Source organism: Serratia sp. SCBI, assembly GCF_000747565.1.
GTDB lineage: Bacteria > Pseudomonadota > Gammaproteobacteria > Enterobacterales > Enterobacteriaceae > Serratia > Serratia ureilytica.
Window position 1 is genome coordinate 454,682 of record NZ_CP003424.1, and the last position, 115,343, is coordinate 570,024.

Below are 115,343 nucleotides of genomic sequence, written 5' to 3' on the forward strand. Positions count from 1 at the left end.
AAGTTTGAAAACGGTGGTTGTGAACTCGAAAGAACAACGGCCGTTAGCAGTAAGAATCAGTACCGAGGTGGTGGAATTGGTAGACACGCTACCTTGAGGTGGTAGTGCCCTAACGGGCTTGTGGGTTCGAGTCCCATCCTCGGTACCAAATCCCAGAGATAACTTGCAATTTTGCGATTATCGGCGTAGTATTTGCCACGTTTTCGGACGCGGGGTGGAGCAGCCTGGTAGCTCGTCGGGCTCATAACCCGAAGGTCGTCGGTTCAAATCCGGCCCCCGCAACCACTTTCCTTTAAGTGTTTTATTTTCAAATACACTTTTCGATTGAAACCCGCTTTTCTCGATCAACATTTGAAAATGACACTTGCTCGAAAGTTGTACCGAGGCCGCCTAGCGGCAAACAGGGTCCAGTTGCATAAAGCCCCGATTTTTCGGGGTTTTTTTGTTATTTGGCAACAGAATCACTGGGCTATTTAGCCCTTTTTTTATGTCTTGGGGGTGGGCTTGTCCACATTAGAGCAAAAGTTAACAGAGATGCTTTCGGCACCGGTAGAAGCGTTGGGCTTTGAGCTTGTAGGCATCGAATTCATTCGTGCGCGCCAATCGACGCTCCGCATCTATATTGATAGTGATAACGGCATCAATGTTGATGATTGCGCTGATGTCAGCCACCAGGTCAGCGCTGTATTGGACGTCGAAGATCCAATCACGGTCGCTTACAACTTGGAAGTCTCCTCTCCTGGCCTTGATCGCCCGATGTTCACCGCAGAACACTATACGCGTTACCTCGGTGAAGAAGTCAGCCTGGTTCTGCGCATGGCGGTACAGAACCGTCGCAAGTGGCAGGGTATTATCAAGTCTGTCGAAGGCGAGATGATCACGGTTACTGTGGAAGGGAAAGATGAAGTGTTCGCGCTGAGCAACATCCAGAAAGCGAACCTGGTACCCCACTTTTAAAGTTTGGAAGAGGCAACTAGGATGAACAAAGAGATTCTGGCTGTTGTTGAAGCAGTTTCCAATGAAAAATCCCTTCCGCGCGAGAAGATTTTCGAAGCGCTGGAAACTGCATTAGCCACCGCAACCAAGAAAAAATACGAGCAGGAAATCGACGTGCGCGTCAGCATTGACCGCAGAACCGGCGATTTCGATACCTTCCGCCGTTGGGTCGCCGTAGACGAAGTGACTCAGCCGACGCGTGAAATCACGCTGGAAGCCGCTCAGTTTGAAGATCCGAGCATCGAGCTCGGCGGATACGTCGAAGATCAGATCGAATCCGTGACCTTCGACCGCATCACCACCCAAACCGCCAAGCAGGTTATCGTGCAGAAAGTGCGCGAGGCCGAGCGCGCGATGGTGGTCGACGCTTTCCGTGAACACGAAGGTGAGATCGTCACCGGCGTGGTGAAGAAAGTGAACCGTGACAGCATCGCGCTGGATCTGGGCAACAACGCCGAAGCGGTCATTGGCCGTGAAGACATGCTGCCGCGCGAAAACTTCCGTCCGGGCGACCGCATTCGCGGCGTATTGTATGCCGTACGTCCCGAAGCTCGCGGCGCGCAGCTGTTCGTCAGCCGTTCCAGCCCGGAAATGCTGAAAGAGCTGTTCCGCATCGAAGTGCCGGAAATCGGCGAAGAAGTGATCGAGATTAAAGCGGCAGCCCGCGATCCAGGCTCCCGTGCGAAAATTGCAGTGAAAACCAACGACAAGCGCATCGATCCGGTCGGCGCCTGCGTAGGTATGCGCGGTGCGCGCGTTCAGGCCGTGTCGAGCGAGCTCGGCGGCGAACGCATCGATATCATCCTGTGGGATGATAACCCAGCGCAATTCGTCATCAACGCCATGGCGCCGGCCGACGTCGCGTCGATCGTGGTAGACGAAGATAACTGCACCATGGATATCGCCGTTGAAGCCAGCAACCTGGCGCAGGCGATCGGCCGTAACGGCCAAAACGTGCGTTTGGCTTCCCAGCTGCTGAAACAACACCGCGGCGACGATCGTTGGGAACTGAACGTGATGACGGCGGACGACCTGCAGGCCAAGCACCAGGCCGAGGCTCATGCCGCTATTGATACCTTCACCAAGTATCTTGATATCGACGAAGATTTCGCCACCGTACTGGTTGAAGAAGGCTTCTCCACGCTGGAAGAGCTGGCCTACGTGCCGATCAAAGAGCTGTTGGAAATCGACGGTCTGGATGAAGATACGGTTGAAGCATTGCGCGAACGCGCCAAAGCTGCATTGACCACGCTGGCCCTGGCACAAGAAGAAAGCCTGGGCGACAACAAACCGGCCGACGATTTGCTCAACCTGCCGGGTCTTGAGCGCAGCATGGCCTTTAAACTGGCCGCGCGTGGGGTTTGTACGCTGGAAGATCTTGCCGAGCAGGGTGTTGACGATCTGGCTGATATTGAAGGGCTTAGCGATGAGCAAGCCGGCGAGCTGATCATGGCTGCACGCAATATCTGTTGGTTTGGCGACAACGCGTAATAACTGTAGCAGGAAGGAACAGCATGACGACAGATGTAACCGTAAAATCGCTGGCAGCAGAGATTCAGACTCCGGTTGATCGCCTGGTACAGCAGTTTGCTGATGCAGGGATCAACAAGTCCGAGTCGGACTCTGTTACCCAGCAAGAAAAAGAAACATTACTGGCGCACCTGAACCGTGAACACGGCAGCGCGCCGGGTAAACTCACTTTGCAGCGCAAAACGCGCAGCACCTTGAATATCCCGAGCACCGGCGGTAAAAGTAAATCGGTGCAAATTGAGGTCCGCAAGAAACGCACTTATGTAAATCGCGATACGCAGGAAGCCCAGTTGGCTGAAGCGGCAGAGCAGGCACAGCGTGAAGCGGAAGAGCAGGCACGGCGCGAAGCGGAAGAGCTCGCAAAACGCGAAGCGGAAGCGAAGCGCGCAGCCGAAGAGCAAGCCAAACGTGAGGCCGCGGAGATTGCTAAGCGTAATTCAGCGGAAAAAGAAAAAGTGACCAATCAACATACCGACGAAATGACCAAGCCAGCTCAGGCGGAAAAAGCACGCCGTGAAGCCGAAGCCGCTGAACTGAAACGTAAAGCGGAAGAGGAAGTGCGCCGCAAGGTTGAAGAGGAAGCCAAGCGCGTGGCGGAAGAAGCCCGTCGCATGGCCGAAGAGAACGGCGAGAAGTGGGCCCAGGCCGACGCGGCTAGTGCTGCGGTTGAAAGCGCCGACTATCACGTGACCACCTCTCAGCACGCCCGTGCCGCTGAAGACGAAAACGACGCCAAAGTTGAAGGCGATCGTCGCAGCCGCACCCGCGGCGGCAAAGCCACCAAGCAGAAGAAAGGCAACAAGCTGTCCGAATCCAAAGCGGATCGTGAAGAAGCGCGTGCCGTTACCCGTGGCGGCAAAGGCGGCAAACGCAAGCCTAGCGCTCTGCAGCAGGGCTTCAACAAGCCGGCGCAGGTGGTTAACCGTGACGTGGTGATCGGTGAAACCATCACCGTGGCCGAGCTGGCCAACAAGATGGCGGTCAAAGGTTCTCAGGTCATCAAAGTGATGATGAAACTGGGCGCCATGGCCACCATCAACCAGGTTATCGACCAGGAAACCGCACAGCTGGTTGCCGAAGAGATGGGCCACAAAGTTATCCTGCGTCGTGAAAACGAGCTGGAAGAAGCGCTGATGAGCGACCGTGATACGGGCGCTGCGGCCGAGCCGCGCGCGCCGGTCGTGACCATCATGGGCCACGTTGACCACGGTAAAACCTCTCTGCTGGACTACATCCGCTCCACCAAAGTGGCGGCGGGCGAAGCCGGCGGCATTACCCAGCACATCGGTGCCTACCACGTAGAAACCGAGAACGGCATGATCACCTTCCTGGACACCCCGGGCCACGCCGCGTTTACCTCGATGCGTGCTCGCGGTGCTCAGGCGACTGACATCGTGGTTCTGGTGGTGGCGGCCGACGACGGCGTGATGCCACAAACCATCGAAGCTATCCAGCACGCGAAAGCGGCGCAGGTGCCATTGGTGGTTGCGGTGAACAAAATCGACAAACCGGAAGCCGATCCGGACCGCGTTAAGCAGGAACTGTCTCAGTACGGCGTTATGCCGGAAGAGTGGGGCGGCGAAGCGCAGTTCGTTCACGTGTCCGCGAAAGCCGGTACCGGTATTGACGAGCTGCTGCAGGCCATCCTGCTGCAGGCCGAAGTTCTGGAGCTGAAAGCGGTCCGCAGCGGCATGGCGAGCGGCGTAGTGATCGAGTCCTTCCTGGATAAAGGCCGTGGCCCGGTTGCTACCGTGCTGGTTCAGGAAGGTACGCTGAACAAGGGCGACATCGTCCTGTGCGGCTTCGAATACGGCCGTGTGCGTGCGATGCGCGACGAGCTGGGTCGTGAAGTGACCTCCGCCGGTCCGTCTATCCCTGTGGAAATCCTGGGTCTGTCCAGCGTGCCTGCAGCGGGTGACGAAGCGACCGTGGTGCGTGACGAGAAGAAAGCGCGTGAAGTGGCGCTGTACCGTCAGGGCAAGTTCCGCGAAGTCAAACTGGCGCGTCAGCAGAAGTCCAAGCTGGAAAACATGTTCGCCAACATGACCGACGGCGAAGTGTCCGAGCTGAACATCGTGCTGAAATCCGACGTACAGGGTTCTTGCGAAGCGATCAGCGATTCGCTGCTGAAACTCTCCACCGACGAAGTGAAGGTGAAGATTGTCGGCTCCGGCGTAGGTGGGATCACCGAAACCGACGCGACGCTGGCTGCGGCTTCCAACGCCATCATCCTGGGCTTCAACGTGCGTGCCGACGCTTCTGCGCGCCGCGTAATCGAAGCGGAAAGCCTGGATCTGCGTTACTACTCCGTGATCTATAACCTGATCGACGAAGTGAAGCAGGCGATGAGCGGTATGCTGGCGCCGGAATACAAGCAGCAGATCATCGGCCTGGCCGAAGTGCGCGACGTGTTCAAATCGCCTAAGTTCGGCGCTATCGCCGGCTGTATGGTTACCGAAGGGACCATCAAGCGTCACAACCCAATCCGCGTACTGCGCGACAACGTGGTTATCTATGAAGGCGAGCTGGAATCCCTGCGCCGCTTCAAAGATGACGTTAACGAAGTCCGTAACGGCATGGAATGTGGTATCGGCGTTAAGAACTATAACGACGTGCGCGTCGGCGACATGATCGAAGTGTTCGAAATCATTGAGATCCAACGCACCATCGCTTAACGATTGCACATCTGCTTATATCTGTTTACGGGGGGCCTTTGTGCCCCCCGATTTGTCTGGAGAATCCAAAATGGCAAAAGAATTCAGCCGCGGTCAACGCGTGGCGCAAGAGATGCAGAAAGAGATTGCGATCATTCTGCAGCGTGAAGTGAAAGATCCGCGCGTCGGCATGGCGACCGTTTCCGGCGTGGAAGTGTCCCGCGACCTGGCGTATGCCAAGGTTTACGTCACCTTCCTGAACGTGCTGACCGAGAACCACGATCCGGATCTGGTCACCAACGGCATCAAAGCGTTGCAGGACGCTTCCGGCTATATCCGCACCCTGCTGGGCAAAGCGATGCGCCTGCGCGTGGTGCCGGAGCTGACCTTCGCTTACGACAACTCCCTGGTGGAAGGCATGCGCATGTCCAACCTGGTGACCAACGTGGTGAAGAACGACGCAGAGCGCCGTTCCGCCTCAGGCGATGACAAGGAGGATTAATGAGTCGCCCTCGTCGCCGCGGCCGTGACATCCACGGCGTTCTGTTGCTGGACAAGCCGCAGGGATTGTCGTCCAACGATGCGCTGCAAAAAGTAAAACGTCTGTACAACGCCAACCGAGCGGGCCATACCGGCGCGCTCGATCCGTTGGCGACCGGCATGCTGCCTATCTGCCTGGGCGAAGCGACCAAGTTTTCGCAATACCTGCTCGATTCCGACAAGCGCTATCGGGTGATCGCCAAGCTGGGGCAGCGTACCGATACCTCCGACGCCGACGGGCAGATCGTGCAGGAACGCCCGGTGAACTTCACCCAGGCGCAGCTCGACGCGGCGCTGGACACCTTCCGCGGCGACATCCAGCAGGTGCCGTCGATGTATTCGGCGTTGAAATACCAGGGCAAGAAACTCTACGAGTATGCGCGCCAGGGCATCGAAGTGCCGCGCGAAGCGCGCAGCATTACGGTGTACGAGCTGCAGTTTATCCGCTGGGAAGGGGATGAACTCGAGCTGGAGATTCACTGCTCGAAAGGCACCTACATCCGCACCATCACTGACGATCTCGGCGAGCTGCTGGGTTGCGGCGCGCACGTGATCTATCTGCGCCGCCTGCAGGTGGCGACTTATCCCATCGCGCGCATGGTGACGCTGGAACAGCTGAACGCCTTGGTGGCGCAGGCGCAGGAACAAGCGATCGCGCCCGGCGAGCTGCTCGATCCGCTGCTGATGCCGATGGACAGCCCGGTTGAGAACTATCCGGAAGTGAATTTGCTGCCGGTGGTGGCGGGTTACGTCAAGCAGGGGCAACCGGTGCAAGTGGCCGGCGCGCCGGCATCCGGCCTGGTGCGCATCACCGAGGGTGAAGAGCGGAAATTCATCGGCGTTGGCGACATCGCCGAGGATGGTCGCGTGGCGCCGCGCCGCCTGGTGGTTGAGCATTTCGACTGACGGCGGGGCACTGCGTCGCCTTGCGATCGCACTGCGCTAAGAGTAGAATGGCGCAGCTTATGCATTGGGTTGCTGAATTAGAGATCGGCGCCTGTTTTTATTATCTATAATCTGGAGTATTACAATGTCTCTAAGTGTTGAAGCTAAAGCTCAAATCGTAGCTGATTTCGGTCGTGGTACTAACGACAGCGGTTCTACCGAAGTTCAGGTTGCCCTGCTGACTGCGCAGATCAACCATCTGCAAGGCCACTTCTCCGAGCACAAAAAAGATCACCACAGCCGTCGTGGTCTGCTGCGTATGGTTTCTCAGCGTCGTAAGCTGCTGGACTACCTGAAGCGTAAAGATGTAGCACGTTACACCAGCCTGATCGAGCGTCTGGGTCTGCGTCGCTAATCTAGCAAGTTTCAGTGGAAAGGGGCCTATTTTGGCCCCTTTCTTCTAGGAAGCATAAGCAAATCAGGTTAATGTATTACTGATGTTTCCAAACAGGTTCTTCCGTTACAGAGGTTCGCGCGGCTAATGAGAGGCTTTATCTCCCGCCTGAGATAAGGATTGTCATTAGTCGCGAGGATGTAGTGAGAAGGCAAATCGAGTCACAGGCGTGTCGAGTCGTCAATGCGATTGCGCGCCGTTAATCAAGGATATAATTTTGCTGACACCGATCATTCGCAAATTCCAGTATGGCCAGCATACCGTCACCATCGAAACCGGTATGATGGCGCGTCAGGCCACCGCCGCCGTTATGGTGAGCATGGATGACACCGCCGTATTCGTTACCGTCGTTGGCCAGAAAAAAGCCAAGCCGGGCCAGAGCTTCTTCCCGCTGACCGTTAACTACCAAGAGCGTACCTACGCCGCCGGCCGTATCCCGGGCAGCTTCTTCCGTCGCGAAGGCCGTCCGAGCGAAGGCGAGACCCTGACTTCCCGTCTGATCGACCGCCCGATCCGTCCACTGTTCCCGGACAGCTTCCTGAACGAAGTTCAGGTGATCGCGACCGTGGTTTCCGTTAACCCGCAGGTGAACCCGGACATCGTTGCGATGATCGGTGCCTCTGCCGCCCTGAGCCTGTCCGGTATTCCGTTCAACGGCCCAATCGGCGCAGCGCGCGTAGGTTACATCAACGATCAGTACGTACTGAACCCAACGACTGACGAACTGAAAGAAAGCCGTCTGGATCTGGTGGTTGCCGGTACCGCCGGCGCGGTGCTGATGGTGGAATCCGAAGCGGACGTGCTGAGCGAAGATCAGATGCTGGGCGCCGTGGTGTTCGGCCACGACCAGCAGCAAGTTGTTATCGAAAACATCAACGCGCTGGTTGCCGAAGCCGGCAAGCCGAAGTGGGATTGGCAGGCGCCTGCGGTCAACGAAGCGCTGCACGCGCGCGTGGCTGAACTGGCCGAAGCTCGCCTGGGCGACGCTTACCACATCACCGAAAAACAAGAGCGTTACGCTCAGGTTGACGCGATCAAAGACAGCGTGGTTGAAACCCTGCTGGCGCAGGACGAAACGCTGGACGCCGGCGAAATCCAGGACATCCTGGGCACCGTCGAGAAGAACGTGGTGCGCAGCCGCGTACTGCGTGGCGAGCCGCGTATCGACGGCCGTGAAAAAGACATGATCCGTGGCCTGGACGTGCGCACCGGCGTACTGCCGCGCACCCACGGTTCCGCGCTGTTCACCCGTGGCGAAACTCAGGCGCTGGTTACCGCGACCCTGGGCACCGCGCGCGACGCACAGAACCTGGACGAGCTGATGGGCGAGAAGACCGACAGCTTCCTGTTCCACTACAACTTCCCTCCGTACTCCGTAGGCGAAACCGGCATGGTCGGTTCTCCTAAGCGTCGTGAAATCGGTCACGGTCGCCTGGCGAAACGCGGCGTATTGGCTATGATGCCTAAACCGGAAGATTTCCCGTACACGGTTCGCGTGGTGTCTGAAATCACCGAATCCAACGGTTCTTCTTCCATGGCTTCCGTGTGCGGCGCGTCTCTGGCGCTGATGGACGCCGGCGTGCCAATCAAGGCTGCCGTTGCGGGTATCGCGATGGGCCTGGTGAAAGAAGCCGACAACTATGTGGTTCTGTCCGACATTCTGGGTGACGAAGATCACCTGGGCGACATGGACTTCAAAGTGGCCGGTAGCCGCGACGGTATCACCGCGCTGCAGATGGACATCAAAATCGAAGGCATCACCCGCGAAATCATGCAGGTGGCTCTGAACCAGGCCAAGGGCGCGCGTCTGCACATCCTGGGCGTAATGGAACAGGCTATCAGCACCCCGCGCGGCGATATCTCCGAATTCGCACCGCGTATTCATACTATCCGCATCAACCCGGATAAAATCAAAGACGTGATCGGTAAGGGCGGTTCCGTTATCCGCGCGCTGACCGAAGAGACTGGCACTACCATCGAAATTGAAGATGATGGTACAGTTAAAATCGCTGCGACCGACGGTGAGAAAGCGAAATTCGCTATCCGTCGCATCGAAGAGATCACGGCAGAGATCGAAGTGGGCCGTATCTACCAGGGTAAAGTGACCCGTATCGTTGATTTCGGCGCATTCGTCGCTATCGGCGGTGGTAAAGAAGGCCTGGTGCACATTTCTCAGATCGCCGACAAGCGCGTTGAGAAAGTGACCGACTATCTGCAGATGGGTCAGGAAGTGCCGGTTAAGGTACTGGAAGTTGACCGTCAGGGCCGCGTGCGTCTGAGCATCAAAGAAGCGATGGCGCCGGAAGCAGGTTCACCTGCGCCTGAAGCAGAATAACTGTATAGATAGTTTTACAGCTCCCCGCCACGGGGTTGGGAGCTGTTCGTATCGCGCGGGTAGGATGCCCGCGTTTTAGCAAACGGAGGACAGGACGTTCATCCAATGTTTGTCTTCGGGAGTGGGAAATGAAGCCTTTCTTGCGCTGGTGTTACGTTGCGACAGCACTCATGCTGGCAGGATGCAGCAACCATGATTGGCGTAAAGACGAAGTTTTGGCAATCCCGTTGCAGCCTACGTTGCAGCAGGAAGTGATCCTGGCGCGCATGGAACAAATTCTTGCCAGCCGGGCACTGACGGATGACGAACGCGCACAGCTTTTATATGAGCGCGGTGTGCTGTATGATAGCCTCGGGTTACGTGCATTAGCGCGCAATGATTTCTCGCAGGCGCTGGCGATACGTCCCGACATGCCGGAAGTTTTCAACTACCTGGGCATTTACTTAACGCAGGCAGGCAATTTTGATGCTGCCTATGAAGCGTTTGATTCTGTACTAGAGCTTGATCCAACTTACAATTACGCGCGTTTAAACCGGGGCATCGCACTGTACTATGGCGGCCGCTTCCCGTTGGCGCAGGATGATCTGCAGGCGTTTTATCAAGACGACCCAAACGATCCCTTCCGTTCGTTATGGCTGTATCTGGTGGAGCGAGAAATCGATCCCAAGAAGGCCGAGGTAGCGCTTCAGCAGCGCTATGACAAAGCGGACAGAGGGCAATGGGGATGGAATATTGTCGAATTCTACCTGGGCAAGATCAGCGAAAAAACGCTGATGGAACGCCTCAAGGCAGATGCAACGGATAACACTTCGCTCGCTGAGCATCTCAGTGAAACTGACTTCTATTTGGGTAAACACTACCTGAGTCTGGGGGACAAGGACACCGCTTCGGCGCTGTTCAAACTGACGGTGTCTAACAACGTTCACAACTTCGTTGAGCACCGCTATGCATTGTTGGAATTGGCGCTTTTGGGCCAAGAGCAAGACGACCTATCGGAATCGGACCAGCAATAGCTGACGAACACCTATCAGCCTGATGAACATTGGTTTTTAACCAAAGTTATCGCCTTAACGGGCGAGGGCTTTTTTGTTCGTTTTATAATCTAATTTGAGCCGGTTCACACTTTTCAATGAAAATGACTGAAAATTTTCTCGACGAGTTATGTAGACTGGCTGCCATTATTAATGAGGCACGTGTACATGACGACTGAGTTTGAAACCTCTTTTGCCGATCTGGGGCTGTCTGCTCCAATCATTTCCGCCCTGAACGATCTGGGCTATGAAAAACCATCTCCGATCCAGGCTGAGTGTATTCCTCACCTGTTGAACGGCCGCGACGTGCTGGGCATGGCACAGACCGGTAGTGGTAAAACTGCAGCGTTCTCGCTGCCGCTGCTGCACAACCTGCAGGCAGACCTGAAAGCACCTCAGATCCTGGTGCTGGCACCGACCCGCGAACTGGCGGTTCAGGTTGCTGAAGCGATGACCGATTTCTCCAAACACATGAACGGCGTCAACGTGGTAGCCCTGTACGGCGGCCAGCGTTACGACGTGCAGCTGCGCGCTCTGCGCCAGGGCCCGCAAATCGTTGTGGGTACCCCAGGCCGCCTGCTGGACCACCTGAAGCGCGGCACCCTGAACCTCTCCAACCTGAGCGGTCTGGTGCTGGATGAAGCCGACGAAATGCTGCGCATGGGCTTTATCGAAGACGTAGAAACCATCATGGCTGAGATCCCGGCTGAACATCAGACCGCGCTGTTCTCCGCTACCATGCCGGAAGCGATCCGTCGCATCACCCGCCGCTTCATGAAAGAGCCGCAGGAAGTGCGCATCCAGTCCAGCGTCACCACCCGTCCGGACATCAGCCAGAGCTACTGGTCGGTCTACGGCATGCGTAAAAACGAAGCGCTGGTGCGTTTCCTGGAAGCCGAAGACTTTGACGCGGCGATCATCTTCGTTCGTACCAAGAACGCGACCCTGGAAGTGGCCGAAGCGCTGGAGCGCAGCGGTTACAGCAGCGCCGCGCTGAACGGCGACATGAACCAGGCGCTGCGTGAGCAGACCCTGGAGCGCCTGAAAGACGGTCGTCTGGATATCCTGATCGCCACCGACGTTGCGGCCCGTGGCCTGGACGTTGAGCGCATCAGCCTGGTTGTCAACTATGACATCCCGATGGACTCCGAGTCTTACGTTCACCGTATCGGCCGTACCGGTCGTGCGGGCCGCGCCGGCCGCGCGCTGCTGTTCGTGGAAAACCGCGAACGCCGCCTGCTGCGCAACATCGAACGCACCATGAAGCTGACCATCCCGGAAGTGGAGCTGCCGAACGCAGAACTGCTGGGCGAGCGTCGTCTGGCCAAGTTCGCCGCGAAAGTTCAGCAGCAGCTGGAAAGCAGCGATCTGGATCTGTACCGCGCGCTGCTGACCAAACTGCAGCCGGAAGAAGAGCTGGATATGGAAACCCTGGCCGCAGCGCTGCTGAAAATGGCTCAGGGCGAACGTCCGCTGATCCTGCCACCGGATCCGGTCTTCAAGCCGCGTCAGCGTCGTGAGTTCAACGACCGTGACGATCGCCGCGGCGACCGTCGTGACAGCCGCGACAGCCGTGACGGCGATCGTCCGCGTCGCGAACGTCGTGACGTTGGCGAAATGCAGCTGTACCGCATCGAAGTGGGCCGTGACGATGGCGTAGAAGTCCGTCATATCGTTGGCGCTATCGCTAACGAAGGCGACATCAGCAGCCGTTACATCGGCAACATCAAGCTGTTCGCTTCCCACTCCACCATCGAGCTGCCAAAAGGCATGCCGGGCGAGATCCTGAATCACTTCACTCGCACTCGCATCCTGAACAAGCCGATGAACATGCAGCTGCTGGGCGATGCACAGCCGTTCGAACGTCGCGAGCGTCGTGACGGCGGCGAGCGTCGCGGCAACGGTCGTCCGTTCAACGGCGAACGTCGCGAAGGCGGCCCACGTCGTTCCTTCGGCGAACGTCGTGAAGGCGGTAACGGCGGTGAGCGTCGTGGCGGTAACTACAACCGTGACGGCAAGCCGGCGCCACGCCGTGATGACGGCGCACCGGCGGCACCACGTCGTCGTTTCGGCGACGCGTAATCGCCGATTCACCGTTCGCGGTGAGCGCTCTGAAAAACCAGCCTGCGGGCTGGTTTTTTTATGCCTGAAAATTGCCGTCAAACGCCCCTGAATGGCGTATCATTCATAAGGTTTTTTCTTACGGATGATATGCACGGGAGATGCCATGAGTTGGCAGCAGTTCAAATCTCAATACCTGGTGCGCTTTTGGGCGCCGCTGCCGGCGGTGATCGCCGCCGGGATCCTCTCTACCTACTACTTCGGCATGACCGGCACCTTCTGGGCGGTGACCGGCGAATTCACGCGCTGGGGTGGCCATGTGCTGCAGTGGTTCGGTCTGCACCCTGAGCAGTGGGGCTATTTCAAGGTGATCGGTTTGCAGGGCACGCCGCTGGAGCGCATCGACGGGCGCATGATCATCGGCATGTTCGCCGGCTGTATCGCCGCCGCGCTGTGGGCCAACAACATCAAGCTGCGTCAACCGCAGCATCGCATTCGCATCGTGCAGGCGCTGCTGGGCGGCATCATCGCCGGTTTCGGCGCGCGCCTGGCGATGGGTTGTAACCTGGCGGCATTCTTCACCGGCATTCCTCAGTTCTCGTTGCACGCCTGGTTTTTCGCGCTGGCGACCGCCGCCGGTTCTTACTTCGGCGCCAAATTCACGCTGCTGCCGATGTTCCGCATCCCGGTCAAATTGCAAAAGGTGAAGGCCGCCGCGCCGCTGACGCAGAAGCCTGAGCAGGCGCGCCGCCGCTTCCGGCTGGGCATGGCCGTCTTCGGCCTGGCGGTGGCCTGGTCGCTGTGGACACTGTTCGATGCGCCGAAGCTCGGCATCGCCATGCTGTTCGGCATCGGCTTTGGCTTGCTGATCGAGCGCGCGCAGATCTGCTTCACTTCGGCGTTCCGCGATCTGTGGATCACCGGCCGCACCCACATGGCGAAAGCCATCATCATCGGCATGGCGGTGAGCGCCATCGGCATCTTCAGCTATGTGCAGCTCGGCGTGGCGCCGAAGATCATGTGGGCCGGCCCGAATGCGGTGCTGGGCGGTTTGCTGTTCGGCTTCGGCATCGTGCTGGCCGGCGGCTGCGAGACCGGTTGGATGTACCGCGCCGTGGAAGGGCAGGTGCACTACTGGTGGGTGGGGCTGGGCAACATCATCGGCGCTACGCTGCTGGCCTATTACTGGGACGACCTGGCGCCGGCGCTGGCGACCGACTACGACAAGATCAACCTGCTCGATACCTTCGGCCCGATCGGCGGCCTGCTGGTGACTTACCTGCTGCTGGCGCTGGCCTTCGCCGCCATGCTGTGGTGGGAGAAACGCTTTTTCCGCGCCCGGCCTGAGGCGCAGGTGGTGAATTTGAGGAGCATGCCATGAAAGCGACAACGATAGTGCCGGACTACCGGCTGGACATGCTGGGCGAGCCTTGCCCATACCCGGCGGTGGCGACGCTGGAGGCGATGCCGCAGCTGAAACCGGGGGAGATCCTGGAGGTGATCAGCGATTGCCCGCAGTCGATCAACAACATCCCGCTCGATGCGCGCAACCACGGCTACAAGGTGCTGGATATCCAGCAGGACGGGCCGACCATTCGCTACCTGATCCAGCGTTAACGCCAAGGCGGTGGGGATCCCACCGCCTCTTCGCTTTTTAGCCCTTCACGATGTCGCCCTTCACGCCGGCGACGATCTCGAACGAACGCAGCCGCGCCTGATGATCGAAAATCTGGCCGTTGACCATGATCTCGTCGGCATCGGTTTCACGCAGCAGCGTTTGCAGCCCGTGGCGCACCGTTTTTTCATCGCCGACGATCGACATCCGCAGCGCCTGCTCGACGCCGTATTGCTCGCCGGCGGTCCACAACGCGTGAATGTTATCCACCGGCGGCGGCAGCGGGCCGGGCGAACCGCGACGCAGATTGATGAACTGCTGCTGCATCGAGCTGAACAGGAAGCGCGCATCGCGGTCGCTGTTGGCGGCGATCACGTTGACGCAGACCATGGCGTGCGGCTGCGCCAGCTGTTTGGACGGTTTGAAGTTCTCGCGGTACAGCTGCAGCGCCTGGAACAGCATATCCGGGGCGAAGTGCGAAGCGAAGGCGAACGGCAGGCCGAGCTGCGCCGCCAGCTGCGCGCTGTAGAGGCTGGAACCGAGCAGCCAGAGCGGCACATGCAGCCCCTGGCCCGGCACCGCCTGCACCGGTTGCCCAGGCTGCGCATCGCAGAAGTAGTTTTGCAGTTCCTGCACGTCGCGCGGGAAGGTATCCACGTCGCCGGACAGGTGGCGGCGCAGCGCCATCATGGTGCGCTGATCGGTGCCGGGCGCGCGGCCCAACCCCAAATCGATGCGCCCCGGGTAGAGCGACTCCAGCGTGCCGAATTGTTCGGCGATCACCAGCGGCGCATGGTTCGGCAGCATCACGCCGCCGGAGCCGAGGCGAATGCTCTGGGTGCCGGCGGCCAGATAGCCCAGCAGCACCGAGGTGGCGGCGCTGCCGATGCCGGTCATGTTGTGGTGCTCGGCCAGCCAGTAGCGCTGGTAGCCCCAGCGTTCGGCGTGCTGCGCCAAATCCAGCGAACAGTGGAAAGCGTCGCGCGCCTTGGCCCCTTGCGGGATTGGCGATAAATCCAGTACCGAAAGCGGTACGGCAGTGTGTTCAATCATGACATCGTCCATCAGAGAGTGGATCGCTTAAAGGGCGATTGCAGGAGTCTGCATACTAAAAGGCCGAAAAAAAGATGCTTTTTAGTGTTAAAAGCATAATCCAATTTATAGTTATAAAAGAGGAGATATGTGCTTGTGATATCCTCATGAGTGCAATGGTGTTTTTTGGAGCAATTTGAGACATGGAAATGATTATCCCCGCCCGCCGCTTACCGTTCCGGGAGCTGACATAATGAAAAAAAAGACGCTGTTTACCCTGTTGCTGATGTTGGCGGCGATCGCATTGGCGATCCTGTTCCGCGCGCACAATCAGGATCTGTTGCTGCAGGGTGAAGTGGATGCCCCCGAAGTGATCGTCGCATCCAAGGCGAAAGGCCGGGTCGTTGAACGCCTGATCGAACGCGGCGACGACGTGAAAAGCGGCCAGCTGATCATTCAACTCGATAGCCCCGAACTGATGGCGCAACTGCGTTCCGCACAGGCGACGCGCGACGAGGCCAAGGCGCAGCTCGAGCTGTCGCTGCACGGCACCCGTGAAGAGAGCATCCGCAACCTGCGCGCCAACCTGGCGCAGGCCGAGGCGCAGTACCGCAATGCGCAAAACGACTACAACCGGAACCTGAGCGTGGCCGGCAAGGGTTATATCTCGAAGTCCGAGCTGGACGCTTCGCGCCGGTCGCGCGACACCGCCTTCCAACAGGTGCAGGCCGCCAAGGCCAATCTGGATGAAGGCATCAACGGCGACCGCGTCGAGCAGCGGCAGCAATATGCGGCGGCGCTGCGGGCGGCGGAAGAGAACCTGCTGCAGATCCAGGCGCAGAGCGACGATCTGCAGGTGAAAGCGCCGGTAGACGGCGAAGTGGGGCCTATCCCGGCCGAAGTGGGCGAATTGCTGAACGCCGGCAGCCCGCTGGTGACGTTGATCCGGGTGCCGGACGCCTACTTCGTGTTTAACCTGCGTGAAGACATCCTGGCCCACGTGCGCAAAGGCGACAAGGTCAAGCTGCGGGTGCCGGCGCTGAAGGACAAAATGATCGACACCGAGGTGCGCTACATCGCGCCGCTGGGGGATTACGCCACCAAACGCGCCACCCGCGCCACCGGCGACTTCGACCTGAAAACCTTCGAAGTGCGCCTGTATCCGTCACAGCCGGTGGACGGCCTGCGTCCGGGGATGAGCACCTTATGGCAATGGAAAGAGTAAGGGCCGGCTGGCGCTGCTTCAGTCACGCGTTCGACAAAGAGTGTCGCGTCGCCTTTCGCAGCCCGGTGGTGCACTGGCTGAGCTGGATCTTTCCGCTGATCCTGTTTGCGCTGATCAGCAGCAACTTCTCCGAAGGCACGCTGCTCGATCTGCCGGTCTCGGTGGTGGACAGCGATCACAGCCCGCTGTCCAAATCGCTGACGCGGCGGCTGGACGCCGGTTCGCATGCCCACGTCGAGGCTTACGGCGGCGGGTTGCCGGAGTCGCTGAGCCGCCTGCGCAGCGCGCAGGATTACGCGTTGCTGTATATCCCGCCGGATCTTGAGGCCAACGCGCTGTCGGGCAAACAGCCGAGCGTGGTGATGTACTACAATGCGTTGTTCTACGGCGCCGGGCTGTACTCCACCCAGGACTTTGGCGGCCTGATGAACGAAATCAACGCCAGCACCCGCAGCATCATCGCCACCGAGATGGGCAAGACGCTGCCGCCGTTGGCGGACGTGACGCTCTCCTACGGCAGCCTGTTCAACGCCAGCGGCAGCTATATCTATTACCAGCAGTTCGCCGCCACGATCCATCTGCTGCAGCTGTTCGCGGTGACCTGCATGATCTACGTGCTGGCGCGCAGCAAGTCGCTGCTGCAGGCCAAGCCGTTCAGCCTGGCGCTACTCGGCAAGCTGGCGCCGTACACGCTGTGTTTCACCACCCTGCTGATGGTCGAGATCGCGGCGCTGGTGGGCATCTTTGACGCCCGCGTCAGCGGCAATCCTCTGTTTATGCTGATGATCGGCCTGTTCTACGTGATGGCGGCGCAGAGCATCGGCCTGCTGCTGTACACCTTTACCGGCAGTACCATCACCGCGTACAGCCTGATCGGTATTTTGGTCAGTATCGCGATGACCTTCTCCGGCATGGCGGTGCCTGAGCTGTCGATGCCGCTGCCGGCGCGCATCATTTCCAACATCGAACCGCTGACCCACGCGCTGTACGCGATGTTTGACGTGTTCCTGCGGCAGGTGCACGCCAGCGCCATCTTCAGCGTGTGCGCGCTGCTGGCGGTCTATCCGCTGGTGGCCGCGCTACTGGTGCGCAATCGCCTGCCGGCGCGGCTGGCAAAAGAGGGGGACGCCGGATGAAGCTCTATTGGCAAACCTTCGTTAAGGTGCTGCTCGGCATGCTGGAGCGGCCGGTGTGGCTGATGCTGATCCTGTCGCTGTGCATCATGAGCCTGGTGTACGCCAACCGCACGGTCTGGGATCTGCCGGTGGGGGTGGTCGATCAGGATCACAGCACCGCCAGCCGGCAGCTGATCCGCCAGCTGGACGCCACCTCCAAGATAGCGATTGAAACCTACGACAGCCTGGAACAGGCGCAGCGCGATCTCAGCTGGCGCAAGCTGTTTGCGGTGATCATCATGCCGGTGGATCTGGAGAAGAAGATCCTCAGCGGGCAGAACATCGTGGTGCCGGTCTACGGCGACGCCACCAACCGCCTGGCCAACGGCCAGATCCAACAAGACGTGGTGGCGGCCTATCAGCAGCTGCTGACGGAGTACAACAACGGGCTGCTGCTGCGCAGCGGCTTCAGCGAACGGCAGGCGCAGATACTGCTGACGCCGATACTGGGACAAACGCTGGACGTGTTCAACCCCGGCATCAGCTTTGCGGCGATCATCTTCCCCGGTCTGTTGGTGATGCTGTTGCAGCACTCGTTGCTGATCGCCTGTATCCGCGTCAATATCGCCATGAAGAGCATGCCCGGTGGCAAAGCGCCGCTGGCGGCGCACCTCGGCGGGCTGACGGCGCTTCTGCCGATCTGGCTGTTCCTGTCGATCGTGCTGTTCGTGCTGTGGCCGTGGGTATTGGGCTATAGGCAGACGGCGAACATCGCCGAACTGCTGCTGCTGACCTTCCCGTTCCTGCTGGCGGTATTGGGGCTGGGCAAGCTGGTGACCGAGTGCCTGCGCAGCGTCGAGATGATCTACCTGACGCTGGCGTTCATCACTACGCCGGTCTTCTACCTGTCCGGCACCATCTGGCCGCTGCAGTCGATGCCGGCCTGGGTGCGCGCCATCTCGTACAGCATTCCCTCCACCTGGGGCACCAAGGCGATCGCCGGCGTCAACCAGATGGGGCTGTCGTTGAATGAAGTATGGGGCGACGTGGTGATGATGCTGATACTCGGCGTGGTCTACACCCTGCTGGGCTTCGGCGTGGCCTTCTTGCGCAACAGCGTGGCGCTGCGCGGGATGTTCAGGAAGCGGCGGGCGTAAGGGGGAGGCATTGATGCCTTTCCCGGTGACGTTAAAAGATAATTAATCCAATGGGGTATTGCGTTATCCCCGCGGCCGGCGGGGATAACGCAAAGCGACCACAACCCGGCAATCGGGTTTCGGCCGCGCATAAGCTTTACTCGCTAGCGGCACGCAGCAACCCCTTCTTGAAATTCGGTCTGGCCCGCCGACAATCACGCACACCTTCAATCACGCCTGTTTGTGTTGCAGTGTTATGTTCTCTTTTTGATAAGGCTATTCCTAATTCTTTCAAATTTATCATCCCTAAAAAATAACCATTCGACTATTTAGCCAAAAGTGATATTTGCCGGGATAGAACATTGCTTATCCAATTTTAATTGTTATATTTCTATTTCGCCTAAAATGATTAAGTTTTCTTAATTGTTTATGTGTGTGATGAACTCCTCGGGATTTACGATCTTAGCGTGCGGAAATCATTAATTGTAGGATAATTAAATGGATTGCTCGCTCATAGTCATGAGATTGGTCTGTAAACGGGATGTTTCAGATAGGTGCCGTTATGTAACAAATATGAAGGAGCATGATGTATGACGGGTAAATTAAGCGTTCAAACGGTTCTGTTTGAATATCATGGACAAAAATATAAGGTCTTCCTGGCATGCGATAAACGGCATGTTGGGTGCAACGAATTAAATCCGTTGTATTTTTTAGATGCCAACAGACACTTTGAGACCCTAATTAAGGCGGGTTATCACGGTGATGATGTATCCCCTGTGCTTTATATTGGGATCGGTTATCAGGAGGGGGTCGATATTAAGGCGGCTCGCACATTTGACTATACGGTGAGCGATGGCAGCGAGCGCTTTAAAGACGGGGGCGTAGCGGAGCAATTTTATCGATTTATTCAGGATGTCGTCAAACCATGGGTCGAATGTCGTTTTAAGGTCAATAAGCAAATGCAAACGCTGGCGGGGCATTCGTTTGGCGGGCATTTCACCTTATACGTGGCGTTTCATCATCAAACGGCTTTTCAGCGCTATGTTGCCGCCAGTCCCGCGCTCTGGTGGGCGAATGGCGCAGTGCTGCCCGAAGGCGATGTTAAGCTTGCCGCAAGCATTGATTGGTTATCGCTGCTCTTAGGCAGCCGCGAGGAGCGGGCGGAGCCGGACAGTACCGATCTTGAGAAAGAGATCTTCCAGCGCATAGGGGATAACCCAAGGTTGAAGGTCAGGAATCTGGCGTCGCAGTTAGTGAAAGACGGCGAGCGCTGCAGCTTCGAGTTTCTTCCCGGGCGCAAACATCCGGCGGTGGCAAAAGATTATGCACGCATAGCGAATTTCGTTGCGAGCCAAAAACCACTGCCAACAGGGCTGTGACAGGAGAGGTTAAATGGATTTTAAAGTGACGAGAGGGTTGCTGCTTTTGGCTGGATTATTTTTCTCTATCACGGCGGTGGCAAAGCCTGTTCAAACCGACGAGACCGCCTCATTGATTAACCAGCGATTGTCTTACATGAAAGACGTTGCCGGGTATAAGGCAAACAACCATCTGGCCATTGAGGATTTGCCTCAGGAGGCCAACGTATTGGCCAACTCAGTCCGCGAGGCGGAAGCATTGGGATTGGATGGCAAGTCGGTGGCTCCTTTTATACAGGCGCAAATGGATGCGGCCAAAGCGATTCAGTATCGCTACCGGGCAGACTGGCTGTCGGCGCCGGAAAACGGCTGGCAGCCTGAATCGCTGGACAGTGTGAGAGCGAAAATCAGCCGGCTGAATACCCAGATTTTGACCAGCGTCAGCAATAAATTGAAGAAAGGCGAGCGCTTTAATGACAGGTTTGTTTTTATGAAATCCCTGGAACAAACCCACCTGAAAGTTGGCGATAAAGAACGCCTGTGGCAGTCATTAAAGCGAATTGCGTTGAAAGGGTAATCGCCTGCCGTTGTTCTGGCTGAATGCGCCCGATGTGTGGTTTCGGGCGCATTCTCCTCGCGGGCGGCCAGCTGAATAATGGCGTTGAAAGGCCTCTCTGGCGAGGGAAAGCCCGGCGCCGGCCTCCATCACTCCACCAACGCCAACCCGGCCACGCGGCGCCAGTAGCCGTTGCAGTCGGCGTGGTCGGTCAAGGCCAGCGGCTGCTCGCCGCGCTCGTTGGCGCGGAAGGCATCGATCTGCGCCAGCGTCTTGGCGCCCTGCGGCGACAGCCGCACGATGTCCACCAGCTCCTGCATGTTCGGCAGCTCGTTACCGAGGTTATAGCAGTAACCGCTCATCGTCTGGATGCCGTTGAGTACGAACACCTGTTGTTGTTCCTGCGAACGCATCATGCGGCCCTGCGGATACTTGATGCAGCAGGTTTCGCACTCGTCCTTGCCGCGGTTCTCCGAGCGGGCGGTGAAGCAGCGCGCGGAATAGGCCAGCGGCAGATGGCCGTAGCTCAGCACCTCCACCTCGAAGTCGTGGCGGAAGCCCAGCTCGTCGCACTGCGTCAGCAGATTGGCCAGCCAGTCGCGCGACAGCTCGACCGGCATGCACCAGCGGATCATGCCCTGACGGCGCAGCAGGCGCAGGGTATAGGCGTTGTAACAGTTCAGCGCATGGCCGGCGACGAACGGCAAGCCGCGCTCCGCCGCCATGTTCACCGCGCCCAGATCGTTAGCTTCAAACAGGAACTCGCCGTTTTCCACATAGCGTTTCAGCTCATTCAGTTCGGACGGCGCCTGCAGCAGCGCCAGCGTGGAGATCACCACCTGTTTACCGCTGCGGGCGATTTCGCGCGCCAGCGCCAGCCAGTCGCCGACCTTCATCTCGCGGCGCTTGGCGCAGACGCTCTCGCCGAGATAAATGATGTCGGCGCTGCTGTCCGCCGCCAGTTGATAGAACGTTGCGATGTCGTTTTTCGGCCAGTAGTAGAGTACCGGCCCGAGTGCGTATTTCATGTTTCCTCCGGCTACTGCCATTTGCGGTGATAGGCGCCCAGCGTGGTTTGGGTGCCTTCGGACATCGCGCCCAGCGTCTCCATCCAGGCGGCGTCGGCGCGGTAGGCGGCCGGATCGGCCTGGCAACGGTCGATCGCCTGGCGCCAGACGCGCGCCACCTGGCTGACGTAAGCCGGGCTGCGCTGGCGGCCTTCGATCTTCACCGAAGCGATGTTGGCGGCCAGCAGCTCCGGCAGCAGCTCCAGGGTATTGAGGCTGGTGGGCTCTTCCAGCGCGTGGTAGCGCACGTCGTCCACCAGATAGCGGCCCTTGCACAGCGTCGGGTAACCGGCGTTTTCGTGGTCCTGATAGCGGTCGATCAGCACGTCGTTCAGGCGCGACTCCATGCCCTGTGCGGTTTGCTGCCAGCGCACGAATCGCGCCGGCGAACAGGCGCCGACGGTGTTCGGCGACTCGCCGGTCAGGTAGGAGGAGAGGTAGCAGCGCCCCTCGGCCATGATGCATAGGCTGCCGAAAGCGAACACTTCCAGCGGCACCGGGCTGGTACGCGCCAGCTGTTTCACCTGGTGCATCGACAGCACCCGCGGCAGCACCACCCGGCCGACCTCGAAGTTGCGTTGGTAGAAACGGATCGCCTCCTCATTGGTGGCGGAAGCCTGCACCGAAACGTGGCGCTCCAGCTGCGGGTAGCGCTGGGCGGCGTATTCCAGCATCGCCAGATCCGCCAGAATCAACGCGTCGGCGCCCAGTTGGGCGGCCATATCCACCGCACGCTGCCAGCGGGCGTAGCCGTCGGGATGGGCGAAGGTGTTGATGGCGATATGCAGTTTGCGGCCGTGGCGATGCACGTAATCGACCGCTTCCTGCAGCTTTTTCTCGGTGAAGTTGAGGCCGGCGAAGTGGCGCGCGTTGGTATCGTCTTTCAGCCCGATGTAAACGGCATCGGCGCCGTTATCCACCGCGGCCTTCAGGGCCGGCAGGTTGCCGGCGGGACAAAGCAGCTCCATAGATTTATCCTGGCTTAGCCGTACGCCCGGCCGGGCGCACGCTGTCTTTAAAGGTTGCCGACGACGGTGTTCCGCCGGCAAACACGAATCGGGGAGGCCATTTTAGGCAAAGGGGCGCGCACGGGTTTTGATTTGAGGCAGCTTATGGCGTATTGATAAACATGGCGGTGAAATGCACTATTTGTTGATATAGACCGCTGAAGCCGCGCGTCAGTGTGGCAAAATAGCGGTAGTCCGTATTGAAAGGAGTGGATGACCGTGTTGGAACAACTACGAGCACGTCTTGTGCGCCAGGGGCCGTCGCTGCTGCGCATCCCGCTGAAATTCACGCCGTTCGCTCTGCAGCGCCAACTGCTGCAACAGGTGCTGAGCTGGCAGTTCCGCCAGGCGTTGGCGGATGGCGATCTGGAATTTCTCGAATCGCGCTGGTTAAAGATCGAAGTTCGCGATCTGGCGCTACAATGGTTTATGACGGTAGAAAACGACAAACTGGTGGTCAGCCAGCACGCCGAAGCGGACGTCAGCTTCAGCGGCGACGCCAACGATCTGATCCTGATCGCGGCGCGTAAGCAAGATCCGGATACGCTGTTCTTTCAGCGTCGGCTGCAGATTGAAGGGGATACCGAATTGGGCCTGTATGTGAAAAATTTGATGGACGCCATTGAGCTGGAAAGCATGCCTGCGCCGCTGCGTATGGGGCTGTTGCAGTTGGCTGATTTTGTCGAAGCAGGGCTGCAGGAGGGCACGGCGTCGGCTTCCCGTGTGGCGGCATCATGCTGATCCGCGTAGAGATACCGGTAGACGCGGCGGGTATCGATGCCTTGCTGCGCCGCGCCTTTGGCCGCGACGATGAAGCCGACCTGGTGCAGCAGCTGCGCGAAGACGGCCTGCTGACGCTGGGCGTGGTCGCCACTGACGACGAAGGCGGCGTAGTGGGTTATGCCGCGTTCAGCCCGGTGGATGTGGCCGGCGAAGATCGCCAATGGGTGGCGCTGGCGCCGCTGGCGGTAGATGAAAGCCTGCGCCGTCAGGGGCTGGCTGAAAAGCTGGTGTACGAGGGGTTGGATTCGCTGAACGAATTCAGCTACGCCGCGGTGGTGGTGCTGGGCGATCCGGCCTATTACGGCCGCTTCGGTTTCAAACCGGCCGCCGCCTATGGCCTGAATTGTCGCTGGCCGGACACGGAAAGCGCGTTTCAGGTGTATTCGCTGGCGCAAGACGCCCTGAATGGCGTCAGCGGCGAAGTGGTTTTTTCGGCGCCGTTTAATCGCTTTTAACGACCGGCAATAGATACGCCAACGACAGCGGCGGGTGATTCACCAGCCGCTCTTTTTGTATTTTGCTCAGCTGTTTGACGCGGTATTCCAGCTTCAGCGCCGTTGAGCGATCCCCCACCTGGCAGTGAAACGCCAGCGTCAGCTCCCCTTTACCGCGCAGCGCCTTGGCGCCTTTGCCGGCTTGATGTTGCGCCAGGCGGCGCGCCACGTCGGTGGTGATGCCGGTATACAGCATGCCGCTCGGTAAACGCAGCATATAGAGGTGCCAGGGAGTGGGGTAGTGTCGGTCATCGTACGCCGTTTCGGTGGCCAGGGTCGGCGTATGATGGCATGTTCGCCGTCACAATCCCATCCCCGGCCGCCGGAGCCTTACCGCTTTACCCCTTTTTTCCCGCCAGCTCGAAGCGCGGCGAGACGATGCCGTACAGCGTCCAGCCGAGGAAGGTGGCGATGGCGCCCCACATCATCGCTTCCTCACCGGAGCTGTAAAGCGCATAGAAGCTGTACAGCGCGCCGATGCCGGCGATGATATTGGCGATGCGCGCCTTGTTGTCCGGCACCTTCGCCACTTTCTGAATAATGACCAGCGCCGCCATCGACAGGATGTAAGGGATGATGTTGGTCACCACCGCCAGGTTCACCAGCACGTTGAACTGCTTGTTCAGCGACGGGCTGATGGTCATCAGAGACAAACCACTCTGGATGACGACGATGGTCAGCATGCCTTTGACCGGCGCGTCGGCCTTGCTCAGCTTGGAGAAGATTTTCGGGAAGAAGCCGCTGTCGGCGGAGGATTTGAACACCTGGGCGATGGTGAACTGCCAACCGAGCAGCGAGCCGACGCAGGACATCACCATCAACGCCATGATGATCTTGCCGACCGTCGGATTGAACATGTGGGAGAACGCCAGCCCGAACGGGGCGGTGGAGTTGGCCAGATCCATGTTCGGCACGATGCCGGCGATCACGTTGGTCGAAACGATATAGATCACCGCCGCGCTGAGTGTGCCGCCCAGTACGGCGATCGGCACGTTGCGCTCCGGATTTTCCACCACGTCGGTGTTGGCGCAAGCGGATTCCAGCCCCAGGAACGCCCATAGGGTCATTGAGATGGAGGCGCCAATGGCTTCGAAGGTCGGCACCTGATGCGGGTTCCAGGCGGCGACGTAGGCGCTGCCGCTGAACCAGTACCAGCCGATGACCGAGATGCCCACCACCGGAATGATCACGCCCCAGACGGTGATGCCGCTGATTTTGCCGGTGATGCGCGCGCCGCCGAAGTTGGCGACGGTCGCCAGCCACAGCACGCCGATGGTGGCGATACAGATACCGAGCGGGCTGAGCGTGGTGTCGAACAGCTCGGTGCCGTAGCCGACGGCGGAAATGGCGATGGCGATATTGGCGATCAGCAGCGAAACGCCGTAGGTGTAGTTCGCCATGAAGTTGCCCGACTTACCGAAGGCGTATTCGGCGTAGCCGCCCATGCCGCCGGATTTACGGCTGAACATGCCGCATTTGGCGAACGCGTAGGCCAGCGCCATCGAGCCGACGGCGGTCACCAGCCAGGAAACGATCGAAATCGTGCCCACTTCGGCCAGCTTGGTCGGCAGCATAATTATGCCGGAACCCATCATATTCACGGCGGTCAGGATCGTTAATTGCACGACCCCCATTTTATTGTTGGACTTACTCATGATCATTTTCTCTTTTAGGATGCGATCCGGGCGGCGAGAATAATCGCCGCCCCGTAAGGTGATTAATTTTTCATGACGTAGCCGTAAGCGCGGTTCCAGCCGTCCTCATCCTGTTGGATATAAACGCCCTGCAATTCCGGCGCGAATCCCGGCAATAAGTTGATGCCTTCTTCCAATGCCAGGAAATAACGCTGCGCGGCGCCGCCCCAAATTTCACCGGGCACGACGCACAGCACGCCAGGAGGGTAAGGCAGGGCGCCTTCGGCGGCGATGCGCCCCTCGGCCTTGGCCAGCGAGACCAATTCCACGTTGCCGCGTACAAACTCGGTATTGGCGTCCTGCGGATTCATCACCACGCGCGGGAAATAACTTTTGCGGAACATCTCTTTTTGCAGTTCTTTAACGTCGTAGCTGACGTAAAGGTCGTGCATTTCCTGGCACAGCTGGCGGATGGTGTAGTTTTTGTAGCGCTGCTGGTGGTTTTTATAGACCGCAGGCAGCACCTCGCTGAGCAGGGAGTTTTGCTCGATGTGCTTCTCGAAGCGGGCGATCAGGGCCACCAGGTGTTGCATCTTGGCGATGTCTTCCGCCGGCGTCAGCAGGAACAGGATCGAGTTGAGATCGCATTTTTCCGGTACGATGCCGTTTTCGCGCAGGTAGTTGGCCAGAATGGTCGCCGGGATGCCGAACTCGCTGTAGCTACCGGTCGCGGTATCGATGCCCGGCGTGGTGAGCAGCAGTTTGCACGGATCGACGAAGTACTGCGATTCGGCATAGCCCTCAAAAGCGTGCCATTTTTCGCCGGGCACGAAGTTGAAGAAGCGCAGATCGTTGGCCATCGCCGCGGTGTCATAGGCTTGCCACGGCTTGCCGTCGATCTGATCCGGCACGAACGGTTTGATCATCGTGCAGGTATCCAGCAGCATTTTGCGCGCTTCGATGCCCACGCGCACACATTCTTGCCACAGGCGCTGGCCGCTCTTGCCCTCGTGCATCTTGGCGTTGACGTCCAGCGCGGCGAACAGCGGATAGAACGGGCTGGTGGAGGCGTGCAGCATAAAGGCGTTGTTGAAGCGCTTGTGGTTGCAGTACCGGCTCTGCCCCTTGATATGCTTGTCTTTTTTGTGGATCTGCGAGGTTTGCGAGAAGCCGGCCTGCTGCTTGTGCACCGACTGGGTGACGATGATGCCGGGATCGTTCTCGTTCAGCTCCAGCAGCAGCGGTGAGCAGTCTTTCATCATCGGAATGAACTGCTCATAGCCCACCCAGGCGGAGTCGAACAGGATGTAATCGCACAGGTGGCCAATCTTGTCGACCACCTGACGGGCGTTGTAGATAGTGCCGTCGTAGGTGCCGAGCTGGATGATCGCGAGGCGGAACGGGCGGGCTTCGTTGGCGCGTTCCGGCGCCACTTCGCGGATCTGCTGGCGCAGGTAGCGCTCGTCGAAGCAGTGCGCGTCGATGCCGCCGATAAAGCCGAACGGGTTGCGCGCGGTTTCCAGATAAACCGGCGTGGCGCCGGCCTGGATCAATGCGCCGTGGTGGTTGGATTTATGGTTGTTGCGGTCAAACAGCACCAGATCGCCGCGCGTCAGCAGGGCGTTGGTCGCCACCTTGTTCGAGGCCGAGGTGCCGTTGAGCACGAAGTAGGTCTTGTCGGCGTTGAACACCTTGGCGGCGTGCTGCTGCGCCGCGCAAGGCGCGCCTTCGTGGATCAACAGATCGCCCAGTTTGACGTCGGCGTTACACATGTCCGAACGGAAAAGCGTTTCGCCGTAGAAGTCGAAGAACTGGCGGCCCGCCGGATGTTTGCGGAAGAACTCGCCGCCCTGGTGGCCGGGGCAGGCGAAGGTGGCGTTGCCCATTTCTACGTATTGCGTCAGCGTGTTGAAGAACGGCGGCAGCAGCTCGCTCTCATATTTTGCGGCGGCGGCCTCCAGCTGTTTGCCGTAGAACTGGGTATTCTTGCCGCACAGCTCAAACACGCCATGCAGCGCCGGCAATACGGCGTTATCCAGCTCTTCTTCGCAGCAGACGGCGACGAACAGCGGAATGTTCAGGCCGTGCTCTTCGATGCGCGCCACCATGCCTTGCGCGACGTCTTCTACCGACAGCACGATGGCGGCGACGTCATTGAAATCGCTGTGGTGCACATCGACGATGTCGCGTTCAGTTTCAAAGCAGCCGAGGGTGTGGGTGTTGGCGGCAATTTTTAATTTTTTCATTTTTCTCATTCTTCAGGCAAAGGCATTACGCCGGCAAATAATTCCATTTGCCGCTAACGCCTTCACGAAAATAAAGGTGTACGAGAGCCCAGCGATGCCCTAAGACATTAACTGTGTTCTTTGTTTTATTTTTCTTGGAGGCTCTTTTACGGTATTAAAAATGTATTGCGCGCCCTTCCCGGTTTGCGGGGGAAAGACATTATCACCGGAGTGCGGAGAATAAAGTGAAACGCAAAGACACTCTTAATAACGGCGTAAGAGCGAGGGGTGAGGGTTATCTGTAGTTGAAGAATGCGAAACTAAAGCAGCTGCGATGAGCCATCATCATAATATGGGTTGTGCGCCTGATGTGCGCCATTTTTCGGTTATTGTTTTCCATTTTCTAATCCACCTTGCTGAGTGAAAAGATGGCGCTATTTTAACGCAAGGCGGGCTAAAAATCGTGATTAAAGTCACATAAATGCCGGTTTTGATAAATAACTATTCATAAGTTATGCAGTGAATTGCATAAATCGTGTTCAGGGAGTCAACTGGGTATGTAAATAAATTGCTAATCGGTGCCGGACGTGTGCGCTAAATTTGCGTATCGTCAGGATGAGAACAATAAAATCGCTCGATTAACCGGTTGCATAACGATCAAATAAATCCGTCTTGTATTTTTTATGTTATAAATCCGCTTTGGGCTTAAGTTAATAAAAATGCATTTATTGTGTTTTATATTCAATTTTGTTTTTTGATGATTATCGTTATTTGTGACTCGCTTCAACAACGCAGGGTAAGATGAAGTGAGTGAACAGGGAGGCGAGTAACCTTGAATACCCCAGAACAACGGCAGCAGATTGCGGATTTCATCGGCAAGCAACACGTCTTGACGCTGTGCGCCGGCGACGGTCTCGACATGTGGTGCGCCAACTGTTTTTACGTGTTCGACGCCGCGACGATGGCGCTGTGGCTGATGACCGAACCGCACACCCGCCACGGCGGGCTGATGCTGAACAACGGCCGGGTGGTTGGCACCATCGCGCCGAAACCGAAAAGCATCGCGCTGATCCGCGGCGTGCAATACCGCGCCGAGGCGGTGCTGCTGAGCGGCGAAGAGGCCGAGGCGGCGCGCGCGCGTTACTGCAAGCGCTTCCCGATCGCCAGGGCGATGAAGGCCTCGGTATGGCGGTTGGATCTGCACGAGGTGAAGATGACCGACAACACCCTTGGTTTCGGCAAGAAGCTGCATTGGGCGCGGTCTATACTTTAAATCGACGTATTGATTACAACGGGAGATCGCATGGCGCGAGCATTGTTAGTCGGCGCAACCGGGCTGGTGGGGCGCGAATTGTTGCAGCTGTTGCAAAGCGATCCGCAGATAACGGCCATTGTGGCGCCGACGCGCACGCCGCTGCCGCCGCACGGCAAGCTGACCAACCCGGTCGGTGATGCGCTGTTCGAACTGCTGAGCGGCCTGCAGCAGCCGGTCGATCTGGTGTTCTGCTGCCTGGGCACCACCCGCCAGGCGGCGGGCAGCGCCGATGCCTTCCGCTACGTCGATTACCAACTGGTGGTGGAGAGCGCGCTGACTGGCCGCCGGTTGGGGGCACAGCACTGTCTGGTGGTGAGCGCGTTGGGTGCCAACGCGGATTCCACCTTCCTGTATAACCGCACCAAAGGCGAGATGGAGCAGGCGCTGCGCGAACAGCGCTGGCCGCGCCTGACGCTGGTGCGGCCTTCCATGCTGGTGGGGGATCGCCCTGCGCCGCGCCTGATGGAGCGCCTCACGCTGCCGCTGTTCAGGCTGCTGCCCGGCAAATGGCGCGCCGTCGCCGCCAAAGACGTGGCGCAGACGCTGCTGCAGCAGGCGTTCACGCCGGGCGAAGGGGTCAGGGTGCTGGAGTCGGATCGGCTGCACTGCTACCGAGACTGACGCTGAGGTGGTCGAACGCCAGCTCCAGCCCGGCGGGCAGCTCGTTGTCCAGCAGCCATCGATCGAGATGATGGCTGATATGCGTCAGCAGCGTGCGTTTGGGCTGCAGCAACCGCTGCGTCTCCTGCGCGCGGGTCAGGTCGTTGTGGTTGCGCGGCGCCTGCGGCTGAGGCGGCAGGCTGCAGTCGAGTACCAGCAGATCCAGCGGCACGTTCTGCAAATAGTCGGTGGTGGCTGGCGGCAGGCCGACGGTGTCGGTCAGGTAGGCCAGTGAAGCGCCCGCCGCCTGGATCAGGTAGCCGTGGGTCAGTTTGGAGTGTTGCAGCGGCAGCGGGGTGATGCGCATGCCGCCCAGCTCGACGGTGGCGAAGGGGGCCAGCGGCGGCTGAAACGCCAGAATGCCGGGGTGTTTGAACAGGTCGTCGCAGCCCTGTTCATCCGGCGGGCCATACACCGGAATGGAATTTCCGCACCCCCAACGCAAAGGAAATAACCCCTGAACGTGATCCATGTGGTAATGTGTCAGTAAAAAACGTTGAATTTGCCCCGCCGAAAATCGCCGCTCCAAAGCCGGCAATCCCGCATCCAATAAGGTCGTTTCCCCCTGATAGTTGAGCATGGCGCTGCACGCTCGCCGCCGAAATGCCGGCTCGCGCCGCGCCCGTTGGCAGCTCAGGCAATCGCAGCCGAACACCGGCACCTGCTGCGCGCCGCCGGTGCCGAGAAAGGTCAGTTGCATCGCTCCCCCTCCGTTAAAGGTACTTCTGCGCAAAGCGGTTGATGTCGCGAAAATCCGCCAGCCGCGCCTGCAGCGTGGCGTGATCCCAGTGCCACCACTGGCTGCGTTCGATACGCTCTATCAGCGCGTCGTCAAAGCGCATGCCGATCTTTTTGGCCGCCACGCCGGCGACGATGCTGTAAGGCTCCACGTCCTTGGTGACCACCGCCGCGCTGCCGATCACCGCGCCGTTACCGACGCTGACGCCCGGCATCAGGATGGCGTTATGGCCGATCCACACGTCGTGGCCGACGGTGACGTGGTGCTCGCGCCGCCAGTCGAAGAACGCCGCGTCGTCTTCCCCCAGCCCGTATTCGGAAGCGCGATAGGTGAAGTGATGCTGCGCGATGCGCTGGTAGGTCGGGTGGTTGCCGGGATTGATGCGCGCATAGGAGGCGATGGAAACGAACTTGCCGATAGTGGCGTAAAAGATCTGGTTGTGCTCGGCGGTGTAGGAGTAGTCCCCCATCTCCACCTCTTCCAGGATCGCATCGTCGGCCAGATGCACATACTGGCCGAGCCGGGTGCGGTTAAGGGTCACGTTGTCGCCGATTTTCGGCTGGGCAAAGTCGTTCATGGCGTCGCATCCTGAGCTTGTCGGGTGGCGGTAGGCAGCAGCGCCAACAGCGCCGCCAGGGTATCGTCGAGTGGGCCGTCGTTGTGCAGCACCCGGCAGCCGGCGGGCAGACTCTGCTGATATTCCGCCGCCCGCGCCAGCCGCTGCTCGATCTGTTCAGCGCTTTCCCGTCCGCGATCCTGCAGGCGCCGGCGCAGGATCGCGGCGTTGACCTGCAGGCATACCGGCAGCAGCTGCGCACCGTAGCGCTGCTGCGCCTGCGGCAGGTGGGCGCGTGAACCGTTGACCGCCACGTCGATCCCCTGCAGCAGCCAAAGATCCACTTCGATCCCGAACGCGTAGCGCTGCTGATGGGCCTGCCAGTCGAGCGCGAACAGCCCCTTGGCGCGGCGGCGCAGAAATTCGGGTTCGCTCAGCGCGATGTGATTCTCGCAGCCGGCGTCTGCCGGCCGGGTGATGTAACGGTGCGCCACCAGCGGCGCGCGGTCGGCGTCGGCCCGCAGCGCGGCCAGCAGGCTGTCCTTGCCTGCGCCGGAAGGCCCCATCAGATAGATGAGCCGCGCCATCAGAACACCTGCCTGCCCTGGCGCCACACGTTCTGCACGTAAACGTGCTCGCCGTGCGGCCGTGCCAGCACCAGATCCGCCCGCAATCCTTCGGCGATGGCGCCGCGATCCTGCAGATCCAGCGCCCGTGCCGGGTTGCGGGTGATCATGCGCACCGCCTGGGGCAGATCGTAGGCGTTGCGCTCGTCCGCCGCGAGGCGAAACGCCGCGTCCAGCAGGCTGGCCGGGTAATAATCGGAAGAGAGGATATCCAGCACGCCCAGCGCCGCCAGGTGGTGCGCCGCCACGTTGCCGGAGTGGGAGCCGCCGCGCACGATGTTCGGCGCGCCCATCAGCACCTGCAGGCCCTGCTGGTGCGAAGCGCGGGCGGCCGCCTCGGTGGTGGGGAACTCGGCGATGGCGCTGCCGAGCGCGCAGGATTCGGCCACGTGCGCGGCGGTGGCATCGTCATGGCTGGCCAGCGAGATGCGGCGTGCGCGGCAGTGGGCGGCGATCGCCTCGCGGTTCGGCGCGGCCCAGCGGGCGGACAGGGCGACCTGCTGCGCCTCGTACTCGCTCATCTGCTGATCGTTGAGGTGGTATTTGCCCTGATAATATTCGCGGTACTTTTCGCGCGAGGCGAACTGGCGCTGGCCCGGCGAGTGGTCCATCAGCGACACCAGCGACACGCCCGGCTTGTCCATCAGCTGTTCGAACAGCGGCAGCGTGCTCTCGTGCGGCAGCTCGCAGCGCAGGTGCAGCCGGTGCTCGGCGCGGTTCACCCCGGCGCGCTGGCTGTGGATCACCGCGTCGATCATCTTCTGCAGGTTTTCCAGCCGGTGGCCGCCGTCGCGCACGTCGCCGATCGCCACCGCGTCCAGCACCGTGGTGATGCCGTTGGCCACCATCAGCGCATCGTGGCTGCTCATCGCCGAATGGGCCGGCCAGTCGACGTTCGGGCGCGGGGTAAAGAACTTATCCAGATTGTCGGTATGCAGCTCGATCAGCCCCGGCAGCAGCCAGCCGCCGTCGCCGTCCAGCGCCTGCGGCAGCCGGCTCGGGCCGTCGGCGAAGCTGCGGATCACGCCGTCCTGCATCTCCAGCGAGCCTTGCACCACCTGGTCATCCAGCACCAGCTTAACGTTATTGACGATCATCAGAGGGCCTCCAGCGCCTGTGGCGCCTGCATGTCATAAAGCCGGTCGGCGACCTGTTGGCGGACGCCTTCATCATGGAAAATGCCGACGATCGCCGCGCCGCGCGCCTTGGCGCGTTCGATAAGCTGCACCACCGCCGCGCTGTTGCGGCTGTCGAGCGAGGCGGTCGGTTCGTCCAGCAACAGAATGGGGTAATCGACGATAAAGCCGCGCGCGATGTTTACCCGCTGCTGCTCGCCGCCGGAGAAGGTGGACGGCGCCAGCGGCCACAGACGCTGCGGCACGTTGAGCGCGGCGAGCAGCGCTTCGGCGCGGTCGCGGCACTCGGCGCGCTCGATGCCCTGTTCCAGCAGCGGCTGCATCACCACCTCCAGTGCGCTGATGCGCGGGATCACCCGCAGGAACTGGCTGACCCAACCCAGCGTATGGCGGCGCACCGCCAGAATCTGGCGCGCGTCGGCGCTGACCATGTCCAGCCAGTCGCCCTGGTGGTTGATCCAGATATGGCCGCTGTCCGGCAGGTAGTTGGCGTACAGCGAGCGCAGCAGGGTGGATTTGCCGCTGCCGGAGTGGCCGTGCAGCACCACGCATTCGCCGCCATGGACCGTCAGGTTGGCGTCGTGCAGCACCGGCAGGCGGGTGCCGTACTGCTGGTGCAGCACAAAGGTTTTACTGAGATGTTCAACTCGGATTTGCATAGTCATCTGTTATCGCCTTGGGTTACGACAGCACCGAAGAAACCAGCAGTTGGGTGTAGGGATGGTGCGGATCGTCGAGCACCCGATCGGTCAGGCCGCTCTCCACCACTTCGCCCTGTTTCATCACCAGCAGGCGGTGGGCCAGCAGCCGCGCCACGCCGAGATCGTGAGTGACGATCACCGCCGCCAGCTGCATCTCCACCACCAGGTTGCGCAGCAGATCGAGCAGGCGCGCCTGCACCGACACGTCCAGCCCGCCGGTTGGCTCGTCCATAAACACCAGCTTGGGGTGGGTGACCAGATTGCGGGCGATCTGCAGCCGCTGCTGCATGCCACCGGAGAAGGTGGTCGGCAGATCGTCGAGGCGCGACAGCGGGATTTCGACGTCTTCCAGCCACTGGCCGGCCTGGCGGCGAATGTCGCCATAGTGGCGCTGGCCGATGGCCATCAGCCGCTCGCCGATGTTGCCGCCGGCGGAGACCTGCGGCCGCAGCCCGTCGAGCGGGTGCTGGTGCACCACGCCCCAGTCGGTGCGCAGCAGGCGGCGGCGATCGCTCTCCGCCATGGCGTACAGGTCGTGTTCCTGGTCCGCCTGCGGGCGGTAAAGGATCTGCCCGCGCTGCGGCGCCAGCCGCGCCGAGATCGACTTCAGCAGCGTGGTTTTGCCGGAGCCGGATTCGCCGACGATACCCAGCACTTCACCGGGGTAGATATCGAACGACACGTCGCTGAAGCCCTTGCCGGGGGCGTACAGGTGGGTGAGCCGGTTCACCGACAGCAGCGGGGTGGTGCTCAAAGGGGTGGAAGTCATCAGTGCTGCGCCTCTTGCGAAGATTGCGCCAGCTGCTGCCGGCAGTAGTCGGTGTCCGAACAGACGAACATGCGGTTGCCCTGATCGTCGAGCACCACCTCGTCGAGATAGCTGTGGCGCGAGCCGCACAGCGCGCAGGGTTCGTCCCACTGCTGCACGCTGAACGGATGGTCTTCGAAGTCCAGGCTCTCCACTTTGGTGAACGGCGGCAGGGCGTAGATGCGTTTCTCGCGCCCGGCGCCGAACAGCTGCAGCGCCGGCATCATGTGCATTTTCGGGTTGTCGAATTTCGGGATCGGCGACGGATCCATCACGTAGCGATCGTTGACCTTTACCGGGTAGGCGTAGGTGGTGGCGATATGGCCGTAGCGCGCGATGTCTTCATACAGCTTCACCTGCATCACGCCGTACTCCTCCAGCGCGTGCATCTTGCGGGTCTCGGTTTCGCGCGGTTCGATAAAGCGCAGCGGCTCCGGGATCGGCACCTGATAGATCAGGATCTGGTCTTCGCGTAGCGCGGTTTCCGGAATGCGGTGACGGGTTTGGATCAGCGTGGCCTCCGGCGTGCGCTCGGTGGTGGCCACCCCGGCGACGCGCTGGAAGAAGCGGCGGATCGACACCGCGTTGGTGGTGTCGTCGGCGCCCTGGTCGATCACCTTCAGCACGTCGGCGCGGCCGATGACGCTGGCGGTGAGCTGAATGCCGCCGGTGCCCCAGCCGTAGGGCATCGGCATCTCGCGGCCGCCGAACGGCACCTGGTAGCCGGGGATCGCCACCGCCTTCAGGATGGCGCGGCGGATCATGCGCTTGGTCTGTTCGTCCAGATAACCGAGGTTATAGCCGGTCAATACTTCACTCATCGCGGGCCTCCTGACGCTCGCTGTATTCCTGCCGCAGCCGCTTGAGCAGCTCCAGTTCGGCCTGGAAGTCGACGTAGTGCGGCAGCTTGAGATGGGAGACGAAGCCGGCGGCCTCGACGTTGTCGGCGTGGGCCAGCACGAACTCTTCGTCCTGCGCCGGGCCGGCGACGCCTTCGCCGTAGTCGGGGCTTTGCAATGCGCGATCCACCAACGCCATCGCCATCGCCTTGCGTTCGGCGCGGCCGAACACCAGCCCGTAACCGCGGGTGAAGTGCGGCGGGTGGTCCTTGGGATCGACGAAGCCGTTGACCATTTCGCACTCGGTCAGCAGGATTTCGCCGATATCGATGGCGAAACCGAGCTCTTCAGGCACGATCTCCACCGAAACGTGGCCGGTGCGGATCTCGCCGGCGAACGGGTGGTTGCGGCCGTAGCCGCGCTGGGTGGCGTAGCCGAGCGCCAGCAGAAAACCTTCGTCGCCGCGCACCAGCTGCTGCAGGCGCGCCGAGCGCGAGCAGGGGTAGACCGGCGGGTTGCGGGTGATGTCGTCCGGCGCGCTGCCGTCGTCCTGTTCCTCCCGCGCCAGCTGCTGGCGACACAATAGATCGAACACGTGGCCGCAGTTGTCCGGCAGCGGTTCGTCGGCCTGCGGCGCACGCGGCGCCTCGCCTTCCGCCAGCAGCGCGAAATCCAGCAGCCGGTGGGTGTAGTCATAGGTCGGCCCCAGCACCTGCCCGCCGGGCAAGTCCTTGTAAACCGCCGAGATGCGCCGCTCCAGCCGCATGTTTTCGCTGGTCAGCGGCTCGCTGACCGCAAGGCGCGGCAGGGTGGTGCGATAGGCGCGCAGCAGGAAGATCGCCTCCACCAGATCGCCGCTGGCCTGTTTGATGGCCAGCGCCGCCAGCTCGCGATCGTAGATGCCGCCTTCGGTCATCACCCGATCCACCGCCAGCCCCAGCTGCTGTTCGATTTGTTCCGCGCCGATCGCCGGCAGCGCCTCGTCGCCGCGCCGCAGCCGTTCCTGCAGCTGATGGGCGGCCTCAATGGCTTTTTCGCCCCCTTTTACCGCTACGTACATCAGCACACCTCCACGCGGGTGGTCCGCGGGATCGCCAGCAGGCGATCGCCGCAGGTCAGCAAGATATCCAGCCCCAGCGGGAAGCGCTGCGGGCGGTTGACCAGATAATCCAGCAGCGCCGGCGGCAGGCGCGGCGCAATCAGGCGTTGGCTCTCGATGCCGGGGCCGGTCAGGCGCAGCGCGGCGCCGTTCTCCAGCTCAGCAAGCTGCACCACCACCGTGGCGCCGCATTCCGGCGAGATTTCCGTGCCGTGCGGCAACGCCTGCAGATCGGCGGCCTGCAGCTGCTCATCGAATAGGGCAAAACAGACCTCCTTCGCCGTGGCGGCCAGCGGCGCGCCGCTGTGAAAACGAATGTTTGTTAGCACTTGCTCACTTTTGAGCGCAGCGCACAGCAGCAGCGGCGTTTCCTGATCGGCCAGCGTCAGCAGCGCGGCGGTGCTGGCGGCGTTCAGCGGCGCCCAGGCTGGGCCGTTCGGCAGCGTCACCCGGTGGCCCGGTTCGCTCAAGGCTTTAAGAATCAAACGGAAAGCGTGCTGCGATTGGTCTATCGGTTGTTCAAAACCGGTCAATAAACTCATGGCTTAATCCCCTCGCACCAGCGTAAAGAAGTCCACCCGGCTGGCGGCGATCGCCCGGGCGCGCAGCTGGCGCTGTTCGTGCTGCAGCGCGGCCAACGGCGCGATCAGCTGTTGTTGCAGGCGTTCGCCGTGTTCCGGCTGTTGCAGCAGCGCATCGGCCAGCGCGCACAGCTCGGCGTGCGCCTTGTCGCGCCCGGCGATATAGCTGTAGCCGTAGCCGCCGTTGTCCAGCTGCACCACCGCGCGGGTGACCGTCATGTCCCCCAGCACGAAACGGCGGCCGGTGGCGCCCATGCGCCCCTGCAGCTGGGCCAGGCCGATCTCCGGCGCGCGGATGCTGCGGTAACCCGGGCTGAGGTTCAGCGCCTGCCAGTGGCTGCGCAGCTGCTCGGGCCGGCTGTGCGCCAGCACCGACATCCAGCGTTGTCTCGACTCTAAGGCTTGCATTCAGTGCTCCATCGTCAGTTCAATCATGTCGGCGCGAGCCAGGCTGACGGAGTATTCCGCCACGTCTTCGCCGCCGCTGCGGACGTTAAGGGTGCGCACGCACAGCAGCGGCGCGTGGGTGGCGATCTCCAGCAGCCGGCTCTCTTTGGCCTGCGCGCGGCGCGCGCTGATGCGCGTCTGGCGGCGGGTCAGCGGCTGCTGCAGGTGCTGTTCGATAAACTGGTGCAGCGAACCGCTGTGGAACTGCTGCAGCGCCGGCCACCAGTCCAGATCGGGCAGATAGTGGTCGATCACGCTCATCGGCACGCCGTTGACCCGGCGCAGGGTGCGCAGGTGGATCACCATTTCGCCTTCTTCACGCGAAAGCGCGCTGGCGACATGCCCATTGCACGGGCGCAAGACAGCGAGTAAGCGCTCACTGGTGGGATGGCTGCCCTGCTCGAACAGGTTCTGGCTGAAGCGGGTATTGGCGTGCAGCGGGTAGTCGTAAGGCCGCATCAGCACCAGAATGCCGACGCCGTGGCGGCGCTGCAGCCAGCCGCGTTCCACCAGCTGATCCACCGCGCGGCGCAGGGTGTGGCGATTGACCTGATAACGCTCGGCCAGCTGCTGTTCCGAAGGCAGGTAGTCGCCGCAGCGGTATTGCGTGCGCAGCTCCTGTTCCAGCTGTGCGGCGATCTGCTGATAGCGGGTGGGGTAAGTGGTCGGATGTCTAGATAACTCCATCATAATAAAAACCTCGTCATGCCGATGGCGGTGCGATGAAGGTGGAAGCGGTGCGTTTCATCGGGCGTCTACCCTGTGGTCTTCACGTCGGCATCATGGTGCCGGGCGCAGATGACAATCGCGTTACGCGTCGGTGGCGAACAGATGAACTATTTAGGACAGCCCAGGCGTGCACGGGCGGCGGCGGCGCGCTATGCTGGCGCCTTTGTTGACTGACTCTGGCCGCTACCATGCCGCAATCTCTAAATGCCCCTGAACACGCTCCACGCGCTTGGCCGCTGTGGAAACCGATCCTGTTTCTGCTGGTGGTGGCCGTCGGCCTCTACTACGTCAAATGGCAGCCTTACTACGGCAAGGCCTTCGTGGCGGCGGACAGCCACTCGATCGGCAAATCGATCCTGGCCGACGGCGCCGCGAGCCCCTGGCTGGCGGCCTGGCAGTACGCGCTGGTCTACTTCACCGCGGTGTGGAAGGCGGCGCTGCTCGGGGTGCTGTTAGGTTCGCTGGTGCAGGTGCTGATCCCGCGCGACTGGCTGGCGCGCACGCTTGGCCACCGGCGTTTTTCCGGCACCGTGCTGGGGGCGCTGATCGCGCTGCCGGGCATGATGTGCACCTGCTGCGCCGCACCGGTTGCCGCCGGCATGCGCCGCCAGTCGGTATCCAGCGGCGCCGCGCTGGCCTTTTGGCTCGCCAACCCGGTATTGAACCCGGCGACGCTGGTGTTCATGGGGTTTGTGCTCGGCTGGCCGTTCGCCGCCATCCGCCTGGTGGCAGGTGTGGTGATGGTGCTGGGCATCGCCTGGCTGGTGCAGCGCGTGACCGCCAACGATCCGCAGCCCGCCGCGCCGCAGCCTTTGGTGCTGACGGCGCAGAGCGATGAGCAGCCGTTCCTCGCCCGCTGGGGCAAAGCGCTGTGGGCGCTGTTTTGGTCGACCATCCCGATCTACGTGCTGGCGGTGCTGGCGCTGGGGGCGGCGCGGGTCTGGCTGTTCCCGCACGCCGACGGCGCCGTCGACAATAGCCTGCTGTGGATCATCGGCCTGGCGATCGTCGGCTGCCTGTTTGTTATCCCCACCGCGGCGGAAATCCCGATCGTGCAGACCATGATGCTGGCGGGCATGGGGGCCGGCCCGGCGCTGGCGCTGCTGATGACCCTGCCGGCGGTCAGCCTGCCTTCATTGCTGATGCTCAACAAGGCCTTCTCCGCCCGCGCGCTGTGCCTGACGGCCGCGCTGGTGGCGCTGTGCGGCGTACTGACCGGCGTGGTGGGGATGGGGCTGGTGTAACTTACCGTTGCTGATGAGTGGCCCGATGCTGTCTCAAGGAGGAGATGGAAATGGAACAGCGGAATAAACCTGAAATGGACGTAGAGGCGATGTTGCTGGAGCACGCATTGCGTGAAAGGGTGGATGCCGCCCTTGAACGCTTAAAAAACGGCACCGCGGTTTATCTAAGCCATTCGGGGGCAGAAAAACGAATGGCTATATTTAAAGCGAAAATATGGGGGCGTTATCGGCGAGGGTGTTGAGGGGGATTAGCTCTGAGTCGAACAGGTAGTTTCTAGGGATAGAACAGAATATTAGCTGGTGGGCGACCTTGGGTGAAGGGCGGACCTAGCATTATTAGGCTCTGTGTCATGTGGCATAGGTGATAAACATAAAGTAAAAATGCAGCGATTTACCTTGAACTCAATCATGTGTTCATAAAAAAGAGTTCTTTTTGTTATAACGCCGCCCTATGTGTTTTTTAAGAGACAGAATGATACTCTCAGTATTTCCTATAATGTGCACCATAGCTTGGGTTGCCATTTTAGTATTGAGTTCATTAACGGTAACTTCATCAACATGAGTTTTTCCAGTAGCGAACCGTTTAGAGTCACAAATAATATAGGCTATATTTGGTGAAATTGGATAGTAAAGATCAGCGTACTCAGGCGCGATGAGATCCGTCTCTGAAACGCATGAGTGCACGTTGACGATAGGATGATCGGATGTGATGAAAGGTTGCCCCGTATCGTTTAACAATAAAGAATGCCCGTTATCGTGGCGGCTTGAATATAAGCTCCATCCTATACTCATCCCAAACATATAGCTTATAAACCACCATGCATGCTCCATCGCGTCGGCCACCTCAATTTCAAGAGTATTGCGGCGAGGTTGGACTCGAAGTACACAATCCCTGAAAGGCTTCGTACGAGTGATTTGATGACCAAAGAACATCATGAATTCTATCATGCGCTGTTTATTCTGCAGTATATCGAGCTGCCCATCAGCGAGTGCGTCTAATATTGGTAGTGCCTTATATTCGTGAGAAGAATGGAGATTCTCCATCAGGTTGCACTTCGAGGCGTGTATAAATGCTTCGGCCTCCTTATCTTGAGCGCCGGAGATATTATATAACTTTTCTAGGCTTTGCATCTTGAGAATGTCTTTGAGGTACGCCATGTGTTGTTCATGTAGATGAGCGGGGCTGTTTCTGGAGAGGGATTTAATTATTTCAACATGCCGACTAGTAAGTGTCGTAGTTTTGTAGAAATAGTCGTCCGCAACTATTGCTCGTACGCTGTCATTGGCAATCTTTCCCGTCTTAGTTGTATAGGAAACATTTTTTGTACCGTTGCCCCAGCGGGTGAGGTAGTTCGCCCATACATAATGATGTCTTTTCTTGGCTTCGAGGTCTTTTCGTGTCATTGGCATCTATCCCATAGGCGTTTTATTGAATAAATTCTCAGTATACGGGCATATAGTCAAGCCAGTGATTTGTTACTGGTGCTTATTATATCAACGAAGTTAACAATGTCCGCTTTTGGCACAAAGCAGCCCGTCAGATTGACTCTGTGCCATTGCTGTATCAGGTCGAACTTGGGCCAACACATCTTGCGATGAGCACTATCAACTCATCGCAACCTATGCACCACCTGGTTGCTGCTGCCGCGCCAGATCAGCGCCGGGTCTTTCAAATCCTGCACGAACTTGCCATCGATCAGTACGTTGATCCTGTCCACCACCTGCATTTGCTGTGCGTCCAGCTCCGCCAGCCGGTAGCCGGTCCACAGCCAGATATCCTTGCCGGGGCACTCGGAGCGCACCCGTTTCACCAACTGCAAGATGCTCGGCACGTTGGCCGGGTGCAGCGGATCGCCACCGGAGAGCGACAACCCCTGGCGCGGCACGCGCGTATCGTTCAGATCGGTGATGATGCGGTCTTCCAACTCCGGGGTAAACGGCTGGCCGGAGTTGAGCCGCCAGGTGCTTTTGTTGTAGCAGCCGGGGCACTGGTGCACGCAGCCGGCGACAAACAGCGTGCAGCGGGTGCCGGGGCCGTTGACGACGTCGATCGGGTAATACTGGTGATAATTCATGTGAGGCCTGCCCATCAGGCTATTTTACTGGCCATTTTGCCTCCGGGCAGTGCTCCCAATCCTTACGTACTGCGTGTACGCTCCGGTTGGTGCGCGCTGGCCGAAGGCAAACTGGCGGCGACAATCACGCCTGATGAACAGGCTTCTGCCTAGGCTGCACGGCGCTTTTCAGCCGAGCTGCCCGTTGCCGAGGTGTTTCACCCGGCGTTTCACCTCTTCCTGCTTGCCGGCGTTGAACGGCCGGGCATCGGGGCTGCCGAGATAGCCGCACACCCGGCGGGTGACCGAGACCTTGGCCGAGTCGTGGTTGCCGCATTTCGGGCAGGTGAAGCCTTTGCTGGTGCAGGAGAATTCACCGGTGAAGCCGCATGCGTAGCACTCGTCGATCGGCGTGTTGGTGCCGTAGTAAGGCACCCGGGTGTAGCTGTAGTCCCACACGTCTTCCAGCGCCTTCAGGTTGTGCTGCAGGTTCGGGTACTCGCCGTAGCAGATGAAGCCGCCGCTGGCCAACGGCGGGTAGGGCGCTTCGAAGTCCAGCTTGTCGTACGGATTGACCTTCTTCTCCACGTCGAGGTGGAAGCTGTTGGTGTAATAGCCCTTGTCGGTGACGCCCGGCACCACGCCGAAATCGGCGGTGTCCAGCCGGCAGAAGCGATCGCACAGGTTCTCGCTCGGCGTGCTGTAGAGGCTGAAGCCGTAGCCGGTTTCGTCCTTCCAGGCGTCGACGGCGGCGCGCAGCCGCGCGACGATCGCCACCGCTTTGGCGCGCAGCGCCTCGTCGTCATACACGTGGTTTTTGCCGCCGAACAGCGCGTTGATGGTCTCGTGCAGGCCGATATAGCCCAGCGAAATCGAGGCGCGGCCATTCTTGAAGATATCCGCGATGTTGTCGTCGGCCTTGAGCCGCACGCCGCAGGCGCCTTCCATGTACAAGATTGGCGCCACCCGCGCCTTGATGCCTTCCAGCCGGGCGATGCGCGTCATCAGGGCCTTTTTCGTCAGCTGCAGGCGCTGATCCAGCAGCGCCCAGAAGCGCGACTCATCGCCCATCGCCTCCAGCGCGATGCGCGGCAGGTTGAGGCTGATGACGCCGATGTTGTTGCGGCCGTCGTGCACCAGCTCGCCGTCCTGCTCGTAGGTGCCGAGGAAGCTGCGGCAGCCCATCGGCGTTTTGAACGAGCCGGTGACTTTCACCACCTGATCGTAGTTGAGGATGTCCGGGTACATGCGCTTGCTGGCGCACTCCAGCGCCAGCTGCTTGATGTCGTAGTTCGGGTCGCCGTACTGGTGGTTGAGGCCATCGCGGATGGCGAACACCAGTTTGGGGAACACGGCGGTCTTGCGGTTTTTGCCCAGCCCGGCGATGCGGTTTTTCAGGATCGAGCGCTGGATCAGGCGCGATTCCCAACTGGTGCCGAGGCCGAAGCCGAAGGTGACGAACGGCGTCTGGCCGTTGGCGGTGTGCAGGGTGTTGACCTCGTACTCCAGCGACTGGAAGGCGTCGTAACACTCTTTCTCGGTGCGCGCCATGGCATAGCCTTTGGCGTCCGGGATCTGCCATTCTTCCGCCACCTGCAGGTGTTTGCGGAAGCTCTCGTCGACGAACGGCGCCAGGATTTCATCGATGCGGTTGATGGTGGTGCCGCCATAGATATGGCTGGCGACCTGGGCGATGATCTGCGCGGTCACGGCGGTGGCGGTGGAGATCGACTTCGGCGGCTCAATCTCGGCGTTGCCCATCTTGAAACCGTTGGTCAGCATGCCTTTCAGATCGATCAGCATGCAGTTGAACATCGGGAAGAACGGCGAGTAGTCGAGATCGTGGTAGTGAATTTCGCCGCGTTCATGGGCCAGCACCACGTCGCGCGGCAGGATGTGCTGCTTGGCGTAGTGTTTGGCGACGATGCCCGCCAGCAGGTCGCGCTGGGTGGGGATCACTTTGCTGTCCTTGTTGGCGTTTTCGTTCAGCAGCGCGCGGTTGCTTTGCTCGACCAGGCCGCGAATTTCCTGATTCAGGCGGCCGCGCAGCTCGCGCGCCACGTCGCGATCGTGGCGGTATTCGATATAGGCGCGCGCCAGCTGTTTGTATTCGCCGGCCATCAGCTGGTTTTCCACCGCCTGCTGGATCTCGTGGATATCGACGCGCGGCTGCTGCTCCATGCGCTGAGCGACCACGCGGGCGACGGTGGCGCAGTAGTCGGCATCGACCACGCCCACCGCCAGCGCGGCGCGCTCGATGGCCTGCGCAATGCGCGCTTCGTCAAAAGGTACCTGGCAACCGTCCCGCTTAATCACTACTGGTTTCACGTTGTACTCCTTGTTCCCCGAGGGAGCGTTCATACCCGCCTGGCGTGGCGAGTAACCGTCAAATTTCGCTTATCCACAGGGCAAAGCCGCAGCGCGCAAGGGCTGTGGCGGCGTGTGGATGATTTTGTGGATAACTACTATATATAGGTGTTCGCAATTCTTAATGCACTATATATAGATATCGGCGCGATTCTTTTGATGTAGAACAAGGAAAACGGAAGAGCGTGCGCAAGCTGAACAGTCGTCAATCGCCCGCCGGCCGATCGCGAAAATGTTCCAGCAGAAAATCGACCCAGACGCGCACCCGCGGCGGCAGATCCGCCGAAGCGTAATAGAGCCACAGCTGCACCGGGCGCGGCCAGCATTCCGCCAGCACCGGCCGCAGCGTGCCCTGCTCGAAGTGCTTCTCGACGTACCAGCGCGCCAGGTTGACGATGCCCAGCCCGGCCAGCGCCGCATCCAGCAACATCTCCGGGCGGCTGGCCACCAGCCGGCCGTTCAGATCCAGCGCCAGCGTTTCGCCCTGATGGCGCAGCTGCCATTTGACGTGGCGGCCGTTGGCCGGGTTGCGGTGCAGCAGGCAGTCGTGCTGCAGCAGATCGTGCGGCGTTTGCGGTTCACCGCGCCGTGCCAGATAGTCGGGCGACGCCGCCAGCACCATGTGCATCGGGTAGAGCGGGCGGGCCACCAGCCGGCTGTCGGGATCGACCCGGCTGCCAATGCCGACGTCGAAACCTTCGCCCACCAGATTCACCACCCGGGCGTCCAGCGACAGATCGAGATCGATCTGCGGGTAGCGCGCCAGAAATTGCGGGATCAACGGCATCAGCATCCGGCGGCCGAAGCCGGGGATCATCGTGACGCGCACCACGCCGGCCGGCGCCTGCCGTTCGCCGCCGGCGCTTTCCAGCGTCGTCGCCAATGCCTGCCACAGCGGCGCTACCTGCGCCAGCAGCGCTTTGCCCTCGTCGGTCAGCAGCACGTTGTGGGTGTTGCGCTGAAACAGCCGCAGCGCCAGCTTCTCTTCCAGCGCGCGGATGTTTTTTGCTGACCGCCGCCGGCGTCACGCCTAACTGGCGAGCGGCGGCGGAGAAATTTTGCGCCTGCGCGGCGGCGAGGAAGGCCGGCAACAGGCGGTGTACGTCAAAGGGCAGCGACATAGTGGTTGATACTTTCAGTTGAAATTGAAGTGACCTCTGACAGCCTACACCCGCCGCGGCGGAAATGGAAAAATGCCTCATCTTCTTTACGTTCGAGGAATCATGTATGTCGCGCATTTTAGTGTTAACCGCCCACCGCACCCCCGACGAGTCGCGCATTAATAAGGCGCTGATCGAGGCCGTACGCCCGCTGCCCAACGTGACCGTTCACGAACTGATCCGCGCGTATCCGGATTACCGCATCGACGTGGCGCGCGAACAGGCGCTGCTGCAGAGCCATGATGCGGTAGTGATGCTGTTCCCGTTTTACTGGTACAGCTCACCGGCGATCCTCAGCGAATGGCAGGATGCGGTATTAACCTACGGTTTTGCCTACGGCAGCGAAGGCACCCAACTGCACGGCAAGCCGCTGCAGCTGGTGGTGAGCACCGGCGGCGACGCACAGGCTTATACAGCGCAAGGATACAACCGTTACCCGGTGCAGGATCTGCTGCTGCCGTTCCACGCCATGGCCAACCTGACCGGCATGGATTATCTGCCGCCGCATCTGGTGCAGGGCGTGAGCGACATGAGCGATGAGCAGTTGGCGCAAGAGGCCGCCGGCGTGGCGGCGCTGCTGGGGAAATGGTAGGGCGCAGCGTTCGCCGCGCCCTGCGGGGTCAGTCTTCGAGCAGCCACCACACCGCTTCGAACGGCCGCAGCGTCAGCGCCTGCGGCTGGTCCGCCGAATCGGTGTAGTTGCTCATCAGCGGGCGCCATTGCGCGGAGGCTTCCACGCCTTCCGCCGCCCAGGCCAGCGGTTCGCGGCTCAGGTTGGCCGCCACCAGCAGGCGCTGGCCGTTCCAGCTGCGCTGATAGCACCACAGCGCCGGGTGTTCCGGCGCGAGATCCTGATAGTCGCCGTGGGTCAGCAGCGGATACTGCTTGCGCAGGGTGATGAGCTGGCGATAGGCGTAAAACACCGAGTCGAGATCGGCCAGCGCCGCGTCGGCGTTGATCTGCGGGTAGTTCTCGGCGCAGCCGATCCACGGCGTGCCGGTGGTGAAACCGGCGTGCGGTGCGGCGCTCCACTGCATCGGCGTGCGGCCGTTGTCGCGCGATTTGTCGGCCAGGATCGCCAGCAGCTCGGCGTCGCTGCGGCCCTGGGCGCGCAGTTCGGCGTACATGTTCAGGCTTTCCACGTCGCGATACTGCTCGATGGCGCGGAAGCCGGGGTTGGTCATGCCGAGTTCTTCGCCCTGATAGATATAAGGCGTGCCCTGCATGCCGTGCAGCACCATCGCCAGCATTTTGGCGGCCGGCACCCGCAGTGCGCCTTCATCGCCGAAGCGCGACACGATGCGCGGCTGATCGTGATTGCACCAGAACAGCGCGTTCCAGGCGCGGTTATGCATCCCTTGCTGCCAGTGGCGGAAGATCTGCTTCAGTTCCACGTAATCCGGCGCCGCCCGCGTCCATTTTTCACCGCCGGCGTAGTCCACCTTCAGGTGGTGGAAGTTGAAGGTCATCGACAGCTCTTCGCCGCTCTGCGCCGCGTAGCGCTGGCAATGCTCAAGCGTGGTGGAGGACATCTCGCCCACCGTCATCAGGCCGCGCGGCTGAAACACGTCGCGGCTCATCTCCTGCAGGAACTCGTGGATGCGCGGGCCGTCGGTGTAGAAGCGGCGGCCGTCGCCCTGGCTGTCGGACGGGAAGTCCTGCTGTTTGGACACCAGGTTGATCACGTCGAGGCGCAGCCCGTCGACGCCTTTGTCCGCCCAGAACTGACACACTTTCTTCAGCTTTTCGCGCACCGGCGGGTGTTCCCAGTTGAGATCCGCCTGCTCGGCGGCGAACAGGTGCAGGTAGTACTGGCCGCTGTCGGCGTGCCACTGCCAGGCGTTGCCGCCGAACTTGGAGCGCCAGTTGTTCGGCGGCGTTTCACCCTCGCCGTCGCGCCAGACGTAGAACTGACGATACGGGCTGTGGCGATCCTGCGCGGCCTTGAACCACGGGTGCTCGGTCGAGGTGTGGTTGAACACCATGTCCATCACGATGCGGATGCCGCGCTGGTGGGCGGCGGCGACCAACTGCTCGAAGTCTGCCATCGTGCCGTAAGCCGGATCGATGGCGCAGTAGTCCGCCACGTCATAGCCGTTGTCCACCTGCGGCGATACGTAGACCGGCGTCAGCCAGATCGCATCCACGCCCAGTTCCTGCAGATAGTCCAGCCGCCGGGTCACCCCGGCCAAATCGCCGTAGCCGTTGCCGGTGCTGTCCTGAAAACTCTTCGGATAAATTTGGTAGATGACGCCGTTCTGCCACCAGGGGGTTGGGTTGCTCATAACTGGATACCTTTGAATCGTGACAACAGGCCCGTACCCTTCATCTTTCAAACTGCAGCGTTGTTGGCTGCTGGCGCTGCACCCCAGTCACTTACTTGAGTAAGCTCCTGGGGATTTGCACCCTTGCCGCCTAGCTACAGCTCGAAAGCTATAGGGTATTTCCGGCCCCTACATTCATGTTGCGTATTTTGCGTCAATCAAACCGGCAGCTCGCCGCGGGCGGCCTTGCGTTTGTAGACCATGATGGTCAGCACCAGCGGGATGACGATCGCCACCAGAATCGCCAGCGAATAAATCAGCCAGAACTGCGGCTTGATAGACAGAATGCCCGGCAGGCCGCCGACGCCGATGCCGTTGGCCATCACGCCGTCCAACCCGCAGATAAGGCCTGCGATCGCGGAGCCGATCATCGCGCACAGCATTGGGAAGCGGTATTTGAGGTTGATGCCGTACATCGCCGGTTCGGTCACGCCGAGGTAGGCGGAGATCGCCGCCGGCACCGAGATTTCACGCTCGTTGGCCTTGCGGCTGATGATGATGATGCCGAGCACCGCCGAGGCCTGCGCGATGTTGGACAGCGCAATCAGCGGCCACACCGGGGTGCCGCCCATGCTCTGGATCATCTGCATGTCGATAGCCAGCGTGGTCTGGTGCACGCCGGTGATCACCAGCGGCGCATACAGGAAGCCGAACAGCGCGGCGCCCACCGGCGCGAAGCTGCCGGTCATCACCGATTTCACCGCCCAGGCAACGCCGTCGCCGATCATGCGGCCGAACGGCCCGATCAGCGCGTGCGCCAGGAACACCGCCAGCAGCAGCGAAACCACCGGCACCACCACCAGATAGAGATAGTCGGGAACGATCTTTTTCAGCCGGGTTTCGATCCAGCCCAGCGCCATGCCCGCCAGGATCGACGGGATCACCTGCGCCTGATAGCCCACTTTCTGGATCACGAACCAGCCGAAGTTCCACACTTCCGGTGTTTGCTGGCCGAGCAGGTAGGAGTTCATCAGCTGCGGCGACACCAGGGTGACGCCCAGTACGATGCCGAGCACCGGGGTGCCACCCATCTTTTTCACCGTCGACCAACAGATGGCCACCGGCAGGAACATGAAGATCGCTTCACCGAGCAGCCACAGGAAGTCGTAAACGGTTTTCCACGCCGGGTGCATCTGCGCCAGCGTTTGGCCGCCGGACATCGGGATGTCGCCGATCACGTTGCGGAAGCCGAGGATCAGACCGCCGCTGATCAGCGCCGGCAGCAGCGGGAAGAAGATCTCGGCGAAGTGGGAGATGGTGCGCTCGGTCCAGGTCATGTTCTGGCGCGCGGCCACCTTGGCCTGTTCCTTGTCGGCCTCGTTGACGCCGGTGCTGGCGATCAGCGCCTGATAGTAGTCGCCGACGTCGGTGCCGATCACCACCTGGAACTGCCCGGCGTTGGTGAAGCAGCCTTTGACCATCGGCAGCTCTTCGATTTCTTTGGGGCTGGCCTTGCTGGGGTCATTGAGGACGAAACGCAGCCGGGTAATGCAATGGCTGACGGTGGCGATGTTCTCGCGGCCGCCGACCAAAACAATCAGGCGATCAATATCCTGCTGTTTTACTTTGCTCATTATGGGATACCTGCAGAGGTGTTGACTGAGTAATGATCAAAGCTTAGCCACTCGGCTTTTTGAATGAAATGGGAACGTTCCCGGTTTGGGGCGAGGATCACAAAATGACGAAAAATGGTCAACTTCCGATCAGGAAAGTTTGCTGGGCACCACCAGGCGGCGGATCCCCTGCTCGCCGCTGAGCTGCGCCAGCAACTGCTGCGCGGCCAGCAGGCCGGCGCTGCCGTAGCCGAACTCCACCGACAGGGTGTCGGGGAACAGGAAGCTGAGCAGCGGGGTGTTGCCGATGGCGCATACCTGGATGGCGCGCGTCGGCTGTTGTTGCAGGTATTTGATCGCCCCCAAGGCGATGCTGTCGGAGGCGCAAATCAGCGCGCTGGTGTGCGCGTCAATCACTTCGGCGGCGTGCTGGAAACCGCTCTGGTAGCTCAGTTCGCCCAGCGTGGCGCGCGGCGTGAGCGTGAGGCGTTCACAGGCGTCGAGATAGGCCTGATAGCGGCGCTGGCCGGTGGTGGCGTCGCTGAGCTGCACCCCCAGATAGCCGATATGCCGATGCCCTTGCTGATACAGGCGATCCATCAACAGGTTCACCGCGCCGGCGTCGTCGTAGCAGACGGACGAGAAGCCGTCGTATTCGCGCACCATCACCACCATTTTTTCCTGCCACGGCTTGAGCATCGCCGCGGTCAGGCCGGTGAAGCCGAACAGGATCACGCCGTCGACGTTGCGCTGATGCAGTACGTGCAGATGCTCCTGCACCAGGCGGGTTTCGAACTGGCTCTCCATCACGATCGGATCGAAGCCTTGCTGATACAGCAGCGGCAGCATGGTGCGCACCGCCTGGTTTTCCGACGGCGAGTCGAGACGGGAAACGATGATGCCCACCACTTTGTCGCTTTGGCCGCGCATGGCGCGCGCCGACTTGGAGGGGGTAAACCCTTGCTGACGGATCACCGCTTCCACCCGTTCACGGGTTTGCGGGCTCACGCTGCCTTCATTGTTCAGCACGCGTGAGACGGTGGATTTGCCTACGCCGCTCAGGCGCGCGATGTCCTTGATGGTCAGCCGGTTTTGCATGGTTTACTTTTCGTTGAGGTGGACAGGCGTAACATAAAGGCCTGTAAAACAATGCCCGTCAGCATAGCTCATTTTCCGACGCGGATCTTGATGCAAAACGGGATTGTGACATTGCGATGAACGGCCGCTCCTGCCGCTCTGTTTTTCCCTTTACCGGAGGTTATTCCCCATATGGACCCCGACCCGACTGCTTTAGACACTCACTCGGTTCTCCGGTAAAACCTCTCCGCCTGGCGCTGCTGTTTTACCGGTGAAGTACATCACGGTAACCGGTAGCGCGCGCTTCGTCGTTCGCTCCTGCTGCTGAAAAAAAGAATAAGGATCTGCGTTGGCAGAGGCTTTTTGGCGCACCCGCCATCCGCCCGGCCGATGACGATCCCCGTTTACCCGCTGCCGTGAGGCACCGGGCGACGAGGTGCGACCCATGAAACTGAAAAAACCCCCCGTCAGCTGCTGGGCCTGTTCGCCCGCAGCCTCCCGCGCCGTTTGGTGCGCCGCGACAGCCTGCTGGACAGCGTCGGCGGCGCTGCGCGCGACATGCCGGCCGGCCTGGCGCAGCAGCGGCTGGAATGCGCCGCCGCAGAAACGATGCAACTCTTTGAGCGTTTTCACAGCCATCCGGAAGGCATCACCGCCCATGAGGCGGAACAGGTGCGCCAGCGCTGCGGCGAGAACGTCATCGACGATCAGCAGAAAGAGGCCTGGTGGCAACACCTCTGGCACTGCTACCGCAACCCGTTCAACCTGCTGCTGACCGCGCTCGGCATGATCTCTTACGCCACCGAGGATCTCACCGGCGCCTTGGTGATCGCGCTGATGGTGCTGATCTCCACGCTGCTGAATTTCATCCAGGAGGCGCGATCCAACCGGGCGGCCGACGCGCTGAAGGCCATGGTGAGCAACACCGCCACGGTGATCCGCAGCGATGCGCTCACCGGCAAGAGCGAGCACGTGGAGCTGCCGATCGCGCAGCTGGTGCCGGGCGACATCATCAAGCTGGCGGCCGGCGACATGATCCCGGCGGATCTGCGCGTGCTGTCGGCTAAGGATCTGTTCATCAGCCAGGCGGCGCTGACCGGCGAATCGCTGCCGGTGGAAAAATCCGCGGCGCCGCAGGCGTTGGCTGCCGATCCGCTCGACTGCCAAAACCTGTGCTTCATGGGCACCAACGTGGTCAGCGGTACCGCGCTGGCGATGGTGATCGGCACCGGCGGCGGCACCTATTTCGGCCAGCTGGCGCAGCGCGTCACCAGCCAGGATGAGCAGCCGAACGCCTTCCAGAGCGGCATCAGCAAGGTCAGCTGGCTGCTGATCCGTTTTATGCTGGTGATGACGCCGATCGTGCTGCTGATCAACGGCTACACCAAGGGCGACTGGTGGGAGGCGGCGCTGTTCGCGCTTTCGGTGGCGGTCGGGCTGACGCCGGAGATGCTGCCGATGATCGTCACCTCGACGCTGGCCAAAGGGGCGGTGAAGCTGTCGCGCCAGAAGGTGATCGTCAAACGGCTGGACGCCATCCAGAACTTCGGCGCGATGGACATTCTGTGCACCGACAAGACCGGTACCCTGACCCAGGACAAGATCGTGCTGGAGCGCCATACCGACGTGTTCGGCGCCAGCAGCGAGCGGGTGCTGCGCTACGCCTGGCTGAACAGCTTCTACCAGACCGGGCTGAAAAACCTGCTCGACGTGGCGGTGCTGAGCTGCGCGGAGCAAAATCAGCAGCCGCAGGCGCTGCAAAACTACCGCAAGGTGGATGAGATCCCGTTCGACTTCGTGCGCCGCCGCATGTCGGTGGTGGTGGCCAAAGACAACGAGTATCACGAGCTGGTATGCAAGGGCGCGCTGGAAGAGATGCTGGCGATTTGCAGCCACGTGCGCCACGAAGACGAGGTGATCCCGCTGAGCGAGGCGCTGCTGGCGAGGATCCGTCGCATCACCGACGATCTCAACCAGCAGGGGCTGCGGGTGGTGGCGGTGGCCAACAAGATCCTGCCGGCGCAAACCCATGAATACGGCGTGGCGGACGAGTCTGATCTGATCCTCGAAGGCTACGTCGCCTTCCTCGATCCGCCGAAGGAAAGCACCGCACCGGCGCTGGCGGCGCTGAAACAGAACGGCGTCACGGTGAAGATCCTCACCGGCGACAACGAGCTGGTGGCCGCCAAAGTGTGCCGTGACGTCGGGCTCGAGGCCGAGCACCTGCTGCGCGGCAGCGAGATCGAGCAGATGGACGACGAGCAGCTGGCGCAGGCGGCGGCGCGCACCACGGTGTTCGCCAAGCTGACGCCGCTGCACAAGGAGCGCATCGTCAAACTGCTGCGCCGCCAGGGGCACGTGGTGGGCTTTATGGGCGACGGCATCAATGACGCGCCGGCGCTGCGCGCGGCCGATATCGGCATCTCCGTCGATTCGGCGGTGGACATCGCCAAGGAAGCGGCGGACATTATCCTGCTGGAAAAAAGCCTGATGGTGCTGGAGCAGGGGGTGATCGAAGGGCGCCGCACCTTCGCCAACATGCTGAAATACATCAAGATGACCGCCAGCTCCAACTTCGGCAACGTGTTCAGCGTGCTTATCGCCAGCGCCTTCCTGCCGTTTCTGCCGATGTTGCCGCTGCACCTGTTGATTCAGAACCTGATGTACGACATCTCGCAGATCGCCATCCCGTTCGATAACGTCGACGACGATCAGATCACCCAGCCGCAGCGCTGGAACTCCGCCGATCTGGGGCGGTTTATGGTGTTCTTTGGGCCGATCAGTTCGATCTTCGACGTGCTGACCTTCAGCCTGATGTGGTGGGTATTCAAGGCCAACACGCCGGAAATGCAAACGCTGTTCCAGTCCGGCTGGTTCGTGGAAGGGCTGCTGTCTCAGACGCTGATCGTGCACATGATCCGCACGCGCAAAATTCCGTTTATCCAGAGCCGCCCGTCCTGGCCGCTGTGCATCATGACGCTGGCGGTGATCGCCACCGGCATCGGCCTGGTGTTCTCGCCGCTGGCCGGCTTCCTGCAGCTGCAGGCGCTGCCACTCGGTTACTTCCCGTGGCTGGTGCTGATCCTCGCCGGTTACATGGTGCTGACCCAGTGCGTGAAAGGCTGGTTCGTGCGCCGCTACGGCTGGCAATAACCCGTTCTCCCCCTCCGGCCGGGAGGGGGCAACTGTGATCCCGTCCGCTTTTTCACCGCAACGGTTGGACATCTGTTCTGTGCTGAGTCTTTATCTACAGCGTTGGCTGTTTTCCCCTGCGCCTTTCAAGCCACCGCGTTGTTGGCTGTACGCCCGCCCCCCAGTTACTTAGCAGACCTAAGCGCCTGGGGATGCGGGCGCTTGCCGCCTAGCGGTGGTTTGAAATTCATTGGGGATATTTTGTTTTTTTCCTCTGAGGAATTTCCGATGCACAGACCTTTCCGTTATACGCTACTGGCTTCATCGTTATGGTTTTCTTGCGGCGCGCTGGCGCAGCCGGCTGGCGATCTGCCGCTGATGCCCTGGCCGCAGCAGGTTGACGTGACGCAACCTGCGGGCAAACTGATTTTGGATCACCGGCTGTCGTTAAGCCTCCAGGGCGATGATTTGGGCGACGCGCTGCCGCGCTGGCGCCAGCGCATCGAGTTGCAGACCGGCTGGACGCTGGCGCCGAGGGAAGAAGCAAACGGCGCGGCGATCAAGGTGGTGATCAAGGATCGGGTGGCGGCGCAGCCGCTGCCGGGCAGCGATGAGAGTTACCGGCTGGCGGTCACGCCGCAGGGCGCCACGCTGACCGCCAACACCCGCTTCGGCGCGCTGCGCGGCATGGAGACCCTGCTGCAGCTGCTGCAGACCGATGGGCAAAACACTTTCCTGCCATTGGTGGATATTCGCGACGTGCCGCGTTTTCCGTGGCGCGGCGTGCTGCTGGATTCGGCGCGCCATTTCCTGCCGCTGCCGGACATTCTGCGCCAGCTCGACGGCATGGCGGCGGCCAAGCTCAACGTATTCCACTGGCACCTGACTGACGATCAGGGCTGGCGCTTTGCCTCCGAGCATTACCCCAAATTGCAGCAGCAGGCCAGCGACGGCCAGTTCTACACCCGTGAGCAAATGCGGCAGGTGGTGGCTTACGCCACGGCGCGCGGCATTCGCGTGGTGCCGGAGATCGACATGCCGGGGCACGCCTCCAGCATCGCGGTGGCCTATCCCGACCTGATGAGCGCGCCGGGGCCGTATAGCATGGAGCGCGAGTGGGGCGTGCATAAGCCGACGCTCGATCCGACCCGCGACGAGGTGTATCAGTTTGTCGATACGATCGTCGGCGAGCTGGCGGCAATCTTCCCCGATCCTTATCTGCACATCGGCGGCGACGAAGTGGACGCCAGCCAGTGGCGGGCGTCGCCGTCGATTCAGGCGTTTATGCAGCAGAACGGGCTGGCGGATACCCATGCGCTGCAGGCCTACTTCAACCAGAAGCTGGAAAAAGTCCTCGAGAAGCACCAGCGGCAGATGGTCGGCTGGGACGAGATCTATCATCCGTCGCTGCCGCGTTCGATCGTCATTCAGTCCTGGCAGGGGCAAGACTCGCTGGGCGCCAGCGCGCAGGACGGCTATCAGGGCATTCTCTCCACCGGTTTCTATCTCGATCAGCCGCAAAGCACCGCCTATCACTACCGCAATGAAATTCTGCCGCAGCCGCTGGGGGTCGAAACGGCGGTGCAACCCGGCGAGCAGGCGCAAAGCTGGCGTTTCAGCATGCCGCGCCTGAAGGGCAGCGCGGTGGAGGGCAGTTTCACGTTAATCGAGGGCAAGCAGGGCTGGCGCGGCTTTATCGATTTCAACGGCAAATCGCGCCGCGCGGTGCACGATATCGTCTGGCGCACGCCGCAGCAGGTGACGTTCCGCGTCGATACCTGGATGGGCGACACGCGGCCGGTGTTTACGCTGCAACAGGACAAGCTCAGCGGCTATACGTTGGTCGGCAACGTGCGTTACCCCACCCAGGGCGAGAAACTGGCGGCGGCGCCGGCGGGCAAGATGCCGGTGGTGCCGGATGAGAAGGGGCAGGCCAAGATCCTCGGCGGGGAAGCGGCGCTGTGGGCGGAAAACGTGCGTGCGCCGCTGATCGATCTCAAGCTGTGGCCGCGCGCCTTTGCGGTAGCGGAGCGGCTGTGGTCGGCGCAGGACGTCACCGATGAGAACAACATGTACCGGCGGCTGGCGGCGATCGACGCCTGGTCGGTGGTGTCGGTCGGCCTGCAGCAGCACGCGGAAACGGCGCGCGAATTCACCCGGCTGAGCAACAGCGTGCAGATCGTGCCGCTGCAGATCCTGGCCGAGGCGGTGGAGCCGGCGCAGTATTACACCCGCCAGCACCTGAAGTTCCAGGCCGGCAACTATCATCAGTTCGAACCGCTGAACCGCTTTGCCGATGCGCTGCCGCCGGAGAGCGAGGCGGTGCGCGCCATGCATGCGCAGGTCGCGGCTCTGCTGAAGGATAAGCGCGATAAGGCGACGGCGCAGGCGCTGCGCGAACGGCTGCAGCGCTGGCAGGCGAACGGCGCGGCGTTGCAGACGGCGATCGCGGGCAACCGCACGCTGCGGGAGCTGGCGCCGGTGGCGCAGGACGTCGATGCCCTGGCCGCATTGGGGTTAACGCTGCTGGAGCGGTATCAGCAGGACAAACCGCTGAGCCGAGCAGAGGCAGAACAAGCGCAGCGCCGGCTGGATGCGGCGGCGCAGACGCGCGACGAAGTGGTGATTGCGGCGGTGTACCCGCTGGAGGCGTTGCTGCGGGGGCTTCAGCCGCAATGAGGCGGACGGGCTCGTGTGAGCCCGGATCCCTACAGCTGCAGCGGCGGCAACTGGGTGAAAATGCTGACCAGCCCTTCGCCCCAGCCCTTGCGGATGGCGCTGAAGTACGGATGGTCTTCGGTAATGCGGTATTGCCGGGCATGGCTGAAGCTGTCGCGCGGGTAGATCATCACGTCGAGCGGCAGCCCGACGGACAGGTTGCTGCGCAGGGTCGAATCCAGTGAAATCAGCGCGCATTGCATCGCTTGTTCCAGCGGCGTGTCGTAGTGCAGCACCCGGTCGATGATCGGTTTGCCGTATTTGCTTTCGCCTATCTGAAAATAGGGCGTGTCGCGGGTGGCTTCGATAAAGTTGCCTTGCGGGTAGATATGGAACAGCCGCATCTCTTCCCCGCTAATTTGGCCGCCGAGCAGCAGGTTGCAGCTGAAATCGGTGGTGCTGCCGCTTTGCTGCGCCTCGCTGTCGCGCTGGATCACCTCGCGCACCGTTTCCCCCACCAGCGTGGCGGCGTCGTAGAGGCTGGGAGCGTTGAGCAGGTTGGGGCGTTCGGCGTCCTTGCTGCGGTGCAACAGCAAACTGATGATGCTCTGGGTGGTCGCCAGGTTGCCGGCGCTTTGCAGCACCAGCGTGCGATCGCCGTCCTGTTGGAACACGTGCAGTTTGCGGAAGGTGGAAATATGGTCCACCCCGGCGTTGGTGCGCGAATCGGACGCAAAGACCAGCCCGGACGACAAACGCATGGCCACACAGTAGGTCATACTACAATCCCTCAAAACAAGACCGGCACGCCGCCAACGCGCAGCGTGCCCGAAACATTTTCCATCGGCAAGCGGCTACTGGCCGGTTGGCATCATTTGTACGGCGGCGATGGCGCTCATGTCTTCGCAGCCGCCGCCCAATCGCATGCCGCGCACCGGGCAGGCGTCCAGATAATCGATGCCGACCGCCAGCTTAAGGTGCTGATTCGGCATGCGCGTATTGTTGGTCACGTCGAAGCTGTGCCAGCGCTCCTCCACCCACACTTCCGCCCAGGCATGGGTGGCGACATGGGTCGAGTCTTCGCTGTACAGGTAGCCGCTGACGTAGCGCGCCGGGATGTTCAGGCTGCGGCAGCAGCTCAGGAAGACATGCGTATGATCCTGACACACGCCGCTGCCGGCGGCGAAAGCCTCGGCGGCGCTGTCGGTCACGCGCGTGGAGCCAGGGCTGTAAGGCATTTTCAGCAGCAGTTCGCCCATCAGATGTTCCAGGCCGCTCAGCACCGCCTGCGGTTGATGATAACGCAGGGCGAAGGCCTGAATGGCGTCATCGGGCTGGGTCAGCGGGCTATGGCGTAGAAATACCAGCGGCGACAGGTGCCCGAGCGCCCGATCTTCGACGCCGTCTTCAATCTCCACTTCCCCGAGCACCCGAATGGTGATGGCCTGATGCGGTTCATCGAGCGTCAGCACGTGTAGTACGTTGCCGAAGGCGTCGGTGGTGCGCACCGCGTCATCCGGCAACGACAGTTGCCAGGAGAGGATGCGCTGATGCGGCGAATCCTGCGGCGTCAGCCGCAGATATTGGGTGCTGCGCTGCACCGGCTGGGCGTAGCGATAATGGGTGTTGTGCTCAATATTCAGTTTCATTGCGCCTCCAGATAAGTGTGATGGATGCTTTCGGCGATGCCGTTCACCTGGCCGAGAAAGGCGCTCAACCACTCGCCCAGGCCTATCTTGTTCAGGTCCTTCATGCTGCTGAAGCGCAGCTCGGCATGCAGGGTGTGCGCCAGACGTCGCGGTTGGTTGGCGCCGCCGCCGATCAGTTCCAATTGCTGCACCATGTCGCCGACGCAGGCCAGCAGTGAACGCGGGATTTCATTGCGCAGAATCATCAGTTCGGCGATGGTCTCGCGGCTCAACGGCTGCTTGTAGATGCTGTGGTAGGCTTCGCGCGCGCTCACCGCCCGCAGCAGCGTGTCCATGCGGTAATATTCGCGCACCGGGTCGCCGTCGATGTCCATCAGCGTGTTCTTCACCTCCAGCAGACGGGCGGTGCCGTCGGCCCGCTCCAGCAGGGTGCCGAGACGGATAAAGCGCATGGCGTCGCTGCGCAGCAGCGTGCCGAACATGGCGCCGCGAAACAGATGGGCGCGCTCCTTCACCCAGTCGAAGAAGGCATCGGCGCCCACCGAGCCGATGCCCTGGCGGCTGATCAGTTTCATCTCTATCCAGGTGGCGTTGATGCACTCCCAGACTTCGGATGACAGGCTGCCGCGCACCGCATGGGCGTTGTTCCAGCCCATTTGCAGGCAGCTGAAGATGCTGCTGTGGTTACGGTTGTCGAGCGCGAAGAAACTGACCAGATTGGGCATCGTCAATTCCGGGTAGGCGGCGGCATACAGCTGGCCGGTGCCGGTCAGGTTGAGCGGCACCTGCAGATCCTGATCGCCGCCGTCGCGGATCGGCATCATCGACAGCTTGTTGGTGACGTCCAGCACCCGGGCGATGCTTTCCGCCCGCTCCAGATAGCGGGCCATCCAATAGAGTTCACTGGCGGTGCGGCTCAGCATAGGTCGTCCTCCAATACCCAGGTGTCCTTGGTGCCGCCGCCCTGCGACGAGTTCACCACCAGCGAACCTTCCGCCAACGCCACCCGGGTCAGGCCGCCGGGCACCAGGCGGATCTCCGCGCCGCTGAGGGCGAACGGCCGCAGATCGATATGCCGCGGCGCCAGACCATCGTTGACGAAGGTCGGGCAGGTGGACAGCGCCAGCGTGTTTTGCGCAATGTAATTCTGCGGGCGAGACAGCAGCAGAGCGCGGAAGCGGGCGAGCTCGTCCTTGCTCGCCGTGGGGCCGATCAACATGCCGTAGCCGCCGGCGCCGTGCACCTCTTTCACGACCATCTGTTCGAGGTTGGCCAGCACATACGACAGTTCGTTTTTATGTCGGCACTGCCAGGTCGGCACGTTGTTGAGGATCGGTTCCTCTTGCAGGTAGAAGCGCACCATATCCGGCACGTAGGGGTAGATCGATTTGTCGTCGGCCACGCCGGTGCCGATGGCGTTGGCCAGCACCACATTGCCGGCGCGATACACCGACAGCAGCCCCGGTACGCCGAGCAGCGAGTCCGGCCGAAACGCCAGCGGATCGAGGAAGGCGTCGTCCACCCGACGATAGATCACGTCCACTTTGCACGGCCCGGCGGTGGTGCGCATGAAGACCGCGCCGTCCTTGACGAACAGATCGGCGCTTTCGACCAGCTCCACCCCCATCTGCTGCGCCAGGAAACTGTGCTCAAAATAGGCGCTGTTGAAGCGGCCCGGCGTCAGCACCACCACGGTGGGATCGTTGATGGGCGAGCTTTCGCGCAGCGTTTGCAGCAGGTGCGACGGGTAGCGCTCCACCGGCGCGATGCGTTGCCGGGCGAACAGTTCCGGATAGAGACGCATCATCATTTTGCGATTTTCCAGCATGTAAGAGACGCCGGACGGGGTGCGCAAGTTATCTTCCAGCACGTAGTATTGGCCGTCGCTGTTGCGGACCATGTCCACGCCGACGATATGCGCATAGATATCGCGATGCAGATCAACGCCTTGCATACAGGGTTGATACTGATCGTTGGCCAGCACCTGCTCCGCCGGAATGAGGCCGGCCTTCAGAATATGCTGCTGGTGGTAAATGTCATGCAGGAAGGCATTGAGCGCCTGTACGCGCTGGCGAATGCCGCGATCGAGCATCGCCCATTCGGCGGCCGGAATAATGCGCGGCACGCTGTCGAACGGGATCAACCGCTCGGCGCCGTCATCGTCGCCGTAGACGTTGAAGGTGATGCCCACCCGGTGAAACAGCAGCGCAGCCTCTTCCCGCTTGCGTTGCACGGCCTGGTGATCGGCCTGCTGCAGCCATTGCCAGTAGGCGTCGTAGTGGCCACGGTGTTTTCCCTCAGCCAGAAGCATCTCATCAAAAAACGGTGAAGCGGAAAGATTGATATTCAGCATCGTCACCTCGTCGACATTGCAGGCTGTCAATCAATCGAGCATAAAACGTGCCAAGGCGATAACGGGCGAAAATGGCGCAGAGCGAGGCTACCGCGGCGAAAAACGCCCGTTCGCGGTGCAGGTCTGGCGTGACGACGCCTTAATATAGGGCGAAAAGGCGGCGGCGGTGAGCGCTAAAGGCGCAGGGACGGCAGGCTGTCGGGGCAGAGCAGAAATAAAAACGGCCAGCCGAAGCTGACCGTCATTCGCGTGCGCGTCGATTAACGACGCACGGCGATGGCTTCGATTTCGATCTTCACGTCTTTCGGCAGACGCGCCACTTCCACGCAGGAACGGGCCGGGAACGGCGCGCTGTGCTCGGTGAAGAAGGCTTCGTACGCGGCGTTGACGGTGGCGAAGTCGTTCAGGTCTTTCACGAACACGGTGGTTTTCACGATGTCGGCAACGATCAGGCCGGCGGCTTCGACGATCGCTTTGACGTTTTCCAGTGACTGGCGCGCTTGAGCGGCAACGTCGTCGGCGACGGCGCCGGTTTTCGGATCGACCGGGATCTGGCCGGAAGTGATGATCATGCTGCCCAGATCAACGCCCTGCACGTAAGGACCAATGGCTGCCGGGGCGAGTTCAGTGCTGATGTTACGTGACATGTTTTCTCCTGATAAACCCGTTGTCTTTCACGCCGCCGCGCGGTCGGCCGCAGCGTAAAATTCGGTGGGTAGCAACGTGGGTAGAGTGATTTTCAGAGGACCCATTATAGGGCGTCACCGGGAGAATAACAGCGCCATCTCCCGGCGCCCATGCCGGGATTAGTCCGCCTGCAGCACCACCTGATGCTCGAACTCTTTTTCGCAGTAGCGGCACTTCAGGTGTACTTCACCGTCGCGCGATTTGACGCTGAAGCTCGACGCCACCGGCTCGCTGCGGCTGATGCAGTTGCCGTTCGGGCAGGTCAGCACGCCGTCGATGTGGTCCGGCAGGCTGAGGGTCAGCTTGCGCACCACTTCATAGTTGTCGATGCGATTCACCGTGGCCTTCGGCGCGTACATCGCCAACTGGTTGGCCTGCTGCTCGGTCAGGAAGGTGTTCTCGATCTTGATCAGATCCTTGCGGCCCAGCTCGTTGGAGGGCAGGTTCAGGCCGATGGTTATGCGCTGGTCGGTGGCGGTCAGCTTGAACAGCGTCAGCAGCTTGAAACCGATCTGCGCCGGAATGTGGTCGATCACCGTGCCGCATTTGATCGCTTCGACCTGCAGTTTGTTGTCGTGAGTCATGGCGGTTCCCCCTTAAAGAGCCAAATCTGCGTTGAGCACCAGCGCCAGCAGCGCCTGACGGGCGAAGATGCCGTTGCCCGCCTGCTGGAAGTAGTAAGCGTGCGGCGTTTTATCCACGTCGGTGGCGATCTCGTCGATGCGCGGCAGCGGGTGCAGCACCTTGAGGTTGGCGCGCGCGCCGGCCAGATCTGCGGCACGCAGCACGAACTGCGCCTTCACGTTGGCGTACTCGGACGGATCGAGGCGCTCTTTCTGCACCCGGGTCATGTAGAGAATATCCAGCTCCGGCACCACTTCTTCAATGCTGCCGTGCAGGCTGTACTCGATGCCTTTCTCTTCCAGCATTTTCAGGATGTAGGCCGGCATCGCCAGCGCGTCCGGGGCGATGAAGTAGAAACGGTTGCCTTCGAATTTGGCCAGCGCCTGGGTGAGCGAGTGCACGGTGCGGCCGTACTTCAGATCGCCGACCATAGCAATGCTGAGGTTGCTCAGGCGCCCCTGGGTTTCCTGGATGGTGAACAGATCCAGCAGGGTCTGGGTCGGGTGCTGGTTGGCGCCGTCGCCGGCGTTGAGCACCGGCACGTTGCCGGAGAACTCCGAGGCCATGCGCGCCGCGCCTTCCTGCGGATGGCGCATCACGATGGCGTCCACATAGGTGCTGATCACCGAGATGGTGTCGGCCAGGGTTTCGCCTTTTTTGCCGAGCGAGGTGTTGCTGCCGTCGGCGAAACCGACCACCGAGGCGCCGAGGCGGTGCATCGAGGTTTCGAACGACAGGCGGGTACGGGTCGAGGCTTCGAAGAAGCAGCTGGCGATCACCTTGTGTTTCAACAGTTCCGGCTGCGGGTTGGCTTTCAGACCGGCGGCGGTGCGCAGCACCAGCTCCAGATCCTCGCGGCTGAGATCGTTAATAGAGATGATGTGTTTGTGATACAGCGGGTTGGCCATTTTTCACTCCTCCTCGACGCGTGCCCGTGGCGCGGGACTTTTTAAGGACAAAAAAAAGCCCCTCAATGAGGGGCTTGAAACGATCGGTTTAGCAACAGGAGAAACAACGGCAGCTGGCCGCCGATAGGCAGTCGGTTTTGTCGATTGCGGCTAACAAAACAAACGTCGTTTTTCATGCTTTCTCCTGGCAAATTGTGGCGCATTATACTCGCGCTTTTCGCCACTGCAAGCGTTAAAACGCCGTTTTTTGCCGCCCCGCAATCGATTGGCCGGCGATGGCCGCCTGCGGGCTATTTGCTGACGCGATCGTAGTAGACCATGTCGGCGTTCAGCCCCTGCTGGTAGCCTTTGATGTTGTCGCGCAGCACCACTTCGGTTTTGGCCTGATCGATAAACACGTACGGCGAACTGCGCTGCAGCTCCTGTTGCATGGCGGTGTACAGCGCGCGGCGCTTGGCCGGATCGGCTTCGGCCAGTGCCGCCAGCGTCTGCTTATTCAACTGCGGGATCTGCCAGCCGTTCAGCCCGGCCACCGTGCTGCTCTTGCCGTCGTTGTAGGCAAAGGCGCTGGCGTTGGAGTGGGCGTCGAAATAATCCGGGATCCACAGGCGGATTGCCGCCTGATGCTGCCTGGCGCGCACGCGGGAGTAAACCTGGCTGCCCGCGGCCGGCAGCAGCTCGACCTTCACGCCGGCGGCGGCGAAGCTGCCCTGCAGCGCCTGCGCGATGGTGATGAAAGGCGGCTTGTTCTCTACGTCCAGCGTAAAGGCGGCGTGGGTGATGCCCGCTTTGGCCAGGATGGCTTTCGCCTTGGCCGGATCGTAGCGGAACGGGTTGGTCTCCAGCGCGCCCGGCAGCCCGACCGGCAGGAAGCTCTGATGCACGAAGTATTGGCCCTTCAGCAGATCCTGGGTGATGCCCTGATAATCCACCAGATAGCGCGCCGCCTCCCAGAAGGCCGGGTTGTTCAGCAGCGGATTGGCGCCGTTGCCGGTGTTGAATACCAGGTAGTTTTGCTCGGCGGACGGGATCTCCAACACCTTAACCCCCGGCTGGTTCTTCAGCGTGTCGGTCTGGTCGGCGCCCAGTTCGCGGGCGATATCGGCGTCGCCCTGCTGGACCAGCAGGCGGCGGGTGGCCGGATCCGGCACGTTCTTGATGATGATGTTTTTCAGCTGCGGCTTGTCGCCCGGCGTCGTGGGGTTGGCGTCCAGCACGATCGCCTGATGCGGCTGATAGACGCGCATCTTGAACGGGCCGCTGCCGGCGGAGTGCATTTTCAGCCAGGCGTTGCCGAAGTCGCCGTCTTTGACGTTGGCCAGCGCCGCTTTGCTGTCGACGATCGAGGCGATCGGCGTCGAGAGGATATTCAGCGCCACCGCCGGGCTGACGTCCGCCGTCCAGCGCAGCTGCACGGTATGGTCGTCGATCTTCTTCAGCTGCGCGTCGATGTTGTCCGGCTGCCAGCCGAGCACGTTGAGGATGAACGCCGGCGACTTGTTCATTTTCACCGCGCGGCTGTAGGAGAAGATCACGTCGTCGGCGGTCAGCGGGTTGCCGGAGGCGAACGCCGCCTGCGGCCGCAGTTTTACCGTCAGCGTTTTGGCCGCCGCATCGCTCTGCCAGCTTTCCGCCAGCACCGGCGCCACCTTGGCCGGATCGTCGCGATCCGCCTGCACCAAGCGCTGGTACAGGCTGGGCACCGTCTGGATGCTGGAGAGTTCGTTGGCTTCCGCCGGATCGAGGCTGACGATGTCATCCAGCGATTGCACCACCACCAGCGTATTCGGCGGCGTGGCGGCCAACGCGGCGGCGGGCAGGGCGGCGAGCAGGAACAGCGGCAAGAGTTTGGTTTTCATCGATGTGTATCCCCTGAAGGCGCCGCAGGGCGGCGCTGAGAACGGTTTGTTATCGTTGGTTTTTACGGCGCGGGCGCCGTCGGCCTGTCACGGTAGAACCTTTGTCCGCGGCGGGCAAAGGCCAATGCGCTATTTGATATTCCAGGAATATATTAGCCGCCCTGGTCGGGGGCGCCAGGGCGGAGGGGGAGGCGTGTCAGAGCGTTGCGCTCAGCGTGGCGACCAGCACCGCCTTGATGGTATGCAGCCGGTTTTCCGCCTGATCGAACACCACGCTGTGCGCCGACTCGAACACCTCGTCGGTCACTTCCATGCCGCCGTGCAGATCGTACTGCTGCGCCATCTGCTTGCCGAGCGTGGTTTGATCGTCGTGGAACGCCGGCAGGCAGTGCAGGAACTTCACGTTCGGGTTGCCGGTCAGTTTCAGCATCGCCATGTTGACCTGATACGGCCGCAGCAGCGCGATACGCTCCTGCCAGGTCTCTTTCGGTTCGCCCATCGACACCCACACGTCGGTGTAGAGGAAATCGGCGTCTTGTACCCCTTCGGCGATGTCTTCGGTCAGGGTGAGTTTCGCGCCGGTTTGCTGCGCCAGCGCCTGGCATTCGGCCACCAGTTCCGGCTGCGGCCAACAGGCCTTCGGCGCCACCAGCCGCAGATCCATGCCCGCCAGCGCGGCGGCTTCCAGCAGCGTGTTGCCCATGTTGTTGCGCGCGTCGCCGACGTACGCCAGCTTCACTTCGTTCAGCGCCTTGCCCGGCAGGTGTTCCTGCACGGTGAGCAGATCCGCCAGCAATTGGGTAGGGTGGAACTCGTCGGTCAGGCCGTTCCACACCGGCACGCCGGCGTGCTGCGCCAGGGTTTCCACCAGCGCCTGGCCGTAGCCGCGGTACTGAATACCGTCGTACAGGCGGCCCAGCACCCGGGCGGTGTCTTTCATCGACTCTTTATGGCCGATCTGGCTGCCGCTCGGGCCGAGGTACGTGACCTGCGCGCCCTGATCGAATGCGGCAACTTCGAAAGAGCATCGCGTGCGGGTTGAGTCTTTTTCGAAGATGAGCGCAATGTTTTTGCCTTGCAGCCGGCGCTGTTCCTGCCCCTGCTTCTTGGCCTGCTTCAGATCGGCCGAAAGCTGCAGCAGCGCCTGCAGCTCGGCGGGGGTGAAATCCATTAACCTCAGAAAGTGACGTTGGTAGAACGCATTGCCGGTGCTCATAGTCCGATTCCCTGATTGCTTAATTGAATTAAAATTCACTTTATATGTATGAATATTCAATTTCAACCCCGGTGAGGAAATCTTTCACGTTTATCGTGGAAGCAATGTCGGCGGTGTGTGAAAATAGAAGGAATGAAGGCCATTTGACTTGAGGATATAGGCATGGCAAACCGCGAATTGCTGGAAGAACAACGTGAAGAGACCCGCCTGATCATCGAAGAGCTGCTGGAAGACGGCAGCGATCCGGACGCGCTCTACACCATCGAGCACCATCTGTCCGCCGAGAAATTTGAGGTTCTGGAGCAGGCCGCCGTTGAAGCCTTCAAGCTGGGCTACGAAGTGACCGACGCCGAAGAGCTGGAAGTGGAAGACGGTTCGATGGTGATGTGCTGCGACGTGATCAGCGAAGTCGGCCTGAACGCCGAGCTGATCGACGCTCAGGTCGAGCAGCTGGTGGCGCTGGCGGAGCGCTGCGGCGTCAACTACGACGGCTGGGGCACCTACTTCGAAGATCCGAACGGTGAAGACGGTGAGGATGACGAAGACGGCGACTATATCGACGAAGACGACGACGGCAAACGCCACTGATTAACCCCGCTTATTCACATGGGCCGGTTCTCGCCGGCCCCTGATATCCCCGTCGTCTTTCAAGCTGCAGCGTTGTTGGCTGCACTCTCTCACCCCAGTCACTTACCTGAGTAAGCTCCTGGGGATGAGTGAGCTGGCCGCCTAGCTGCAACTTGAAATACATAGGGCAATGACGCCATGACATACCAATCCCTGCTAGCCCCGATTTTAAGCTTCCTGCACTGTGAAACTCCCGACGCCTGGATCGACGCCGCGCGCCGTCCGGAAAACCTGCAGCTGTTGCTGACCGATCACCTGGTGTGCGAGCTGAAAGCCGCGCAGACCGGCATGTGGCTGATCCGCCGCTACGTGGCGGACAAAGAGAGCGGCGACGCGCTGTTGGCGCTGCTGCGGCCCTACGAGGCGTTTCTGCACGAAGCGCAGGGCGCGCCCGACACATTGTTCCGCCAGGGCCAGTTCACCCGCAAGATCCTGCCGAAAAACGGCTCGGCCTACGGCCAGGATCTGGCGGATCGCATGGTGCTGCTGATCAAGGAAGAACTGCATCATTTCTCGCAGGTGCTGGAGATCATGCAGGCACGCGGGATCCCGTATCGCAAGATCACCGCCAGCCGCTATGCCAAGGGGATGATCCGCGAGATCCGCACCCACGATCCGGCGACGCTGATCGACAAACTGATCTGCGGCGCCTACATCGAAGCGCGATCCTGCGAGCGCTTCGCCAAACTGGCGCCGCACCTGGACGATGAGCTGAACCGCTTTTACGTCTCGCTGCTGCGATCCGAAGCGCGTCACTATCAGGACTACCTGACACTGGCGGAACAGATCGCCGGCGGCGACATCAGCGAACGGGTGGCGCATTTCGGCCGCCTCGAGGCTGAATTGATCCTGTCGCCGGACAGCGAGCTGCGTTTTCACAGCGGCGTGCCCGTCGCCGCCTGACGTTGAGGCGCGTCCTTACTGCGGCGCGCCCAGCAATAAATCCACCGCCTTTTCCGCCAGCATAATGGTCGGCGCATTGGTATTGCCGCTGGTGAGCTGCGGCATCACTGAGCCGTCGATCACCCGCAGCCGTTCAAAACCGTGCACCCGCAGCTGCGGATCGGTCACCGCGTCCTGCGGCGACGGCCCCATGCGGCAGCTGCCCACCGGGTGATACACCGTCTTGCAGAAGTTGCGCACGAAGGCTTCCAGCTGTGAGTCGTCGCGCGTCCACTCCGGCTGCGGCATCAGCAGATCCTTGATCAGCGGCTTCAGCGCCGCGGTTTGCAGGAAGCCCAGGCCGAACTTCACCGCGCGCACGCTGCCGGCCAGATCGTCCGGGTGGCCGAGGTAGTTGGCGTGCAGCTTGACCGGATCGCGCGGGTTGCTGCTGCGCAGCAGCACTTCGCCGCGCGCCTTCGGTTGCAGGTAGCCGACCTTGAGCGTGAAGCCGTGAATGTTCGGCAGCGGCTCGCCGGGCACGTCGTCCCAGCTGTCGAGCATCGGCAGGAAGTGGATCTGCACGTCCGTGCGGCCATCGCCCCGGCTGTCGGTGAAGGCGGCGCCTTCCAGCACGTTGGACGAAAGCACCCCGCTGCGAAACGCCAGCCACTGCGCGCCGTGGCTCAGCGCCTGCAGGCCGCGATCGGCGCCGAACAGGCTGATCGGCTCGCGGGTGCTGACGTTGATCGACATGTGCAGATGGTCGTGGAAGTTTTTGCCCACCGGCAGATCCGCCCGCACCTCGATGCCCAGCTGCTGCAGGTGGTCGCGCGGGCCGATGCCGGACAGCATCAGCAGCTTCGGCGAACCGACCGCGCCGGCGCTGACGATCACTTCTTTGGTGGCGCGCGCGGTCACTTCCGCGCCGCCGTTCTGGCTGTAGACCACGCCGGTGGCGACGTTGCCCTCGAAGGTCAGCCGGTGCGCCAGGGCGTTCAGTTTCACCACCAGCCGCCGTTCGTCGCGCACCGCCTTCAGGTAGGTGCGGGCGGTGCTGGCGCGCTCGCCGTTGCGGGTGGTGGTTTGGTAGAAACCGACGCCGTGCTGGCTGTCGCCGTTGAAGTCGTTGCGATAGGGCAGGTTCAACTCCTGGCCGGCGCGGATAAACGCCATGCTCAGCGGGTGGCGATAGCGGTTTTCGCTGACCGGCAGCAGCCCGTCGGCGCCGTGGTAGTCGTCGGACAGGCTTTCGTTGGCCTCGGCGCGTTTGAAGTAGGGCAGCACCTCCCGGTAGCTCCAGCCGGCGCAGCCATAGCGCTCGGCCCAGTCGTCGTAATCTTGCGGCTGGCCGCGCAGGTAGATCATGCCGTTGACCGAACTGCTGCCGCCCAGCACTTTGCCCTGCGCGATCTGCATGCGGCGGTTGTTGGCGTGCGGTTCCGGTTCCGTTTCGTAGGGCCAGCTCTTTTTGGCGATGATCTTGGCCACGCCGGCCGGCATCTTGATAAACAGGTTATTGTCGTCGCCGCCGGCTTCCAGCAGCAGCACCCGCGCCTGGGTGCGGCGGATCAGCTGCGCCGCCAGCACGCAGCCGGCGGAACCGGCGCCGACGATAATGTAATCAAAGGTGTTTTCCGACATGACAGCTCTCCGTGCGCGATTGGGATACTGGCAGAGTAGCGCGGGGGAGCAAGCGGTCAATTTACGATCGTTAATTTATTAACGAACTTCACATTAAATTTACATCGCGGTTTTTAACGTCAGTTTATCTGCTTGAAAAACGGCGTTATAGCGAGTTTTACTGATTGATTGCGATATTAATAAAAAAGGCACAGCAAGCTGCGCCCTGATGAAGAGGCGGGGGCGATTACAGCGTTTTCAGCATGGTGACTTCGCAATCGACGTGGCCGGTGGCGCCCATCGCGTGGTCGATGTGTTCAAAGCCCAGGTGTTCGTACAGCGCGACGGCCTGCGTCAGGCTGGCGGTGGTCTCGAGGTAACAACAGCGGAAGCCGTGCCGGCGGGCGAAATCCAGCGCCTGCAGCGCCAGGCGTTTCGCCAATCCCTTGCCGCGCAATACCGGCAGGAAATACATCTTCTGCAATTCGCAAATATCGTCTGCGCCGCCCTGCAGCGGCGCGATGCCGCCGCCGCCGGCGACCTGGCCGTCCACCTCGATCACCCAGTAAGCGCTGCGCGGCAGGCTGTAGAGCTGATACAGGGCGTCCAGATTGGGATCGGAGACGGTATAGCCTTTATCCGCCGTCAGGCCGTGCTCGGCGGAGACTTCGCGAATGACGTGAGCAATGGCGGGATTGTCTTCCGCCGTGATGGGGCGCACCAGCAGGCGCGCCGGGGTTGCTGTTGTCATGTTTACACTCGCCATTGAAAGAGACCACGTTCGTTTTTCGTTTTTATCGCAGCACGAAACGCGCCGGGGATTATTTCCCGGCGGCGTCCCTGCAGCAGTAATATCTTGTAATAACATCTAACCCGACCCGGATGCAACGGCGATAAAAAAACAGCGGGGAAGACCCCGCTGTTTTCAGGCGTTGGCGTGAGCCGGTGGATTACAGCGCGGCGATGGTCGCCTGCTGTTCCTGCAGCTTCACTTTGCCTTCTTTGCAGGCCGCCAGGCGATCGCGCTCTTTGGCGACCACCGCTTCCGGCGCGCGCGCCACGAAGCCTTCGTTCGCCAGCTTGCCTTCGATCGAAGCGATTTCCGCATCCAGTTTGCCCATCTCTTTGGCCAGACGCGCGATCTCGGCGTCCTTGTCGATGAAACCGGCCATCGGGATCAGCAGCTCGGCGCCGTCCACCAGCTTGGTGACGGAGACCGGGCCTTTCTCTCCGGCCGGCAGCAGCGCGATGGATTCCAGGCGCGCCAGACGGGCGATAAAGCTTTGGTTCTCCTGCACGCGGCGCTGGGCGTCGGCGCTGCAGTTGCGCAGCAGCACGTCGAGCGTTTTGCTAGGCGCGATGTTCATCTCGGCGCGGATGTTGCGCACGGCGATGATGGTTTGCTTGATCCACTCCAGATCGTTCAGCGCCTGCTCGTCTTCCAGCGCGGCGTCGTAGGCCGGGAACGGCTGCAGCATGATGGTGTCTGCGGTCGTGCCGGTCAGCGGCTTCACGCGCTGCCAGATGGTTTCGGTGATGAACGGAATGATCGGGTGCGCCAGGCGCAGCAGCGCTTCCAGCACGGTGATCAGCGTGTGGCGGGTGCCGCGCTGTTCCGCTTCGCTGCCGTTGCTCACCACCGGCTTGGTCAGCTCCAGATACCAGTCGCAGAACTGGTTCCAGGTGAATTCGTACAGGATGTTGGCCGCCAGATCGAAGCGGTAGGTATCCAGCGCTTCGCGGTAGGCTTTCACCGTGCGGTTGAATTCGGCCAGGATCCAGCGATCCGCCAGCGACAGCACTTTCTCGCCGCCGTTGAAGCCGCAGTCGTGCGCTTCGGTGTTCATCAGCACGAAGCGGCTGGCGTTCCACAGCTTGTTACAGAAGTTGCGGTAGCCTTCCAGGCGCTTCATGTCCCAGTTGATGTCGCGGCCGGTCGAAGCCAGCGCCGCCAGGGTGAAGCGCAGGGCGTCGGTGCCGTGCGGCTCGATGCCGTTCGGGAACTGTTTCTCGGTGCGCTTGCGGATTTTCTCCGCCAGCTGCGGCTGCATCATGTTGCCGGTGCGTTTTTCCAGCAGATCTTCCAGCGAGATGCCGTCGACCATGTCCAGCGGATCGATCACGTTGCCTTTCGACTTGGACATCTTCTGGCCTTCGTCGTCGCGGATAAGGCCAGTCATGTAGACGGTCTTGAACGGCACCTGCGGCTTGCCGTTTTCATCCTTGATGAAGTGCATGGTCAGCATGATCATGCGCGCGATCCAGAAGAAGATGATGTCGAAGCCGCTGACCATCACGCTGGTCGGGTGGAAGGTTTTCAGCGCCTCGGTCTGCTCCGGCCAGCCCAGGGTAGAGAAGGTCCACAGGCCGGACGAGAACCAGGTGTCCAGTACGTCTTCGTCCTGGGTCAGCACCACGTCGGCGCCCAGGTTGTTCTCGCTGCGCACTTCTTCTTCGCTGCGGCCCACGTAGACTTTGCCGTTCACGTCGTACCAGGCCGGGATGCGGTGGCCCCACCACAGCTGACGCGAGATGCACCAGTCCTGGATGTCGCGCATCCAGCTGAAGTACATGTTTTCATACTGCTTCGGCACGAACTGGATATCGCCCTGTTCGACCGCTTCCACCGCCACTTTGGCCAGCGGCGCGGTGCGCACGTACCATTGGTCGGTCAGCATCGGCTCGATCACCACGCCGCCGCGGTCGCCGTAAGGCACCGTCAGGTCGTGCGGTTTGATCTCGTCCAGCAGGCCCAACTGATCGAAGGCGGCGACCACCGCTTTACGCGCCGCGAAGCGCTCCAGGCCGCGGAACTCGGCCGGGATCTCGTTGCAGTAATCGGTGCAGACTTCGCCCAGGGTGTTGAACACTTCCGCTTCCTGACGGATGTCGCCGTCGAAGGTCAGAATGTTGATCATCGGCAGGCCGTGGCGTTTGCCGACTTCGTAGTCGTTGAAATCGTGCGCCGGGGTGATCTTCACGCAGCCGGTGCCTTTTTCCATATCGGCGTGTTCGTCGCCGACGATGCGGATGCGGCGGCCGACCAGCGGCAGAATGATCTCTTTGCCGATCAGGTCTTTATAGCGCGGATCTTCCGGGTTGACCGCCACGCCGGTATCGCCCAGCACGGTTTCCGGACGGGTGGTGGCGACCACCAGGTAGTCTTTGCCCTCGGCGGTTTTCGCGCCGTCGGCCAGCGGGTAACGCAGGTGCCACATGGAACCTTTGGATTCGCGGTTTTCCACTTCCAGATCGGAGATGGCGGTGCGCAGCTTCGGATCCCAGTTCACCAGGCGCTTGCCGCGGTAGATCAGGTCTTCTTTGTGCAGACGGACAAACACTTCGCGCACCGCGTTCGACAGGCCTTCGTCCATGGTGAAGCGTTCGCGCTCCCAGTCCACGGAGTTGCCCAGACGGCGCATCTGGCGGGTGATGGTGCCGCCGGACTCCGCCTTCCACTGCCAGATTTTGTCGATGAACGCGTCACGGCCGTAGTCGTGGCGGGTTTTGCCTTCTTCCGCAGCGATCTTGCGCTCCACCACCATCTGGGTGGCGATGCCGGCGTGGTCGGTGCCCGCCTGCCACAGGGTGTTTTTACCCTGCATGCGCTGATAGCGAATCATGGTGTCCATGATGGTCTGCTGGAACGCGTGGCCCATGTGCAGGCTGCCGGTGACGTTCGGCGGCGGGATCATGATGCAGAAGCTTTCCTGGCTGGTGTCGCCGTTCGGCTTGAAGTAACCCTGACTCTCCCAGTGATCGTACAGCTTCTGTTCGATCTGTTTTGGGTCGTATGCGGTGTCGAGCTGACTGTTTGTCTTTTCCATTCTTTATCGTATTCAGTGAGTTGGCGGCGTAGCCGTGGTCAAATGGAAGCCGACGCTGCGATAGGCCTTGTAACGGTCGCGCGCCAACTGTTTCAGAGTGTCTTCGTAAGGAACGAAGTCTACCACTTCATGGAAAGCGGTAGCAAAATCGGCAAACTGCGGCAGCAGGGCGATCAGCAGATCGCGCGGGGCATTGCCGCGCTTGCCGGGCCAGCACAGTTCCACCGGCGCGCCGTAGTGCGGCCCTTCGCCGGCCAGGTTGTGCGGCACGAATTCATGCGGCTCGCGCTGCCACAGCGCTTCGTCCAGCCGCTGGGCCTGCTCCTGGCTCTCGCAGGCGATCAGCACCCGCTTGCCGGCGCGGAAGCCGCTGGCGGCAACGGCGCAGGCCACGGCCTCATGGGCGCTGAGCGCGCCTGACGGTTCCGCGTTGTCGAGCAAATAAAACGTCGCCTGTTTCATTAAGGATCCACCGCTGCCGATAAAAAAATGTAGGGGCACAGCATGCTGTGCCCCTTGGGATTATACCTGAATTACCGCTCAGATTTAATCGTCGCCGTTCAGGCCTGCGCGGTTCAATAGGAACTGCGACAGCAGCGCGACCGGGCGGCCGGTCGCGCCCTTGGCTTTACCGGAGCGCCAGGCGGTGCCGGCGATGTCCAGGTGCGCCCAGGTGTACTTGCGGGTGAAGCGCGACAGGAAGCAGGCGGCGGTGATGGCGCCGCCAGGGCGGCCACCGATGTTCGCCATGTCGGCGAAGTTGGAGTCCAACTGCTCGTAGTACTCGTCGGCCATCGGCAGACGCCAGGCGCGATCGCCGGCCTGCTCGGAAGCGCCCAGCAGCTCGTGCGCCAGCGGGTTGTGGTTCGACATCAGGCCGGTGATGTGGTGGCCCAGGGCGATCACGCAGGCGCCGGTCAGGGTGGCGATGTCGATCACCAGCTCCGGCTCGAAGCGCTCGACGTAGGTCAGGGTGTCGCACAGCACCAGACGGCCTTCGGCGTCGGTGTTGAGCACCTCGACGGTCTGGCCGGACATGGTGGTCAGCACGTCGCCCGGACGATACGCCCGGCCGCCCGGCATGTTTTCACAGCCGGCCAGCACGCCGATCACGTTCAGCGGCAGGTTCAGTTCCGCCACCACGCGCATCACGCCGTACACGGTCGCCGCGCCGCACATGTCGTATTTCATCTCGTCCATGCCGTCGGCCGGTTTGATCGAGATGCCGCCGGAGTCGAAGGTCAGCCCTTTGCCTACCAGCACGATCGGCTTAGCGTCCGGATTTGGGTTGCCCTTATATTCCATCACCGACATCAATGATTCGTTCTGCGAACCGGCGCCGACCGCCAGATAGGCGTTCATGCCCAGCTCTTTCATCTGCTGTTCGCCGATGACGCGAGTGGTGATGTTAGTGCTGAAGGCGTCCGCCAGTTGGCGGGCCTGTGAGGCCAGGTAGCCGGCGTTACAGATGTTCGGCGGCATGTTGCCGAGATCTTTGGCCGCCTTGATGCCGGAAGCCACCGCCAGGCCATGCTGGATGGCGCGCTCGCCGCTGGTGAGCTCACGGCGGGTCGGCACGTTGAACACCATTTTGCGCAGCGGACGACGCGGCTCCACCTTGTTGCTTTTCAGCTGATCGAAGGTGTAGAGCGTCTCTTTGGCGGTTTCCACCGCCTGACGCACTTTCCAGTAGGTGTTGCGGCCTTTCACGTGCAGTTCGGTCAGGAAGCAGACCGCTTCCATCGAGCCGGTGTCGTTGAGGGTATTGATGGTTTTCTGGATCACCTGCTTGTATTGGCGCTCATCGAGCTCGCGCTCTTTGCCGCAGCCGATCAGCAGGATGCGCTCGGAGAGAATGTTGGGCACATGGTGCAGTAGCAGCGTCTGCCCGACCTTGCCTTCCAATTCGCCACGGCGCAGCAATGCGCTGATATAACCATCACTGATTTTGTCGAGTTGTTCTGCGATAGGGGACAGGCGGCGCGGTTCGAAAACGCCGACTACAATACAGGCACTGCGCTGTTTTTCCGGGCTACCGCTTTTTACACTGAACTCCATGCACTCTCCTGAATCTTAAAGACAAAGGCGGACGCTACGGCTAGAATAATCGACTCCGTAACGATCTCCCGCTATTTGAGTTAACGGATTATGTTAACCTGAACGGCGTAAATTGCTCTGTTTTGGCGACTATAAGCAAGTTCCTATAGGACACCCAAACGGCTTGATGTTGTAATACTATTTTAGCTGTGAAGGTTGCCATATGATGAGAATAAATGGCGGATTAGCGATGAAATTATCGATTTTCCTGCAAAAAGACAAGTTTTCACAGGCGTAATAAGCGTGATCATCATAAGATATCTGGTACGGGAAACGCTCAAGAGCCAAATCGCCATCCTGTTCATCCTGCTTCTGATCTTCTTTTGTCAGAATTTGGTCAGGGTGTTGGGCGACGCGGTGGACGGCAATATCCCGACAAACTTAGTACTCTCTCTGCTCGCGTTGGGCGTGCCGAAAATGGCGCAGCTCATCCTGCCCTTGAGCCTGTTTCTCGGCTTGCTGATGACGCTTGGGCGGTTGTATACCGAGAGCGAAATCACCGTCATGCACGCCTGCGGGCTGGGCAAACGCACCCTGATTATCGCCGCCATGATCCTGGCGCTGCTCACCTCTGCGATCGCGGCGGTGAACGTATTTTGGGCCGGCCCCTGGGCCTCGCGCTATCAGGACGTGGTGGTGAACGAAGCCAAGGCCAACCCGAGCATCGCCGGGCTGGCGGAAGGGCAGTTCAAACCCTCGCAGGACGGCAACGCGGTGCTGTTTATCGGCAACGTGAAGGGCAGCACCTTCAACGACGTGTTCCTGGCGCAGCTGCGACCGAACGGCAACCAACGTCCGTCGGTGGTGGTGGCCGAGCACGGCAACATCGTGCAGCAGAAAGACGGCTCGCAGGTGGTGACGCTCGACAAGGGCACCCGCTTTGAAGGCACCGCGCTGCTGCGCGACTTCCGCATTACCGACTTCACCGACTACAAGGCGGTGATTGGCCACCGCACCGTGGCGGCGGACAACACCGAATCCGAACAGATGTCGATGCAGACGCTGTGGGAATCCGACGATCCGGACGCGCGCGCCGAATTCCACTGGCGCCTGACGCTGGTGGTGTCGGTGGCGCTGATGGCGCTGCTGGTGGTGCCGCTCAGCGTGGTGAACCCGCGCCAGGGCCGCGTGCTGAGCATGCTGCCGGCCATCCTGCTGTACCTGATCTTCTTCCTGCTGCAGACCTCGCTGCGCTCCAACGCCGGCAAGGGCAAGCTGGATCCGATGCTGTGGCTGTGGCTGGTTAACGGCGTTTACTTCGCGCTGGCGCTGGCGCTGAACCTGTGGGATACCGTGCCGATGCGCAAGCTGCGCGCACGCCTGAGAGGAGCGGCCTGATGTTTGGCGTATTAGACCGTTATATCGGTAAAACGATTTTCAACACCATCATCATGACGCTGTTCATGCTGGTGTCGCTGTCCGGCATCATCAAGTTCGTCGATCAGCTGCGCAAGGTCGGCCAGGGCGAATACACCGCGTTGAGCGCCGGCATGTACACCCTGCTGAGCGTGCCGAAAGACATCGAGATCTTCTTCCCGATGGCGGCGCTGCTCGGCGCGCTGCTCGGCCTGGGCCAGCTCGCGACGCGCAGCGAACTGGTGGTGATGCAGGCTTCCGGCTTCACCCGCCTGCAGATCGCCGGCTCGGTGATGAAAACCGCCATTCCGCTGGTGCTGCTGACCATGGCGATCGGTGAGTGGGTGGCGCCGCAGGGCGAGCAGATGGCGCGCAACTACCGCGCCCAGCAGATGTACGGCGGCTCGCTGCTTTCGACCAAGAGCGGGCTGTGGGCGAAGGACGGCAACGATTTCATCTACATCGAGCGCGTCTCCGGCGATAAAGAACTCTCCGGCGTCAACATCTACCACTTCAACGATCAGCGTCGCCTGGAGACGGTGCGCTATGCCGCCACCGCCAGCTTCGAGAACGGCCTGTGGCAGCTTTCGCAGGTGGACACCTCGGATCTGACCAACCCGAAACAGGTGACCGGCACCCAGACGCTGACCGGCGAATGGAAAACCAATCTGACCCCGGACAAGCTGGGCGTGGTGGCGCTGGATTCGGATTCGCTCTCCATCAGCGGGCTGCACAACTACGTGAAGTACCTGAAGCAGAGCGGCCAGGAATCCAACAAATACCAGCTCAACATGTGGCGAAAAATCTTCTCGCCGCTGTCGGTGGCGGTGATGATGCTGATGGCGCTGTCGTTCATCTTCGGCCCGCTGCGCAGCGTGCCGATGGGCATCCGCGTGGTGACCGGCATCAGCTTCGGCTTCCTGTTCTATGTACTGGATCAGATCTTCGGCCCGCTGAGCATGGTTTACAGCATGCCGCCGGTGCTGGGGGCACTGCTGCCGAGCATGCTGTTCCTGCTGATCAGCGTGTATATGCTGCTCAAACGCAAGTAGCGGAGCGAGCGGTATGGGAAAAGGCGTGGCCGCAGGGCCGCGCCTTTTTTGTGGGTGCTGTATGCCCCCGGTGAACCACTCCCCCGACCTGTCGCTTTTCGTCGTGCTATAGTCAACCCTGCGGCATGCGGATAGAGGGAGCGGGCAGTCAATGGAAGACGAATACAATCTCAGCAATATCATCGGCAAGCGCCTGGAAGCGGCGTTGGGGAGTTGGGCGAGCTCCTGTGGGCGTATGTGGTGTTATCCAAAAAAGACATTTCCTGTATTTTTGGCGTCACCAACTACCCGACTGAATGGGTTAACAAGTATCAAGAGCAGGGGTTGCAGTACATTGATCCGGTGGTGATTACCGCCCGCAACCGCCTGACCCCCTTCGCCTGGGACGAGCAAATCATGGCCGACTCAGGGCTGCATTTTCCCGAACTGTTCGAGCAGGCCCGCGAGTTTGGCGTGACGCACGGCTATACCTTCGTATTGCACGATTACAACAACAATCTCGTCACGCTTTCCTTTGCCTTCAGCGCAGAACAGAAAGCGGAAATCATCCCGGCGCTCATCGAACGTAAAGGTGAAATCTCGGTATTGCTGGCCTCAATCCATGAGTCGTATCTGGCGCTGGCCCCGCCGTCAGATAAAAACGCCGCAGCGCTGGAGGGCAACGCCCGCTTTACCGACAGGGAAAACGAAATCCTCTATTGGGCCAGCGTGGGTAAAACCTACCAGGAAACGGCGATGATCCTGGGCATAAAGACCGGCACCATCAAGTACCATATGTCCAACGTCGTCAAAAAATTGGGGGTCACGAATGCCCGACATGCCGTGCGCCTGGGGATGGAGCTGCGGCTGATTAAGCCGGTGGATGGATAGGCTGCTCGCTCACGGCAGCTTTCGAACCGGGAAATGACGGGCGTTAATCGGTATTGAGTGGGCTGTGTGGCGGCTCACGAGAGGGAAGCAATACAGCACCGGCCCCGATTTCTACGATGTAAAATAATAACCTGCATGAACTGATAAAGGTCTAGTAAGGGACTGTACTTTAGTCTAACTAGTTTCTCACCCCTTAAGGCGATACACTTTCCCGGTAATGTTTTGATAAAAAATAATAAAAAAAAACCTGACCGCGTAGGTCAGGCTGCCAATATTGGCCAACACCAGGGAAAATTTTCTTACATCATCTTAAAGCTATTAACTCTGCAGAGGCAAGTGTTCTCTGCTGGTTTTTACGCCTTGAGTTGCTATTTTGTTACGTATGTACGCTATTTTCTGGTGATTTTAGATAACCCCCTATCTAAACGAAATAGCGTCTCTCCCCTGAAAGCAGCATTCCGCTTCTTTATTTCCCCATCTGTCATTCATTAATGAAAAAATAGTGTTCTCGGAATGTTGCGCAACCTCATTCTTTATTCGCTGACACATTGTTATGCAATTATTTGCAGCATTGCCATTACGGCTGGGGATTATTTTGTTTTTGCCAGGCACAGGGTGAGACAGTGGCAATGGGGGCAGGTGCTACCTTCCGCGTGGCGGGCTCCTGAACCTGTTTCGCTAGTTGGGCGAGCGGCTCTGGCTCGTGGGAGTGAATGACGTGCGGCACAGGAGCCACCATTGCTCTGTGCAACGACGTTGGAACCTGGGATCGGACGGCATTGCGTGAGCGTGGTGACTGAGCCAGGATGCTCGTTGCAATGCAGTTATGCTCATCAACGAGGTTGGGAAGGGCGCACAGCGAGAAGATAGGGCGGGCAAACGCGCGTTGCGGCGGTTTTTTCGACACTTAACTCATTGAACAACGGATAAGTGTTGCGTGCTGGTCGCGGGAAGGTATAATTCACCCGTTTTCCGCATACTACTTCAGTGCCGAAGTGGCGAAATCGGTAGACGCAGTTGATTCAAAATCAACCGTAGAGATACGTGCCGGTTCGAGTCCGGCCTTCGGCACCATCGGAACATCAATAGACGTCAACGGACGTCTTTTTTGTGCCTGAAATCCAGTATTTACCTATCTTTCCCGCTATAGCAACTCTCTCAAGGTCAACCGACTTCAACGTACATCTACCAACAAATGTTGGTACAGATGATGGTGTAAGCACACCCGTTTTAGTTCCATGCACTTTTTGAGATTTCCGGTTTTTCGGCCATCAGCCGGTACTCCTCCGGTGTCAGGTTATTCAGGGATTCATGAGGTCGCTCGCTGTTGTATTCCATCAGCCAGTGCTCTGTGATCTCCCGCGCTTCATTCAGGGTTCTGAACAGATAAAAATCCAGGATTTCTGTCCGGTACGTCCGGTTAAACCGTTCGATAAAGGCATTCTGCGTTGGTTTTCCCGGTTTGATAAATTCCAGCATCACTCCATGCTCTTCAGCCCACTGTGCCATCGTCAGTGAGACCAGTTCTGGTCCGTTATCCATCCGCAATTTCAGTGGATAACCCCGGTTTGCCACTATTCTGTCCAGCACCCTGACCACCCGCTGTGCCGGGATATTCAGATCGATTTCTATTGCGAGGGCCTCGCGGTTAAAGTCATCAACCACATTGAAGGTCCGGAAGCGTCTGCCGCAGACCAGCGCATCATGCATAAAATCGATGGACCAGCTCTGGTTAAGCGCTTCCGCGTTGCCAGTGGCGTCGGGTTACGCGCAGGTAAACGCTGTTTTCCCTTGCGACGAAAATTAAGTTTCAGCAGGCAGTAAATCCGGTGAACGCGTTTATGGTTCCAGTTGTTACCTTGCCTGCGCAGCAGCTGGAATAGCTTCTTAAAACCGTATCGCGGGTAGCGCTCTGCCAGCTCAGTCAGCACCTGATCACCGGTTCATCGCGCCGGGTATCGGGCTGGTAAAAATAGACCGTCCTGCTCAGCGATAACGTCCTGCAGGCCTGGCGAATGCTTATGGTAAATTGCGCAGTCAGGTAACCGACGAGCTCACGCTTTATCGCTGGTTTTAAAGCTTTTTTTCGATAACGTCTTTCAGTGCCCGGCATTCAAGGCTGAGATCAGCAAACATCTGTTTGAGGCGACGGTTTTCATCCTCTAGGTCTTTCATCTTTTTGATATCAGAGGCCTCCATACCGCCAAACTTCGCTTTCCAGTTGTAATAGCTGGCTTCAGAGATACCAGCTTCACGGCAGACATCCTTAACGGTACGTCCGGCTTCGACAGATTTCAGAACGGCAATGATCTGGTGTTCGGTGAATCGGGCTTTACGCATGGTGATCTCCTCACAGGACATAATCAGTATGTAGGAAGATCTCTAAAAGTGAATGGTTCGGTTTACCGGGGTGGGGTCAGTCCAACTATAGGGCAGGATCGTCTACCGGGGTGGGGTCAGTCCAATAGGGCAGGAGCGTCTACAGGAGTGGGTCAGTCCATCCAGTATTCGTTTACCCCACAAGCTGTTCATGAGATCATACAAGCAAACAACTTCTGGTATGGGGCTTTTCAGTCTAGATCGCTGGTCATCGGTTGAATGAATCTTAGAAGACTCTGGTAACAGCAAAATCACCTTTATGTGCAGCCCCAAGATGCTGTATTTTTATACATAAAATACTTCATCATGGAAGTTGTAAGCTAAAGGCGCTCGCAAATGGTTGCATCTTGGATGTTGTACAAATACTAATGAAGTGGAAATAAGATCTTGATACTCTTGTAGTAATTAATTTATGGGTATCTCTAAGTCTTTGAAAAGATGAGAAGAGTTAAATGAAGAAAGTATCTTGTGTCGATTTGTTTTGTGGTGCAGGTGGATTAACGCATGGCCTTGTACTTGAAGGCTTACCTGTAGTTGCAGGAATTGACATGGATCCGGCCTGCAAATTCCCTTACGAATCAAACAACAATGCCAAATTTATAGAACGAGATATAAGCAAAGTAACAACAACCGAATTAGATGCATTGTTTGGCGGTGCTGACATCAAGATTCTCGCAGGCTGCGCGCCTTGCCAACCATTTTCTACCTATACACAACGTTATGAATCGGATGGTAAGGATGGTAAATGGGGGCTCCTGTATGAGTTTGCACGCCTAGCAGAAGGTACTCGCCCAGATGTGATCACGATGGAAAATGTTCCTACTGTGGCTAAACACCAAGTGTTCCACGACTTCGTCGAGGCATTGAAGTGTATTGGCTACAGCGTATGGTTTAGCATTGTTGATTGCACTCATTTCGGTGTTCCACAAACACGTAAGAGAATGGTTTTATTGGCATCACTCCATGGCGAGATAAAAATGTCTTCTCCAACGAGTACAAAACCCAAAACAGTAAGAGAAGCTATAGGCCATTTGCGCGCATTAAATGCTGGCGAAGCCGCTCCAGGAGATAAGCTGCATGTTACCTCCACATTGTCAGATAAGAATCTGGAACGTATTAAGGCCTCAAAACCAGGAGGAACCTGGCGTGACTGGCCAGAACATCTTGTTGCCGATTGTCATCGAACAGAAAGTGGCAGAACTTACGCTAGTGTTTATGGCCGTATGGAATGGGACAAACCAGCACCAACCATGACAACGCAGTGCTATGGTTTCGGAAATGGTCGATTTGGGCATCCTGAACAGAACCGCGCAATCTCCCTGAGAGAAGCGGCAATTCTTCAGAGTTTTCCTCGTAACTATGCATTTATTCCCCATGATGGGCCAGTAAGTTTAAGGATTCTAGGGCGCTTAATCGGGAATGCAGTCCCAGTTGAACTTGGCCGAGCAATTGCACGCAGTATTAATTCACATCTTGCAAATGTGAATATGGTCACTGTGGAATGAAAAATATTTACTAATCATTTGGTTATCTGAATTAGAGTCTGGAAACAATATGGAAATTTCTAATACACCTGATATCCGAGTACAGCGAACTATTCCAGAACCCGGTCAGTTGGTTGAGGTCCGTCGGCGTCAATGGATTGTTGTGGAAGTTACTTCATCTCAATTGTTATCTGCCTCAGCTCAACAGCACGCAGTAACTTTGTCATCTATTGATGAAGATGGTTTGGGGGAAGAACTTGAGGTTATTTGGGAAATTGAGGTAGGTGCCCAGATTATTGAGCGAGCTGGGCTGCCCACAATCAGTGGCCAAGACGACTCCAGCACTCTTAATGCTTTCCTTGACGCAGTGCGCTGGGGAGCTGCCACTAATGCTAACCGAGGCTTCCTGCAGGCCCCATTTCGCAGTGGCGTTAGTATAGAAGACTTCCAACTCGATCCGTTGGTGCGTGCAATTGATATGGCCCGTGTCAATCTCCTCATAGCCGATGATGTCGGTTTAGGTAAGACTATTGAGGCTGGATTAATCATTCAGGAAATGCTGCTTCGACATCGAGCCCGTACAGTCCTGATTATCTGCCCTGCGTCGCTACAGGAAAAGTGGCGGATGGAGATGCAGGAAAAGTTTGGACTGGAATTTCAAATCGTCGACACTCGCTACATCAAGCAATTACGCCGAGAACGCGGGATCCATGCCAACCCGTGGACATCACATTCTCGACTGATCACATCCATGGATTGGGCCAAAAGTGGCGAAGGCTTGAGAGCTATGCGCGATGTGTTGCCCTTGTATAGCAGCTACCCACGCAAGTTCGATCTATTGGTCATTGACGAAGCACATAATATCGCACCGGCTGCTGGGGCAAACTACGCATTAGAGAGTCAGAGAACGCGCTTCATACGTTCAATCAGTCCTCACTTCCAGCACAGGTTATTTCTGACCGCTACGCCACATAATGGCTATACCGAATCCTTCACCTCACTGCTCGAACTTCTGGATGACCAACGTTTCGCCAGAAATATACTCCCGGACGATAAGCAGCTCAATCAAGTAATGATTCGTCGCCTCAAGAGCGATCTCGTCGATGCTGACGGCAATCTACTTTACGCCCAACGTAAGCTTGAAGCCTTACCGATCTTATACACTGCCAAAGAACGCGAAATTCACTCAAAACTTAATGACTACTGCAAGAGCCGAGAACTAGGTGCAGAGAAAACCGGTAGCACATTCGGGACTGCTTTCGTGAATCAGCTACTAAAAAAAACGGCTCTTTTCCTCCCCTGCGGCCTTCGCATCAACACTCGAAAAACACATCGCTAGTCTGACTTATGGAAACCTGCGTAGTGATAATAGTCCGATGGACGATCGCATCTTGCGCAAAGCTATTCTTCGTGTTGATGAAGATTACGCTAACGACCAAGAGGTAGAGAACGCGCAATCTGAGGCTGTTGAAGAAGCTTCATGTCGAGCTCAGCCGCTCACGACCGACCAGAAACAAATGCTGAGTGAACTACGTAAATGGGCACAGATAGCCAGAAACCAAGTCGATTCCAAAGCTAAAGCCGTGCTCAGCTGGCTTGATACCAATCTGAAAACAAACGGTCATTGGAACGAACATCGGGTAATTCTGTTCACTGAATATCGCACTACCCTCCAGTGGATACATGAGGTCCTAGCCAGCCATGGATTTGGTGGGGAGCGCCTTGCGATCCTACATGGTGGTATAGCGCAGGACGAACGTGAGAAAGTAAAAGCAGCCTTCCAGACCGCTCCCAAAGACTCTGCCGTTCGTATTCTTCTTGCTACCGATGCAGCATCTGAAGGTATCGATCTGCAGAACCACTGTAACTGCTTAATCCATCTTGAGATCCCCTACAATCCCAATGTCATGGAACAGCGCAATGGTCGTATTGACCGTCATGGTCAACGCCAGAAAGAGGTGTTGATCTGGCATCCTGTCGATGGCGATGAAAATAGCCAAGCTAGCATTGGAGGCCATAGTGGGGACATCATCCGAGCTCTACGTAAGCTCGAATCTATGCGATCAGACATGGGTAGTGTCAATCCGGTTATCGCGCCACAGATGTCGAAGCTGATTGAAGGATCTATCAGGGATTTTGATACTCGTATTGCAGAAGCTCGGATTGCCAAAACTAAACGATTCGTAAGCGCCGATCGTGAACTGAAAGAGCGGATAGCCCGGTTACATGACCGGCTACTATCCACTCAAAACGATTTCCATCTAACGCCAGAACATATCCTCATGGCTGTAAATACGGGACTTTCTTTGGCAGGCCGACCACATTTGGAGCCGTTTGCTCTTCCGGATGCTCCAGCTGGTTCAACATTCAAAATGCCAGCATTGTCAGGATCCTGGGCTCGTTGCCTGGAGGGGCTACGCCATCCCTATACTCTACAAACTCGCCCTATCACCTTTGACCATACCGTGGCGAGAGGACGTGACGATGTCGTACTCGTTCATTTGAATCATCGACTGGTACAGATGTGCCTACGTCTGTTACGAGCAGAAGTATGGGCTCGCGATGACGTGAAGAAGTTGCATCGTGTTACTGTACGTTCGGTGCCCGATACACTAATTGATGGCCTTGCCGTAGTAGTTAGTTCAAGGCTGGTTATCACCGGAGGCAATTACCATCGCCTCCACGAAGAGTTGACAACAGCTGGAGGTTATCTTGGGGATAAATCCTTCCGCCGTGAAGAAGGGGTCAGTAAAGTTCAGCTATGGCTAGATAATAGTAAGCCAATGACAGCTTCTGACTCACTATTTGATGATATCCGTATTCGTTTTGAGCGTGCACAACACGCTCTTTTACAGTCAGTGAACGCTAGGTCAAAAGACCGGCTCAAAGATTTGAGTAATACTCTTCAGCTCAGTAAGAATCGAGAATTGACGGACATTAGCACAGTGCTTGATGAACTTGAAAAAACCATCTGTATCGAATTAAAAAAAGATCAACAACCTGAGCAATTTTCACTGTTCTCAGAGGATGAACGAACCCAGCTCAAACGTGACACCGCAGCTCTGAAAGCTCGCCTTTTACGTATTCCTGAAGAGCGTGAACAGGAGATCCAAGCCATCGAAACTCGCTACGCTAAACTCGACGATCGTACTTTTCCCGTTGCTGTTACCTTCCTAGTACCTGAATCTACTGTTCAGAGGGGGGAAGCATGAGTATGGCCAGCATACACGATGATTGGCTCTCGCTAATCGACATTTCAGGCCCCTTCCTTGCTGTACCAGTACTAAAAGATGCATTCCCGCAAGGGCTGGAAGAGCTAGACGCTGCTAAGCGCAAACGACTGCGCCAAGCTTACGATGAGTGGCGAGAAGCACTGGAACAAGAAGATCCTCAGTTCAACAAATTGCATTTCGCGTGGATTGAAGAAGTTCTTTCACGTGGCCTTGAGTTTGATGAGGACGGGAAAGGTGATGTACTGAAGGGCACAGATTGGTGCGCCGCCAACTTGAACACTTTTCTCCCTGATCATGGCATAGCTCTGTCACCAACTCTAGCAATTGTCGACGAGCAATGTGCGAACAAGCCTTTGATGCTCATTCATACCTATGCGCAAGATATCGATCTTGACGCAACGTTGAAAATAGACGGATGGGCCACTACACCCACGGAACGTATGGTTCAGCTGTGCCGCTCTAGGGAGTGTCGCCTTGGTTTGGTGACCAATGGCGAACGCTGGATGCTGGTGGATGCCCCTGTAGGCGCTGTCACCAGCTTCGCCAGCTGGTATGCTCGAATCTGGAACCAGGAGCCCATAACACTGCAGGCCTTCGTGCACCTGCTCGGTATCCGCCGTTTCTTCGTCGATGAATCCGAACAACTACCCGCATTGTTCGACAGTTCTCTGAAATATCAGGATGAAGTAACCGATGCACTGGGTGAACAAGTACGTCGCGCTGTAGAAGTATTAATCCAGTCCCTTGATAAAGCTGATCAGGATCGCAACCGTGAACTACTTTACAACGTAAAAGAATCCGAACTCTATGAAGCGGCTCTGACAGTGATGATGCGCTTAGTGTTTCTGCTCTCGGCAGAGGAGCGCGGCCTGCTTCTTTTGGGCGATGAACGATACGAAGCCAACTATGCACTTTCCACCTTACGTATGCAGTTACGCAAGGTACCCGAAGAAATCCTAGAACGACGCTGGGATGCCTGGTCGCGCCTACTGGCAGTCTTCCGTGCTGTTTTCTGCGGGGTGGAACATGAAAATCTTCGTCTGCCTGCACTGGGTAGTTCACTATTCGATCCTGATCATTTTCCTTTTCTGGAAGGACGGGCTAAAGGTTCCAGTTGGCGGACAGATACAGCCAAGCCACTGCCGATTGATAACCGCACAGTTCTGTTGTTGCTAGAGGCTATCCAGCAATTCCAGGGCCGAACACTCTCATATCGCGCACTGGACGTCGAACAAATCGGTTACGTGTATGAAGGTCTGCTGGAACGCACCGTAAGGCGCACCGATGAAGTCACACTGGAACTGGATGCCACCAAGAAATCACAGTATCCATGGGTCAAACTAGCCGAGCTAGATTCAGCAAGCATGAACAGTCCTGAGAAGCTAGTTGAGTTGCTGCAAGAGCGCTCCGGTAGTTCTGTCAGCCGGGTGCGCAAAGATCTGGCCAGGGACGTTGATGATACCTTGGCTGATCGCCTACTCACTACCTGCCAAGGTGACATCCAGTTACGTGACCGTATCAAACCTTACGCCCATCTGCTGCGCACTGACCCTTGGGGTTATCCGCTAGTCTACCCCGCTGGTGCCTTCATCGTCACAAGCGGTTCCAACCGACGCGAGACTGGCACCCACTACACACCAAAATCGCTTACTGAAAACATCGTTACTGAAACGCTAACACCGATAGCCTACATCGGCCCGGCTGAAGGCACACCGCGTAAAGCGTGGCAACTCAAATCCCCCACTGAACTACTCGACCTTAAAATCTGTGACCCTGCGATGGGTTCGGGTGCTTTTCTGGTACAAGCTTGTCGCTGGCTGGCCGATCGCCTCGTCGAAGCCTGGTCGCAGGCTGAAGCAACAGGAAAAATGATAAGTGTGGACGGAGACGTACTGGAGGATCTGGATACTAAGGAGCGGCTACCACGAGATACTGATGCACGTATCGTAATAGCCCGACGCCTCATCGCCGAGCAATGCTTATATGGTGTAGATTTGAACCCGCTGGCAGTCGAGCTTGCCAAGCTTTCCATCTGGCTGGTAACACTGGCGAAAGGGCTGCCCTTCGGCTTTCTTGATCACAGTCTGCGTTGTGGAGACAGTCTGCTTGGTATTCATCGGTTGGACCAGCTCACCAAATTATGCATGACACCAGAACAAAAGGGAAAACGAAGTGACCGTCTGTTTGGCAAAGACATAGAGAGATCAGTACGACAAGCAATCGAACTTCGCCAACGTTTGCGCGCTATGCCAATACGTGACATTCACGACGTAGAGATCATGGCTAGTTTAGATGCTAGGTCTCGTGGCCATCTTGAAGTGCATAAACTAATTGCCGATGCGTTTATTACCGAGGTATTGGTCTCCGGGGGCAATTCGCCCACACTAGAGAATGCGCTTTCCTCACTCTCCATTTTGGCAGACCAGGCAGTAGGTGGAAGCATTGAGGCTACTCAATCTATTGCAAACCGTATTTCCAACTCCTTTACCAGTGATCTGACACTTGGACATGCACGGCGGCCATTCCATTGGCCTTTAGAATTTCCCGAAGTTTTTTTAAGAGAACGATCCGGATTTGATGCATTCGTAGGAAACCCACCATTTCTCGGTAATCGCCTATGGAAAAGTTCAATGGGTGATAAGTTGCAATGGCAATGTCAGATGATTCTAGGAACACCGCCCGGTAAAATCGACTTAAGTGTTGTCTTCCATCGGCGTGTTGTCGATTTGCTTCGAGCAGATGGATGTTATGGTTTGCTGGCCGCAAGCAACATCGCCGAAGGAAGCGCGGTTGCTATTGGTCTGGGTATGATCGTTAAAAACGGTCACATATATTTCTCCAGAAAAGGTATGCCATGGCCTGGTACAGCTTCTGTAGTTGTTGCTGTTATTGGTTTTTTCAAAGGACGATGGGCAGGAAAATGTGATTCTGAGGGGAATTCTTGTAATCGTATCGGTGCACGTTTAGAACCTGAAGCTACGGATACTTGGATACCCAAAGAGCAACCTGATTCTATCATAAGTTTTGAGGGCGTAAATAATAGCAAGGGGATGGCATTTGTATTAACCGAAGAAAATCCTTGGTTCTATCAACTCAAAAACGAATCGAATAGCCTTCTGCGCCCATACATCACCGGAGACGATATAACAAGTTATGCACTTCGTAGAACCGACCGTTGGGCTCTGGATATCGCAGACAGAAATCTGGAAGACATTGAGAAAAACTGGCCCATTGCATTCCAATTTTTAATTCAAGAAGTTCAACCAACCCGAACTCCTCAAGCCTTGAAAAGCTACAAAGGACTCTATGACCGTTGGTGGCAATTCTGGAACCATCGAGCCGAGCTCATGCGCAAGTTGCGCAAACAAGAATATTTCATTGCCTTCGCAAAAGTGACCAAGTATCCGTTTTGCTTAATGACTCCCACTGAATGGATCTATACAAATAAAATCCTGCTTATTGGTGCAGATAGAGATGATCTTTATGCCATTTGTTTAAGCTCATTTTTCCGAAGCTGGCTCTATGCATTCTCTGTCCGTAGTTTGGGGGCAGACACTAATACACTCACGCTTTCCATTCGAGAAGCTGTATCAACTTTCACGTTACCAATAACGAGAGTTTCGAATGTCGGTTGTAACTATGCACAACGTTTTCAAAACGTTCTCGTCGCATGGAGCGAGCAAAATAACTGTGGTTTAACCAGCGCAATGAATGCCGTAAACACGCCAAGCTACAATGATCCCGTCATAAACGAACTACGCCAAATAATGGTTGGAATAGACGCTGAAGTTGCACAGGCTTATGGATGGAATGATCTTGATATTTCATACGATTTTCAGGAGTTCAATAGTGGCTCAGTAAGAGACCCGTGGCGCTGGGCACTTTCAGAAGACCTAACAACAGAGTTGATGCGACGACTTACTGAGCTAAACCGGCAACGTTTTGAGGAGTTTTCGTTGACTCAGAAAAATGCTGCTAATCCAGTTAAACGCGGGCGCCGCTCAAAAGCAGACGCTACGGTAAACTTACTTGATTTGTCTGATGGTGCGAACTAATGACTAATCTCTCTACTGATCGTCCAAGCTCAGACCCGATAGAAGACCTGTTCGGGCACGCCCCTTTCGCAGAAAGCCTCACCAACAGCATTTGTCGCTATTCGGGTAATGATGGTTTAGTACTGGCCCTTTATGGGCCATGGGGTTCAGGGAAATCTACCGTACTGAGCTATGTGCGTCACTTCCTAGAACAACGCACAAAAGAAGAACAGCCCACTATAGTAACCTTTAATCCATGGTGGTTTCTGAATTTCTTATCCAAGTTTTATACACATACACGTTCACAGACCATGGGTGATTGGGCTGTACATCTTCAACCTCGTTTGAATCCAACCTGGTTAGAACAATATATTGACACTCAAGCTTGCTATGAGCGCCTGATAGGCCTGCGACAAAAAGGCCTCGTTCCAGACTCTGCACGAGAATCGCTAGAACAGTTCCTAAAAGAGTTTGAAATGCTCAAGGCAGGTAAGAATCCAGATGGCGTTGGTGCATTTGATGATTGATGGGAAGCACATATGACTGATAACAACAAATCTAGTAAAACACCGAACGCTTGGATCGCCATTGACCATAACTTTTCAAGAGCTCAAGTATTAACATACTACACGCTACAGTTAAAAGGTGAACATTCACTGCACCAAGCCATCTCTGACAATGATTGGATCTTAGTCCTAGATACTACAGGTAATATCACGCGAGTTGGACGAATCCTGCGGATACGTTCTGATCTTGAAACCACAACTATCTTTTTCGATCGAATGTTGCAGGTTAAGTCGGTGGTTTCGATCGGCATAACCCCATTCAAATTTCCTCCCAACGACAGAGCGGGTCGTATCCAATGGACTGACTTCATTGAGACCTTGCCTAAAGAGCTCCACATAACCATTGCAGACATACCAAAGATCGAGGATCAAACTTACATTCGCGAACTGCTGCAACTGGCTGTGATGGACGACTTGCTTGGCCCTGCTGGCGGCCCTAATGAGCTCATCGTCGATATGGGTGTACGCGACCGCTACCTAGTTGGCAAACTCGCCCCACGTGAAGCAGCCGAAAGAGGACAAGAGTTTCCTATTGATGCTGAAGATATTGAAGATGAAGAGCCAGACCTGATCGTCAAAGCGAAGACTGCAAAGGTGAACTCTCCCTCAGTCCTTGGTAGCGGCGAAACCGACACGGCAGAAGAGATTGATGCCGCCAGCAATCAGTCATTGGTGCCCAGTAGCCTCGGCATGACTTTCTGCGTGGATGGCGACGTCGATCGGGTCGAGATCGAAGCGCGTTGGGGACGGTATGAGCGTGTGCCAAATGATGAACATCAATTCTTTAAGTCCAATGGGCAAAAAGCTAAGGTGTGGAAACGCATTCCTTGTGGCGGCAAGATCGTACTCCCCCTGATCGAAGGCTCGATTTCACACAATGCTCCGGATAGTACTTCCCCAGAAGTTAGAGTGCAGGGTTCTATTAGAGCCAAAAATGACAATGGTGATCGACTGATTACACTCTTCCTCGTTAATGCGCAGGAAGAACCGGATACAAACCGTGATACAGCATGGGTGTTTCAACCAGAGCTGATCGTTCGAGCAGCGAAAGATGCTGCCAAGCCTGCCATTTTTAGGCGCAGACCGGTACTAGATGCAGATGGTATGGACCCAGAGCGCGAAGCACTTGAGATGATCTACCGAGATCGTGTTGAGTTCGCCGTGGGTCATGGAGTTGCAGTTCATGCAGAAATAGCGGATGACGTCACACTAGCCACAGAAGTGCGTACTACAGTGATGCCACAGTACGAGGTTCAGGCAACTGAGACTCCTGGGCTTGAGCTATCCGATCGTCCTGCTATGCGAGAAATGGTAAGTAGTGGTCTGCTTGATATGCAACGACTAGCCACTTTGGACATTGATCCATTAGTTGATGCCTTGAGTGTGCTAACTAATGACTACGCTACCTGGATTGATGAACAGAACTTGAATGTGAGCAGCAAGGCCAAGGGCTTCGATACCCAAGCACAAACGGCCATAAATCGTTGTCAGGAGATCCATACCCGCCTGCAAGAAGGTATCAATACACTTAAGTCTAATGAGAATGCTCTGGCGGCCTTCCGTTTTGCCAATCAAGCGATGGCCACGCAACGCATACGCAGCTTGTATGCACTTGCCATGCGCCGAGGCGAGGACGTTACCCTAGATAAGTTCGATGTTCTTAAGAACCGCAGCTGGCGTCCATTCCAGTTAGCTTTTCTGTTGCTGTCGATTCCATCCCTTGCGGATCCGTGTCACCCAGACCGAGTCAAACCTATTGAGGCTTATGCGGACCTGCTGTGGTTTCCTACCGGGGGTGGTAAGACTGAAGCCTATCTGGGTGTAGCCGCCTTCACCATGGCCATTCGACGTATGCAGGGCAATCTAGGCGGGTACGATAGCTCGCGTGGTTTGACTGTAATCATGCGCTACACCCTTCGTTTACTGACATTGCAACAGTTCCAGCGTGCTACAGCACTTATTTGTGCAATGGAAGTGCTGCGACGCGAAGCACTAAATAAGGGTGATAAATCCCTCGGAACGGAGCCATTCACTATTGGCCTATGGGTCGGCAATAAAGTGACTCCGGGAACGACTGAAGATAGCCATAATGCTATCGAAAAAACACGTAATCCGGGTAGTTATAATGCAGGAACAGCCTCCCCCGTCCAACTAACCAGCTGTCCATGGTGTGGTACCGAAATCGTTCCTGGGCAAGATGTCGAAGTTAAAAAGGATAAAGCTGGCGGCCGAACGTTTGTCTATTGTGGTGACAAAAAAGGACGCTGCGAATTTTCCAAGGGAAAATCCAGCACGCAACCACACCCAGGAATACCAGTACTGGTAGTAGATGAAGAAATCTACCATCGTCCTCCGACAATGATGATTGCCACAGTGGATAAGTTCGCCATGATGGCATGGCGTGGCCAAGTGCGGACTCTTTTTGGCCGAGTTGAAAAAGAATGTGAGCGGCACGGTTTACTCTGGCCTGGGGCCAATTGCACCGGAAACCACCAAGCTTTCAAAGGACAACCTTCCGCTAAAGTGAAAGCCATCCCCCCTATCCGACCGCCTGATTTAATTATCCAGGATGAGTTCCACCTGATAAGTGGGCCACTGGGTACCATGGTAGGTTTGTATGAAACTGCAGTCGACGAGCTGTGTAGCTGGACGCTCAACGGAAAAACGGTCAAACCGAAAATCATCGCCTCAACGGCGACGGTGCGCAAAGCCAAAGAGCAAGTAAATAATGTATTTATGCGCCAAGTTTCGGTATTCCCACCACATGGACTAGATGTGGAAGACAACTTCTTCTCAGTTCAACGCCACATTAAGGATAAATTTGGGCGACGTTATCTTGGAGTCTGCTCACCCGGTAGCTCGCGCCCAGCAATGCTTATTCGTGTCTATACCGCTTTCTTAACTGCGGCACAGGAACTATTTGATCACTTCGGTGAACCTGCTGATCCTTATATGACTATGGTCGGCTACTTCAACTCTCTGCGTGAACTAGGTGGAATGAAGCGATTGGCAGAAGATGATGTGCAGACACGTTCCTATCGCGTGCAAATGAGCATGGTGGAACGGCCTGCATTGGCACAACGTAGTGTCAACAACATCCGCGAATTGACTTCTCGTGTATCCAGCCAGGATATCCCAAAGTACCTCGACAATCTTGAGGTCAAGTTTAAGGCCGAGTTTGATAGCTCTGCAGGTAAATACGTAACGAAATGGCAGGAGGGTGATACTCGCGCTATTGATGTAGTGCTGGCGACCAATATGCTGTCAGTGGGAGTCGATGTGAATAGACTCGGCCTGATGGCAGTGAATGGACAACCTAAGGGAACGGCCGAGTATATTCAGGCTACCAGTCGTGTTGGACGTTCATTCCCCGGCCTAGTTTGCACCGTACTTACGTGGGCCCGACCGCGTGACCTCTCTCATTACGAAACATTCGAACATTACCACGCCACCTTCTACAAGCATGTTGAGGCACAATCGGTAACGCCATTCTCTCCACGTGCAATGGATCGTGGTTTGACAGGGTCGTTGCTAAGTCTTATGCGTCTGAAGAATAACGAGTTCAGCCCAAATGAAGGTGCGGGTAAATTGGATATGTCAAACCAGAGTGAACTCGCTCATGCAATTGAAGTTTTAGCGACTCGTGCAGGCAATGTCGCGGAAGACAATGCACGTAAGCTGTTAGCTGAAAATGAACTGAAAGAGCGTGCAGACGAATGGGCCAAAGAAGCCAGTAAAGGCGGCCGAATTCTGGGATATGAAAAGAGAGGTCCCGATAAAGACAAGACTGTGGCGTTGATCAAATCACCAGGGCTTCAAGCTTGGGACAACTGGACTGTACCTATGTCAATGCGAGAAGTTGAGTCTGGTGTACGTCTGATTATGGACACCAAATTTATCAAGGACGATCACGATTGGAAACCTCGTCCTGCAACGAAAGACGAGGATTGAATATGATCATCAATAACAAAACTCCAGTCGGCGAAGTACGCCCTAGCCAGTTGCTATGGACTTATGGACCTGGCGCGCTAATCGATCTACCAAGCCTATCTGTAGTGACACTAGGTATTGACCGGTGGGAGCGAGAGCGCTGCCAGCCAATTCAAGAGGCCCGGCTTCTTGCTGCTGTGCGAAAGGTATTAGGCCCACAAGTCGAAAATTTGCGAATGCCACCCTTTCAGAAAAGCGAGCTCGTTGACCCTTGGTCAGCCGAGGCCAACATAGGTGTACCTGTTCGACCATTTCCCCGCTGGATGCGCTGTGTAAAGTGTGGCTTGCTATCGCCCTTTGATGATGGTCTGCTTGAGATCAAAGAGGATCGATTCAGAGCCGAACGAACTCGCTTTGTTCACAAAGGTTGTACAGGTTCTAAAGGGAATCTACCAGCTAAGGATGCTGATGCCGTTCCTGCACGTTTTCTGCTAGCCTGTCGTGACGGTCACCTAGATGATTTTCCATGGCACTACTTTGTCCATGGTGGCAATAGTACATGCAAAGGGACACTGCGCTTCTTTGAGAGTGGTGCATCCTTACAAACCGAAAACCTGTGGGTACGGTGTGATAGCTGTGAGGCGTCACGAAGCATGGCCCATGCCTTCGGCAAAGCAGGTAAAGAAAATCTCCCAGCTTGCCGAGGTCGACACCCACATTTGGATCAATTCGATATTGACTGCGGTGAAGAACCACGGGCAGTACTGTTAGGAGCCACAAACAGCTGGTTTCCGATCACACTTTCTGCATTGGCCATACCCCAATCAAAGAATCCTCTCAGTCAGTTGATTCAAGACGGATGGCCGTTATTTGAAGCAATTACAGCTGAAGTCATGGTTCCCATCGTTGTGCAAACACTCAAGCTAACTGGTGGTCTCCCTGGAATCGACAAATATAGCGTGTCAGACATCTGGTCAGCTATCGAAATGCATCGTTCTGGTGGCGATAGCGAATTTGTCGGTGAAGCCGATATCAAAGGTCCTGAATGGGAAGTGCTGACGGAGGCCAATCCTCCCACGGATTATCCACACTTCATGAGTAAGAAGATCGGAACACCAGCACAATTCATACCGTACATCAGCCGTGTATTACTACTTGAGCGACTACGAGAGGTCAATGCTCTGCTTGGTTTTACTCGAGTAGAGGCACCAGAAGGATCCGGAGAGATAAATGAACGTCCTCAGATGGCTAGCTTGGCACGCAATAAACCTGAATGGGTGCCAGCGAACCAGGTGCATGGGGAAGGTATCTTCATCCAATTCAATGAAAAGACTCTTGTAGCTTGGGAATCACTGGATGCCGTCAAGCAAGTAGACGAGATGCTTCGTGGTGGTCATACCGGTTGGCGTAACTCTCGTAATCTCGATCCGAATGAAGATTACCCTGGTATCCGATATGCCATGCTGCATACCCTATCTCATTTGTTGATCCGTGAACTAGCCTTGGAATGTGGATACAACGCAGCAAGTATTCGCGAACGTATCTATGCTGATACATCAAACGGCAGTCCACAAGCTGGTATCTTGATCTACACAGCAGCAGCTGATTCTGATGGCACACTGGGTGGTCTTGTAGATCTTGGTAAACCAGAGAATCTTGGTCGCTTGCTGGTACAAGCATTAAATCGTTCTAAGATCTGTTCTTCTGACCCACTATGTTCTGAACATAACCCGGAGAAAGATCGATCATTACATGCCGCAGCCTGCCATGCATGTACTCTGGTAGCAGAAACCTCCTGTGAGCAAGGCAATCGCTATTTGGATCGATCGCTATTAATACCAACACTTGAGCGTATTCACGCTGCATTTTTTAAGGGTTTTTAACATGGATGAACTCTTAGATGCTGTTGCCGAGCTAGTTTGTCTGGTTTCTCCTGAAAAGATACAAGCGATCGCTGGCCGAATTCGACGGACTGAAGCCTGCAAGGCTCTGCTGGTACTGCCAGGTGCAGTAGGAACTCCCAAGGCAAGTAACGCTATTGAGAGACTAGCAATTGCATGGCAAAACACCATGGTCAGTTCAGATGAACTAGCATCTATGCTTCTTGCTGCAAGCCATGTTTACTTTAAAGTTAGCTCTGAGCAAAGTACTGAACTTGTATGGACTGGTCCAACAACACCTTTTGTATCTGTTCGCCGTACAGAGCAAGTGTTGCTACAAATAATCAATGCGGCAAAACAGTCGTTATTTATTACCAGCTTTGTTGCCTATGATGTGTCGAGTATTGTGAATGAATTGAATATGGCTATAAAGCGTGGCGTTACCATTACAATGTTGCTGGAATCTTCACAAGAGCATGGTGGTAGTATCAATATTGATATAATCGGTAAGATGCAGACGCTTATACCTGGCGCACATATTTACGCCTGGAATAATAAAAGCAATGAATTTTCAGAAGGTCGAGTGCATGCGAAAGCAATTGTTGCCGATGGTCACACTTGTTTTATTACAAGCGCAAATCTAACTGGATATGCCATGGAGAGAAACATTGAAGCAGGAGTATTTATTACAGGCGGAGGGATTCCAGAAGCACTTAGTGATCATCTGTACTCTCTTATAAACACAAATATCATTAGTCTGATTTAATTTGTTCGGCTTGATATAAAAATGAATCTTCGTGCTAAGGATAAAAAATGAATACATATGAAAGTGGATTATTAGAAGTAGCTTGGTATCTGGCTAAGTATGGAAAAAAAAAGACCTCCTGAATCTCTGGGTGTTGACACATGGAAAGCAGCAATATCACTATTTTATTCAACATTTGGTGCAGGTAAGACGAGAGTTGAATTTTATAACAGTCTAAAAAACCACCGCGATCGTTTTGATTCTTGGCTAAGTGATGTACGCACAGGCTGGCGGAATGCTGATGGTTCTCCTGGCGAGCTCCCGATGCCTGCTCAGACTATTATGAACAAAATGAACAAAAATGAACAAACTGCCAGTGTAAGTATCCCGGTAAACCGAACCATTCACTTTTAGAGATCTTCCTACATACTGATTATGTCCTGTGAGGAGATCACCATGCGTAAAGCCCGATTCACCGAACACCAGATCATTGCCGTTCTGAAGTCTGTCGAAGCCGGACGTACCGTTAAGGATGTCTGCCGTGAAGCTGGTATCTCTGAAGCCAGCTATTACAACTGGAAAGCGAAGTTTGGCGGTATGGAGGCCTCTGATATCAAAAAGATGAAAGACCTAGAGGATGAAAACCGTCGCCTCAAACAGATGTTTGCTGATCTCAGCCTTGAATGCCGGGCACTGAAAGACGTTATCGAAAAAAAGCTTTAAAACCAGCGATAAAGCGTGAGCTCGTCGGTTACCTGACTGCGCAATTTACCATGAGCATTCGCCAGGCCTGCAGGACGTTATCGCTGAGCAGGACGGTCTATTTTTACCAGCCCGATACCCGGCGCGATGAACCGGTGATCAGGTGCTGACTGAGCTGGCAGAGCGCTACCCGCGATACGGTTTTAAGAAGCTATTCCAGCTGCTGCGCAGGCAAGGTAACAACTGGAACCATAAACGCGTTCACCGGATTTACTGCCTGCTGAAACTTAATTTTCGTCGCAAGGGAAAACAGCGTTTACCTGCGCGTAACCCGACGCCACTGGCAACGCGGAAGCGCTTAACCAGAGCTGGTCCATCGATTTTATGCATGATGCGCTGGTCTGCGGCAGACGCTTCCGGACCTTCAATGTGGTTGATGACTTTAACCGCGAGGCCCTCGCAATAGAAATCGATCTGAATATCCCGGCACAGCGGGTGGTCAGGGTGCTGGACAGAATAGTGGCAAACCGGGGTTATCCACTGAAATTGCGGATGGATAACGGACCAGAACTGGTCTCACTGACGCTGGCACAGTGGGCTGAAGAGCATGGAGTGATGCTGGAATTTATCAAACCGGGAAAACCAACGCAGAATGCCTTTATCGAACGGTTTAACCGGACGTACCGGACAGAAATCCTGGATTTTTATCTGTTCAGAACCCTGAATGAAGCGCGGGAGATCACAGAGCACTGGCTGATGGAATACAACAGCGAGCGACCTCATGAATCCCTGAATAACCTGACACCGGAGGAGTACCGGCTGATGGCCGAAAAACCGGAAATCTCAAAAAGTGCATGGAACTAAAACGGATGTGCTTACACTTACACCTCCTTCTGGCACAATGCTGACGGGACATGAGCACTCTCGGTGTTCGGACCAGAAATGGAATGGCCTGAATGAGAAGGGTAAGTCTTATAACAAAAGGGCCGCGAAAGCGGCCTTTTTTAGTCCGATGAAACCTAACTAGACTGTTGAAACGGCAGGCTTTGAAGTAATCTCACGCAAGACGTTAATCAGCTTGCGGCCACATTTTAAGTGCGGCATTCCCTAGCAACGCACCACGGGCGAGAATTTGTTCCTCATCCCATCTGTCTTTAGCGGTCAGAGGCACGTTCAAACGCAGGCTGGTATGGGCAAGAAAAGCATCGCGTTTTTTTAGAAAATCTGAGTGTTGGAGGGAACGATTCACGCTGAGGTTAAGTAACGTAAGATTTCCTAAAGTTGCTATTACTTGCTGCCGTTTCCTCACCAGTTCCTGATCAGGCGTCAGCTCCGCACCTGCAAGAACTATCTGAGCAACAGCTGATGCTTCTGTATCCGTAACAGATTGCCCATTTTCAAGAGGCCAGTGAGAGAACCACTGTTGAGGCATGAGGTGATCGATATCGAGGCTGGAAAGTTTAGGAGCATCCGGTTCCTCTGTTTTAACCTGACGGCGCAGTTCCCCTTCAAGCTCTGTCAGCATCATACGCATCTTCGGCGTATCAAGCCTGCCAGGATAAAGCTGTGCGGTGATACAGGCATTAAGGAATTCTGAGTCAGTCGGCCAGCGAGAAGCCTCGCCATTCAGATTCTTAAGGCTGTAGCGTAGCTCAACACTGGAAACGGCAGTTTTAGCCAGGTGCCGTAAGACAGCCATGAAAACGTTATTGTAGTTCTTAGGTGTCAGCCCACACACGGCTCTTCGCACCACATATGAGACTAGATCATTAAACATGATTGTCTTTTCAGTATCAGAGATGTCAGTGACTGAAATCAGGAGCGCAAGAGGATGAATAGTCGTCACGTCATAGGCTGCAATACGACGGCCAAAGCGCGCGACAGGAGTCGTACCACTATCTCCGATTAGTTCTTTATATTGATTAGCATAGCGAGTGAGAAGCGCGACCTGCTGATCGGCGCGGCGCGCAGGCATATCCTTAGTCACAAAGTCCCGGAATTCATTGTAAAGGCGTGATAAATCCACCTCACTGCGTTTTTCAGCCTGTAGCGTGGCGTGAATTAACCATTCCAGTCGGGGTTTATAAATACGACCACGGCGTTGATTTTCAGTCCAGTAGGGATCTTCAAAAGGCTTCCAGTCATTCTCATACAACATCGCAGCATCAATATCGTCACTTACAGCGCGCATAAAGATGTAATTGCGAATGAGATCAGTTGCATGAAGTTCTGCCCCACGGCCATTTAACGTTTCGAAAATGATTTGAGCATCATCCCCTTCCTCTAGGGTGATGTTGATCATTTTGAGGTCAGTCAGGACTGCATTAATCAAAGCCTCCGCATTTGAGGCTACAGGGTGCCCTTCCGCGTTTATGAACTGAATAAAAGCGTCACTAAAGAACCATAATGCTTCCAGTGAGGGTGGGTGGCTGAAATACTTACGCAGGGTCCCGTGTTGTGTGAAGTTTTCCGGATAGACCTCGCGAAGAGCTTCGACAGAGTCAACGTTGAGACTTTTAATAAAGTCTTTTTGATCACGGAATGTCGGCCAAAGTTTGAAACGTTCAACGTCTACATTACGCATAGTCTCTTCGTTTATGTTGCGCAAACAAGGCAATACGATCTTCTCCAGACCGGAAAGTCCTGTTGCACGAAGAGCAAGACGGATGGAAGCAAGAACATACTGAAGTGTAGTGAGCCGCTGTTGGCCATCAATGATGTGTGACGTATCCACCCCCAATAGGCTGTCTTTGGATTGTGGTTCAAGCACGATGGCCCCAAGGAAGTGAGGCGTTGGTTTTGTTTTAGAAAGTCTGCTCTCAGCTTTATCGATAATATCTTCTAATAAAGCTGACCATTGGTCTCTTAGTGTCCATACATAGGCTCGTTGATAAAATGGAACACAATACTGCCGACGATTCTGGAAGAGTTGATTGACGGTAAGCGGCTCTGATTTCATGGGGTTCCTATAATAACGTTAAGTATTTAAGAGATTAAGAAACGTAGGGTTGCCACCACCTATTCAGGTAACAAGCTCCTGTAGAAGTCAGTTAAGATGATGAGCATGGTCTACAGGCCAGAAAATTCAAGAGAGTGAATTATTCGACAGAACGCTCACTTCCGGAAACCCACGACAAGCCTATATAGCGTCCACCATAGCCTCAACCAACACGCAAAATCCCACCCCAACAATAACATTAAAAATCATGTGTTTACAAAAAACCTTCCATATCAACATCATCGCCACCCTGTCTGAGCCTTCATCTTCGTGCAAAAAAAATAAAAATATTAAACAAATTCAACCACTTTCACCAATAATTACAAGGACGCCAGCTGTATCCGGAATGTCCGTTCCTGGCACAGAGCTGCCTGTCAGAGTAGGTTTAGATCTGTACCATAGCCGTGTCAGGTCAAATCTGAGCTAATACAACTCAGCATGTTTGCTCGGGTTCGATGCCTAAGAACAATGAATTTTCGTGTTGGTATCTGTGTTGGTATAAAATGAAAGTGTTTTTTATTAACTATTTTAAATCATGAGGTTGAATGTTATGTGCGAGTCCGGCCATTCATAATGGCGGCCGAAAAATGTTTCTTGTGCCCCAACTCGGTCTTTCCCTTCTGACAATGCTCATTTAGCAACATTGGATCTGTAGTAATGATATGTAAGCCTAATTTCCAATGAAGATATTCTCTCTATGAAAAGCAAGATGAGCTTTATCTGGGGAATTATTTATAGGCGTGCTAATTATTTTACCTTCATATTTTTCAAAATTTTCCACATAGATACTACTTTTCAACTGCTTGATTTTATTTGACAGAACCAGTTTCAAATCTTCATCGAAAGTGATTAGCCCACGGTCAAAAGCCTTGTCATGCAGGCTGGACAGACACAATCCGTTACTAGGGTTAAGGCGTTGTTCGATCGAGTGGCTCCAAGGTAGTATATGACTAGCTACGAGCAATTCCGGTTCTTCTAATCCGGTGATACAGCAGCGATATTCGTACGCTTCCAATACATTCTTGCGGAACAGGTTTTGGTCTACACGTGTTTTGACTGTAGAGAGCTTATCTCTGCCACTGAAATCTTTTGGCTCTTCATCAAACTCAGGTACGGCTGGTTTCTCCAAGTGTTCCATTGCCGTTTGGCATTGCTGATTGAACAGATCCATATCTTGGCTCATTTCTTTCCACAGCTCTCGATCGGCATTGGAAGCGCCTTTCAAACCGCTTCGACCAGATTCGATAATATATGGATCCAAACTAGCGAGGTTAACCAGCTTCATGGCTAGTGCTGATGGCGTGCGTCCAATCAATTTTGCATAGTGGATTATATCGGGATTTCTCGAATGAAGTTTGCCAAACGGTATTTGGCTGTACAGAGTGAAAGCGATCAGTAATTCTTCTCTAGTCCAAAGTTTTGCAGCAGCCATACATCAATACCCAGCAGTTAACTCATCGATTTACCGAATGCGTTAACTATGCCAGGTAGGGGAGGAAATGCCTACCTTGATGAATGCTTTTGTTGTGATATGTCAGTCAGATCTATTGGAAATCGTGGGTGGGAAGGGCGATGAGTATCGCCCTGATTGCCATTTACGTTAGCCGCAGGCTTCCATCTCCCGCAACGCCCGCCCGTAAAGATTACACAGCGCAGGAACCAGATGGGCCGTAGCATTGAGATAGCGATTCAGCTGTTCCCAGCCTTCGGTATCCAGCTGTGGGTGCTTTTGCAGTAAATGGCCGAATAGCATCAGGCCGTGGCACAGACCTTCCGCTTGCTCGGCAGAGAGTGCGGCGAGGTCTAAGAGCTCTGAGGGATTGAAAGCGCTGAGATCGAGGTGGTTAAACAGTTGGCGATAGAGGGTAAGGGTGCTTGCAGCGGATTCTGTAGTGGGAACCTTTATCATGGGTGCATCTCCGTATGTCATTAGTTAATGACTATCACCAGAGACGCTAAACTCGGGTGGTAGCCCAGACGGGGTTAGCGTCACCGGGACATACGAACCGGCGCTTCTTGCGAAGCCCCCGCCTGAGCCACCATTATTTGGAGTGAACTAAAGCTGCTGCATTATTACATAATACAGCGGTAGTATGTCAGATTCGGAACGCTAACTCCGGCTACGGATCTTGCCGTAGCGAAAAAACTATAGCGTTATCAGTAAAAGGAAAAAATAACCTGTATGGAATTACAGTTTATTTACTTTTAGGATTGGAATGTACCTCGCAATTCGGCATGTCATCTTTGCGTCGAACTATCAGTCATCCATTCATGGATAATATTTCTTCATTAAGGTTTATAAATAATGGAATATGATGAAAGCTAATTGCGTACTGGTCATTGCAGGATCGATATTGTTAAGCGCCTGCACCGGCGATCGTCTCGATCAGCGCTATGCGCCGGACATCCCTATCACCGCCCATACTAAAGCGAATGGCGACATCTGCATCTATCCGTTACCAAAGGAAAATGAAAGGCCAGATACGCTCTATCTCAGTGGTGATACGGATGAGAAATTGATTGAGGTGGGGAATCGGGATCTTAAAAAGGGTATTTGTGTTACGCAGAACGATTACCCGTTTCAGGAAAATAATATCTACAGCATGAGGTTAAATTTTGTGCCGATTGATAAGCGCAGAAATCTGCAGGATGTTTCTGGCAGGGCATTTACTGCTCACTTCAAAGTGAAAAGATTCAATAATCACTTTGCTATCGAAAACATCCAATAACGAGGCGCTATATTGAAATAACAGTGCTTCAGCATTGTCCAAGCCTTGCAGATAAGGTGCCGGTTAATTCGGCGTTAACCGTTCCAGTATTTATCCTTTCTAGAGCTTATGTTAATCATACGGCTTTGCTCATTCACGGATGAACGAACATGGCGAATGAAGATGAGTTGCGTATTGCCCTGTCGCCGGTGCAGCTTGCGGCGGTGCTGTCTGATGAAAGCGTCACTGAAGGTGAAACGCTCAGTAACCGTCTGCTTGGCGGTTTGGGGCTTGCCGGTGGTGTCGTTGAGCTGATGGGGGCGGGGGTGTTGTGCTATGCGCCGGATCCGACGTTTATCACCAAGGTCGGGTGTGTGGTGGTGGGAACGCATAGCCTGGACAGCATCAAAGCCGCTTCCAATCAGATGATTACCGGGCAGCCAACGACGACTGATACTTATCAGTCTGCCGTTGTGTTGGCGCAAGCATTGGGTGCCGATCGGGAAACCGCCTATAACGTCGGTTTAACGGTCGATATTGCCGTGCCTTTTGTCTTTGCCGGAGCGGTTGGCGCTGTCAGAGTCGCATCCGTGCGTATGGGGCGGGTTAAGCTGGTTGAACATGAGTCCCCTACGGGGATGAAACCGGGTGGGCATACCATTAAACGTCATGTTGGGGTGACGAAAGAGCAACTGTTAGAGCGTTTAAAAAATCCACGAGTGAACAAAGCCTCTTCGTTTAAATCATTAGGGGCCGCGGAGGTCGCCGTCAGCTCGGCGTTAAAAGCAAATAAAGAGTGGGTAAAAATGTGGGCAACGAATCCTGTGGGAAGACCAAATCTGGAATTGACCCATATTATGTCCAGCGATATTGGTTATGGCCTGAGTAAAAATTCAACGCAATTAGTGAGAACATCTCGATTAAAGGTCGTGTTGCACTATCAGCAGTTTCAAGGTAAACCCTACTTCATACTGACAGCGTTTCCCGACTTTTGAGGTAATGATGAGATTGCACGGAGACTTCAGCGAACTCAGTAACTTATTCAGTATTTACTTCGGTCAGGATTATGATCTGTTTACTGATGCCGAAACGGCCGAGGGTGTGATTGACGGCTTTCTGGAGCAAAACGGCACTCAAGTCATCCGCGATATCCTCGAGGAGACTAAAGAGTTTCAGGCTACTTATGCAGGGCGTTTAGACGAAGGCATGGCGGAGCATTTTTCAGATGAGTTTGTGCCAGAGAGCTGGGGCACTACCGCGGTGGTGTTCTTTGCCATGTTGCAACGAAAAACGGAACAAAAGCTGGGCAGCTTTAATTAACGTAGAGGATGCCGAGTTATTCGAGCTTGGATCTCGGCCTGGCGTTGTAATTGAGCTCATATGCAGTAGTGTCAAACCCGACTTTATCCTTAGCGCTTTCCCTGCGAGATAAGCCGATGAAAACCAGCGAACTTGATAACCTGATCGTCGTTTATTTTGGTCAAGATTATGACCTGATAAATGCAGAGGGCGATATTACTGCGCTGATCGCAGAGTACATTCGTCTGGCGACTCATCAGCAGCGCGAGGCTTTGCTCAATGAGATAGATGAGCTACTGGCGCAGGATAATGTGGAGTCCTTATTCAACCAACGCTTCGGCTTTACCTTCAGCCCGGAGCTATGGGGAACCACGGTTCCCGCGTTTTTGCAGCAGGTGCGTAGTGCCCTCGCGAAGTCATTGACGCATACCAAATGAGGTCCCAGCATTTGAGGTAGTCATGAAACGGATCTTCCCCCTCGCATTCCCCTTCCTGCTCGCCGGTTGCCCGTCGATAGGCGATCGTATCCCCGTAGACTATCCCGCTACCGCCGGCTTGCGTGAGGGCAAAGTATGCATCACCGTTCAGCCGCAGGGAGACGAAAAGCTTGCGGGCATCTCGATCTACCGATTGGATGAGGCGCAGAGTCGCACGTTCAAATTCTTCGAGCCGCTGCGGGATATCGCCCCCAATCAGTGCGTCCCTGAAGAGGGCTACGTATTTACGCCGGGGCAGCAATACCATTTCTCCGCGAAGCTGGTCTCCCTCAATAAACAGCAGGCAGGTGAGTTCCCCTCTGCGCGTGAGTTCGTCTCCGAATTCGTTGTGCAGCAGGAAGGCAATCAACTTAGGTTGGAAGCCCTCCGTACCCCACGCTAACCCCACCGCCAAACCTACCCCAAATCCCCCCCATTGCTGGCGATCACTTTCTTATACCACCAGAACGATTTCTTGCGGGTGCGGGCGAGGGTGCCGTTGCCCTGGTCGTCGCGGTCGACGTAGACAAAGCCGTAGCGCTTGCTCATTTCGCCGGTCGAGGCGGCCACCAGGTCGATGCAGCCCCAGGTGGTGTAACCCAGCACCGGCACGCCGTCGGCGATGGCGTCGGCCATGGCGCGGATGTGTTCGCGCAGGTAGCTGATGCGGTAGTCGTCCTCAATCTCGCCTGCTGCATTGAACTCGTCGTGTGCGCCCAGGCCGTTTTCCACCAGGAACAGCGGCTTTTGGTAGCGGTCGTACATCATGTTCATGGTGATGCGCAGCCCCAGCGGATCGATGCCCCAGCCCCAGTCGCTGCGCGGCAGGTGCGGGTTCGCCAGCGATTTCACCACGTTGGCGGCGCTGCTGTTGTTGTCGTTCATGTCGGCGGAGGCGCAGCGCGAGGCGTAGTAGCTGAAGGAGACGAAGTCGACGGTGTGCTTCAGGATGTCGGCGTCTTCCGGTTCCATGACGATGCTGACGCCTTTCTCGCGGAAGACGCGGGCGGCGTAGGAGGGGTAAGCGCCGCGCGCCTGCACGTCGATAAAGAACAGGTTCTCGCGGTCTTTCTCCAGCGCGGCCCACACGTCTTCCGGCTTGCTGGACCATGGGTAGAAGTTGCCGCCGGCCAGCATGCAGCCCACCTGGTTGGCGGGGTTCACTTCGTGGGCGATGCGTGTCGCCAGCGCGCTGGCCACCAGTTCGTGGTGCGCGGCCTGGTATTTCACCTGTTCGGGGTTTTCGTCCGCTTCAAACACCAGCCCGGCGCCGGAGAACGGGCTGTGCAGCAGGATGTTGATCTCGTTGAAGGTCAGCCAGTATTTCACCAGCCCGTCGAAGGCTTCGAAGCAGGTGCGGGCGTAGCGGGTGAAGAACTCCACCATCCTGCGGCTGCGCCAGGAGCCGTATTCGGTCACCAGGTGCATCGGCACGTCGAAATGGCACAGGGTCACCAGCGGCTCGATGCCGTATTGGCGGCACTCTTCGAACAGGCTGCGGTAGAAGGCGATGCCTTCGGGGTTGGGCGTCAGCTCGTCGCCGTTGGGGTAAATCCGGCTCCAGGCGATGGAGGTGCGGAACACGGTAAAGCCCATCTCCGCCATCAGCGCGATGTCGTCGCGGTAGCGGTGGTAGAAATCGATGGCGTCGTGGCTGGGGTAAAACTCGTCGTCGCGCAGGCTAAAGCGCTTCTCCAGCCCGAGTTTGACCGCCATGCGGTTGGCGCCGTGCGGGATCATATCGACGGTGGTCAGCCCTTTGCCGCCCTCGCGATAGCCGCCTTCCGCCTGGTTGGCGGCCAAAGCGCCGCCCCATAAAAATCCTTTAGGGAATGTTGAGTCAGACATGCAATCCTCTGGTGTCTCAATGCGTTGCGCTGGCGGCGTTCGCCGCCGGTGCGGTTTGGCCGGGCGCGGCGGCGTTTTCCGGCAGATCCTCGAAGCCCAGTATTAGCGTGAGCGCGAACGACAGCACCACCGAGAGCGCCATCACCGCTACCACCCACACGATGCTCATCGGGTTGGCCGGATCGAAGAACTGCACGCTGGTGAACAGCCCGGGCGAGGCCATCGAATGGCTAGCCAACCCGCCGATGCCGGCGACCGCGCCGCAGACGAAGCCGCTGATCAGGCTGGCGATCAGCGGCCGTTTCAGGCGCACCGCCACGCCGTACAGCGCCGGTTCGGAAATCCCTGCCACGATGGCGGAGGCGGCGGCGGCCAGCGCGGTCTGGCGCAGCTCGCGGTTCTTGGTTTTCAGCGCCACCGCCAGCGAAGCGCCGCCCAGCGACAGGTTGGCGCCGATCTCCGAAGGCATCACCATGCCCTCTTTGCCGGTCTCGGCGATGGTCTGGATGATGGTCGGGGTGAACACCCGGTGCATGCCGGTGATCACCAGCAGCGGCCAAATCGCTCCCATGATGGCCACGGAAAGCCAGCCCAGGTAGCCGTGCACGGTGTAGACCAGCGCCGAAATGCCGCTGCCGATCCAGATGCCGAGCGGGCCGATAAGCAGAATGGCGATCGGCGCGGCGATCAGCACGATCAGCATCGGCTTGAGGAAGTTCTTGGTCACCGCCGGGGTGATGCGATCCACCCCGCGTTCGATGTGCGACAGGATCCAGGTCATCACCAGCGCCGGGATCACCGTGTAGGTGTATTTCACCGCCGTCACCGGGATGAAGGCGAATTCCACCGCCTGGCCCTGCGCCGCCTTAGCCATCAGATCGATAAAGTTGGGATGCACCAGCACCCCGGCGATGGCGATCGCCAATGACATGTTGGTTTTGAACTTCAGCGCCGCCGAGGCGGCGACCATCACCGGCAGGAAGAAGAACGCGCCGTCGCCGATCACGTTGAGGATGACGAGGGTCGAGGAGCCTTTCTCGAATACCCCGGCCATATCCAGGATCATCGCCAGCAGCTTCACCATCGAGCCGCCGATGATGGCGGGGATCAGGGGCGACATGGTGCCCACCAGCGCGTCGAGAATGTCGGCGCCGATGCCCTTCAGGGTGAGCTTGCGCTTCACCGGGGCGGCGGGGGATGCTGCGCCCGGCATGCCGAGCGCCAGCACCGCCTGATAGGCTTTGGCCACCTCGTTGCCGATGATCACCTGGCACTGCTCGCCGCTGTGCACCACACCCAGCACGCCGTCGATGGCCTTCAGCGCCGGCGTGTCGATCCGCGCTTTGTCTTTCACCACGAATCTCAGGCGGGTCATGCAGTGGGTTACGGCCTCGATATTGCCCGTGCCGCCCAGGGCGGCCACGATGGCGTGCGAGATCTCTGCGTAGTTCTTCGACATGGCGTGTCGTCTCTCAGATAGCAATTCGGATAGCCCAAAGGCGAATATTTACTGCCTGGGCGATCCGTCGTTCCATCCGTATGAAACGCCCATAAGAAACCGGTTTCACAAAATCATGTATTGGTGTTTTGTAGTTGGCAAGAACTATGATTTTTGGCGTTTCGTTTTCGTGATCTGGATCGTCAGGGATAAGTGCGCACCGACGCGCAGGGGCGCGAAAGCGTTCCAAACGCCGGGCGTCTTGGGTAGACTGCGCTGAACCCATGGATTTTGGCGGCGCACAGATGGCAACGATACTCGAGGTGGCGAAAAAGGCCGGCGTTTCAAAGGCGACGGTGTCGCGCGTTTTGTCCGGCAGCGGCTATGTCAGCGAGGAGAAACGCGCGTTGGTGGATAAAGCCATCGCGGAAACCGGCTATCGGCCCAACCTGCTGGCGCGCAGCCTGGCGACCAACACCACCCAAACCCTCGGCCTGGTGGTCACCAACACCCTCTACAGCGGCAATTATTTCAGCGAACTGATGGCGCAGTCGGCGCGCATCATGGAGGCGAATGGCCGTCAACTGATCCTGGCGGACGGCAAGCACACCGCCGAAGAGGAGCGGGCCGCCATTCAGTTTTTGCTGGATCTGCGCTGCGACGGGGTGATCATCTATCCGCGTTTTCTGTCGATCGCGGAAATGGACGAGATCGTCTCCCAACACCGCCAGCCGATTCTGGTGATCAACCGGCGGCTGCGGCTGAACGACAGCTACTGCATCTTCAGCGATCAGCACGCCGCCGGCGCGGCGGCGGTGGCGCACCTGATCGCGCGCGGCCATCGCGACATCGCCTTTATCACCGGCTCGCTCGATTCCCCCACCGGGCTGGAGCGGCTTTCCGGCTACAAATCCGCGCTGGCGCAGCAGGGCATTGCGGTTAACGAGGCGTTGATCGTCGAAGGAAAATGGCACGCGCAAAGCGGCGTGGCGGCGGTCGATGCGCTGCTGGCCGGCGGGCAACCGTTCAGCGCCATCGTCGCCGGCAACGACGAAATGGCCATCGGCGCGATGAAGCGGCTGGCGGAGCGCGGCGTGGCGGTGCCGGAGGCGGTATCGGTCATCGGCTTCGACGACATCCCGCTGGCGCCCTATACCGTACCGTCGCTGTCGAGCATGAAGATGCCGGTCACCGAGATGATCCAGGAGACTATCAACCGCCTGTTGTCGATGCTGGACGGCGGCGAGCTGAGCAAGCGCCCCAGCTTCCCGGCCAGCCTGATCGAGCGCGAGTCGGTGGCGGCGGGGCCGTACGAGCGAAGTTGAACTCGGCAATGCGTCCATGTGGTTTGTGAAGGCGTAGGTTGGCCGTACAAGCCGTTATCACCCGGCGCAGCGCCGTCACCCCATAGCCATGACTTTTCGCGACGGCGCGTCAGTCGCTCCCCTTACCACCCTGAGTAATAATCTGAAAGAGCGCCCCAAGGCTGCTCTTTCGGGCCGCTATACGTTATGTTATCCCCGAAAGTTTGGCCGTTCCCACCCGCTTTTAGCGATTGAAAGCATCACGCTGTCTTCTGCGACGGCATGGCTTCCTGCGTTGCGTCGGTGAACGGTTTCAGTGGCAAACCTTGCGGCCCTGCGGATGAACGGCCTGAGCGTGTCGCCGTCCGGCGGCAATACCCGAGCGACCACCAGAGATTGGCGTCTGTGAGCCAAGGGCGGTAGCGTAGCCGTCCGGCGTTTCCGGCGGCGATACCCGAACACGACGGTTGCGTGCCGACCTAAAACCAACAGAGCTGCGATGCAGCTCTGTTGGTTTTAGGGGCTTGCTCGCGGCGGGATTGGGGGAATGCTGTGATTCGATGGTCGGCAGGGTGTTTACCCACGACAAGGCCTTTAGCCGTTTTATGCGCATGTAAAACAATGTGGCGATGAAATGACCACGGCGTATTTTAGAGGATTCTATGAAAATTATCGTTACCGGCGGCGCCGGGTTTATTGGCTCGGCCGTTGCCCGCCATATTATCAATGATACCGCTGATCACATTTTGGTGCTGGATAGCCTGACCTATGCCGGCAACCTCGAATCCCTGGCGCCGATCGCCGATAGCGATCGTTACACCTTCGAGCAGGTCGATATCTGCGACCGTCAGGCGTTGGATCGCGTGTTCGCCGCCTTCCAACCCGATGCGGTGATGCACCTGGCCGCCGAAAGCCACGTCGATCGTTCTATTGACGGCCCGGCCGCCTTTATCGAAACCAACATCGTCGGCACCTACACCTTACTGGAGGCGGCTCGCCAGTATTGGCACGCCCTGGACGCCGAGCGCAAGCAGGCGTTCCGCTTCCATCACATCTCCACCGACGAGGTGTATGGCGATCTGCACGGCACCGACGATCTGTTTACCGAAACCACGCCGTATGCGCCAAGCAGCCCGTATTCCGCCTCCAAAGCCGCCAGCGATCACCTGGTGCGCGCCTGGTTGCGCACCTACGGTTTACCGACCGTCGTCACCAACTGTTCGAACAACTACGGTCCTTACCATTTCCCGGAAAAGCTGATCCCGTTGACGATCCTGAACGCGTTGGAAGGCAAGCCGCTGCCGGTATACGGCAACGGCGCCCAGGTGCGCGACTGGCTGTACGTCGAGGACCACGCGCGGGCGCTGTATAAGGTGGTCACTGAAGGCGCGGTGGGCGAAACCTATAACATCGGCGGCCATAACGAGCGCAAAAATATCGAAGTGGTGCAAACCATTTGCGCGCTGTTGGATGAGCTGGTGCCGAACAAACCGGGCGACATCGCGCATTATGCGGATCTCATCACCTTTGTCACCGACCGCCCTGGGCACGATATGCGCTATGCGATCGACGCCGCCAAAATCGATGCGGAGTTGGGGTGGAAGCCGCAGGAGACCTTTGAAAGCGGCATTCGCAAAACCGTGGAATGGTATCTGGCGAATGAGACCTGGTGGCGCCGGGTGAAAGACGGCTCCTATGCTGGCGAGCGTCTGGGTTTGACCCGTTAATCGATTTTTAAGGAAGAAGTATGAAAGGCATTGTTTTAGCGGGCGGTTCCGGCACGCGTCTCTACCCCATCACGCGCGGCGTTTCCAAGCAGCTGTTGCCGATTTACGATAAGCCGATGGTCTATTATCCGATCTCCGTGCTGATGCTGGCGGGGATCCGGGATATCCTGATCATCTCCACCCCGGAAGATATGCCCTCCTTCAAGCGCTTGCTGGGCGACGGCAGCCGTTTCGGCATCAATCTGAGTTATGAAATCCAGCCGAGCCCGGACGGCCTGGCGCAGGCCTTCCTCATTGGCGAAGCGTTCATCGGCGGCGACAGCTGCGCGCTGGTGCTCGGCGACAACATTCACTTCGGCCAGGGCTTCGGCAACAAGCTGGAGTCGGTGGTGAAGCGCAGCGAAGGGGCGACCGTCTTCGGCTATCAGGTGATGGATCCTGAACGTTTCGGCGTGGTGGAGTTCGACGATAACTTCCGCGCGTTGTCGCTGGAAGAAAAACCGGCCGTGCCGAAATCCAACTGGGCGGTCACCGGGCTTTATTTCTATGACCATCACGTGGTCGAGATGGCCAAGCAGGTGAAGCCGTCGGCGCGCGGCGAGCTGGAAATCACCACTCTCAACCAGATGTATCTGGAGCGCGGCACGCTGAACGTCGAGCTGCTGGGGCGCGGTTTCGCCTGGCTGGATACCGGCACGCACGACAGTCTGATCGAAGCCTCTCAGTTTATACATACCATTGAGAAGCGTCAGGGCTTCAAGGTCGCTTGTCTGGAAGAGATCGCCTACCGAAAAGGCTGGTTGACGCGCGAGCAGCTGGCCGCCGAAGCCAAGCTGCTCGGCAAAACGCTGTATGGCCAGTATCTGTCGCAGCTGATCGCGGAAAAATAACCCCGGCCCGGCCCGTCGTGCTCCGAACATCCGGCGCGCGGCGGGGCGCTGGACGAACCTGCATATAGAGCGGATATGAGCACTGTACATATTTGTCCTCTGGATAAATTCATCCCTTCATTCATTGAATTTGTGAATGAGAAATTCGATCCCGATGAGCACACCTTTTGGGTTTACGGCGATAAGGCGCGTTTCGCTTTGCCGCAGGCGGATAACGTTCATTATCTCGGGGCAGATCTGTTCGGCAACGTCAAGCCGACCCTGAAGTTGATGAAGGCCATTCAACGCCACGACCGGGTGATTCTGCACAGCTTCCACGGCATCAAGATGGCGCTGCTGCTGCTGTTGACCCCCTGGGTATTAAAGAAATGCTATTGGTTCATGTGGGGCGGCGATCTCTACCAATACCAAATTGGCAAGCGCAACTTCAAATGGCGCCTGACGGAGCTGCTCCGCCGCCCGGCCATCAAGCGTATGGGCAACTTTGTCACTTACATCAAGGGCGATTACGAGCTGGCTAAAAAGTGGTACGGCTGCGCCGGCCGGTGGCATGAGTGCCTGCTGTATACCAGTAACGTATACAAGAAAAACGTCATCGGCGAACGTGCGGCGGACGCGGACGATAAAACCACCATTTTGCTGGGTAATTCCGCCGATCCGACCAATAATCATTTTGCCGCGTTCGACGTTTTGGAAACCTACAAAAACGAGAATATCGAACTGGTCGTGCCGCTCTCCTACGGCAATAAACGCTATGCGGCAGAAGTGGTGGCCGAAGGCACGCGGCGCTTTGGCGAGAAGTTTGTCCCCTTGACCGACTTTATGCCTTTCCAGCACTACCTGGCGCTGCTGGGGAAAGTGGATATCGCGGTGTTCAATCACCATCGCCAGCAGGCGATGGGCAACACCATTTCCCTGCTGGGGCTGAAAAAAACGGTGTTCTTGAATCCGGGCACCACGCAGTGGGATTTCTTTCAGGAAAAGGGTATCCAGGTATTGGATCTTCAAACGTTTTCGCTACGCAGCTTGAGCGCGGCGGAAAAGGATGACAACGAGCAAAAAATCGAAGCCTATTTCTCCGCTGAGAACCTGACCGCGCAGTTAAAGGCCGTCTTTACTTCCTGATGCCGCACGGCTCACCGCCTCGGCATGCATTCAGAATCGACAACAAGGGATAACATGATACCGTTCAACAAACCACCGGTAACCGGCAACGAAATTCAATATATCAATGCGGCGTTGGAGAATGGGAAACTGTCGGGCGATGGCCCGTTCGGCAAACAGTGCCAGCAATGGTTTGAAAACAAGCTGGGGTGCAAACACGCGCTGTTGACCCCGTCTTGCACCGCCGCGCTGGAGATCGCCGCGCTGCTGGTCGATATCCAGCCGGGCGACGAAGTTATCATGCCAAGCTACACCTTCGTCAGCACCGCCAATGCCTTCGTGTTGCGCGGCGCAAAAATCAAATTCGTCGATATCCATCCTGAAACCATGAATATGGATGCAGCGCTGGTGGCTGCGGCGATCACCGATAAAACCAAAGCCATCGTGCCCGTGCATTATGCCGGCGTCTCCTGCGATATGGATGCGATCATGCGCCTGGCCGACCAACATAACCTGCTGGTGGTTGAAGACGCCGCGCAGGGCGTCATGAGCAAATACAAAGGCGATTTCGTCGGCGTTAAAGGCCATCTGGCGGCTTTCAGCTTCCATGAAACCAAAAACTACACCAGCGGCGGTGAAGGCGGCGCGTTGGTGATCAATGACGAACGCTTTATCAAACGCGCCGAAATTCTGCGTGAGAAGGGCACCGATCGCAGCCAGTTCCTGCGCGGCCAGGTAGACAAGTATACCTGGGTCGATTTCGGCAGCAGCTTCCTGCCGGGCGAACTGCAGTCGGCTTGCCTGTGGGGGCAGTTGGAACTGGCCGATGAGATCAACGATAACCGCCTGGCGACCTGGCACAAGTACTATGCGAGCTTTGCGCCGCTGGCGGAGAAAGGGCTGCTGACGTTGCCGACCATCCCGGCGGACTGCGAGCATAATGCGCATATGTTCTATGTGAAGCTGAAGGATATCGAGCAAAGAACGCAGTTCATCGCTCACCTGAAGGCCTGTGGCGTCATGGCGGTGTTCCATTATATTCCGCTGCACTCGGCGCCGGCGGGCAAGGTCTTCGGCACCTTCATCGGCGAAGACAACTACACCACCCGCGAAAGCGAGAGACTGGTTCGCTTGCCGCTGTACTACAAAATGAGCGATGCCGATCTGAATAAAGTCATTGAAAGCGTAGTGAGGTTCTTTGAGTGAACGCCCGCAAGATCCTGGCGTTCGCTATCGGGCCGATCGGTAATGCCGCGCTGGGATTGTTGACCCTGCCGGTGATCACCTGGCTGTTTTCGGCGGACGACGTAGGCCGAATCAGCATGCTGAACGTGGCCGTGTCTTTCTGCGTGCTGTTTTTCAGTTTGGGACTCGATCAGGCTTACGTTCGGGAATACCACGGCGAATCCGATCGCGGGCAGCTGTTGAAGAACGTTGCTTTCCCCGGCTTGCTGATGATCGTCATCATCAGCGCCGTGTTCCTGCTGTTCCCCGGCAGTTTGTCCGCGTTGCTGTTCGAACAGAAAGACCCGGCGATAAGCTGGCTTGTCATGCTGATTCTGTTGGCTTCGTTCATCAACCGTTTCCTGTCCCTGATACTCAGGATGCAGGAGAAGGGGATGGCGTTTTCGCTCAGCCAACTGATGCCCAAGCTGATGACGCTGATCGTTATCGGCCTGTGCTATGTCCTGTTCACCCAGCATACGCTGATGCAGCTGGTGGTGGCGAACGCCGTCGGTTTTATCGCGGTGTCGCTGATGCTGATGTGGTCTTCCCGGGCGGATTGGATCGCCGCGCTGCGCAGTTCGCTGGACGCCGGCAAACTGAAAGCGATGCTCAAGTTCGGCTATCCGCTGATTTTGGGCGGGCTGGCGTTTTGGGGGCTAACCACCATCGATCGGATGTTCGTGCGAGCCTATTCCGGCTTTGAACAGTTGGCTATCTTCTCGGTGGCGGTCAGCTTCGCCGGCGTGGCGAGCATTCTGCAAAGCGTATTTTCTACCGTTTGGGCGCCGATGGTCTACAAGCTGGCGGAATCCAACGAGGGCGGCGAGCAGCAGATGATCAACAAGGTCACGCAGTGCATGCTGATTGCCGTGGTTTGCCTGTTCAGTCTGGGGGGCTATTTTCCTGGCTGGTTGACTTTGTCTTGCCCGCTAACTACTTGAATGTGAAATACATTCTGGTTGCGAGCCTGGGTTTCCCTTTGCTATTCACGCTGTCGGAAACGACGGCGGTCGGCATCGGCCTGAGCAGAAAGACCGGTTACACCATGCTGGCTTCCTTGATCGCGTTGATTATCAACGTGGCGGCCAACGCACTGCTGGTGCCTCGTTTCGGCGCCGGTGGCGCGGCGGTCAGCACCTGCCTGGCCTTCTGGGCATTCCTGATCCTGAGAACGGAGTTCTCGATTATCAGTTGGAAGACCATGCCGCGTTTTGAAATGTATTTCTTCACTTTCCTGTGTCTGGCGGGGGCGTCGGCTTCCGCGCTGGCGGGCGAGAAAATGAAATACGAGCTGTTTGTCTATTGGGGCGTCATGCTGGCCGTTGTGCTGGTGAGGAACCTGCGGTTCCTTAAATCGTTCGCCAAAAGATAACGTTTTCGGTCAGGCAACCCGTTGCGGGTTGCCGCCGTTTTGACTTCCCCCATCCAGCGCTATCCGATGGCGTTCACTTCTCCTGGCTCAACGCAGCCGCTCCCGAATCTCCTCCTCCGGCAGATCCACCCCGATAAACACCAGCGTGCTCTTGCGCTCTTCCTCAGGCAGCCATTCCCGATCCCAGTCGGCGTTATACAGCCGCTGCACGCCCTGGAACAGCAGGCGGCGCGGTTCGTCTTCTATAGACAGAATGCCTTTGTAGCGCAGCAGGTTGTCGGCGTATTCCAGCAGCAGGCCTTCCATCACGTCGGAGATTTGCATCAGCGGCAGCGGGCGCTCCAGCGTCACGACAATTGAGCGGATGTCGCTCTGTGGCTGCGGGATACGGCGGAACAGCGGGGTGGCTGGCGTCAGGTTCAGCTTGTCGTTCAGCGTGAAGCCTTCGATGTCGAACAGCACGCTCAGATCGATATCGCCGTGCGTGACCTTGTAGACCGGCGCGCGGGCGTTCATCCGCTGCAGCCGCTGGATCAGCGCCTCCCAGTCCGGCGCCACGTCGGTTTTGGTCAACAGGATGCGGTCGGCGTAGCCCACCTGCGCCTGGGCGATGCTGAACTGGCTCAGCTGCTGCTCGGCATGCGCCGCGTCCACCAGGGTGATGATGCCGTCCAGCAGGAAGCGCTCGCACAGGATTTCGTGCGAGAAAAAGGTCTGGGTAATCGGGCCGGGATCGGCCATGCCGGTGCATTCGATGATCAGCCGATCGAACGCCAGCTGGCCGCTGTCGACGCCGTCCAGCAGATCCAGCAGCGCGTCCGCCAGTTCGTT

At 57.7% G+C, this 115,343-nt stretch carries 95 protein-coding genes, 3 tRNA genes and 4 pseudogenes (1 of these 102 cut by a window edge); 56 read left to right on the forward strand and 46 right to left on the reverse strand.

The window, feature by feature from the left end:
• The first annotated feature begins 61 nt into the window (after window positions 1-61).
• From SERRSCBI_RS02080 to yedF, 14 genes are all read left to right on the forward strand, one after another.
• Window positions 62-148: transfer RNA gene (locus SERRSCBI_RS02080), tRNA-Leu, on the forward strand.
• A 60-nt stretch (window positions 149-208) separates the two neighbouring features.
• Window positions 209-285, forward strand: a tRNA-Met gene (locus SERRSCBI_RS02085).
• A 219-nt stretch (window positions 286-504) separates the two neighbouring features.
• Window positions 505-957, forward strand: a complete 453-nt coding sequence (gene rimP, locus SERRSCBI_RS02090; protein ID WP_033644179.1) for a ribosome maturation factor RimP — start codon at window positions 505-507, stop codon at window positions 955-957.
• A gap of 21 nt (window positions 958-978) precedes the next feature.
• On the forward strand, window positions 979-2,487 hold the full coding sequence (gene nusA / locus SERRSCBI_RS02095; protein ID WP_004933514.1) for a transcription termination factor NusA: 1,509 nt from the start codon (window positions 979-981) through the stop codon (window positions 2,485-2,487).
• Between the two features lie 23 nt (window positions 2,488-2,510).
• The gene (infB, locus tag SERRSCBI_RS02100; protein ID WP_019453339.1) at window positions 2,511-5,201 is read left to right on the forward strand and encodes a translation initiation factor IF-2; all 2,691 of its coding nucleotides are present in this window, start codon (window positions 2,511-2,513) and stop codon (window positions 5,199-5,201) included.
• 70 nt (window positions 5,202-5,271) lie between these two features.
• On the forward strand, window positions 5,272-5,682 hold the full coding sequence (gene rbfA, locus SERRSCBI_RS02105; protein WP_004933508.1) for a 30S ribosome-binding factor RbfA: 411 nt from the start codon (window positions 5,272-5,274) through the stop codon (window positions 5,680-5,682).
• Complete coding sequence (gene truB / locus SERRSCBI_RS02110; RefSeq protein ID WP_033641660.1) at window positions 5,682-6,626, forward strand: tRNA pseudouridine(55) synthase TruB; 945 nt, start codon at window positions 5,682-5,684, stop codon at window positions 6,624-6,626. Before rbfA ends, truB begins: the two co-directional genes overlap by 1 nt.
• A 124-nt stretch (window positions 6,627-6,750) precedes the next feature.
• Window positions 6,751-7,020: a 30S ribosomal protein S15 gene (gene rpsO, locus SERRSCBI_RS02115; protein ID WP_004933502.1), complete on the forward strand. Its 270-nt coding sequence runs from the start codon at window positions 6,751-6,753 to the stop codon at window positions 7,018-7,020.
• A gap of 256 nt (window positions 7,021-7,276) precedes the next feature.
• On the forward strand, window positions 7,277-9,394 hold the full coding sequence (gene pnp / locus SERRSCBI_RS02120; protein ID WP_016929321.1) for a polyribonucleotide nucleotidyltransferase: 2,118 nt from the start codon (window positions 7,277-7,279) through the stop codon (window positions 9,392-9,394).
• 128 nt (window positions 9,395-9,522) lie between these two features.
• Window positions 9,523-10,407 carry a lipoprotein NlpI gene (gene nlpI, locus SERRSCBI_RS02125; protein ID WP_004933495.1) on the forward strand — a complete coding sequence of 295 codons (885 nt, stop codon included), beginning with the start codon at window positions 9,523-9,525 and terminating at the stop codon, window positions 10,405-10,407.
• A 122-nt stretch (window positions 10,408-10,529) separates the two neighbouring features.
• Window positions 10,530-10,604, forward strand: a complete 75-nt coding sequence (gene yrbN, locus SERRSCBI_RS25310; protein WP_223182019.1) for a protein YrbN — start codon at window positions 10,530-10,532, stop codon at window positions 10,602-10,604.
• Complete coding sequence (locus tag SERRSCBI_RS02130) at window positions 10,594-12,507, forward strand: DEAD/DEAH family ATP-dependent RNA helicase (protein WP_042783534.1); 1,914 nt, start codon at window positions 10,594-10,596, stop codon at window positions 12,505-12,507. The genes yrbN and SERRSCBI_RS02130 overlap by 11 nt, the downstream gene beginning before the upstream one ends.
• Window positions 12,508-12,652: 145 nt before the next feature.
• The gene (gene yedE, locus SERRSCBI_RS02135) at window positions 12,653-13,867 is read left to right on the forward strand and encodes a selenium metabolism membrane protein YedE/FdhT (protein ID WP_016929320.1); all 1,215 of its coding nucleotides are present in this window, start codon (window positions 12,653-12,655) and stop codon (window positions 13,865-13,867) included.
• Window positions 13,864-14,103: a sulfurtransferase-like selenium metabolism protein YedF gene (gene yedF, locus SERRSCBI_RS02140; RefSeq protein ID WP_033641662.1), complete on the forward strand. Its 240-nt coding sequence runs from the start codon at window positions 13,864-13,866 to the stop codon at window positions 14,101-14,103. Before yedE ends, yedF begins: the two co-directional genes overlap by 4 nt.
• A 37-nt stretch (window positions 14,104-14,140) precedes the next feature.
• Here yedF and SERRSCBI_RS02145 read toward each other — a convergent pair whose 3' ends face one another.
• Complete coding sequence (locus tag SERRSCBI_RS02145; RefSeq protein ID WP_197752301.1) at window positions 14,141-15,154, reverse strand: luciferase-like monooxygenase; 1,014 nt, start codon at window positions 15,152-15,154, stop codon at window positions 14,141-14,143.
• Window positions 15,155-15,386: 232 nt separating this feature from the next.
• Here SERRSCBI_RS02145 and SERRSCBI_RS02150 point away from each other — a divergent pair, with 232 nt between their 5' ends.
• The 5 genes from SERRSCBI_RS02150 to SERRSCBI_RS02170 all read left to right on the forward strand — a co-directional run bounded on the left by SERRSCBI_RS02150 (window position 15,387) and on the right by SERRSCBI_RS02170 (window position 20,544).
• Complete coding sequence (locus tag SERRSCBI_RS02150) at window positions 15,387-16,358, forward strand: HlyD family secretion protein (RefSeq protein WP_033638900.1); 972 nt, start codon at window positions 15,387-15,389, stop codon at window positions 16,356-16,358.
• Window positions 16,340-17,494: an ABC transporter permease gene (locus SERRSCBI_RS02155; protein ID WP_042783536.1), complete on the forward strand. Its 1,155-nt coding sequence runs from the start codon at window positions 16,340-16,342 to the stop codon at window positions 17,492-17,494. The genes SERRSCBI_RS02150 and SERRSCBI_RS02155 overlap by 19 nt, the downstream gene beginning before the upstream one ends.
• Window positions 17,491-18,630, forward strand: coding sequence for an ABC transporter permease (locus SERRSCBI_RS02160; RefSeq protein WP_016929316.1), 1,140 nt, complete (start codon window positions 17,491-17,493; stop codon window positions 18,628-18,630). The genes SERRSCBI_RS02155 and SERRSCBI_RS02160 overlap by 4 nt, the downstream gene beginning before the upstream one ends.
• Before the next feature lie 569 nt (window positions 18,631-19,199).
• Complete coding sequence (locus SERRSCBI_RS02165; protein WP_042783538.1) at window positions 19,200-19,988, forward strand: alpha/beta hydrolase; 789 nt, start codon at window positions 19,200-19,202, stop codon at window positions 19,986-19,988.
• A 13-nt stretch (window positions 19,989-20,001) separates the two neighbouring features.
• Entirely contained in the window at window positions 20,002-20,544 is a 543-nt protein-coding gene (locus tag SERRSCBI_RS02170) for a chorismate mutase (protein ID WP_042783539.1), read from the forward strand.
• Window positions 20,545-20,672: 128 nt separating this feature from the next.
• On the opposite strand, the gene SERRSCBI_RS02175 is transcribed toward SERRSCBI_RS02170, so the two are convergent.
• Window positions 20,673-21,551 (reverse strand): U32 family peptidase, encoded by an 879-nt coding sequence (locus SERRSCBI_RS02175; protein ID WP_042783540.1) that lies wholly within the window; start codon window positions 21,549-21,551, stop codon window positions 20,673-20,675.
• Between the two features lie 11 nt (window positions 21,552-21,562).
• Complete coding sequence (locus SERRSCBI_RS02180; protein ID WP_033641666.1) at window positions 21,563-22,558, reverse strand: peptidase U32 family protein; 996 nt, start codon at window positions 22,556-22,558, stop codon at window positions 21,563-21,565.
• Between the two features lie 252 nt (window positions 22,559-22,810).
• Between SERRSCBI_RS02180 and SERRSCBI_RS02185 the strand changes: the two genes are divergently transcribed.
• On the forward strand, window positions 22,811-23,338 hold the full coding sequence (locus SERRSCBI_RS02185) for an SCP2 domain-containing protein (protein ID WP_169539846.1): 528 nt from the start codon (window positions 22,811-22,813) through the stop codon (window positions 23,336-23,338).
• Complete coding sequence (locus tag SERRSCBI_RS02190; RefSeq protein WP_042783541.1) at window positions 23,332-23,835, forward strand: GNAT family N-acetyltransferase; 504 nt, start codon at window positions 23,332-23,334, stop codon at window positions 23,833-23,835. Before SERRSCBI_RS02185 ends, SERRSCBI_RS02190 begins: the two co-directional genes overlap by 7 nt.
• Here SERRSCBI_RS02190 and SERRSCBI_RS02195 read toward each other — a convergent pair.
• From SERRSCBI_RS02195 to speFL, 4 genes are all read right to left on the reverse strand, one after another.
• The gene (locus tag SERRSCBI_RS02195) at window positions 23,822-24,091 is read right to left on the reverse strand and encodes a GIY-YIG nuclease family protein (RefSeq protein WP_038630156.1); all 270 of its coding nucleotides are present in this window, start codon (window positions 24,089-24,091) and stop codon (window positions 23,822-23,824) included. The genes SERRSCBI_RS02190 and SERRSCBI_RS02195 overlap by 14 nt on opposite strands.
• A gap of 121 nt (window positions 24,092-24,212) precedes the next feature.
• Window positions 24,213-25,529 (reverse strand): putrescine-ornithine antiporter, encoded by a 1,317-nt coding sequence (gene potE, locus SERRSCBI_RS02200; protein WP_033648789.1) that lies wholly within the window; start codon window positions 25,527-25,529, stop codon window positions 24,213-24,215.
• A gap of 62 nt (window positions 25,530-25,591) precedes the next feature.
• Window positions 25,592-27,754: an ornithine decarboxylase SpeF gene (speF, locus tag SERRSCBI_RS02205; RefSeq protein WP_033651471.1), complete on the reverse strand. Its 2,163-nt coding sequence runs from the start codon at window positions 27,752-27,754 to the stop codon at window positions 25,592-25,594.
• Window positions 27,755-28,028: 274 nt separating this feature from the next.
• A complete protein-coding gene (gene speFL / locus SERRSCBI_RS24500) occupies window positions 28,029-28,133 on the reverse strand; it encodes a leader peptide SpeFL (protein WP_004933443.1) in 105 nt (34 codons plus the stop codon).
• 432 nt (window positions 28,134-28,565) lie between these two features.
• Here speFL and SERRSCBI_RS02210 point away from each other — a divergent pair, with 432 nt between their 5' ends.
• Both SERRSCBI_RS02210 and SERRSCBI_RS02215 read left to right on the forward strand, forming a co-directional pair.
• The gene (locus SERRSCBI_RS02210; RefSeq protein WP_015376428.1) at window positions 28,566-29,006 is read left to right on the forward strand and encodes a YhbP family protein; all 441 of its coding nucleotides are present in this window, start codon (window positions 28,566-28,568) and stop codon (window positions 29,004-29,006) included.
• A 30-nt stretch (window positions 29,007-29,036) separates the two neighbouring features.
• On the forward strand, window positions 29,037-29,669 hold the full coding sequence (locus SERRSCBI_RS02215) for an NAD(P)H-binding protein (RefSeq protein ID WP_042783543.1): 633 nt from the start codon (window positions 29,037-29,039) through the stop codon (window positions 29,667-29,669).
• On the opposite strand, the gene phnP is transcribed toward SERRSCBI_RS02215, so the two are convergent.
• Genes phnP through phnF form a run of 11 tightly spaced genes read right to left on the reverse strand, consistent with a single transcriptional unit; the run spans window position 29,626 to window position 37,930 of the window.
• Window positions 29,626-30,408, reverse strand: coding sequence for a phosphonate metabolism protein PhnP (gene phnP / locus SERRSCBI_RS02220; RefSeq protein WP_042783544.1), 783 nt, complete (start codon window positions 30,406-30,408; stop codon window positions 29,626-29,628). The two genes, SERRSCBI_RS02215 and phnP, sit on opposite strands and share 44 nt — an antisense overlap.
• A 13-nt stretch (window positions 30,409-30,421) precedes the next feature.
• A complete protein-coding gene (locus SERRSCBI_RS02225) occupies window positions 30,422-31,024 on the reverse strand; it encodes a DapH/DapD/GlmU-related protein (RefSeq protein WP_042783545.1) in 603 nt (200 codons plus the stop codon).
• Complete coding sequence (gene phnN, locus SERRSCBI_RS02230; RefSeq protein ID WP_016929305.1) at window positions 31,021-31,590, reverse strand: ribose 1,5-bisphosphokinase; 570 nt, start codon at window positions 31,588-31,590, stop codon at window positions 31,021-31,023. The genes SERRSCBI_RS02225 and phnN overlap by 4 nt, the downstream gene beginning before the upstream one ends.
• Window positions 31,590-32,726 carry an alpha-D-ribose 1-methylphosphonate 5-triphosphate diphosphatase gene (gene phnM / locus SERRSCBI_RS02235; RefSeq protein ID WP_033638888.1) on the reverse strand — a complete coding sequence of 379 codons (1,137 nt, stop codon included), beginning with the start codon at window positions 32,724-32,726 and terminating at the stop codon, window positions 31,590-31,592. The genes phnN and phnM overlap by 1 nt, the downstream gene beginning before the upstream one ends.
• Entirely contained in the window at window positions 32,726-33,430 is a 705-nt protein-coding gene (phnL, locus tag SERRSCBI_RS02240; RefSeq protein ID WP_033651465.1) for a phosphonate C-P lyase system protein PhnL, read from the reverse strand. Before phnL ends, phnM begins: the two co-directional genes overlap by 1 nt.
• Window positions 33,431-33,446: 16 nt before the next feature.
• Complete coding sequence (gene phnK, locus SERRSCBI_RS02245) at window positions 33,447-34,235, reverse strand: phosphonate C-P lyase system protein PhnK (RefSeq protein WP_016929302.1); 789 nt, start codon at window positions 34,233-34,235, stop codon at window positions 33,447-33,449.
• Window positions 34,235-35,095 (reverse strand): alpha-D-ribose 1-methylphosphonate 5-phosphate C-P-lyase PhnJ, encoded by an 861-nt coding sequence (locus SERRSCBI_RS02250; protein ID WP_042783546.1) that lies wholly within the window; start codon window positions 35,093-35,095, stop codon window positions 34,235-34,237. The genes phnK and SERRSCBI_RS02250 overlap by 1 nt, the downstream gene beginning before the upstream one ends.
• Window positions 35,088-36,173, reverse strand: a complete 1,086-nt coding sequence (locus tag SERRSCBI_RS02255; RefSeq protein WP_042783547.1) for a carbon-phosphorus lyase complex subunit PhnI — start codon at window positions 36,171-36,173, stop codon at window positions 35,088-35,090. Before SERRSCBI_RS02255 ends, SERRSCBI_RS02250 begins: the two co-directional genes overlap by 8 nt.
• Window positions 36,173-36,754, reverse strand: coding sequence for a phosphonate C-P lyase system protein PhnH (gene phnH / locus SERRSCBI_RS02260; RefSeq protein WP_042783549.1), 582 nt, complete (start codon window positions 36,752-36,754; stop codon window positions 36,173-36,175). Before phnH ends, SERRSCBI_RS02255 begins: the two co-directional genes overlap by 1 nt.
• 3 nt (window positions 36,755-36,757) lie before the next feature.
• A complete protein-coding gene (gene phnG / locus SERRSCBI_RS02265; RefSeq protein ID WP_019453314.1) occupies window positions 36,758-37,201 on the reverse strand; it encodes a phosphonate C-P lyase system protein PhnG in 444 nt (147 codons plus the stop codon).
• Window positions 37,202-37,930, reverse strand: coding sequence for a phosphonate metabolism transcriptional regulator PhnF (gene phnF / locus SERRSCBI_RS02270; protein ID WP_015376439.1), 729 nt, complete (start codon window positions 37,928-37,930; stop codon window positions 37,202-37,204). It lies immediately after the preceding gene.
• A gap of 227 nt (window positions 37,931-38,157) precedes the next feature.
• Here phnF and SERRSCBI_RS02275 point away from each other — a divergent pair, with 227 nt between their 5' ends.
• Window positions 38,158-39,213, forward strand: coding sequence for a permease (locus SERRSCBI_RS02275; RefSeq protein WP_042783551.1), 1,056 nt, complete (start codon window positions 38,158-38,160; stop codon window positions 39,211-39,213).
• A gap of 44 nt (window positions 39,214-39,257) precedes the next feature.
• Complete coding sequence (locus SERRSCBI_RS02280; RefSeq protein WP_232230733.1) at window positions 39,258-39,455, forward strand: hypothetical protein; 198 nt, start codon at window positions 39,258-39,260, stop codon at window positions 39,453-39,455.
• A gap of 172 nt (window positions 39,456-39,627) precedes the next feature.
• Here SERRSCBI_RS02280 and SERRSCBI_RS02285 read toward each other — a convergent pair whose 3' ends face one another.
• The 4 genes and pseudogenes from SERRSCBI_RS02285 to SERRSCBI_RS02300 form a co-directional block, all read right to left on the reverse strand.
• Window positions 39,628-40,617 carry a DUF4238 domain-containing protein gene (locus SERRSCBI_RS02285; RefSeq protein WP_042785632.1) on the reverse strand — a complete coding sequence of 330 codons (990 nt, stop codon included), beginning with the start codon at window positions 40,615-40,617 and terminating at the stop codon, window positions 39,628-39,630.
• Between the two features lie 206 nt (window positions 40,618-40,823).
• Window positions 40,824-41,288: an anaerobic ribonucleoside-triphosphate reductase-activating protein gene (gene nrdG / locus SERRSCBI_RS02290; RefSeq protein WP_042783552.1), complete on the reverse strand. Its 465-nt coding sequence runs from the start codon at window positions 41,286-41,288 to the stop codon at window positions 40,824-40,826.
• Between the two features lie 168 nt (window positions 41,289-41,456).
• On the reverse strand, window positions 41,457-43,595 hold the full coding sequence (gene nrdD / locus SERRSCBI_RS02295; protein WP_042783554.1) for an anaerobic ribonucleoside-triphosphate reductase: 2,139 nt from the start codon (window positions 43,593-43,595) through the stop codon (window positions 41,457-41,459).
• 244 nt (window positions 43,596-43,839) lie between these two features.
• Window positions 43,840-44,755 (reverse strand): annotated as a pseudogene (locus tag SERRSCBI_RS02300) (LysR family transcriptional regulator).
• A gap of 106 nt (window positions 44,756-44,861) precedes the next feature.
• On the opposite strand from SERRSCBI_RS02300, the gene SERRSCBI_RS02305 reads away from it, so the two are divergent.
• A complete protein-coding gene (locus SERRSCBI_RS02305) occupies window positions 44,862-45,386 on the forward strand; it encodes an NAD(P)H-dependent oxidoreductase (RefSeq protein ID WP_042783555.1) in 525 nt (174 codons plus the stop codon).
• A 28-nt stretch (window positions 45,387-45,414) separates the two neighbouring features.
• Here the strand turns inward: SERRSCBI_RS02305 and treC are convergent, their stop codons facing one another.
• The 3 genes from treC to treR form a co-directional block, all read right to left on the reverse strand.
• Window positions 45,415-47,079, reverse strand: a complete 1,665-nt coding sequence (gene treC / locus SERRSCBI_RS02310) for an alpha,alpha-phosphotrehalase (RefSeq protein WP_042783556.1) — start codon at window positions 47,077-47,079, stop codon at window positions 45,415-45,417.
• Window positions 47,080-47,276: 197 nt separating this feature from the next.
• Entirely contained in the window at window positions 47,277-48,692 is a 1,416-nt protein-coding gene (gene treB / locus SERRSCBI_RS02315; protein ID WP_004933394.1) for a PTS trehalose transporter subunit IIBC, read from the reverse strand.
• Between the two features lie 129 nt (window positions 48,693-48,821).
• The gene (gene treR, locus SERRSCBI_RS02320) at window positions 48,822-49,769 is read right to left on the reverse strand and encodes a trehalose operon repressor TreR (RefSeq protein WP_042783558.1); all 948 of its coding nucleotides are present in this window, start codon (window positions 49,767-49,769) and stop codon (window positions 48,822-48,824) included.
• A 450-nt stretch (window positions 49,770-50,219) separates the two neighbouring features.
• Between treR and mgtA the strand changes: the two genes are divergently transcribed.
• Both mgtA and SERRSCBI_RS02330 read left to right on the forward strand, forming a co-directional pair.
• The gene (gene mgtA / locus SERRSCBI_RS02325; protein ID WP_042783559.1) at window positions 50,220-52,901 is read left to right on the forward strand and encodes a magnesium-translocating P-type ATPase; all 2,682 of its coding nucleotides are present in this window, start codon (window positions 50,220-50,222) and stop codon (window positions 52,899-52,901) included.
• 267 nt (window positions 52,902-53,168) lie between these two features.
• Window positions 53,169-55,559 carry a beta-N-acetylhexosaminidase gene (locus tag SERRSCBI_RS02330; RefSeq protein WP_042783561.1) on the forward strand — a complete coding sequence of 797 codons (2,391 nt, stop codon included), beginning with the start codon at window positions 53,169-53,171 and terminating at the stop codon, window positions 55,557-55,559.
• Between the two features lie 29 nt (window positions 55,560-55,588).
• Here the strand turns inward: SERRSCBI_RS02330 and SERRSCBI_RS02335 are convergent, their stop codons facing one another.
• The 9 genes from SERRSCBI_RS02335 to argF form a co-directional block, all read right to left on the reverse strand.
• A complete protein-coding gene (locus tag SERRSCBI_RS02335) occupies window positions 55,589-56,317 on the reverse strand; it encodes a proteasome-type protease (RefSeq protein ID WP_015376453.1) in 729 nt (242 codons plus the stop codon).
• Window positions 56,318-56,392: 75 nt separating this feature from the next.
• Complete coding sequence (locus SERRSCBI_RS02340) at window positions 56,393-57,187, reverse strand: transglutaminase family protein (protein ID WP_004933384.1); 795 nt, start codon at window positions 57,185-57,187, stop codon at window positions 56,393-56,395.
• Window positions 57,184-58,110 (reverse strand): alpha-E domain-containing protein, encoded by a 927-nt coding sequence (locus SERRSCBI_RS02345; RefSeq protein WP_042783563.1) that lies wholly within the window; start codon window positions 58,108-58,110, stop codon window positions 57,184-57,186. The genes SERRSCBI_RS02340 and SERRSCBI_RS02345 overlap by 4 nt, the downstream gene beginning before the upstream one ends.
• Window positions 58,104-59,540, reverse strand: coding sequence for a circularly permuted type 2 ATP-grasp protein (locus SERRSCBI_RS02350; RefSeq protein ID WP_042783564.1), 1,437 nt, complete (start codon window positions 59,538-59,540; stop codon window positions 58,104-58,106). The genes SERRSCBI_RS02345 and SERRSCBI_RS02350 overlap by 7 nt, the downstream gene beginning before the upstream one ends.
• A 260-nt stretch (window positions 59,541-59,800) precedes the next feature.
• Window positions 59,801-60,187 carry a 2-iminobutanoate/2-iminopropanoate deaminase gene (gene ridA, locus SERRSCBI_RS02355; protein ID WP_004933379.1) on the reverse strand — a complete coding sequence of 129 codons (387 nt, stop codon included), beginning with the start codon at window positions 60,185-60,187 and terminating at the stop codon, window positions 59,801-59,803.
• Window positions 60,188-60,346: 159 nt separating this feature from the next.
• A complete protein-coding gene (pyrI, locus tag SERRSCBI_RS02360) occupies window positions 60,347-60,811 on the reverse strand; it encodes an aspartate carbamoyltransferase regulatory subunit (RefSeq protein WP_033641690.1) in 465 nt (154 codons plus the stop codon).
• Between the two features lie 12 nt (window positions 60,812-60,823).
• Entirely contained in the window at window positions 60,824-61,759 is a 936-nt protein-coding gene (pyrB, locus tag SERRSCBI_RS02365; protein ID WP_004933375.1) for an aspartate carbamoyltransferase, read from the reverse strand.
• 290 nt (window positions 61,760-62,049) lie between these two features.
• A complete protein-coding gene (locus SERRSCBI_RS02370) occupies window positions 62,050-63,618 on the reverse strand; it encodes an ABC transporter substrate-binding protein (protein ID WP_042783566.1) in 1,569 nt (522 codons plus the stop codon).
• A gap of 196 nt (window positions 63,619-63,814) precedes the next feature.
• Window positions 63,815-64,834, reverse strand: a complete 1,020-nt coding sequence (argF, locus tag SERRSCBI_RS02375) for an ornithine carbamoyltransferase (RefSeq protein ID WP_042783568.1) — start codon at window positions 64,832-64,834, stop codon at window positions 63,815-63,817.
• A gap of 162 nt (window positions 64,835-64,996) precedes the next feature.
• Between argF and rraB the strand changes: the two genes are divergently transcribed.
• Together rraB and miaE are read left to right on the forward strand one after the other, a co-directional pair.
• Entirely contained in the window at window positions 64,997-65,422 is a 426-nt protein-coding gene (gene rraB / locus SERRSCBI_RS02380; protein ID WP_025305115.1) for a ribonuclease E inhibitor RraB, read from the forward strand.
• Between the two features lie 177 nt (window positions 65,423-65,599).
• Window positions 65,600-66,364, forward strand: a complete 765-nt coding sequence (gene miaE / locus SERRSCBI_RS02385; RefSeq protein WP_042783574.1) for a tRNA isopentenyl-2-thiomethyl-A-37 hydroxylase MiaE — start codon at window positions 65,600-65,602, stop codon at window positions 66,362-66,364.
• A gap of 15 nt (window positions 66,365-66,379) precedes the next feature.
• Here miaE and SERRSCBI_RS02390 read toward each other — a convergent pair whose 3' ends face one another.
• The 5 genes from SERRSCBI_RS02390 to pepA form a co-directional block, all read right to left on the reverse strand.
• Complete coding sequence (locus SERRSCBI_RS02390) at window positions 66,380-67,987, reverse strand: GMC family oxidoreductase (RefSeq protein WP_042783575.1); 1,608 nt, start codon at window positions 67,985-67,987, stop codon at window positions 66,380-66,382.
• Window positions 67,988-68,213: 226 nt separating this feature from the next.
• Window positions 68,214-68,717, reverse strand: a complete 504-nt coding sequence (locus SERRSCBI_RS02395; RefSeq protein WP_042783576.1) for a GNAT family N-acetyltransferase — start codon at window positions 68,715-68,717, stop codon at window positions 68,214-68,216.
• 199 nt (window positions 68,718-68,916) lie between these two features.
• Window positions 68,917-71,793 carry a valine--tRNA ligase gene (locus SERRSCBI_RS02400; protein ID WP_042783578.1) on the reverse strand — a complete coding sequence of 959 codons (2,877 nt, stop codon included), beginning with the start codon at window positions 71,791-71,793 and terminating at the stop codon, window positions 68,917-68,919.
• A 12-nt stretch (window positions 71,794-71,805) separates the two neighbouring features.
• Window positions 71,806-72,255, reverse strand: coding sequence for a DNA polymerase III subunit chi (locus SERRSCBI_RS02405; RefSeq protein ID WP_042783579.1), 450 nt, complete (start codon window positions 72,253-72,255; stop codon window positions 71,806-71,808).
• Between the two features lie 84 nt (window positions 72,256-72,339).
• The gene (gene pepA, locus SERRSCBI_RS02410) at window positions 72,340-73,851 is read right to left on the reverse strand and encodes a leucyl aminopeptidase (RefSeq protein WP_004933352.1); all 1,512 of its coding nucleotides are present in this window, start codon (window positions 73,849-73,851) and stop codon (window positions 72,340-72,342) included.
• Between the two features lie 282 nt (window positions 73,852-74,133).
• Between pepA and lptF the strand changes: the two genes are divergently transcribed.
• The 4 genes and pseudogenes from lptF (at window position 74,134) to SERRSCBI_RS02430 (ending at window position 78,242) form a co-directional block, all read left to right on the forward strand.
• Entirely contained in the window at window positions 74,134-75,228 is a 1,095-nt protein-coding gene (lptF, locus tag SERRSCBI_RS02415) for an LPS export ABC transporter permease LptF (protein WP_033641697.1), read from the forward strand.
• Window positions 75,228-76,298 carry an LPS export ABC transporter permease LptG gene (lptG, locus tag SERRSCBI_RS02420; RefSeq protein WP_033641698.1) on the forward strand — a complete coding sequence of 357 codons (1,071 nt, stop codon included), beginning with the start codon at window positions 75,228-75,230 and terminating at the stop codon, window positions 76,296-76,298. Before lptF ends, lptG begins: the two co-directional genes overlap by 1 nt.
• A 151-nt stretch (window positions 76,299-76,449) precedes the next feature.
• Window positions 76,450-77,168: pseudogene (locus SERRSCBI_RS02425) on the forward strand (LuxR family transcriptional regulator).
• 989 nt (window positions 77,169-78,157) lie between these two features.
• Window positions 78,158-78,242, forward strand: a tRNA-Leu gene (locus SERRSCBI_RS02430).
• Between the two features lie 156 nt (window positions 78,243-78,398).
• Here the strand turns inward: SERRSCBI_RS02430 and SERRSCBI_RS24505 are convergent.
• Window positions 78,399-79,508: pseudogene (locus tag SERRSCBI_RS24505) on the reverse strand (IS3 family transposase).
• A gap of 491 nt (window positions 79,509-79,999) precedes the next feature.
• On the opposite strand from SERRSCBI_RS24505, the gene SERRSCBI_RS23895 reads away from it, so the two are divergent.
• The 10 genes and pseudogenes from SERRSCBI_RS23895 to SERRSCBI_RS02465 all read left to right on the forward strand — a co-directional run bounded on the left by SERRSCBI_RS23895 (window position 80,000) and on the right by SERRSCBI_RS02465 (window position 96,985).
• Window positions 80,000-81,052 (forward strand): DNA cytosine methyltransferase, encoded by a 1,053-nt coding sequence (locus SERRSCBI_RS23895; RefSeq protein ID WP_071883521.1) that lies wholly within the window; start codon window positions 80,000-80,002, stop codon window positions 81,050-81,052.
• A 49-nt stretch (window positions 81,053-81,101) separates the two neighbouring features.
• Window positions 81,102-82,370, forward strand: a complete 1,269-nt coding sequence (drmD, locus tag SERRSCBI_RS25210) for a DISARM system SNF2-like helicase DrmD (protein ID WP_255352645.1) — start codon at window positions 81,102-81,104, stop codon at window positions 82,368-82,370.
• Window positions 82,363-84,243 (forward strand): DISARM system SNF2-like helicase DrmD, encoded by a 1,881-nt coding sequence (gene drmD / locus SERRSCBI_RS25215; protein ID WP_304413583.1) that lies wholly within the window; start codon window positions 82,363-82,365, stop codon window positions 84,241-84,243. Before drmD (SERRSCBI_RS25210) ends, drmD (SERRSCBI_RS25215) begins: the two co-directional genes overlap by 8 nt.
• Window positions 84,240-88,319 carry a type IIL restriction-modification enzyme MmeI gene (locus SERRSCBI_RS02450; protein ID WP_198036332.1) on the forward strand — a complete coding sequence of 1,360 codons (4,080 nt, stop codon included), beginning with the start codon at window positions 84,240-84,242 and terminating at the stop codon, window positions 88,317-88,319. Before drmD (SERRSCBI_RS25215) ends, SERRSCBI_RS02450 begins: the two co-directional genes overlap by 4 nt.
• On the forward strand, window positions 88,319-88,825 hold the full coding sequence (locus tag SERRSCBI_RS23900; RefSeq protein ID WP_071883523.1) for a P-loop NTPase fold protein: 507 nt from the start codon (window positions 88,319-88,321) through the stop codon (window positions 88,823-88,825). The genes SERRSCBI_RS02450 and SERRSCBI_RS23900 overlap by 1 nt, the downstream gene beginning before the upstream one ends.
• 12 nt (window positions 88,826-88,837) lie before the next feature.
• Window positions 88,838-92,815 carry a DISARM system helicase DrmA gene (gene drmA / locus SERRSCBI_RS02455; RefSeq protein WP_042783584.1) on the forward strand — a complete coding sequence of 1,326 codons (3,978 nt, stop codon included), beginning with the start codon at window positions 88,838-88,840 and terminating at the stop codon, window positions 92,813-92,815.
• A gap of 2 nt (window positions 92,816-92,817) precedes the next feature.
• Window positions 92,818-94,677: a DUF1998 domain-containing protein gene (drmB, locus tag SERRSCBI_RS23905; protein ID WP_071883524.1), complete on the forward strand. Its 1,860-nt coding sequence runs from the start codon at window positions 92,818-92,820 to the stop codon at window positions 94,675-94,677.
• Window position 94,678: 1 nt separating this feature from the next.
• Complete coding sequence (gene drmC, locus SERRSCBI_RS23910) at window positions 94,679-95,440, forward strand: DISARM system phospholipase D-like protein DrmC (RefSeq protein WP_071883525.1); 762 nt, start codon at window positions 94,679-94,681, stop codon at window positions 95,438-95,440.
• 99 nt (window positions 95,441-95,539) lie between these two features.
• Entirely contained in the window at window positions 95,540-95,833 is a 294-nt protein-coding gene (locus SERRSCBI_RS24625) for a hypothetical protein (protein WP_156965083.1), read from the forward strand.
• 42 nt (window positions 95,834-95,875) lie between these two features.
• Window positions 95,876-96,985 (forward strand): annotated as a pseudogene (locus SERRSCBI_RS02465) (IS3 family transposase).
• 205 nt (window positions 96,986-97,190) lie between these two features.
• Here SERRSCBI_RS02465 and SERRSCBI_RS02470 read toward each other — a convergent pair.
• The 3 genes from SERRSCBI_RS02470 to SERRSCBI_RS02480 all read right to left on the reverse strand — a co-directional run bounded on the left by SERRSCBI_RS02470 (window position 97,191) and on the right by SERRSCBI_RS02480 (window position 101,028).
• Window positions 97,191-99,080: a DUF262 domain-containing protein gene (locus SERRSCBI_RS02470; protein ID WP_042783586.1), complete on the reverse strand. Its 1,890-nt coding sequence runs from the start codon at window positions 99,078-99,080 to the stop codon at window positions 97,191-97,193.
• A gap of 709 nt (window positions 99,081-99,789) precedes the next feature.
• Complete coding sequence (locus tag SERRSCBI_RS23915) at window positions 99,790-100,551, reverse strand: HNH endonuclease (RefSeq protein ID WP_071883526.1); 762 nt, start codon at window positions 100,549-100,551, stop codon at window positions 99,790-99,792.
• A gap of 168 nt (window positions 100,552-100,719) precedes the next feature.
• The gene (locus SERRSCBI_RS02480; RefSeq protein WP_042783589.1) at window positions 100,720-101,028 is read right to left on the reverse strand and encodes a hypothetical protein; all 309 of its coding nucleotides are present in this window, start codon (window positions 101,026-101,028) and stop codon (window positions 100,720-100,722) included.
• 406 nt (window positions 101,029-101,434) lie between these two features.
• Here SERRSCBI_RS02480 and SERRSCBI_RS02485 point away from each other — a divergent pair, with 406 nt between their 5' ends.
• The 5 genes from SERRSCBI_RS02485 to SERRSCBI_RS02505 all read left to right on the forward strand — a co-directional run bounded on the left by SERRSCBI_RS02485 (window position 101,435) and on the right by SERRSCBI_RS02505 (window position 104,005).
• Window positions 101,435-101,848 (forward strand): putative T6SS immunity periplasmic lipoprotein, encoded by a 414-nt coding sequence (locus SERRSCBI_RS02485; RefSeq protein ID WP_042785635.1) that lies wholly within the window; start codon window positions 101,435-101,437, stop codon window positions 101,846-101,848.
• A gap of 149 nt (window positions 101,849-101,997) precedes the next feature.
• Window positions 101,998-102,822, forward strand: a complete 825-nt coding sequence (locus tag SERRSCBI_RS02490) for an RNase A-like domain-containing protein (RefSeq protein WP_042783591.1) — start codon at window positions 101,998-102,000, stop codon at window positions 102,820-102,822.
• A 4-nt stretch (window positions 102,823-102,826) separates the two neighbouring features.
• The gene (locus SERRSCBI_RS02495) at window positions 102,827-103,147 is read left to right on the forward strand and encodes a contact-dependent growth inhibition system immunity protein (protein ID WP_049866643.1); all 321 of its coding nucleotides are present in this window, start codon (window positions 102,827-102,829) and stop codon (window positions 103,145-103,147) included.
• 116 nt (window positions 103,148-103,263) lie between these two features.
• The gene (locus SERRSCBI_RS02500) at window positions 103,264-103,563 is read left to right on the forward strand and encodes a contact-dependent growth inhibition system immunity protein (RefSeq protein ID WP_042783593.1); all 300 of its coding nucleotides are present in this window, start codon (window positions 103,264-103,266) and stop codon (window positions 103,561-103,563) included.
• 22 nt (window positions 103,564-103,585) lie between these two features.
• On the forward strand, window positions 103,586-104,005 hold the full coding sequence (locus tag SERRSCBI_RS02505) for a putative T6SS immunity periplasmic lipoprotein (RefSeq protein ID WP_042783595.1): 420 nt from the start codon (window positions 103,586-103,588) through the stop codon (window positions 104,003-104,005).
• A gap of 14 nt (window positions 104,006-104,019) precedes the next feature.
• On the opposite strand, the gene SERRSCBI_RS02510 is transcribed toward SERRSCBI_RS02505, so the two are convergent.
• Both SERRSCBI_RS02510 and ascF read right to left on the reverse strand, forming a co-directional pair.
• Entirely contained in the window at window positions 104,020-105,450 is a 1,431-nt protein-coding gene (locus SERRSCBI_RS02510; protein ID WP_042783597.1) for a 6-phospho-beta-glucosidase, read from the reverse strand.
• Between the two features lie 16 nt (window positions 105,451-105,466).
• Window positions 105,467-106,909, reverse strand: coding sequence for a PTS cellobiose/arbutin/salicin transporter subunit IIBC (gene ascF / locus SERRSCBI_RS02515; protein ID WP_042783598.1), 1,443 nt, complete (start codon window positions 106,907-106,909; stop codon window positions 105,467-105,469).
• Between the two features lie 284 nt (window positions 106,910-107,193).
• Here ascF and SERRSCBI_RS02520 point away from each other — a divergent pair, with 284 nt between their 5' ends.
• The 7 genes from SERRSCBI_RS02520 to SERRSCBI_RS24985 all read left to right on the forward strand — a co-directional run bounded on the left by SERRSCBI_RS02520 (window position 107,194) and on the right by SERRSCBI_RS24985 (window position 114,512).
• A complete protein-coding gene (locus tag SERRSCBI_RS02520; protein WP_156965084.1) occupies window positions 107,194-108,213 on the forward strand; it encodes a LacI family DNA-binding transcriptional regulator in 1,020 nt (339 codons plus the stop codon).
• Between the two features lie 641 nt (window positions 108,214-108,854).
• Window positions 108,855-109,919: a dTDP-glucose 4,6-dehydratase gene (gene rffG, locus SERRSCBI_RS02525; protein WP_042783600.1), complete on the forward strand. Its 1,065-nt coding sequence runs from the start codon at window positions 108,855-108,857 to the stop codon at window positions 109,917-109,919.
• Between the two features lie 20 nt (window positions 109,920-109,939).
• The gene (gene rfbA / locus SERRSCBI_RS02530; RefSeq protein ID WP_033651411.1) at window positions 109,940-110,809 is read left to right on the forward strand and encodes a glucose-1-phosphate thymidylyltransferase RfbA; all 870 of its coding nucleotides are present in this window, start codon (window positions 109,940-109,942) and stop codon (window positions 110,807-110,809) included.
• Window positions 110,810-110,884: 75 nt separating this feature from the next.
• Window positions 110,885-111,934, forward strand: coding sequence for a TDP-N-acetylfucosamine:lipid II N-acetylfucosaminyltransferase (locus SERRSCBI_RS02535; RefSeq protein WP_042783601.1), 1,050 nt, complete (start codon window positions 110,885-110,887; stop codon window positions 111,932-111,934).
• Window positions 111,935-111,988: 54 nt separating this feature from the next.
• Window positions 111,989-113,119 (forward strand): dTDP-4-amino-4,6-dideoxygalactose transaminase, encoded by a 1,131-nt coding sequence (gene rffA / locus SERRSCBI_RS02540; protein ID WP_033651409.1) that lies wholly within the window; start codon window positions 111,989-111,991, stop codon window positions 113,117-113,119.
• Window positions 113,116-114,081, forward strand: coding sequence for an oligosaccharide flippase family protein (locus SERRSCBI_RS02545; RefSeq protein ID WP_232230736.1), 966 nt, complete (start codon window positions 113,116-113,118; stop codon window positions 114,079-114,081). The genes rffA and SERRSCBI_RS02545 overlap by 4 nt, the downstream gene beginning before the upstream one ends.
• Before the next feature lie 38 nt (window positions 114,082-114,119).
• Complete coding sequence (locus SERRSCBI_RS24985) at window positions 114,120-114,512, forward strand: polysaccharide biosynthesis C-terminal domain-containing protein (protein WP_232230737.1); 393 nt, start codon at window positions 114,120-114,122, stop codon at window positions 114,510-114,512.
• Between the two features lie 87 nt (window positions 114,513-114,599).
• On the opposite strand, the gene yjiA is transcribed toward SERRSCBI_RS24985, so the two are convergent.
• Window positions 114,600-115,343 carry the 3' portion of a GTPase gene (gene yjiA / locus SERRSCBI_RS02550; RefSeq protein ID WP_042783602.1) on the reverse strand. 210 nt of this gene lie beyond the right edge of the window, so the window shows 744 of its 954 coding nt (coding positions 211-954); its start codon lies beyond the right edge, outside the window — the gene reads right to left on this strand; it ends in the stop codon at window positions 114,600-114,602.

Excerpts from the sequence above, each read along its gene's own strand:
- pepA (WP_004933352.1), bottom strand. The coding sequence starts at position 73,851 with ATGGAGTTCAGTGTAAAAAGCGGTAGCCCGGAAAAACAGCGCAGTGCC.
- SERRSCBI_RS02400 (WP_042783578.1), bottom strand. The coding sequence starts at position 71,793 with ATGGAAAAGACAAACAGTCAGCTCGACACCGCATACGACCCAAAACAG.
- SERRSCBI_RS23900 (WP_071883523.1), top strand. The coding sequence starts at position 88,319 with ATGACTAATCTCTCTACTGATCGTCCAAGCTCAGACCCGATAGAAGAC.
- rpsO (WP_004933502.1), top strand. The coding sequence starts at position 6,751 with ATGTCTCTAAGTGTTGAAGCTAAAGCTCAAATCGTAGCTGATTTCGGT.
- SERRSCBI_RS02335 (WP_015376453.1), bottom strand. The coding sequence starts at position 56,317 with ATGACCTACTGTGTGGCCATGCGTTTGTCGTCCGGGCTGGTCTTTGCG.
- speFL (WP_004933443.1), bottom strand. The coding sequence starts at position 28,133 with ATGGAAAACAATAACCGAAAAATGGCGCACATCAGGCGCACAACCCAT.
- SERRSCBI_RS02395 (WP_042783576.1), bottom strand. The coding sequence starts at position 68,717 with ATGACAACAGCAACCCCGGCGCGCCTGCTGGTGCGCCCCATCACGGCG.
- SERRSCBI_RS02330 (WP_042783561.1), top strand. The coding sequence starts at position 53,169 with ATGCACAGACCTTTCCGTTATACGCTACTGGCTTCATCGTTATGGTTT.
- nusA (WP_004933514.1), top strand. The coding sequence starts at position 979 with ATGAACAAAGAGATTCTGGCTGTTGTTGAAGCAGTTTCCAATGAAAAA.
- phnM (WP_033638888.1), bottom strand. The coding sequence starts at position 32,726 with ATGATCGTCAATAACGTTAAGCTGGTGCTGGATGACCAGGTGGTGCAA.
- drmD (WP_255352645.1), top strand. The coding sequence starts at position 81,102 with ATGGAAATTTCTAATACACCTGATATCCGAGTACAGCGAACTATTCCA.
- phnL (WP_033651465.1), bottom strand. The coding sequence starts at position 33,430 with ATGACTATGCAAATCCGAGTTGAACATCTCAGTAAAACCTTTGTGCTG.
- SERRSCBI_RS02285 (WP_042785632.1), bottom strand. The coding sequence starts at position 40,617 with ATGACACGAAAAGACCTCGAAGCCAAGAAAAGACATCATTATGTATGG.
- nlpI (WP_004933495.1), top strand. The coding sequence starts at position 9,523 with ATGAAGCCTTTCTTGCGCTGGTGTTACGTTGCGACAGCACTCATGCTG.
- SERRSCBI_RS02170 (WP_042783539.1), top strand. The coding sequence starts at position 20,002 with ATGGATTTTAAAGTGACGAGAGGGTTGCTGCTTTTGGCTGGATTATTT.
- SERRSCBI_RS02305 (WP_042783555.1), top strand. The coding sequence starts at position 44,862 with ATGTCGCGCATTTTAGTGTTAACCGCCCACCGCACCCCCGACGAGTCG.
- SERRSCBI_RS02390 (WP_042783575.1), bottom strand. The coding sequence starts at position 67,987 with ATGTCGGAAAACACCTTTGATTACATTATCGTCGGCGCCGGTTCCGCC.
- SERRSCBI_RS02250 (WP_042783546.1), bottom strand. The coding sequence starts at position 35,095 with ATGAGTGAAGTATTGACCGGCTATAACCTCGGTTATCTGGACGAACAG.
- rffA (WP_033651409.1), top strand. The coding sequence starts at position 111,989 with ATGATACCGTTCAACAAACCACCGGTAACCGGCAACGAAATTCAATAT.
- SERRSCBI_RS02485 (WP_042785635.1), top strand. The coding sequence starts at position 101,435 with ATGAAAGCTAATTGCGTACTGGTCATTGCAGGATCGATATTGTTAAGC.
- ascF (WP_042783598.1), bottom strand. The coding sequence starts at position 106,909 with ATGTCGAAGAACTACGCAGAGATCTCGCACGCCATCGTGGCCGCCCTG.
- SERRSCBI_RS02510 (WP_042783597.1), bottom strand. The coding sequence starts at position 105,450 with ATGTCTGACTCAACATTCCCTAAAGGATTTTTATGGGGCGGCGCTTTG.
- SERRSCBI_RS02190 (WP_042783541.1), top strand. The coding sequence starts at position 23,332 with ATGCTGATCCGCGTAGAGATACCGGTAGACGCGGCGGGTATCGATGCC.
- speF (WP_033651471.1), bottom strand. The coding sequence starts at position 27,754 with ATGAAAAAATTAAAAATTGCCGCCAACACCCACACCCTCGGCTGCTTT.
- treC (WP_042783556.1), bottom strand. The coding sequence starts at position 47,079 with ATGAGCAACCCAACCCCCTGGTGGCAGAACGGCGTCATCTACCAAATT.
- SERRSCBI_RS24625 (WP_156965083.1), top strand. The coding sequence starts at position 95,540 with ATGGAAAAAAAAAGACCTCCTGAATCTCTGGGTGTTGACACATGGAAA.
- treR (WP_042783558.1), bottom strand. The coding sequence starts at position 49,769 with ATGCAAAACCGGCTGACCATCAAGGACATCGCGCGCCTGAGCGGCGTA.
- infB (WP_019453339.1), top strand. The coding sequence starts at position 2,511 with ATGACGACAGATGTAACCGTAAAATCGCTGGCAGCAGAGATTCAGACT.
- SERRSCBI_RS23895 (WP_071883521.1), top strand. The coding sequence starts at position 80,000 with ATGAAGAAAGTATCTTGTGTCGATTTGTTTTGTGGTGCAGGTGGATTA.
- phnF (WP_015376439.1), bottom strand. The coding sequence starts at position 37,930 with ATGATGGAGTTATCTAGACATCCGACCACTTACCCCACCCGCTATCAG.
- argF (WP_042783568.1), bottom strand. The coding sequence starts at position 64,834 with ATGAGCACCGGCAATGCGTTCTACCAACGTCACTTTCTGAGGTTAATG.
- SERRSCBI_RS02405 (WP_042783579.1), bottom strand. The coding sequence starts at position 72,255 with ATGAAACAGGCGACGTTTTATTTGCTCGACAACGCGGAACCGTCAGGC.
- SERRSCBI_RS02175 (WP_042783540.1), bottom strand. The coding sequence starts at position 21,551 with ATGAAATACGCACTCGGGCCGGTACTCTACTACTGGCCGAAAAACGAC.
- SERRSCBI_RS02180 (WP_033641666.1), bottom strand. The coding sequence starts at position 22,558 with ATGGAGCTGCTTTGTCCCGCCGGCAACCTGCCGGCCCTGAAGGCCGCG.
- SERRSCBI_RS02280 (WP_232230733.1), top strand. The coding sequence starts at position 39,258 with ATGGAAATGGAACAGCGGAATAAACCTGAAATGGACGTAGAGGCGATG.
- SERRSCBI_RS02160 (WP_016929316.1), top strand. The coding sequence starts at position 17,491 with ATGAAGCTCTATTGGCAAACCTTCGTTAAGGTGCTGCTCGGCATGCTG.
- phnP (WP_042783544.1), bottom strand. The coding sequence starts at position 30,408 with ATGCAACTGACCTTTCTCGGCACCGGCGGCGCGCAGCAGGTGCCGGTG.
- miaE (WP_042783574.1), top strand. The coding sequence starts at position 65,600 with ATGACATACCAATCCCTGCTAGCCCCGATTTTAAGCTTCCTGCACTGT.
- treB (WP_004933394.1), bottom strand. The coding sequence starts at position 48,692 with ATGAGCAAAGTAAAACAGCAGGATATTGATCGCCTGATTGTTTTGGTC.
- lptG (WP_033641698.1), top strand. The coding sequence starts at position 75,228 with ATGTTTGGCGTATTAGACCGTTATATCGGTAAAACGATTTTCAACACC.
- phnH (WP_042783549.1), bottom strand. The coding sequence starts at position 36,754 with ATGAGTTTATTGACCGGTTTTGAACAACCGATAGACCAATCGCAGCAC.
- SERRSCBI_RS02130 (WP_042783534.1), top strand. The coding sequence starts at position 10,594 with ATGACGACTGAGTTTGAAACCTCTTTTGCCGATCTGGGGCTGTCTGCT.
- SERRSCBI_RS02195 (WP_038630156.1), bottom strand. The coding sequence starts at position 24,091 with ATGCTGCGTTTACCGAGCGGCATGCTGTATACCGGCATCACCACCGAC.
- SERRSCBI_RS02215 (WP_042783543.1), top strand. The coding sequence starts at position 29,037 with ATGGCGCGAGCATTGTTAGTCGGCGCAACCGGGCTGGTGGGGCGCGAA.
- rfbA (WP_033651411.1), top strand. The coding sequence starts at position 109,940 with ATGAAAGGCATTGTTTTAGCGGGCGGTTCCGGCACGCGTCTCTACCCC.
- SERRSCBI_RS02520 (WP_156965084.1), top strand. The coding sequence starts at position 107,194 with ATGGCAACGATACTCGAGGTGGCGAAAAAGGCCGGCGTTTCAAAGGCG.
- rbfA (WP_004933508.1), top strand. The coding sequence starts at position 5,272 with ATGGCAAAAGAATTCAGCCGCGGTCAACGCGTGGCGCAAGAGATGCAG.
- potE (WP_033648789.1), bottom strand. The coding sequence starts at position 25,529 with ATGAGTAAGTCCAACAATAAAATGGGGGTCGTGCAATTAACGATCCTG.
- SERRSCBI_RS02535 (WP_042783601.1), top strand. The coding sequence starts at position 110,885 with ATGAGCACTGTACATATTTGTCCTCTGGATAAATTCATCCCTTCATTC.
- SERRSCBI_RS02490 (WP_042783591.1), top strand. The coding sequence starts at position 101,998 with ATGGCGAATGAAGATGAGTTGCGTATTGCCCTGTCGCCGGTGCAGCTT.
- SERRSCBI_RS02370 (WP_042783566.1), bottom strand. The coding sequence starts at position 63,618 with ATGAAAACCAAACTCTTGCCGCTGTTCCTGCTCGCCGCCCTGCCCGCC.
- ridA (WP_004933379.1), bottom strand. The coding sequence starts at position 60,187 with ATGTCACGTAACATCAGCACTGAACTCGCCCCGGCAGCCATTGGTCCT.
- drmC (WP_071883525.1), top strand. The coding sequence starts at position 94,679 with ATGGATGAACTCTTAGATGCTGTTGCCGAGCTAGTTTGTCTGGTTTCT.
- yedF (WP_033641662.1), top strand. The coding sequence starts at position 13,864 with ATGAAAGCGACAACGATAGTGCCGGACTACCGGCTGGACATGCTGGGC.
- SERRSCBI_RS02470 (WP_042783586.1), bottom strand. The coding sequence starts at position 99,080 with ATGAAATCAGAGCCGCTTACCGTCAATCAACTCTTCCAGAATCGTCGG.
- SERRSCBI_RS02225 (WP_042783545.1), bottom strand. The coding sequence starts at position 31,024 with ATGAACGACTTTGCCCAGCCGAAAATCGGCGACAACGTGACCCTTAAC.
- SERRSCBI_RS02145 (WP_197752301.1), bottom strand. The coding sequence starts at position 15,154 with ATGATTGAACACACTGCCGTACCGCTTTCGGTACTGGATTTATCGCCA.
- rffG (WP_042783600.1), top strand. The coding sequence starts at position 108,855 with ATGAAAATTATCGTTACCGGCGGCGCCGGGTTTATTGGCTCGGCCGTT.
- SERRSCBI_RS02450 (WP_198036332.1), top strand. The coding sequence starts at position 84,240 with ATGAGTATGGCCAGCATACACGATGATTGGCTCTCGCTAATCGACATT.
- drmB (WP_071883524.1), top strand. The coding sequence starts at position 92,818 with ATGATCATCAATAACAAAACTCCAGTCGGCGAAGTACGCCCTAGCCAG.
- SERRSCBI_RS02185 (WP_169539846.1), top strand. The coding sequence starts at position 22,811 with ATGACCGTGTTGGAACAACTACGAGCACGTCTTGTGCGCCAGGGGCCG.
- SERRSCBI_RS02150 (WP_033638900.1), top strand. The coding sequence starts at position 15,387 with ATGAAAAAAAAGACGCTGTTTACCCTGTTGCTGATGTTGGCGGCGATC.
- truB (WP_033641660.1), top strand. The coding sequence starts at position 5,682 with ATGAGTCGCCCTCGTCGCCGCGGCCGTGACATCCACGGCGTTCTGTTG.
- phnK (WP_016929302.1), bottom strand. The coding sequence starts at position 34,235 with ATGACTTCCACCCCTTTGAGCACCACCCCGCTGCTGTCGGTGAACCGG.
- SERRSCBI_RS02495 (WP_049866643.1), top strand. The coding sequence starts at position 102,827 with ATGATGAGATTGCACGGAGACTTCAGCGAACTCAGTAACTTATTCAGT.
- SERRSCBI_RS23915 (WP_071883526.1), bottom strand. The coding sequence starts at position 100,551 with ATGGCTGCTGCAAAACTTTGGACTAGAGAAGAATTACTGATCGCTTTC.
- drmA (WP_042783584.1), top strand. The coding sequence starts at position 88,838 with ATGACTGATAACAACAAATCTAGTAAAACACCGAACGCTTGGATCGCC.
- SERRSCBI_RS02500 (WP_042783593.1), top strand. The coding sequence starts at position 103,264 with ATGAAAACCAGCGAACTTGATAACCTGATCGTCGTTTATTTTGGTCAA.
- SERRSCBI_RS02165 (WP_042783538.1), top strand. The coding sequence starts at position 19,200 with ATGACGGGTAAATTAAGCGTTCAAACGGTTCTGTTTGAATATCATGGA.
- pyrB (WP_004933375.1), bottom strand. The coding sequence starts at position 61,759 with ATGGCCAACCCGCTGTATCACAAACACATCATCTCTATTAACGATCTC.
- SERRSCBI_RS02155 (WP_042783536.1), top strand. The coding sequence starts at position 16,340 with ATGGCAATGGAAAGAGTAAGGGCCGGCTGGCGCTGCTTCAGTCACGCG.
- nrdG (WP_042783552.1), bottom strand. The coding sequence starts at position 41,288 with ATGAATTATCACCAGTATTACCCGATCGACGTCGTCAACGGCCCCGGC.
- SERRSCBI_RS02255 (WP_042783547.1), bottom strand. The coding sequence starts at position 36,173 with ATGTACGTAGCGGTAAAAGGGGGCGAAAAAGCCATTGAGGCCGCCCAT.
- SERRSCBI_RS02275 (WP_042783551.1), top strand. The coding sequence starts at position 38,158 with ATGCCGCAATCTCTAAATGCCCCTGAACACGCTCCACGCGCTTGGCCG.
- SERRSCBI_RS02480 (WP_042783589.1), bottom strand. The coding sequence starts at position 101,028 with ATGATAAAGGTTCCCACTACAGAATCCGCTGCAAGCACCCTTACCCTC.
- SERRSCBI_RS02505 (WP_042783595.1), top strand. The coding sequence starts at position 103,586 with ATGAAACGGATCTTCCCCCTCGCATTCCCCTTCCTGCTCGCCGGTTGC.
- rraB (WP_025305115.1), top strand. The coding sequence starts at position 64,997 with ATGGCAAACCGCGAATTGCTGGAAGAACAACGTGAAGAGACCCGCCTG.
- yedE (WP_016929320.1), top strand. The coding sequence starts at position 12,653 with ATGAGTTGGCAGCAGTTCAAATCTCAATACCTGGTGCGCTTTTGGGCG.
- phnG (WP_019453314.1), bottom strand. The coding sequence starts at position 37,201 with ATGCAAGCCTTAGAGTCGAGACAACGCTGGATGTCGGTGCTGGCGCAC.
- SERRSCBI_RS02345 (WP_042783563.1), bottom strand. The coding sequence starts at position 58,110 with ATGCTGAGCCGCACCGCCAGTGAACTCTATTGGATGGCCCGCTATCTG.
- SERRSCBI_RS02350 (WP_042783564.1), bottom strand. The coding sequence starts at position 59,540 with ATGCTGAATATCAATCTTTCCGCTTCACCGTTTTTTGATGAGATGCTT.
- phnN (WP_016929305.1), bottom strand. The coding sequence starts at position 31,590 with ATGGCGCGGCTCATCTATCTGATGGGGCCTTCCGGCGCAGGCAAGGAC.
- pyrI (WP_033641690.1), bottom strand. The coding sequence starts at position 60,811 with ATGACTCACGACAACAAACTGCAGGTCGAAGCGATCAAATGCGGCACG.
- SERRSCBI_RS02340 (WP_004933384.1), bottom strand. The coding sequence starts at position 57,187 with ATGAAACTGAATATTGAGCACAACACCCATTATCGCTACGCCCAGCCG.